The organism is Rhizobium sp. 01T444 (genome assembly GCF_056398305.1).
On record NZ_JBFTPD010000005.1, the window covers coordinates 107,420 to 220,821 of the forward strand.

The window sequence follows — 113,402 nt, forward strand, 5'->3', positions numbered from 1 at the left end:
CTGGCGACCCGCCCGCACCATGTCGGCGAAATCAGCCAGGCCGGCGCCATAGTCCGCACCGGCAAGATGGGCCTCTGGTGGGCGGCAGTCCCGCGCGAGCAATGGCCGCAGGAAACCGCCTTCCTGCGCGCCATCAGCCCCTACCTCGACCCCGTCTGGGGCGACCGGCGCCAGGAAATCGTCTTCATCGGCGCCGACCCGATGGACGAAGCCTGGATCAGGCAAGAGCTCGATTCTTGTCTGGTGGAAAGCGATGCCTTCACGCCGGAGCGCTGGCGCAATCTGCCCGATCCGTTCGCGAGCTGGAGCCGGCAGGCAGCATGAGGGCAACGGCAATCAAACCCTACCGGTGCCTGTGCATCGAGTGCGAACCGCTGCCGCCGATCGAGGGGCTGCATCCGCTGACCTATGGGGATGCGGAGAGTGAGGCGCCAAAGCCGAAGGGATTGCTCGGCATGATCGCCGAGCGTGTGATTTCGTCGCGAAAGCAGGATTAGGCATTGAGCGTTGTATCGTGGGACGCCCAGTCTCACAAAACAAAAAAGGGCGGCCGAAGCCGCCCCTTTTTCCAGGTCCTGCGTGAGCTCAGCGATTGGCGGCGATGATGCTGGTGATCACACCGGTGGCGACGCCGACGAGAAGGTAGTCGTTATCGGCCCTCACCCAGTGATAGCCGCGCGGCGGCGGTGCCAGGCGGTAACGGCGGTAGTCGCGGACTTCACCGTAGCGGCCGCGCTCGGCAGCGGACATGCGATAACCCTTGGACCAGTGATGCCGACGGACGACCTTTTTCTCGACGACGACCTTCTTGTGGACGACGACCGGCGGACGGCGGTGATCGGCCGCACTTGCTTCCGATGCGACGATCGGCGAGAGCAGGAAAGAGGCGGAAAGAAGAGCTGCAAAAATCTTTTTCATGGGGCTTCCTCGTGTTGAACACGCCCCGAAACTACGTCTTCGAAAATGAACGAAATCTGAAAATAAAATTAAATATCTGTAATGAAATCGGTAGCTTATGCCGGATTCCTAATATCCTAATTTCACACTAATATGTCATGGCGAGATCATGCCGCCAGAGATCACGACTATGTAATCAGGCGTGATGAGAATGGCATTGCGGCGTGATGGCCGCCTACCGGAAGATCAGCGCCATGTTGATGACATCCGTGTACTCGCCATCGACGCAGAAGGCATCGCGGCTCACCCCTTCCCGCACGAAGCCAACCCTCTCATAAAGCCGGATCGCCCGCGCATTATCGGCATGCACGCCGAATTCGATGCGCACCATACCCACCTCACGCCCGCCCGCTATCGCCGCCTCGATGAGGCGGCGGCCGAGCCCCTGCCCGCGATAAGCGGGAAGCAGGCCCATGCCGAGCGAGCCGCGATGGACATGCGAAGGAAAGAAATGCCTGCGGATATCGCACCAGCCGACCACCTCGCCGCCATCGACAGCGACGAGGTTCACATTGCCCGCGGCAATCGAGGCCAGCGCGAATTTGCACGTCTCCTCTAGCGAAGGCGCCTGGAGAAGGCTCAGATATTTCCGCTCGCGCGCCACCGTATCGAGAACCCGGTGAAAGCCCTCGATATGCTCCTCGCTCATCGGCTTGATGCGGATATCGCCTGCCATCGCGGCCCTCACAGTTCCTCGTAGTTGAACCAGTCGAAATCGGCCGTCTTTGCCCGGCCCGACGTGTCGAAAGCGAGGATGCCCGCGAAGGCGCCGGTAAACGAGCCATGCTCGCCGCGACCGCCTTCATCCGAGACGACGCCGGCATCGAGAACCGGGCCAATCGGCTGCCAAGCGCCCTTGCCTTCCGTCTGCCAGAAGAACTGCAGGTCGTTGTCGCGGATTTCCATGGAAAGCTGCACGCGGCCATCGGCCGGGATCGCCACGCCCGCATCGGCGGGGAACGTCATGCGGCCGTTCGGATAGTCGCCATCGCAGGAGAAGATCGTGACACAGCGGCCGAGCTTCTCATGCAGCGTCACCACGACGGCATGGAACTTGTGGCGGTTATAGTAGTGCGTCAGGCCTGCCACCTGCTGATATGTATCCGGCGCAAACTCCACCACCGTTTCGGCGCGGAAACTGTGATGCTCCTGCCGGCGGGCGACAAGCGCCTGCTCGAACCAGGAGCCGACGCTTTCGCGGCCGATCAGCCGCAGATGGCCGGGACGGTCCGTGAGGTTGAAGATGCGCTCCGGCTGCGGCGTGCGCAGCCACTGGAAATCATCGGGCAGCTTGCCGCCATCGAAGGAATATTCGCTGCGCATCGGCTTTTCCGCCCGCACAGCACCGCCAAGCCCCGGCACCTCGACATCGGGAACCGTCGTGCCGTTTTCGAGGTAGAGCCAGCCATCCTCACGCCAGACGCATTTCTGCAGCGCCGTCTCGCGCCCCAGCGTGCAGCGGCGCTTCGGCGGCAACGGCCGGCCGCAGAGATGTGTGTGATAGACCTGGCCATCTGATGTTTCGACGTACTGCCCGTGCCCTGCCCTTTGCAGCACCGCTTCCGGATTGTCCTTGGACGTGATCAGGTGCCGGTTCGGATGCAGCTCATACGGGCCGTCGATATTGCGCGAGCGCGCCATCGTTACCGCATGGTCATAGCCCGTGCCGCCCTCGGCGGTCGTCAGATAGTACCAGCCGTTCTTGCGGAAGAGATGCGGCCCTTCGACGAGGCCGAGCGGGCTGCCGGCAAAGATGTTCTTGATCGAGCCTTTCAGCGCCTTCGTCTGCGGGTCCCATTCCTGCAGCAGGATGCCATCGAAGGCCGGCGATTTCGGCGAGCCGCCATAGCTTTCTGTACGGTGGTTCCACTGCATGTTGATGAACCACTTGCGGCCGTCCTCGTCATGGAAGAGCGACGGATCGAAGCCCGAGGAATTGACATAGACGGGCTCGGACCATTCGCCCTCGATGGTGGGCGAAGTCACGATGTAGTTATGCGCATCCTTGAAGTTGCCGTCGAAGCGCTTGACGTCGGTATAGACGAGCCAGAACTGTCCGTCGGCATAGGAAAGGCATGGCGCCCAGATGCCGCAACTATCAGGATTGCCGCGCATGTCGAGCTGCGAGGCCCGCTCCAGCGGCCGCCGCACCAGTTTCCAGTTCACCAGATCGCGCGAATGGTGGATCTGCACACCCGGATACCATTCGAAGGTGGAGGTCGCGATGTAATAGTCGTCGCCGACGCGGCAAATGGACGGATCGGGATTGAATCCAGGCAAGATGGGATTGCGGATCATGGCGGCTCCTCCGTTGAGTAACAATTTTTGCTGCACGTACATCAAATTATAGCAGAAAAACGCCCGGGGTTTTGCCCCGGGCGATCAAAACTAATCCAGCTCTGCGGACTTGGCCCAGAGGTTGATGTCGGCCTCCTTGGCATAGACATCGATCTGCTTCAGCTCCTCTGCCGAGAACTCGAGATTGTCTAGTGCGGCAACGCAATCGACGATCTGAGAGGAGCGGCTGGCGCCGATCAGCGCCGAGGTCACGCGCCCGCCGCGCAGCACCCAGGCGATCGCCATCTGCGCCAGCGTCTGGCCGCGCTTCTCGGCGATCTCGTTGAGCTTCCTGATATTGTCGATGATCGAAGGGCGGATGAAATCCTTCTTGAGGAAGTGGTTCTGCGCCGCACGGCTGTCGGCGGGAATGCCGCCGAGATATTTCGTCGTCAGCATGCCCTGGGCGAGCGGCGAGAACACGATCGAGCCCATGCCGACCTCGTCGAGCGTATCGAGCAGCTTGTCATCCTCGACCCAGCGGTTGAGCATGGAATAGCTCGGCTGGTGGATGAGGCAAGGCGTTCGCAGATCCTTCAAGATCGCGGCCGCCTCGCGGGTGCGCTGCGAATTATAGGAGGAAATGCCGACATAGAGCGCGCGGCCGGAACGCACGATATAGTCGAGCGCACCGCAGGTCTCTTCCAGCGGGGTGTCCGGATCGAAACGGTGCGAATAGAAGATATCGACATAGTCGAGACCCATGCGCTGCAGGCTCTGGTCGCAGGAAGCGATCAGATACTTGCGGCTGCCCCACTCGCCGTAAGGACCCGGCCACATGTCGTAACCTGCCTTGGAAGAGATGATCAGTTCGTCGCGCAGGCCCGCAAAATCGGTGCGCAGGATTTCGCCGAACGCGGTCTCGGCGCTGCCGGGAGGCGGGCCGTAATTATTGGCGAGGTCGAAATGGGTGATGCCGAGATCGAAGGCCGTGCGGCACATATCGACCTTGCGGTCATGCGGGGTGTCACCGCCGAAATTGTGCCAGAGGCCGAGGGAAACGGCCGGGAGCTTCAGGCCGGAACGGCCCGTGCGGTTATACTTCATCTTCGAATATCGGTCTTCGGCCGGTTGCCAGCTCATCTGAGGTCTCCTCAACCTGTAAAAGTGCTTCTCTTTCGTATCCCGCACCAAGCGGCAGTCGAAAGCTAAAAACGTCGTCGCCCTCATGTCAGGCAAAGCGCGACGGCACTATTGGATTAAGCACGCCGATACGGCAAGCGCGTGGCGCGTGTTCTCGACAGCTTCACTCACTGACGCTGCCTGATGGCGAGCCCTATCAGCCGACACCGTCATGTCAGGGCCTGGCCTGACATGACGAGATTATTGTCCGAGCGCACCGCGCGACAAGCGCACGGCGCAGCCCTCACCTTACTTCAACAGCGCCTGCGCCTCTTCGATGCCGAGAGCCGCCGGCTGTGTGCAGGTCGTCTTGAGCTCCACGAACCGGCCTTCCGCACCCGACTTCAGGATCGAGGTCATGATGTCGACGCCGTGCAGGGTGCGGTCGAGCGAGCAGCGTGCATCGCGGCCCTCGATCAGCGCCATGGCCATGTCGGCAAGGCCGGCGGTGCGGTAGTTGGCGCGCGGGCCGTTCGGGCTTTCCTGGTTGAACTTGCCGAACGGGTGATCCCAGGCGCCGAGTGCCTTGATGTCCTTGTCGCGGCCGCTTGCCTCGACGACACCGCCAAAGAAGTTCGGATCCGGCACGTAGAGCGATCCGTCCGTGCCGTAGAGCTCCATATTGGCATGGCGGTGCGACCAGACATCCCAGCTCGCCGTCAGCGTTACGGTGGCGCCCGAGACGAATTCGAGCAGCGCCTGGATCGTCGTCGGCGTCTTGACCGGAATGGTCTCGCCGTTGCGCGGCTGGCTGGTGATGGTGCGGGTCTCCGACGCCATCGAGGTCAGGCCGGCGACACGCTTCACCGGTCCGATCAGGTTGATCAGGTTGGCGATGTAATACGGACCCATGTCGAGGATCGGGCCGCCGCCCGGCAGGAAGAAGAAGTCCGGGTTCGGGTGCCACATTTCCATGCCCGGACCCATGACGTAGCAGGCGCCGGACGTGATGCGGCCGATACCGCCGTCATCGACGAACTTGCGGGCAAGCTGATGCGCGCCGCCGAGGAAAGTATCCGGGGCGCAGCCGACGGAAAGCCCCTTCTCCTTGGCGATGCGGCGAAGCTCTTCGCCCTGTTCCAGAGAAAGCACGAGCGGCTTTTCCGAATAGACGTGTTTGCCGGCTTCGAGTGCAGCCTTCGACACCGGATAATGTGCATCCGGGATCGTCAGGTTGACGACGACGTCGATCTCGTCATTGGCGAGAAGCTCTTCGATCGTCTGCGCGATCACGCCATATTCCTCGGCGCGATGCTTTGCGGCCTGCACATTGATATCGGCGCAGGCAAGCACCTTCAGCCCCTTGAAGAGCGGTGCCAGCGAAAAGTAAGTGGTGGAGATGTTGCCGCATCCGATGATGCCGACGCCAAGTTCCTTGGTCATGGTCTGCCTCAGTAGCTCTTGAAGGAAGCGATCGAGCGCGTGATGTTGCGGTCGATATCATTGGGATTGTCGTGCTCGACGACGAAATGCTTGGCCTTGGTCTTTGCCTTGACGACCGGAAGCAGCTTTGCCCAGCCGATCGTGCCATGGCCGACATCGGCCCAGCCGCCTTCGTCAGTGGCTTCGCCAGCCGGTGCGATGTCCTTGACGTGGACAGCGCTGATACGGGAGCCAAGCTTCTCGACCCAGGCATAGGGATCCGCACCGCCGCGAACGACCCAGGCGATATCCGCTTCCCAGGTGATGCCTGGCGCGCCTTCGAAGATGCGCTCGATCGGCAGCGAGCCGTCGGAAAGCTTCACGAATTCGAAGTCGTGATTGTGCCAGCCGAATTCATAGCCCGCATCCTTGTAGGGCTTGCTCATTTCCTGCAGGCGCTTGCCGAAGGCGAGCCAGCCGGCAGCATCCGTCGGGCGCTGGTCGGGCATCAGGTGCGGCGCATAGATGGAATCCATGCCGAGGATCTTGGCGATCTGCAGCGACTTCTCGACATTGCCATCGAGGAAATCGGGGCTGAAATGGCCGGTCGCCATGACAAGGCCGTTCTTGTCGAGATCGGCGCGTAGGCTTTTCAGGCCCGCCTCGTCGAGTTCGGCATAAATGCCGCCGAAACCTTCGACTTCGCCGTAGCCGGCCTTGCCGAGCTTTTCGAAGATCGCCGACAGCGGCGGGAAATTGCGGGCGCTATAAAGCTGATAGCTGAGCTTGGTCATGTCATCCTCCTCGGGCCTCGTGCCCGTTCTCACGTAAGATCAATCTGCCGACTGGCAGGAATGCAGGTCGTAGAAGCGGAATTCCGGCAGCTTGCCCTCTTCGAGCGGTTTTGCCGGCGTAAAGGTGATGCGGCGGCTTTCGCCAGCTGCAAGGTCGAAGGCGTTGTCGGAATATTTGCCGTCCGTATCCGTTTCGATCATCACGAAGAGCGCCAGGCCCTTGGCGGTGACGTCGATATCGATCGAGCCCTTCTCCTCGACGAATTCGCGGATGACGGAAAGGCCCGCCGGCTCCAGTTCCAGCGCCTTGTAGGTGCCGTTCACATAGTGCCCCTCGCCGCCCATGCCGTTCGAGGCCGTGAAGTGCCAGGCAAGCAGCGTACCCGGGGGTATCTCGGAAATGTCGAGCGTCGCCGCAGTGCAGGCCGCATCCGGCGCGCACATGGCCTGCACGTTCTTCAGGTGCTTGCGTTCGCCCTTCATCGTCAGGATGGAGATCGCGAGATCGACGCTGACCTCGGCAAGCGTGTCATTAACCAGCGAGAAGCGGATCGACTTGCCGTCGTCGGACGGAATGGCGGCGACCGCCACCGGCTGGAAGAAGCGCTTGACGAGATAGTGCATCGCCTTCCAGCGGCCACCGTAGTCTAGGCTCGACCAGGAGGCCACAGGCCAGGTGTCGTTGAGCTGCCAGTAGATCGTGCCCATGCAATGCGGCTTCAGCGAACGCCAATATTCCACAGCCGTCTTGATCGCCAGACCCTGCTGGATTTGGCTGAGATAGACGAAATTCGGGAAATCCTTCGGGAAGCGGAAGTAACGGAACATCGTGCCGGCAATGCGCTCGTTGCCGCCGGCATTCTTCTGGTGCAGTTCCATGACGGGTGAAGCGACATTCATGTCCTTCGGGTCGGCATAGGTCTTGATAACAGGCAGCGACGTATAGGACTGGAAGCCGAATTCCGAGCAGAAGCGTGGCCGCACCGAGCGGTAATTGTCGAACGACTTGTTCTCGTGCCAGACCGACCAGTAATGCATGTCGCCGGAACCGTCGGCATGCCAGGCATCGCCGAAATCGAGATAACCGGAAGCCGGGCTCGACGGCCACCACAGGGCGCCAGGCATCGCCTTCTTCACAGACTGTTCGATGGTGCGGTTCAGGCGGTCGTAGGAAACGAGATAGCGGTCACGATCCCTACGGGACTCCTCAAACCAGGTGAGCGCGCCGACGAGCTCGTTATCGCCGCACCAGAGCGCGATCGAGGCATGCGAGGAGAGCCGACGAACCTGGTAATCCACCTCGACGGCGACATTCTCGAGGAAGTCTTCGGTCGAGGGATAAAGGTTGCAGGCGAACATGAAGTCCTGCCAGACCATCAGGCCGAGGCGATCGCAGATATCGTAGAACCAGTCGTGCTCGTAGAAGCCGCCGCCCCACACACGGATCATGTTCATGTTGGCGGCCTTGGCCGATTGCAGCAGGTCCTCGGTCTTCTCCTGCGACGAGAGCGAGAACAGCGCATCGGCCGGGATCCAGTTGGCGCCGCGGCAGAAGATTTCGTGACCATTGACCTTGAAGGCGAAACGGCTGCCGGCGGCATCGGGCGTGGTGATCAGCTCGATGGTGCGCAGGCCGATCTGCTTCGTCACGCTGTCGGAGTCAAGCTCGACGGTGAGCGTATAAAGCGCCTGCTCGCCGCTGCCGGATGGCCACCAGAGACGCGGATTGTCGATCTGGAAGACGTGGTTGATGTCAGCCTCGCCGGGGTTGACGCCAACATCGAGCCGCACACGCTCGCCATCAAGATCGAAATAGAGCTGGGCGATGCCGGCATTCTTGGCGTAGAGCGTCGCCGTCACCTGCAGTTCCACCGAGCCATCGGCATTATGCGTCTGGCGTGTCAGCACATGCTCGATGCGCGCCGTCTCCAGCTTCTTCAGAGCGATCGTGCCGTAGAGGCCGAGAGGGGCAATGGCGATATTCCAGTCCCAGCCGAAATGGCACTGCGGCTTGCGCAGCATGTTGCCGTCAGGGATCGGCGAGTTGCCGGTGCTATAGGGAATGTAGAAGGGTTGCTTCTTCTGCCGTTCGGCACCGGTGGCAATGCTTGAGGCAAAGACGATGCGGATCGTGTTCTCGCCCTTCTTCAGCATGCTCGACACATCCGGCCTGTAGCGGCGGAAGCTGTTATCGGCTTCGAGCGCCAGGAAGCCGTTGACGTGAACGCTGGCGACCGTGTCGAGGTAGTCGATGTCGAGATACCAGTCGCCCTCGGCATCGGGAAGCGTGAAGCTGCGCTCGACCACCCATTCGCGCTGGGCGACCCACTGCACCTTTTCCTCGTTTCGACCGAAATAGGGATCCGGGATCAGTCCCGCGCGGTGAAGCGCGGTGTGCACGTCGCCCGGCAGCGTGATGACGCTGCGAATCTCGCCATCGGCGGAGGCAAGCTGCCACGAGCCCGAAAGTTCGATGTTGAAACCGTTCTTCGGCAAGGATGTCATAGTCTTATCCTGATCGGGCCGCTCCTGGGAGTGCCGGACAAGCCGGACTGCGGCCGAATTTTGGCTGGCCTGACGGCCGATTGGAGGATCGGGCGGCACTGTTTCCGGCGCCGCCCGCAGAACTTTCTAGAGGCGCAGTTCGCTTTCGGCGTCGAAGACCGAGGCGAGCGACATGTCGAAGCTGAGCTTCACCTTGGCTCCGACATTGAAGCGGCGCGCACCGTTGATGCGTACCGACATCGTGTGACCCGCATGTTTCAGCCACAGAAGATTGTCCGCGCCCATCGGTTCCTCGATGTCGACGGTGGCGTCATGCTCTTCGCCACCGGTATTCTCGTTGACCTTGATGTGTTCGGGGCGAACGCCGAGCACCACCTTTCGGCCGGGCTGCAGCTTATCGTAGCCGTCATAGGCGGCGAGCGAGAAATTGACGCCATTGGCGGTAAAGGCGATGCCGTCACCCGATTTGATCAGTTCGCCGTGCAGGAAGTTCATCGACGGTGAGCCGATGAAGCCGGCGACGAAGAGATTGCGCGGCTTGTTGTAGATCGTCGTCGGATCGTCGAGCTGCTGGATGATGCCGCTCTTCATGATGGCGATACGGTCAGCCAGCGTCAGTGCCTCGATCTGGTCATGCGTGACGTAGATCATCGTGTTCTTGAGCGACTGGTGCAGACGCTTGATTTCGACGCGCAGTTCCGAGCGCAACTTCGCATCGAGGTTCGACAGCGGCTCGTCGAAGAGGAAGACATCGACATCGCGCACCAGAGCACGGCCGATCGCCACACGCTGGCGCTGACCACCGGAAAGCTCGGCGGGCTTGCGCTTCAACAACGGCTGGATCTGCAGGATCTCGGAGGCACGTGCCACACGCTTGTCGATCTCGACCTGCGGCACCTTGGCGACGCGAAGGCCGAAGGAGAGGTTCTTTTCAACCGTCATCTGCGGATAAAGTGCATAGGACTGGAAGACCATGCCGATACCGCGGTCCTTCGGCTCTTCCCAGGTGACGTTCTTGCCCTTGATGAAGATCTGCCCTTCCGAAGCGTCGAGCAGGCCGGCGATGCAGTTCAGCAAGGTCGACTTGCCGCAGCCGGACGAGCCGAGCAGCACCAGGAATTCGCCGTCTTCGATATCAAGGTTGAGATCCTTCAGCACGCTGACCGCGCCAAAATTCAGCGACAGATCCTTGATGGAAACGCTTGCATTCATATTCATGAGATCAACCCTTCACTGCGCCGGCGGCGATGCCGCGGACGAAAAGCCGCCCCGACACGAAGTAGACGATGAGCGGCACGAGTCCCGTGAGGATCGTTGCCGCCATGTTGACGTTGTATTCCTTCACGCCCTGGACGGAATTGACGATGTTGTTGAGCTGCACGGTCATCGGATAGGTATCCGGCCGGGTGAAGACCACGCCGAACAGGAAGTCGTTCCAGATGCCGGTCACCTGCAGGATCATCGCGACGACGAAGATCGGCAGCGACATCGGCAGCATGATCTTCAGGAAGATCTGCCAGAAGCCCGCCCCGTCGACACGCGCCGCCTTGAAGAGTTCCTCCGGCAGCGACACGAAGTAATTGCGGAAGAGCAGCGTCAGAATCGGCATGCCGAAGATCGAATGCACGATGACGAGCCCGGTGAGCGATCCGTAGATGCCGATTTCGCGCAGGATGATGACGATCGGATAGATCATTACCTGATAGGGAATGAAGGCGCCGATGATGAGGACCGAGAAGAAGAATTCCGATCCCTTGAAGCGCCAGTTCGCCAGCGCATAACCATTGACCGAGGCGATCGCGATCGAAACGATGACCGAGGGAACGGTGATGCGTACCGAGTTCCAGAAACCGCGCGAAAGACCGTCGCAGTTGAGGCCGGTGCAGGCCGTCGCCCAGGCCTTGACCCAGGGTTCGAAGGTGATTTCCATCGGCGGCGCGAAAATGTTGCCGAGCCGGATCTCCGGCATCCCCTTGAGCGAGGTCACGACCATCACGTAGAGCGGGATCATGTAATAGACGGCGGCCACAAAAAGCGAGCCGTAGACGATGATGTTGCGGGCCGAAACCACCGGCCGCGGCTTTGGCCCGGCCGGACCGGAAACCGACTTCTTCTCGAAGGGAGTGTCGCCGCCGTTGACGGCCTTGAGAGCGATATTGTCAGCCACGTTTGCGCCCTCCGCCAAATTCCAGATATGCCCAGGGAATGACGATGATCGCTACTGTCAGCAGCATCATGGTCGAAGCTGCGAAGCCCTGACCGAGATTCTGTGCCTGGAACATGTAGTCGTAGACGTATTTCGCCGGCACTTCCGACGAGATGCCCGGACCGCCGCTGGTCTGGGCGACGACGAGGTCGTAGACCTTGACGATGCCGCTGGCGATGATGACGAGCGTGGTGATGAAGACCGGCCGCATCATCGGAATGATGACGAAGAGATAGGTCCGCCACATGGGAATGCCATCGACGCGGGAAGCCTTCCAGATATCTTCGTCGATGCCGCGAAGCCCTGCGAGCATCAGGCACATCACGAGGCCGGTGCCCTGCCAGAGGGCGGCGATCAGCACCCCGTAGATGACGATTTCCGACGTATAGAGCGGGTCGAAACTGAAGCTCGTCCACCCCAGTGACCGCACGACCGCCTGTACGCCGAATTCCGGGTTCAGGATCCACTGCCACACGAGACCGGTGACGATGAAGGACAGCGCAAAGGGATAGAGGAAGATCGTGCGGAACGTGTTCTCGAAACGGATCTTCTGATCCATGAGAGCCGCCAGCATGAAACCGATGACCAGACTGAAGATCAGCGACAGAATGCCGTAGATCGCCAGGTTCTCGATGGACACGACCCAGCGCGGAGCGGCCCAGAGACGCTGATATTGCTCGATGCCCACGAAGTTCAATCGCGGCAGAAGCTTGGAATTGGTGAAGGAATAAACCACCGTCCAGATCGTGCCACCGAGAAAGATGACCATGGAGGTGAGGATCATGGGAATGGAGGCAATCTTGGAATTCAGATTGCGAAATAGTTTAAACGGTCGGCCGGCTTTCGCTTGACCTGTCATTGAGTTTCCTCCTGAAGCACAGTCGCTTCGGTGATCGGGGCTCCATCCGAAGACGGCCACCCTTCCCGCCCCTGTCGCAACCGCCATGCGGTCTTGGCGCGATCGCAGCCGGGTGTGGCGTGCCGTCGCCGGAAGGATCAGAGATCCGGGCGGCGCGATCCGGCCCTGCAACATGCAGGACCGGACCTGATGGGCTTGAGGACCGAGGATCAGTCGGCGGCGGCGATGATGTCGGCGAAGCGCTTCTGCGCTGCGTCGGGCGTCATCGTGTTATTGGCGAAGAACTCGGCGAAGAGGTCTTCGATCTGCTTTGTCGTATCGGGCGAAACGAGCTGATCAGAGCTGGTAACGATATTGCCCTTGGAGAGGATATCGAGACCCTTCTTCATGCAGTCGTTTGCGGCCGAGATATCGACGTCGCCGCGAACCGGCAGCGAGCCCTTCTTCAGATTGAAGGCAACCTGGGTCTTGGGGTCGAGAAGTGTGGCGGCAAGCACGTCCTGAGCCTTCGCCTTCTCGGCATCCTTCTGGAGCGGGAAGTAGAAGGCGTCACCGCTGGTCGAGATGATCTCGTTCACGCCGAGGCCCGGAAGGCAGGTATAGTCCTTGCCGGCAACCTGTTTGGCGACCTGGAATTCGCCCTGCGCCCAGTCACCCATGATCTGGCCGCCGGCCTTGCCGGTGATGACGAGGTTGGTGGCCTGGTTCCAGTCCTGCACGTTGCTGCCCTTGGACATGCGGCGTGCATCGTCGGCAGCCTTGAAGACCTTGGCAATCTCGGGGCCGGCTGCCACCTTGGCATCCTTGTCCTTGAAGACCTTCAGGTAGTTGTCCTTGCCGCCGATGGCGATCATCAAAACGTTGAAGGCGCCGCTTGCCTGCCAGCCCTGACCGCCGACTGCAAGAGGAACGATCCCGGCCTTCTCAAGAGCCGGAGCGGCAGCGACGAATTCATCCCAGTTCTTCGGAACCGCAACGCCGGCCTTCTGGAAGGCGGCATTCGACAGCCACAGCCACTGCCAGGAGTGGATGTTGACGGGCGCGCAATAGATCTTGCCGTCGATCGTGCAGGAATCGAGCAGGGTCGACGGACGGATGATTTCCTTCCACTTGCCTGCGGTCGCCACATCGGTCAGATCCTTCATGAGGCCGGCCTGGACGAGTTCCTCGGCCTGACGGCCGTGGTTGAACTGGGTCGCACCCATCGGGTCACCGCCGGTGATGCGGCTGATCATGATCGGACGCGCGGTGCTGCCGGAACCGGCGATTGCGCCGTCTACCCAGTGGTTGCCGGTGGCATCGAATGCCTTTGCCAGCTCAGCCACAGCGGCAGCTTCACCGCCCGAGGTCCACCAATGGGTGACTTCGAGATCGGTTGCCTTGGCGGCACCAAACGGAATGGCTACGGAAGCGGCAAGCACAGCCGCCATCATACGGATTTTCATGAGTTCTCCTCCCTCACTGAAACGTTGCCGGAAAAACTTAGAGCAATCGATTTATCCGCGCAACCGCCCGCTCGCAAAATTTTCTGTGAAAGGCAGAATTACAGCCTATGAGGGCAATCACCAGTTCCGCCTTTGCTCAATAAGAAAAGCGTAAGCAAGCGATTTCGCAATTGCGGCATTATGCTAAAATAATGATTTTGCTATTTAATTTTTGATTAATCTGACAATTCCGGCCTTTCAGCATTTCGCGGGTGCAAAAAATCGCGCGCCGGACATGCGATTCAACCAGAGAGCACCACTATGCAACGTTGATCAGAAAAAAGGCTCGACATTTCTACTGTATCGTTACAGATTGTCTCGCTCAGGGAGGAGAGCTTTTTCAGCGCCGGCGTACTTACAGCGCAGCAAAAAGTCTCTATAAGGCGAAGCAAATCGCGTGAGGCGGGCCTAAAGGGATGGAAAACAACGGAAATTTCGGCGGAGCGGCATCCGGTTCCGTTCCGCGCGAGCGCCCGACATTGAAGACGATCGCCTTCATGACGGGCCTTGGCGTTACGACCGTATCGCGGGCACTGAAAGATGCACCGGATATTGGCGCTGAAACCAAGGAACGGGTGCGTATGGTCGCCCGCCAGCTCGGCTATCAGCCGAACCGGGCCGGTGTGCGCCTGAGAACAGGCAAGACCAACGTAATTGCCCTCGTCCTCAGCATCGATGAGGAGATCATGGGCTTTTCCAGCCAGATGGTCTTCGGCATTTCCGAAGTGCTGACCGGCACGCCCTACCACATCGTCGTCACCCCGCATTCGCACAGCAAGGACCCCATGCTGCCGGTGCGCTATATCCTCGACACAGGCTCCGCAGACGGTGTCATTATCTCGCGCGTCGAGCCTGACGATCCGCGCGTGCGCCTGCTCGCCGAAAGCGGCATGCCCTTTACCGCCCACGGCCGCACCGATGCCGGCCTCGTGCACCCCTACCACGATTTCGACAACGAGGCTTACGCCCATCAGGCCGTGCAGAAGCTCGTCAACCGCGGCCGCAAGCGCATTGCCCTGCTGCAGCCGCCGAGCAAGCTCACCTATTACACCCATACCCGCATCGGCTTTCAGACCGGCCTGCACGATTATGGCGCCGAGGAAGTGCCGCTACGCGCCAATATCGACGCCCCGCTCGCCGAAATCCGCGACGCCGTGGAGCAGCTGATGCGCTCCCCCGGCGCCCCTGATGGCATCGTCTCGTCAGCCGGCAGCGCCACCATCGCCGTCAACGCCGGCATCGAAGCCGCCGGCAAACGCCTCGGCCACGACGTCGACCTCGTCTCCAAGCAATCCGCCCCGATCCTCAACTGGATTCGCCCGGAGATCATCACCGCCTACGAAGACGTCCGCCACGCCGGCCGCGAGATGGCCAAGCAGGTGATCGCGCGGATCGATGGCGTGGATGCGGAACTGTTGCAGAGTATCAGCAAGCCGGAATGGCCGGACGGGCGGTAGGGAAAGCCACAAAACGTCCGAGGATCTGCCGTACGCGCCCCTCACGGTCAGGCTGAGGCTCCGGTGGCATCGGCGAATGGAACGAAGTCGAAGCTCGGCTCGTCGGTGGTAATGACATCCAGGCATGCGTTGCCGGTAACAAATCGGTAGTGCACGGCGTCAGGCCGGAGATCTCGGTAGAATTCGGACTGCGAGTTCCAGAAGTGACTGTTTTCAACGCGGTAGGCGAAGTGATAGCGCACGAGACCGGTTATTTCGCTGTTTTCTTCTGTTGAGAGGAAGACTTCATCCAGCACCCGGACGATATCCACGTGAGAAAAGTGGATCTTCAAGAGCGTCTCGTCCAGCCCTGGCAGTGAGAAATGGGCCGTCAGAGGACAACCGTCGTCTTCACGTCCATCCACATAGCTGTGCCGGAGGTCGTAAAGCGTCATCCCCGTGCATGGATATTTGGGGTCGATCTCTATTGGAAAGTACCGTGTAACCATTCTGCTTCCACCCTCCCGGCCAAGCGCTACTCGCTGACCGGCCTCGTGATCTTCGACTCACGACAAGCCGACGTAAACGAACTGTTTGCTTAACCGGCAACAATAGCAGCAGGAACCCTGCCCGACCCTTGCAGCAATGCCCCTCTTGATACAACGTACGCTTGCGGAATATTCCGATTTCGGCGCTCCAATAAGTTCGTCGGGCACATATTCCCTTGAGCTGGACGACATGGCGACGATCAACGCAGGACGAAATCCATTGATGCTTTTCCTGCTGGCCGTCGCCGGTGTGAGCATCCTGATGACCGGCATATGGGTGGGAGAGCGGTTCATGCCTTCCGCTGCCTTGTCGAAGCTGGAAGTATCGGACTGGTCCTTGCGCGGTGTTGCCGACAGCAGTCAGGATGCGCAGGCCAGCGCCGCACGTCCGGATGGTCGACGGGACAAGCTACCCTTCATCCGCGCCAAACTTGTGCAGGATGCCATCAAGCAGGGTGATTTTGTCACCGCAACCAGGATTTCAAGCGACACGCTTGCGGCAAGCCGCGCCAAGATATGGACGTTCTATCCTTTCGACGACTTCGTCAAAGCCGTTTCCGACCTAAGTGACCCATTCTTCGAACGCGACCTTTCGGCCTGGGTGGATCACGCTCCACTGGCTCCGCTTCCACGCCTTGTGCGCGCACAATACTACTACGATCTCGCATGGTATAAGCGCGGCCACAGGTTCAGCACGGAAACCGACAAGCAGTCACAGGCCGCCTTTGCCAGCATCCTGCAAAAGGGCGCCGCCGATGTCAGCCGGGTTCTGAAGCTCGACCCGACCTCGGCCTACGGCCTGTATTTGCAGGTGAACATGCTGCGCGGTTATGGCGTGACATCGCAGTTGAGCGACGCGCTCGACCAGGCGATAGCGGTCTATCCGCACTACATGCCGCTATATCAGATCGTCTTGTCGACCCTGCAGCCCAAATGGGGTGGCGACATCGACATGATGTACGCCTTCGTCGATCGCTATGGTGCAAACGCACCGGAAGGTTCGCCGCTGAAATTGCTGCCCCTGCAGCTGTACCGATATCTGTTCGAAACGGCAGGAACGACTTGTTACGGCAAACGGGGAGACGCCTATGCTTCCTGCTTTCAGGATTTCATGAAGCAAACCCTTCGGCCGGGCTTGGAGGCCTACGCGGCAAAGGCTCTGCAGCAGTTCGGCCAGATGAACCAGTATGAAACCAACGCGGCTGTCGGTGACATCCTGTCCGATATGATCTCACAATCGGGCGGAGAGCCCTACTCCGGTCGCTTGCTGCAGATTGCGGCCGATAGCTATGGCGCTGATCCGCGCCTCGTGCAGTCGGGCGACGGAAATCACAATTTTCTCATCGACAAGCTTGTCGCGAGATCCTGGTACTACAAAGGCTTCTACGACAATGCCGTCACCAAATACAAGGAAGCCCTGTCGCATATAGGGGCCGCTTCATTCCCGACACCGGAAGAGAAGGACATGGCCGTCGCCGATATCTATGAAACGCTCGCCGGGATGTATTCGAAATACCACCAGCCGTCCGAGATGGTCGATGCGGCAAAGGCGGCGCTGGCACTCGACGGCAAGGCCTATAACCGGATCTACCTCTGCTTCGGCAACTATCAGCTCAAGCAATATGATGCCGCGCTCGACGAGTGCTCGCAGATTACCGCTGATCCCGAAAGTGGTATCGAGGCGCGCTACTGGCGCGGGCTCGTGTATCAGGCGATGAAGAACGACCAGAAGGCCATAGACGACCTGACCGAAGTTGCGAACTCGCAAGACGACAGGCGCGCGCAGGCAGCGATCGAGCTTTCAATGATCTACTTCAACCGAAAGGACAACAAAGGCGCACTCGACCTTCTCAACAGGTATCCCTACCTCTACGATACCGCCGTCACTGCCAAGGACACTGTCGCAGTAAGCTATAACAATCGCTGCTATGCCTATATGGAACTCGGCGAACTGCAGAAGGCGCTGGATGACTGCAATGCCTCGCTTGCAAACGGCAGCATCCCCGACGCTTTCAAGAAAAAGGAAGAGCTCGTCGCACGCCTTTCCCAATGAGGCTCATTGGACGGTCTGTGCGCTCAGCCCCTCGATATCGGCACGTGAATTTTTGCCATCTGCTCCCCGCGTCGACGGCTCGCAAACGGCGATCGGGGGCGTGTCAAAGCACCGGAAAGGCAAGGTCATATGCCGGGGGCACGGAGCCCAAACGGCTGGTGAACTATGCTCTCGGCACGACGAGGCTGTAGATGGCCCGCCTGTTTACTGCTTGGGCTTTTCGGATTCCCAATTGAGAAAGAAGCCGACATCGCCCGGCATGCCGCTCGGAAAATTGACGACGACAGCCTTCAGCTTATAGCCCTGCGGCCGCCCGTATTTCTCGTAGCGCTCGTAGAATTCCTTGGCTTTTCCCTGCAGCGTTTCCGGCCAGTTATCGGCGCCGTTATTGATGGCGCGGCCGCTGTCGGTGCAGTAGTCGGACGAGAACTGATAGACCAGCGCTTCCGTCTTTCCGTCCCTCAGGGCATTATCGACCAGTCGCCGCACGATCTGGATTTCGTTTTCGGTGACATGCTTGAACATAAAATCATTGACGAGGTCGAAATGACTTTTCTCCTTCGCCTCCGTCGCTCGCGTCGCCTTCTGCTTCATCGCCTCCTGAAGATCGCGCAGATCCTGCGCGCTCGGCGGCATCTCGTTTGGGTCAGAGCCTTTCCTGTCCGACATTCCGTGTCTCCCTCTCGGTTCAAAGGAACAACGCAACGCCACGCAGTTCGTCCTTCATGGAACTAGTCAAACGTCGGGAACAACAGCCGATTCTTGAGCAGTTCCCCGCCTTACCCGATAAGGACTATGTGCAAGCGTCTGATGGTGAGACCAGCGCCTTATGACATTGCTGCTAAAGCCTGTACGCACTGCTAATAGTTCTAACACCTAATATTAGTGCCAATTCGAATCGGCAGCAATTAGGGCGATTGCGTACACACTTGCAGCGCGAGGTCACGGATAACACAGTGGTACCTCTCAGCCGACCAACCGTCACTCCGCCTGATTGAAAACCGCCTCCACACGATACCCGTCGGGATCGATCACGAAGGCCGCAAAGTAATTCGGCCCATAATGCTGCCGAAGCCCCGGCCCGCCATTATCCACGCCGCCATTGGCAAGGGCCGCCGCATAAAAGGCGATGACCGACTGCCGGTCGGGTGCCGCAAAGGCGAGATGGAAACCGGCACCCGGCGCGCCCAGCCCCGCTTCCACCGATTTGAGCGCCAGCTTGTCGCCACCACCGGGCACGCCATAACCGACAGCCTGCCCGACCTCGCCGGGACGCAAGTCCTCCCAGACCCTGACATAGCCGAGCGCGCCGAGCGCAGCATCGTAAAACCGCGCAGCTCTCTCGATATTGCCAACCCCGAAGGATGCATGGTGAAGCATGTCGAAAACCTCCTCTCCGCCATCGGCCTTATAACAAAAGGCCCGGCACGATGGCCGGGCTCTTCATCTCTATCCTGACAAACCTCAGAAGGTCGATGCACCGCTGCCCCAGGGGCCATGGTGGAAGTCCTTGCCGTCGAGGCGGTCGAAGCCGTGGGCGCCGAAGAAGTCGCGCTGCGCCTGGATCAGGTTCGCGGTGCCGCGGCCCTGGCGGTAGGCGTCGAAATAGCTGAGCGCCGAGGCAAGCGCCGGAACCGGCAGGCCGGCGGCAAGTGCTGCGGTCACGACGCGGCGCAGCGCCGGGATCGATTCCTTCACCATGCCCGAGAAGGCCGGAGTGACGATGAGGTTTGCAGCGTCAGGCGCATCGGTAAACGCCTTGGTGATCTCGTCGAGGAACTGCGAGCGGATGATGCAGCCGGCGCGCCAGATACGGGCGATCGTCGGCATCGGCAGCGACCAGTTGAACTCCTTGGAGGCTTCCGCCATGACGGCAAAGCCCTGCGCATAGGCGCCGATCTTGCCGGCAAACAGCGCCAGTTCCAGATCCTTGTTGAACTCGGGGCCATAGGCGATCGGGAAGGCAGCACCGAGATCACCAAAGATCTTTTCGGCGGCGACGCGCTGTTCCTTCATCGACGACAGGCTGCGGGCAGCGACGGCGGCTTCGATGCCGGTTGCCGGGATACCCATGTTCTGGGCTTCGATTGCCGACCACTTGCCGGTGCCCTTCTGGCCGGCCTTGTCGAGGATCATGTCGACCATCGGCGTCTTGGAGATCGGATCCTGGGCGGCCAGAACCTTCTCGGAAATCTCGATCAAGTAGGAATTCAGGCGACCCTTGTTCCACGCGCCGAAGATGCCGGAGATCTCCGCAGCACTCTTGCCGAGGCCATCGCGCAGGATGCCGTAGATTTCGGCGATCATCTGCATGTCGGCATATTCGATGCCGTTATGGATCGTCTTGACGAAATGGCCGGCGCCATCATTGCCGAGCCAGGCGACGCAAGGGTCGCCATCATACTTGGCGGCAATCGAGGTCAGAACCTTCTCGACGCGCTTCCACGAATCTTCCGTGCCGCCGACCATGATCGACGGGCCGTGGCGGGCACCTTCCTCACCGCCCGAAACGCCCATGCCGATGAAGGTCAGGCCAGTATCCTTGAGGCGATCGAAGCGGGCGACCGTGTCGCGGAAGTTGGCGTTGCCGGCATCGATCATGATGTCGTTCTTCTGCAGATGCGGGCGCAGGGCCTCCATCTGCTGATCCACGGCATCGCCTGCCTTGATCATGATGATGATCGGACGCGGCGGGCGGATCGCCTCGACGAACTCCTCGATCGTCTTGCAGGGAATGATCTGCTTCTTGAGATCGCCGGCGCTCTCGTAGAATTCATCCGTTTTTTCAGGCGTGCGGTTGAAAACCGCGATCTTGTTGCCCTTTTCCGCAATGTTGAGAGCCAGGTTGGAACCCATGACGGCGAGGCCGATCAGTCCGATTTCTGCCTTTTCCACGACAAACCTCCGATGAGTGAAATGGTGCGATGTTGTGGCACTCTCTCGGCCAAACGGCAAGGTCGAAGACCGCGATTCGGGTCGAAAAAAGGCTGTCGGAACAGGCTTTTCGAATGGCCAGGGGAGCACCATATGCATGTGTTTGGGATGCCGGAATGACTGCTGCTGCAGCAAGGCAAAGCGATATCAGGCCGCTGCTCGCAAAGAGAGCCGGGCGCTACCGTGAATACGCGCCCTCGCTGGTACTCGCCCCGCATTTCCACTGCCTCTGGTCGCATGAGATTCGAACCGCGAGCCCGGTCGCCATCGTACCTGATGGCTATTGCGACCTGCTTTTCGCAGATGGCCGCCTCTTCGTTGTCGGGCCGGACCGCACTGCCGCCTTCCCTCCGATGACGCCTGGCATGCGCATTATCGGCGCGCGTTTCGCACCGGGCGCCGGCGCCGCCTGGCTGAAGCTGCCTCTGTCAGAGATCACCGGCCTCTCCATTCCCCTGAGCGATATCGCGCCTGAGAAGGCCGCCGCCCTCGAACCGCGCCTGTCCGACTGTCCGGATGAGCCTGCCGCCCTTTCGCTCTTCGCCACCCTGTTGAGTGAACTGGCAAGGGAAGAAGCGGAGCCGGACCCCGAGGCTCGCATGATCTTTGCCGCTGCTGACGATGGATCAGGCCGTATCGGCGACCTGCGGCAGAGGCTCGATATCGGCGAACGGCAATTGCGCCGCCGCGCCCACCACCATTTCGGCTACGGCATCAAGACGCTCGAACGCATCCGCCGGCTGCAGCGTTTCATGGCCTTGTGCCGCGCAAGTGAGACCCTGTCCCTTGCCGCTCTCGCCCTCGAAGCCGGTTTTTCCGACCAGGCGCATATGACGCGCGAGATCGGCGACCTGACGACACTGACGCCATCCGCCATGCTCGCTCAATTGACGACCCGCTGACCGTTTTGTTCAAGACGGCCCGTGCCGGCCTGCTAGTCTGACGCAAAGCAAAGGACAGACCGATGAACACAATGCCCGCCCGCATCGTCCACATCACGATCAAAAGAGACTGGCGCGATGTCTATGATTTCGCCGGCCGGCCGGAGAACATGCCGCTCTGGGCCTCGGGCCTTGCGAGCGGCCTGAAACCCGATGGCGAGGACTGGATCGCCCACGGCCCGCTCGGCAGCGTCCGGGTAAGCTTCGTGCCGCCGAACGAATTCGGCGTCATCGACCATACCGTCACTATCGAATCCGGCCTGCGCGTCTATAACGCGCTGCGCATCGTGCCGAATGGTGATGGCTGCGAGGTGATGTTCACGCTGCTGCGCCTGCCGGGCATGACCGACGAACAGTTCGCCGCCGATGCCGCCCATATCCAGAAGGATCTGGCGGCTCTGAAATCGATGATGGAGAAATAAGATGGCCAGCAACGACGCTCAAAATGACCGCCGCATCGACTATGTCGAGTTTAACGTCGCCGATATCGGTGCGGCAAAAACCTTCTACGACGCGGCCTTCGGCTGGCGCTTCACCGATTACGGGGAGAACTACTGCGAGTTCGACGATGGAAGGCTGAAAGGCGGCTTCACCAATCTCAGCCCGGTGCGCGCCGCAGGCGGCCCGCTCGTCATCCTCTATGCCGAAAAGCTTGAAGACGTGCTCTCAAGCGTCGAAAAGGCCGGCGGCACCATAGCTAAACCGATCACGGCCTTTCCCGGCGGCCGGCGCTTCCATTTTGTCGACAAGGACGGCTACGAACTCGCCGTCTGGAGCAAAGACTGAAATCAGGCGTCCGCCGTTGCCGTGGTGCCGAGATTCTGGATGGTGATGAGCGCCCCGATCACCTTCTTCGCTGCGTCATGGAGCGGCACCATGCGGCAGCGATTGTGCCGCTCATCCCGCGCGTAGGTGTAATCCGCCGACATGCCGTCGAAGCAGGCGTCGAGCTTTTCCTTCACCTCGCTGGCAAAGCGCTCTTCGCCGATGAACTCAACGATATGGCGGCCGATGAGCTGCATGGCATTCTTGCCGAGGTGGGCGCAATTGACGGGATTGGAATAGAGATAGCGGTAATCCTTCGTCAGCACCGCCACGCGGTCCGGCAGCGTCTGCAGGATGGCCGCATTGAGGAACTGACCGTTATCGGTATCCGGAATATAGGCTGGCGGTTGCCTGAGCTTCACGTCCACCGGCAGCGGCACGCGCCAGTCCGGCGCATGGGCGCCGAAATAGCGGTCGAGCAGATAGGAGAGCACGGCGGAATATTGCGTCACGAAAGCCGCGTCATCGGCATCCTGCGCGATGAGGTAGCTTACAAACTGAAGTTGCATATAGACTTCGATGAGGCTGGAGGCCCTGCATGAGAGGATCGCCTCGACCAGCGGCTGGATATCGCGGTCGAGCGCCTCCACGCGCCCATCATCCCCTAGCCTTATCGCTTCCTCTATCTGCGCGCAGCGCAAGGAAAAGGCCCTGAACAGCTCAAGCAAGATACCCCCAATATCCATTTCCTGAGAAACGTTCCGAAACCGGTCGAGGCCTATGCTTAATAAAAGACTACGCCCTGCGGTAGGTGCTTTGCGCGCCCTAGTAGAGACGCGTAACATGAACCGTGCTCATTTTCAACCGAACCGAACCTGTCGCTTTTCACCGATTATAAATCAGGAGCAAAATCTTACAGGCAGAATCTTACAGACTGACGGAACGCTTGATATCCCAGCGGTCGTGATACCAGAGCCACTGAGCCGGATATTCGCGCACCCAGCTCTCCACCTTGTCGTTCATCATCTGTGCCGTGGCGGGAAGATCCAGATTGCCCTTCTCGTCGCGCGGCATCTCCATCTTCGGCTCGATCTCCAGGCGGTAGCGATTGCCGGGCAGGCGGATGCAGCGGGCCGGATAGACCTCGCAATTGAACTGGCGCACCAGCTTCGGCAGCAGCGGATTGGTCTTGGTTTCCAGGCCGAAGAATGTCGTCTTCAACCCGCGGCTGAATTTCTGGTCGACGAGGACGCCAACGCCCTGCCCTGCTTCCAGCTGACGAGCGAGCGCAAAGGAAGAGCCAGCATGCGAAGGCACCAGCTTGCCCATGCGGCCGCTGCGGAAATCGAAGACCTTCTGCGCCACATAGGGATTGTTCGGCGGGCGGAAGAGCACGGTCACGCTGAGACCGAAGGCATTGCCCGCGACCGGCAGCAGCTCGAAATTGCCGGTATGGCCGGTAAAGACGATGAAGGGGCGCGGATTGTCGCGCAGCTCCAGGAAGATCGGAATGCCCGAGACTTCCACCCTGCCCGGCTCGGCACTGTCGGGATCGAAATCGAAGAGCTGGTCGAGAAAGACATATTCGGCCGCAAGCCGGCCCATATTGCCCCAGCTTTCGAGCGCGATTTCCTCAAGCTCCGCATCGCTCTTTTCCGGAAAGGCCCGGCGCAGATTATAGAGCATCAGCTTGTGGCGCTTCAGCCGCCGGCCGACCTGGCGCGTCATCCAGTCGGCAAAGCGCATGGCGCCATCGGCCGGAAAAAGCTTCAGGAAGTTCAGGAAGCCGAACATCAGCTGCGCCACCAGCCATTGCTGGAAACGCCTCAGCGCCAGAACGATCCTGGTGACGAAGAGCTTCACTCGGTCAGTCCATCTTCAGGATGATCTTGCCGAAGATCTGACGGGTTTCCATGCGCTCCAGGGCGCGGTCGATATCGTCGAAGCTGACTTCCGTATCGATGACGGGATGAACGAGGCCGCGGCCCATCTTCTGCATGGCATCAGCCATGTTCTCCATGCGGCAGCCGAAGGAGCCGAGCAGCTTCAGCTGCTGCTGGAAGAGCATCATCAGGTTCATCTCGGTCGAAACGCCCGAGGTCGAGCCGCAGGTGACGAGACGCCCGCCGCGCTTCATGCAAAGCATCGAGCCAGCCCAGGTATCCTTGCCCACATGTTCGAAGACGACATCGACGCCCTTCTTCTTGGTGAGCTTGCGCACCACCCCTTCGAAGCGGTCGGTGCGGTAGTTGATGACGTGATCGGCGCCGAGCGCCCTGGCCTTCTCGATCTTGTCGTCGGAGCCGACGGTCGTGATGACTGTGCAGCCGATCTTCTTGGCAAGCTGGATCGCAGCCGTGCCGATGCCGGAGCCGCCGGCATGGACAAGGATCGTTTCGCCGGGCTCGAGCTTGGCATTGTCGAACAGCATGTGCTCGACCGTGCCGAAAGTGACAGGCGCAAGCGCCGCACCAATCGCATCGACACCGGGAGGGGCCGGAACCAGGAGACGCGCCGGCAGGTTCACCTTCTCCTGCGCGAAGCCATCGAGATGGAAGCCATGCACGCCGGAAACGTGTTCGCAGAGATTGTCGCGGCCTTCGCGGCAAGGACGGCAGAGGCCGCAGGTGCGCGCACCATAGATTGCCACGAGCTGGCCGGGCAGGACATTCGCCACGCCGGGGCCGATGGCCTCAACCACACCGGAAGCTTCCGCACCGATGACGAGCGGCATCTTGCGCTTGGCGAAAGCCATGCCGCGCCAGCCCCAGACATCGATATGGTTGAGCGCAACCGCCTTGACGCGCAATGTCACTTCGCCGGCGCCAGGAGCGTCCGGTTCCGGCAGGTCGGTGATCTCAAGCTTGCGGTCATCGATCAATTGCAAAGCGCGCATGGCAAAACCTCTCGCCTCGAAGGCGTTTTTTCTTCTCTAGATTTGTCGGGAACCGCTTAAGCCGGTTCGAGCGCCATGACAAGGCTGGCATTCTGTCCGCCGAAACCGAAAGAGTTGGAAAGCACGGCCGAAACCTGGGCTTCCCGCTTCTTGTTCGGCACGACATCGAGAACGATCGACGGATCCGGGTTGTTGTAGTTGATCGTCGGCGGCAGCGTGCCAGTCAGCATCGTCTGCAGCGAGAAGACCGCCTCGACCGCACCGGCAGCCGTCAGCGTATGGCCGATCATCGACTTGTTGGACGACACCGGAATGCCGACCAGCTTCTCGCCGAAGACCGCGGACATGGAACCATATTCCATCTTGTCGTTTTCAGGCGTCGAGGTGCCATGGGCGTTGATATAGCCGATATCGTCCTCGCTCATGCCGGCATCGGCAAGGGCTGCGCGGATCGTCGCGATCGCCGGGGCGCCATCGGGCGAAGAGCGCGTGCGGTGGAAGCTGTCGGCCTTGTCGCCCGCACCCTTCATGATGCCGAGCACCTTGGCGCCGCGGGCAATTGCCGATTCCAGGGATTCCAGCACCAGCGTCGCCGCGCCTTCGGCGATGACGAAACCGTCGCGATCCTTGCTGAACGGCTTGGAAGCCTTGGTCGGCGGATCGTTCTGGGTGGAGAGAGCAGACAGCAGCGAGAAGCGGATCAGCGCTTCCGCACTCAGCGAACCGTCGGTCGCAACCGTCAGCGCCCGCTCGGTGCGACCCTGGCGGATCGCCTCGATGCCGAGCTGGATGGCGGTAACACCCGATGCACAGGCCGTCGACAGCGTGACCGGCAGGCCGCGCGTGCCGAACCGGTCGGACAATCGCTCGGAAATCGCGCCGAAGAGCGCCGCCTCATGGAAGGCCGGATCGGGACGCTGGCGCATGGCAGCGAGGAACCGCTCATAGGCATCGCCCGGATGGTCGGCGGCCGGCGAACGGTCGGCAAGCTCGAAACGGGCGCTCCATTCCGGCTCGATCGGCGGTGCTGCCAGGAACAGCGGACCATTGAAATCGCCGGAAATACCGGCATCGGCAAGCGCTTCGATGGTCGTCTCGCGCGCAAAGGCATAGGAACGCTCGACGGCGTTCGGCACCGGGATGTCGATGAAATCGACCGTGCCGGCAATGCGCGTCGAAAGGCCGTCCGTCGGGAAGCGGGTAATGTCGTGAATGCCCGATGTACCTGACGAAAGAGCTGCCCAGTTATCCCTGAGGCCCTGGCCGAGCGAGGTGATGATACCCATGCCGGTGACCGCAACGATCGGACGGCCGAGATGATCCCTGTAAGCGGACGCTGTCATTTCAGTCACTCCTCACGCTTCTGCGGAAAGAACGGCAACGCCTTCGCCGCGCTGATGTCCGACAGTGGTTACGACGGCAGCCTTCGTGCCTGCCTTCATCGGCGCTTCGTTCGCGGCATCAAAAGGCGGAACCTTGGCCTTGGCGTCGATCGCAAGCGCTGCAAGCGCAAGGCCGAGCGTGAACTGCGCCTCGATGGTGTGGCCGGAAACGCCGGCGAAGCCGCGGATCGCAGCACCCGGAAGCTGACGTTCAAGCACTGCCTTTTCGCGGGCGGCAAGCTCATGCATGCCGGTCGAGCCGGAGAAGATCGCCGTGGTTTCGGGGGCCAGACCGGCAGCGGGTTTCAGCAGCCGCTCCAGGCGAACTTCGAAGTTGCCTGCAGCGCGATTGCCGCGGTCACCCTCGACGGCACCGATTGTCGCATAGATATGCGCGCCGCGCTCTTCAGCATGCTTGCGCGATTCCAGCACCAGGAAGGCACCGGCAGACCCGGTGATCATGCCGCCGCCCTCAAGGCCGGAGCGCGACCAGAGCGGCGCCCACTGACCGCGCGTATGCGCGCCGATTGCTTCCGTCAGCAGGATCATGTCCGGGCGTTCGGCCGCAAAGGCGCCGCCAACAAGCGCATGAGTGGATTCACCTGACTTGATGCGCCAGAAGGCCGTCTCGACGGCGGAAACGCCAGATGCTTCTTCACCCATGAAGGTGCGCGAGGAGCCGGTGACCTTGTGAACGATGGAAATATTGCCGGCAAGCAGGTTGGAAAGCTGTGCCAGAAACAGCGTCGGCCGCAGTTCGGTCGTCAGCTTCTCATTGAGCAGCAACTCGCGGTCGTTGCGCTTCAGGCCCTCATCGACGATCAGCGTATCGACATTGATGTCGCGCTCGCCGCCGCCGGCCGCCACGATCATGTCCATCGTACCGCAGGCTTCCAGATTGTCCTTGAAACCGGCATCGTCGAGCGCCAGACCCGCTGCAAAAACGCCGATCCGCTGCCAGTTTTCCATCTGGCGCTGGTCGCCGCGCTTGGCGATCTGCTGCGACCAGTCGATCTCAGGAAGCGGATGGACCGGATAAGGCCTAAACTTCTCGGTCTCGATAACGGTCGCAGGTGCGGCATCGGCAGTCAGGATCGCCAGATGCGCATCCTTGCCGACACCCTGACAGGTCACGATGCCGATGCCTGATATCACGACGTCATTGGCGGCCTTGCTCATTCACTCACCCCCTGGGCCTTCGCCCGCTGCGCAGCGATGGCGTCCATCAGGCCCACCTCGCCGGCACGTTTCTTCACGATATCGCCGAGCGGAATTTCACTGAAAGGCATGGTGCGCAGTTTCAGCTGCGCATCGCAGACCTTCTTGCCGCCGCTGGTGATCTTTGCCTTGGTGACGGCAAAACCGGAGCCGTCATGCTCGAGGAAAGCCTCGATGTCGAGCACCGCTTCCGGCTCGACGAAGGTGCGCATCTTGGCGCCATCGACCGACATCAGGAAGGGCATGGACGTAAAATCAGTGGCGGCCAGCACCAGCATGCCTGATGCCTGCGCCATGGTTTCGATGAGAAGCACGCCAGGGACGAGTGGCATGCCTGGAAAATGCCCCTCGAAAACGGGGCTCTTGGCCGGCACGACCGAGCGCGCAACGAGCGTGCGCTTCTCAAGGTCCACCGCCTCGACGCGGTCAATCATCTGGAAATATTCCAGCAGCATCAGATTTCTCCGGCGCGACGGGCAATAAGCCCGTCGGAAGGCCTACTTAGGAACAAAACCGCCCGGCCGCCATATCAATGGCGGCAGGGCGTGAAAAAAAGATGATGATGTTGCTTCAAGCCTTGGCGGCGCGCAGCTCGTCGATCTTGGCACAGAGGTTCTTCAGCACGAAGTATTCTTCGGTGGAAACCTTGCCTTCGTTGACTTCCTGCGTCCACTTTTCGAGCGGAATCTTGATGCCGAATTCCTTGTCGATGGCGAAAACGATATCGAGGAAGTCGAGGCTGTCGATACCGAGGTCGTCGATCGTGTGGCTTTCCGGCGTGATCGTTGCGCGGTCGATCTCGCTGGTTTCAGCAATGATGTCGGCAACTTTATCGAATGTAGCGGTCACTCGCTCTACCTCTTGGAAATGAAGATTCCCCTCCTCATAGGCAAATCCATTTCAAAAGCCAATGCTTTCGTCCCGGTTGCAAGCCAATTTGGCGGGCAGGTGTTGCCTAAACAGCAATGGAATGGCGCCCTTTGGCCTGTCCGAGATGGGCATCGAACCAGGAAGAGACCACCCGGCTAAAGACTTTTCCCGTTTCCGTGACGCAAAAACCGTCCGCCTCGACGGCGCAGAGACCATCCTGATCCAGCGCCGCAATCTGCCGCGCCTCCGTAATCAGCGGCTCGGCCGCAGCCCCGAATTTCGCTCGGAGGTCACGGAAGGAAAAACGGAAATCGCACATCAGCCGCTCGATCACATGCCCGCGTAGCCGGTCGTCATCGGAAAGTGCGATCCCGCGCACCACGGCAAGCCCGCCGGCATCGACCATGCGCTGATATTCGCCGGTCGCCGGCATGTTCTGCACATAGCCTTGCGGCAGCCGCCCGATCGAAGACGCGCCGAGCCCGATCAGCACAGGCGCCTCATCCTCCGTATAGCCCTGGAAATTCCGGTGCAGGCGCCCTTCCCGCGCGGCGACCGCCAGCCCGTCGTCGACCCTGGCGAAATGGTCGATGCCGACGGGCTGGTAGCCGGCCGCGCACAGCATCGCGGCTGCGTGACCCATTTGCCGGAAGCGTTCTGCCGCATCGGGCAAAGTCTCCTCAGGGATCATCGTCTGATGTTTCTTCATCCACGGCACATGCGCATAGCCGAAGAGCGCGATGCGGTCGGGATCGAGCGTCACGATATTGGAAACGGTACACTCTAGGCTCGCAAGCGTCTGATGCGGCAATCCGTAGAGCAGATCGCAATTGACCGAGCGAACGCCCCTCGCCCTGACGGCATCGACGACGCCCCTAGTCTGCTCGAATGTCTGCAGCCGGTTGATCGCCTGCTGGACCACAGGATCGAAATCCTGCACGCCGAGGCTTGCCCGCGTCAGCCCGATCTCGGCAAGCGCCTCGTAACGCGCCTCATCGAGATCGTTGGGGTCCATCTCCACGCTGATGGACGCATCCGCCTCGAAACGGAAACGCGTCTTGAGATGCCCGATGAGGCCGATCATATCCCCAGGTTTCAGCATGGTGGGCGAGCCGCCGCCAAGATGCAGCGCGGTGATGCGCGCCTCGGGGATCAGCTGCGCCACCATATCTATCTCGTCCTTCAGCGAGCGCAGATAGGCGGCGATCGGCTCATAGCGCAGCGTCTGCTTCGTATGGCAAGCGCAGAACCAGCAGAGCCGGTCGCAATAGGGAATATGGACATAGAGAGAAACCGCAGTGCCGGGCGCGATCTCGTCCAGCCACAGTGCATATTCGCCGGCACCTATACTTGCGTTCAATTGCGGCGCTGTCGGATAGCTCGTATAGCGCGGTACGGGGCCGGAATATTTCTTCAGCAAGTCGGTTTTCAAGGCGGGGATTCCCCTTAACGAGACTTCCCTCAAATAAACCTGCTGAAAAGAGGAAACTTTGACCTGGATCAAATCGGATTCGAGACGGAATTGATAAAGATCAAGACGTAACCGCAAGAAATCGGGATAGATGACCTGGGGGCCGAAGCGTATCACAGACGCGAGGCCGAATGGTCGGATCGGGGCATCGACATGGATATCGCGCGCAGTGAAGATCCAGACATAAGTATTCCCGCAGCCTGCCGGGTCTGCGAGGCACGCCACGGCGTGGTCTGCAGCGCGCTGACATCAGCCCAGCTTCGCGAGCTCTGCAAGCACTCCATGCGCCGCAAGATCGATGCGGGAAGCGAAATTGTTGCGCAAGGCGAGGAAGTCTCGTCCTATTCCAACATCATGAATGGCGTGGTGAAGCTCTGCAAGGTGATGCCGGATGGGCGCCAGCAGATCGTCGGGCTGCAATTCGCCCCCGATTTCATCGGCCGCCCCTTCGTGCCCGAGAGCACGCTGTCGGCCGAAGCAGCCACGCCGACGGAAATCTGCGTCTTCCCCCGCCGTCTGCTCGACCGGATGATATCAGATACGCCGGAACTGTAGCACAACCTGCATGCTCAGGCGCTGAAGGAACTGGATGCTGCACGGGAATGGATGCTGACGCTCGGCCGCCGCACGGCCCAGGAAAAGGTCGCAAACCTTCTCTATCTCGTCGCCACGCATGCCGAGCCGGAAACGACCAGCAGCGCGGCCTTCGACCTGCCGCTCTCACGCAGCGAGATTGCCGATTTCCTGGGGCTGACGATCGAAACCGTCAGCCGCCAGATGACCAAATTGCGCAAGCAGGGCGTCATCCAGATCGAGAACAGCCGTCATATCACCGTTCCCGATATGGATGAGCTCGAGCGCCTGGTTAGCGCCTGATTTGCTTACCGCGTGATCACCACGCGGGTATTGGCAAGGCCGTTTTCCTGCGTCATCGAGAAGAACTCGGCCGCATTGTTGGGGTCGAGACGCACGCAGCCATGCGAGGCCGGCGTGCCGAGCCGCTTGCGTTCGAAAGTGGCATGAACGGCATAACCGCCGTTGAAGAACACGGCGAACGGCATCGGCGCATTGTCGTATTTCTTGGAGCGGTGATCGCGAGACAGCCACTTGGCGCTCCAGGAACCGGTCGGCGTGGTATAACCCTTACGCGCCGTCGAAACCTTCCAGCGATACTTCACCCAACCGTTCTCGGTGACGGTCATCGTCTGCTTGCTGAGGCTGATATTGGCAACCAGCGTAGCAGCCTGAGCCGCAACTGGAGAAAACTGCAATAACAACACTGCGGTAGCAGCCGCAAAAAACGTCTTCATGGTCGTCCCTCTATCGAACCTTTAAAGGCTTATTTTCGCCCAACGAGAGAAGAGACTACGGCAATACTTGTTATTTTGCTTTAACTCGAATGGTAATCACATTTCTAACAAGCCAGGGCCGGTTGCGGCACTGGCGTCACTCGGGAAAGCCGGCCTTGCGATAGCCGTCGACAAAATGCGCGAGCGTCGCTGCGTCGCGGAATGGTTCCATCGCGACCCAGTGGCTGATCGTGAAATGCGGGTTTGCGACGAGGAACAGCTCCGCCTCTGCACGGGCCTCATCGAGCCGGCCGAGCTGGGCAAGACCTGCCGCCAGGAAACGGCGTGAGCTCGTGCGATAGGTTTCCTCCCGGCGCAGCGTCTCTACGACGGCTTCATAGTTGCCATCAGCATATTGCGCTTGGCCGAGTGTCAAATAATACCAGCTGGCCGGAAACGGGTTCAGCCGAAACGCCTTGCCGATATGCTCCAGGCCCTCGTCGATCCGCCCGGCGAGAACGGAAATATCTGACAGAGCCGCCCACGTATCGGCCTCATTCGGATCGAGCGCGATGGCCTTTTCGAATTCCGCATCGGCTTCCGCGAAGCTGCGCTCATAGGCAAGCAGGTAAGCAAGCACCCAGCGGCAGCCGGCATCGTTCGGATCGAGCGCGACGGCCTTGCGCGCCAATTCCAGGGCAACGCTGCGATTGGCTTCGGTTGGACCACCGCTATGCACCCATCCCATCCAATGGTTCAGCGCAAGCCACCGATGGGCCTCGGCATAGTCAGGGTCGAGCGCAATCGCCCGTGTCAGCATCAGCTGCGTTTCCCGCGCGCTTTGCGGCGCATCATCCATCAGCGTGCGCGCCCGCACGCAGAGATCATAGGCTTCGAGGCTCTTGGGGCGGTTACGCGGCGGCGGTGGACGCAGCCGGCCAAGCAGCGCCTCGACGATCTTGCCGGTGACCTCGTCCTGAACGGCAAAAATATCGTCCAGGCCACGATCGAAACGCTCCGCCCAGAGGTGATCGCCGCTCTCGGCATCGACGAGCCGGGCATTGATGCGCACGCGCCCGGCCGCCCGTCTTGCGCTGCCATCGAGCAGGTAACGCACCCCAAGCTCTCCGGCGATATCACGCACATCCGCCGCCTTTCCCTTATAGGCAAAGCTCGAATTGCGGGCGATGACGAAGAGGCCCGAGGTCCGGGAAAGATCGGTGATAAGGTCTTCGGTCAGGCCATCCGCAAAACCCTCCTGCTCCGAATCGCCGCTGACGGTGACGAAGGGCAGTACGGCAATCGATGGCTTGTCAGGCAGCGCCAAAGCTTTTCGCTTCCCGCTGCCGAGCTGTTTTATGGCGCCGGTGAAGCGATAGCCGATGCGCGGAACCGTCGAGATCCATTCACCACCGTCAGCGGCAGGACCCAGCAGCTTGCGCAGCTGCGCGATCTGGACGGTGAGGTTGCCCTCCTCGACGGCCGTGCCCGGCCAGGCCGCATCCATCAGCTCGGTCTTGGCCAGAATTTCGCCGGGCCGCCCGACGAGCGCGGCAAGCAGCATTACGCCGCGGTGCCCGACGGCAACGGGATCGTCGTTCCGCAGAAGCGTTCCCGCCTCCGGATCAAGCACGAACGGACCAAAGGCAAAGCGCGCTCCCTGCATGGCGCGCATCCTAGAGGCTTTCATGCCGGGTTGGAACCGTCCTGCCTGATGCCATTCGATCTCGGCATTCCCGCGGACAATTTCGTCCGCTCAGGCGCGTGGCATCCGAGGCGCGACTGGTTTAATCGTGTTCGATCAGATAATTACCGGCTGAAAAAAGAGCGTCGAGGTACACCCATGGTTTTCTGGATAGCAAGTCTGGTGGGACTGGCGGCCGCCTATCTCTTCGGCTCCCTGCCCACGGGCTATCTGGCGGGCAAACTGCTCAAGGGCGTGGATATCCGCGAGCATGGCTCCAGATCCACCGGAGCAACGAACGTACTCAGAACGCTCGGTAAATGGCCTGCCTTGGCGGTTCTCCTGATCGACGTGCTGAAAGGTGTCGCAGCAGTCGTCTTTGCCCGCTGGTTTTATCTCTGGCTCTCGACAGCCTCATCAGGCATCCCGCCGACAGCGTCTGATCTGCAAAGCGCGGAGCCTTGGGCTGTTTGCCTGGCCGGCCTTGGCGTGCTGTTGGGGCATGGCCGTTCGATCTGGCTGAACTTTACGGGAGGCAAGTCTGCTGCGACGGGGCTCGGCGTGTTGCTGGCAATGTCCTGGCCCGTCGGTTTGGGTGCCGCGGCGGTTTTCTGCCTTGCGCTGGCCGCCTTCCGCATTGTTTCCCTGAGTTCGATGCTGGCAGCGTTGACGGCCATCGCTCTCGTCTGCGGCCTGGAGCAACCGTTGCCCTATCGGCTGCTGGTAATATCAGGCGGCATCTACGTGATTGTGCGCCATCGCGCCAATATCAGGCGGCTGCTGGCTGGGACGGAGCCACGTCTGGGCAAAGTCGCCTAGAATCGAAAATGCACCGATACCAATTGCCGTGAGAGCAAGAAGCGTTTCAATCCTGCCTGACGATGGCGCCGACCGCATTGACGAGCACGCGCGACACGGTCAGCGCCGACAAGCCGTCGATATCAGCCGGAGGATAAAACTCGACCAGATCGAACCCGGCGATTCTCGCCCGCCTGCCGAGGCCGGCGATCAAGTCGATCACCTGTGTGTAGGTGAGGCCACCAGGGGTACGCGCCGCCACGCCCGGCATGATGCCGGGATCGATGCTGTCGCAATCGAGCGTGACGACCACCCGCGCTCCCTCGGGAATATGCCGGAGAGCGGCTTCGACACCCACTGTGTGGATCTCGCGGGCAGTGACAAAGCGGCTGCCATAAAGCTGCGCCGCTTCCACCTCGGCGATGCGCGCGCTGCCGACGCTGCGCAGACCGACTTGCACCATGCCGGCGACATGCGGCATCTCGCTCGCCCGACGCATCGGACTTGAATAGCCGTAGCGCTCGCCATGCACCTCGTCGCGCCAGTCGATATGGGCATCGATCTGCAGGACCCAGACCGGCCCTTGATCCGCAAAGCCGGCGAGGAAGGGAAAGGTCACGGAACAATCTCCCCCGAGCAGGATCGGTACGGCCGATAGCGCCAGGACCTCGCGCGTCTTCGCCTCGATCCGGGCGCGGTTGCCGGCATTGTCATGCATGATGGTCTCGATGTCGCCGGCGTCGACGCAGGAGATCGGCTTGCCGGCAAATAGCGGGCCGCCGAGATCGAAATCCCAATGCTCGATGAGCCCGGCATCCTCCTGGCTCGCAGCGCGGATGGCGCCGGCGGCGAGCGCATAACCGCTGCTGTCCTTGCCGGGATAGGTGCTGCCATGCGCGGCTGCGAAGATCACCGCACGGGGCAGCCCATCAGCCAGGCGATCGGGAAGGCCGAGAAAGGAAGATGATTCGGTCATGTCCTGGTTGTCCTGATCAGGTGAAATCCCGTTTTGACCTGTTTAGTCACTTTGGAAGTTTTTGCGAACTTTTTGGAAGCGCTTAATTACGCCCCGCGCCGCATCCTCCAGACTCCAGCATCCTTTGAAATCGAAGGTCTCAGGCGAAATCCAAGTTCCCGGACCTTCAAGCTCCATGGAGTTCATCATGAGCGATTGCTGCACCCTTGCATCAGCCCCACGTCAAAAGTTGTCGCGCCGGCACAATAGCCTGATCATCCTGCGAAGCGCGATCGCGCACTGGTTCTGGCGCATCCGCATCCGTCGCGAACGGAACCGACGGTCCGAAATCAGCCCCGTTCTGATCGACGATATCGGCCTGACGGAACAACAGGCGGGCTCCGAGGCCACCGGCTTTTTCTGGCGCGTGTGAGGCAAATCTCCGATGACACACGATGGCCAGTTTCCTCCAGCCGCAACGATCGACCGGCGCAGCCCGATATCGCCACGCGAAGATCGCATTGCATGGGCCGCGATGGCAGGCATCATCGCCACCGTCACGGTGTTCGCCATGGCGCAGGGCCTGACCTATCCGCTCCTGAGCTTCATTCTGGAGCGGCAGGGAACACCATCAGGCCTGATCGGCCTGTCGGCCGCCATGACGCCAACGGGCTTTATCGTCTCCGCACCCTTCATTCCTGCCCTGTCACACCGCGTAGGCGCCGGACGGCTTGCCATCCTCTGCTCGATCCTCGCAGCACTCAGCCTGATTGCCATTGCCTGGACGCAGGAGATTTGGGCGTGGATGCCGCTGCGCTTCCTGCTCGGCGTCTTCGCCAACCCGCTCTACGTGATCAGCGAAACCTGGCTGCTCGCCATCACGCCCGCCGCGCGCCGCGGCCGCATCATGGGCCTCTATTCGTCCGTCGTATCAGGCGGCTTCGCCATCGGCCCGCTGTCCCTCGGCCTTGCCGGTACGGAGGGCTGGCCACCCTTCCTGATCGGTATTTTCGCCTTCCTCGTCTGCGGCCTGATCGTGCTTGCCGTCACAAGACGACCGCCCGACATGCCGCAGGAGGGCGAAGCCATATCTGTCGGCGGCTTCGTCATGCTGGCGCCGCTCCTGCTCGTCGCCGTCTTCGTCGCCGCCGGTTTCGAGCAGATCCTGCTTGCCCTGTTCGCCGTCTATGGCGCAGCCCTCGGCAGCCCCGAACCCCGCATCACCGCGCTGATCACCTGCTTCATCGCAGGCAATGCCGTGCTGCAGATCGTCCTCGGCCGCCTCGCCGAACAATTTGGCTCCCGCCCTACCCTGCTCTTCTGCGTGCTCGCCTCGCTCGCCGGTTGCCTGCTCCTGCCGCTGCTCTTCGATACATGGCTCATCTGGCCGCTGTTTTTCGCCTGGGGCGGCGTCTCCTTCGGCATCTACACCCTGTCGCTGATCCAGCTCGGCGAGCGCTTCACCGGCCAGTCCCTCATCGCCGGCAACGCCGCCTTCGCCCTCGTTTGGGGTCTCGGCGGCATCGCAGGCTCGCCCGCGACGGGCGTGGCGATGCAACTGATCGGCCATCAGGGCCTGCCATTGTCGCTCGGGCTGTTGAGCGGAGTGCTGGTGATGTTGCTGATGGCTAGGGGACGACGTGACCCACAAAGTTCCTAGGAATTCGGATATTTGCCTGGGATCGGCGGGCTCGCCCAGGGGCCGACATCATTTCCGGTATCCAGTACATCGAGCTGCCGCTGAACGGCCTCGTCCAGTTCATCCTGCAGGGATTGGAAGTGATCGATCACACCATATTGCGTCCATGCCGATCGATTGAAGCCATGTTCGAACTGATTGTAATAGATCACCGTCGAGCCGATCAGTGCCACGACCCAGCATCGATCATAGCCGCGAAATTCCCATTCCTCGGGCGGCCGCCGGATCGCATCCCAGAAACGCCGCTGCCGGAAGGACATGGAGGTCCAGCCGTCATTGATCTTCTCCCACAGCTGTTCTTCCGGATAGGACATTCCTAGCTCACAGCAGGCAGACGAAGGCCACGAAGGCAAGCAGCGTCAGCGCCATGCAGCTTGCCTGGAAGACCGAGATCCCATCCTCGACATCGCCTGCTGTCGCGATATCGCGGCCCGTGCCGTTGATCATCGGCTCGCGCACGACCACGCCCGAATAGACGCGCGGGCCGGCCAGCTGGAGATCGAGCGCGCCGGCCATGGCCGCTTCCGGGCGGCCGGAATTCGGCGAGCGGTGCAGCTTGCCGTCGCGGATGCCGACACGGAAAGAGTCCCTGAAGGCGGTTGTGCCACGGCGGATGCCGGCGCCAACGGCAATCAGCAGGATGGAAAGGCGCGCGGCTGGCCAGTTGGCGATATCGTCGAGCCGCGCCGAGGCCCAGCCGAAATCGACGTATTTTTCCGAGCGATGGCCGATCATCGAATCCGCCGTATTCAGCATCTTGTAGAAGAACAGGCCCGGCAGGCCGAAGATCGCATACCAGAGCGCAGGCGCCACCACGCCATCGGAGAAATTCTCCGCCAGACTTTCGATCGCCGCACGGCAGACGCCCGGCTCATCCAGCGTTTCCGGATCGCGCCCGACGATGCGCGACACCGCCTTGCGCCCGCCAATGAGGCCTTCGCTCTTCAGTGCCGTTGCGACTGCCGCGACATGATCCGACAGGCTCTTCTGCGCCAGGAAGATCGCCACGCAGAAGACTTCGAGCAGGATGCCGACCGGGCCGAAGAGCATCAGGAACCAATGCAGCACCAAGCCGGTGATGATGGCGAGCCCCGAGAGCGCCAGGATAGCCACCACGCCATTCTGCCGGCGCTGCGCCTTGCTGAGGCTCTCGCGGTTGAAATGCTGGTCGAAATAACCGATCGCCCGGCCGAAAATGGCGACCGGATGCGGCACGCGCAGCCACAGCCATTGCGGATCGCCGATGATACGGTCGAGCAGCAGCGCCAGAACCAGCACGAGAGAATGTTCATCCAAATTCATCGGTCAAAGCTCCGAAGGGCCGCGGCAAGTCGTGCATCATCAGCAGCATCCCGCGCAAGGCCGATGCGCAGCCAGTCCGGTGCATAATCGAACCGGCGGACGAGAATATGATGGCGGCAGAGAGTCGTGTAAATGTCACCGGCTTTCGCGTCGGCAACGAGGGTGAAAAGCGGCGTGCCGCCCGCAATAGCAAGGCCGGCTCCGGCAAGCACGGCATGCAGGCCCGCCTGGCGCTCGGCAATCGAGCCGGCGATGGCGGAGACATCCGAATTCAGCAGCGAGCTCGCCATTGACAGCGCAGGCCCCGACACCGCCCAGGGACCGAGCCAGTCCTCGAAACGCACGAGAATATCGCCCCGCGCAATGGCAAAGCCGAGCCTCAGCCCTGCAAGCCCGAAGAACTTGCCGAAGGAGCGGAAGACGATGAGGTTCGAAAGACCTGATGCACGCGGCACGAGGCTCGCCTCCGGGCTCGTATCCCCGAAAGCCTCATCGATAACAAGAAAACCGCCGCCCGCCTTCAGCCGCTCATGCAGCGCTTCCAGCCTGTCCGCCGCGTGGACCCGACCGTCTGGATTGTTCGGATTGACGACAACTGCCAGCCCATGCTCCGCGCCGATATCATCGATATTGCTGACCGCATCGACGGCAAAACCCGCAACGCTGAAAGCCCGCGCATATTCCCCATAGGTCGGCGACAGGATCGCAACTTTTCTGCCCGGCTCGATCAGCCGCGGCAGAAGCTGGATGACCGATTGCGTGCCGGGAACCGGAAGCGGCAGGATCGCGCCGCTGCGGTAATGATCGCGCGCCGCATGTCGCGCCGTCTCGATCAGATGTCGGTCCGGCAGCCGATGCCACACCCTTGCAGGTATCTCCGGCAGCACCACCGGATTGGGATTGATGCCGGTCGAAAGATCGAGCCAGTCCTCCAGCCGGCCGCCGAAGCTTGCCGCCGCCGCGGTGATGCCGCCGCCATGCACGATCGGCGCATTCATGCGGCAGCTCCCACAAGATCGATCAGATGCATGTAGGATCCGGCCACCTGCCCGCGCCGCAAGCCGGTGAAGCCGAGATCGTTGCCGAGCGCATCCTGCGTGGCAAACATCCGGTCGGCCTCCCCTTCGGAGACGATCGTCGAATAGTGGAATTCATGCGCCGTCATCGGCCTGTCGAAAAAGGCGCCGTCGAGCGGCGTGACGCGGCGATAGCCGAGATGCCGCTTGCGCGTCTCATAGCTGGTGACGATAGGCAGCAGGCCGAGCATTTCATGGCGCTCGCCCTTCTCATCGATCAGCCCGTCGCCGAGCACCATGTAGCCGCCGCATTCGCCATAGATGCGCACGCCCCGCGCCGCCGCAGCCTTCATGCCGGCTACAAAATTCTGCGAAGCCGCGAGCCTGCCCGCATGCAGTTCGGGATATCCGCCCGGAAGATAGATCGCATCGGCAGCCTCGGACGGGCCCTCGTCGGCGAGCGGCGAGAAGAAGGAAATCTCGGCCCCGCGCCGCCGCCAGCCGAGCAGCATATGCTCGTAGCAAAAGGCAAAGGCGATATCGCGCGCGACGGCAATGTGCCTGCCGAAAGGCATCAGCCGGGCAATATTGGCAGCCGACGGCCGGTTCATACCCTGCCGCGCGATGCGCATGAGGAATTCGAAATTGCACTCTTCGGAAACGGCATTGGCCGCATAATCGATGAATTCCTCGAGCGCCCCATGCTCGCCCGCCTGTACCAGTCCCAGATGCCGCTCTGGCAGGGCCAGCATCGCATCCTTGCGGATGACGGCAACGATGGGCATGCGGATCGCTTCCAGCGCCTGGCGCAACATCACCTCATGTCGGTCGCTGCCGACCTTGTTGAGGATGACGCCGGCAATGCGCACATCGGCGCGGAAACCGGCAAAGCCGCTGACGAGCGGCGCCACCGATTGCGACAGCCGCGAAGCATCGACGATGAGCACGACCGAAAGTCCGAGCTGGGCCGCAAGGTCCGCCGCCGTGCCGCGCCCGTCCGCAGCACCGTCGAACAGACCCATCATGCCCTCGATCAGCAGCACCCGGTCGCCGGAGCGATGCAGCGTCGCATTGGCGGAAATCAGCTCCGGCCGCATTCCCCAGGGATCGAAATTCAGGCAGAGCGTGCCGCTTGCTGCCGCGTGAAAGGCCGGATCGATATAATCAGGCCCGGCCTTGCCGGGTGCGACGGCGACGCCTCGATTGCGCAGCGCCCGAAGCAACCCAAGTGTCACTGTGGTCTTGCCGGAACCGGAGGACGGCGCGGCGATCAGCAACCCGCTCATGCTGTCTCCCTCCCCTGCCCGCCGGCATGCCTGAAGGGATCGGGCTGCAGCCGCCGACCGCCAAGCGCGCCAAGCCAGTCGAGCGAGGCGCGCAGCCGCACCACCTCACCGACGACGACGATCGCCGGCGGTTCCAGACCGGAGGCGGCAACGGCATCAGGCGCTTCGCCGAGCGTCGTCTCCAGCACCTGCTGGTCACCGGTCGCCGCGTTGCAGACGAAGGCCACGGGCTCGAAAGCCGAACGGCCCGAAGCGATCAGGTTGGCGCTGATCTGGGCAATATGTTTCATCGCCATATACATGACGATGACGGGCGAGCCCTTGCCGATCGCTTCCCAATTGATCGCGTCAGGCACGATGCCGGAGGAATCATGGCCGGTGAGGAAGGTCACAGCATGGTTGACGTCCCGATGCGTCACCGGAATCCCGGCATAAGCAAGCCCGCCGATACCAGCGGTAATGCCCGGCACGATACGAAACGGAATATTGTGCTCGACCAGCGTCAACGCCTCTTCCCCACCCCGCCCGAAGACGAAGGGATCGCCCCCCTTCAGCCGCAGCACGCGTTTGCCGGTCCGCGCCAACTCCACCAGCCGAAGCGAAATATCCCGCTGCTTGGCCGAGGGCTTGCCCCCACGTTTTCCCGCATATTCGAGCTCCGCACCTGACCGCGCGAGCTTCAGGCATTCCTCGTTGACCAGCGCGTCATGGACGATCACATCGGCCTCGGAAAGCCCCTTGGCGGCAAGCAGCGTCAGCAGGCCCGGATCGCCGGGACCGGCCCCAACGAGCCAGACGCTGCCCGGCTCCAGCGCCGGCAGATGTGAGAATGCGCGATCTATCATCCCGCTGATCTAGGCCCGGCAGCAGACGAGGTCAACGCCATCAGTGGCAGCGCACCGGAAGTTGACAAAATGGCCGAGACTCAATTTTCGAAGAAGCGGAATCAACTTCAGAAGAAACGCATATAACAATTTGATTGGATTCCAGAATATGGAAACAGGCCGGCCGCAGGCATGCGGGACCGGCCCGTTGAAGCCATCAGACGCGCAGCAGCGTATCGCGGATCAGCTCGAGCACTTTTTCCGACTCGATGCCGGTGGCAACGATCTGGCTCGGCAGGCCATCCCAGTCGCCCGGCGGAAACCGGCGGCCATCCTGCTTGATCACCGTCTGGCCATCCGCAATGCCGCTGCAGACAACACGCACCGCGCCCGTGATCGTCGTGAACAGCTCGGGCGCCACGACATAGACGCTGGCGCAGCTGTCATGCACCATCATGCCGTCTTCGACCGCATGCTTGTAGAAGTCGATATAGGACTGCGAAAGCGTATCGAGCTGCTTGACCGCCTTGTCGCCCCTGGCGGCCATCTCCCCGAGATAGCTGCGGCTCATCGTCGTGATCGCGGTCACATCGAGGCCGATGACGACGACCTTCCACGGCGCAGTCATGACGATATCGGCCGCTTCCGGATCGCCATGGATATTGGCTTCAGCAACCGGCGAGACATTGCCCGGCACATAGAAATTGCCGCCCATGATGACGACGTCCTTCACGAGGCCTGCAATCTCGGGGTCTTCCTTGAGCGCCAGGGCCAGGTTGGTCATGCGGCCGACGGCAACCAGCCTCACCTCGCCCGGATTGGCGCGCACGGTCTCGATGATGAAGCGATGCGCCGGGCGCGGATCGACCGGCAGGTCGATGGTATCTGGCACCGGCATATCACCGAGGCCATTCTCGCCATGCACCATGGTCGGCCACGGACGCTCATGACGCGCAGGATCGATGGTGACATTGGCGCCCTTGGCAACGGGTGCTGCGATATCCCACTCCCGCTTCAGGAACAGCGCATTGCGCGTCGTCGTCTCGATCGAGGCATTGCCGAAAATCGTGGTGATGCCGATCAGATCGATCTCGGGGTGGCGGTGCAGGAAAAGCAGCGCCATTGCGTCATCGACGCCTGGATCCGTGTCATAAATGACCTTGTGCATATGTATCCTCCAGAGCAATTCCAGCAAAAATCTGCGGCGGTTTTGCGCCCGGAATTGCGTGAAAACAAAGGGATAGAGCACATTCGTGATTCAAAAAACGAAGATGCTCCGGATTCGAATCGCTGGCAGCCGGACGGCGCCGCGAAGTGCCGCCACCATAACGCCCGTCAGGCTTTCTGCAACCCGATGCGGGCGACGGCTGCTGTCGCATGCTGAGATTTGATCTTGCCGAGCACCAGCTCTGCATCCATGCCAAGAGCCGCAAGGGCCGCCGCTTCCGCCACCCCATGGCAGCCGACACGGGCAAAAACGATGGCAGAGGGATTCCTGAGCCGCGGCGTCTCCTCTTCCAGCCGCGCCGCATCGAAGAACACGACAGGCACGGAAAATTGCGCAGCAACGGCGAGGATCGCCGGCTCTTGCCCGCGGCTATCGATCGAGGCAACAGCCGCAAGCTCAGCCCCGCTGATACCGGCCGCCCTCAACGCCTCGACGGCAAGCGCCATCACCTCGCTATCAGGCGCCCCGCGCTCGCAGCCAAGCCCGAGCACATGCCGCCTTGTCTCATCAATGGTGATTTCGCTCACTCCCGTCAGCCGATTGCGCCCCGCTGTGTCCCCGGAGCCATTGCAGCTCAGGGCGGGAAATGCAACAAGGCCGCCCGAAAGCCCCGCCCCCGCATACCTCTCCCGGAATAGCATCTTGCCTGACATTGCCATCCATCTGCTTCTGCTGCTTTGCGCGGCCGCCTTCTTTGCTGGTTTCGTCGATTCCATTGCCGGTGGTGGCGGCCTGATCACCGTTCCCGCCATGCTGATCGCAGGCATCCCGCCGCTACAGACGCTCGGCACCAACAAGGTGCAATCCCTCTTCGGCGCCGCCTCGGCAACCATCGCCTATGCGCGCAAGGGCCATGTGAAGCTTTCGGAACAATTGCCGATGGCGCTGATGGCCGTCATGGGCGGCGCGCTCGGTGCAGCCCTCGCGACACTCGTTCCCGGCCACGTGCTGCAGGCCGTCATGCCGGTGCTGCTCGTGGCAATCGCCATCTTCTTCGCCGTCAAGCCGAACCTCAACGACCTCGATACCGTCAGGCGCATGACGCCCTTCCTCTTCGGCCTGACGCTGGTTCCGCTCATCGGCTTCTACGACGGCGTCTTCGGCCCGGGCACCGGCTCCTTCTTCATGCTGGCTTTCGTCACGCTCGCCGGCTTCGGCATGCTGAAAGCGACGGCCCATACCAAGCTTCTCAATCTCGGCTCGAATTTCGGTGCGCTCGTCGTCTTCGCGAGCTTCGGTGCGACGCTTTGGAAGATCGGCCTTCTGATGGGTGTCTGCCAGTTCCTCGGCGCACAGCTCGGCTCGCGGCTCGCCATGCACATCGGCGCAAAGCTCATCAAGCCGTTGCTCGTCATCGTCTGCATCGCTTTCGCGATCAAACTTCTGTCCGATCCCGCAAACCCGCTGCGTGTCTGGCTCGGGGTTTAGAATTTGATCTGATCAATCGTGGTCAGCGTCGTCTTCGCCGAAACACCCGGCGCATTGGCGAAATGCCAGGCGACATATTGCTCGGCATAAGGATCGGCAGATGACATGCCATCGACAGGCAGGATCACATTCATGCCCTTCAGCGCCGCATAGGCTGCCGTATTCAGCACCGCGCCTTCGGATGCCGTTCCGGCCACGATGATGGTCTTGATGTGCTTCTCGGTCAGGATCTTTTCGAGATCGGTGTTGATAAACTTGTTGGCCCCGGCTTGTACGATCGCATCGCCCTCCTTCGGCGCCAGCACGCTGGCGATATCGCCCTTCGTGGCACCACCGGTGATGCTGTAGATGACGGGAACGCCGCTCTTGCGCGCCTCGTTCATCAGCTTTTCCACTTTCGGGAGAGAGGCGATGCAGCGCGGCTTGTTCTTCGCGTTGCACGGCCCCTTGGACGGGTCCTGCGCGCCATTGAAATCGAGCAGCAGCAGCGCCGTATCCGACCTATTCACGCTGACCGGCTTCAGCGCCGGTGCTGCCGGCACCTTGATCGTATTCCAGTCATCGATAACAGTTGCCTGCGTCGCGGATGCGCCGAGAAGCGCAATGGCGAATGCGGCTAAGGCTTTGTATGAACGGGTTTTCACCGATGTCTCCTCCGGGGCAAAAGGGGTCGCCGCAAATCTCCTGGCTGCCTCCACGCCTGTCAAATCACCAAGCCGCGAGATGAGCGGTTCCAGCAAAAATGTGCCGCGGTTTTACGTCCGCAATGGTGTGAAAACCGATTGTTGATCAGCCTTCCATTACCTCCCGCGTAATTGATAGGCTGCACCGCTTTCGCCGATGATCGCCCTGCCTGAACATGCCACCTGCCTGAATATGAAAGGCGATCAAAAGGAGATGACCCGATGCCCAACGCCCCGACAAACGACGCAAACACCAACGCCGAGCGCTACCTCGCCATCTGGAACGAGACGGACGCCGCTCGCCGCCGCGCTCTCATCGCCGAGAGCTGGGCGGAAGCCGCCACCTATATCGACCCGCTGATGCGCGGCGAAGGCCATGAGCAGATCAATTCGCTGGTCGAAGCCGTCCAAAGCCGCTTCCCCGGCTTTCGTTTCGAGCTGATCGGCACGGCCGATGGCTACGGAAACAACCTGCGCTTCTCCTGGGGCCTCGGCCCTGAAAATGGCGAAGCGCTGATCAAGGGCACGGACTTCGCCGAGCTGGAGGACGGCAGGCTGAAATCCGTACGTGGCTTCATCGATCTCCTGCCGGAAGCCGCCTGATGACCCCGACCGCCCGCTCTCTCGGAGATCACCTGCGCGAATGGCGCCAGCGCCGCCGCATGAGCCAGCTCGACCTCGCGCTGGAGGCCGAAATCTCGCAACGGCATCTGAGCTTCATCGAGAGTGGGCGCTCGACCCCGAGCCGCGAAATGCTGCTCCATCTCGCCGAACGCCTCGGCGTGCCGCTCCGCGACCGGAACCCGCTGCTGCTAGCTGCGGGTTTCGCCCCCGTCTTTGCCGAACGCAGGCTGGATGATCCCGCCCTTGAGCCCGCGCGCCGCGCCATCGATAGGGTGCTGAAAGGCCACGAGCCCTTCCCGGCGATCGCCATCGACCGCCACTGGACGCTGGTTGCCGCCAATGCCGCCATCGCACCACTGCTCGAAGCCGTTGCCGATCCATCCTTGCTGGAACCGCCGGTCAACGTGCTGCGCCTCAGCCTGCATCCACAGGGGCTGGCACCGCACATCATCAATCTCTCGGAATGGCGCGCTCACCTTCTCGACCGGCTGCGCCAGCAGATATCGGTTTCGGGCGATCCGGTGCTGGAAAAGCTGTTGAGGGAACTGCTGTCCTATCCGGCTCCCAAAGATGCTGGCGAGACCCACACCGACCTTGCCGGCATCGCCGTGCCCTTGCAGCTTTCGACCAAAGCCGGCCTGCTTTCCTTTATCTCGACAACGACCGTCTTCGGCACGCCTGTCGATATCACCTTGTCGGAACTGGCGATCGAAACGCTCTTCCCGTCCGATGAAGAAACGGCCGCGATATTGCGCGGCCATCTCGCCAATTGAAGCTTTTGTTTCCGCGCAATTCCGGACGCAAAACCGCTACGCACTTTTGCTGGAATTGCTTTAGAACTCGACCCCCGGCTGCCCCTTGATGCCCGAACGGAAGGGATGTTTGACGAGTTCCATCTCGGTGACGAGATCGGCAATCTCGATCAGTTCGTCCTTGGCGTTGCGCCCGGTCAGCACGACATGCGTCATGTGTGGCTTCTCATTTTTCAGGAACTCCACCACCTCGTTAATATCGAGATAGTCGTAGCGCAGCGCGATATTGATCTCGTCGAGCAGCACCATGGAATTGCGCTCGTCGCGGATCAGTTCCTTGGCCTGTTCCCAGGCCGCACCGGCCGCCGCTACATCCCGCGCCCGGTCCTGTGTTTCCCAGGTAAAACCCTCGCCCATCGTGTGGAACTGGCAGACATCGGAAAAGTGCTTCTCGATCAGATCCCGCTCGCCCGTCCACATGGCGCCCTTGATGAACTGCACGACAGCAGACGGCTTGCCATGGGCGATATGGCGGAAAATCATACCGAAGGCGGCTGATGATTTGCCCTTGCCCTTGCCGGTATGGACGATAATCAGGCCCTTCTCATCCGTCTTGCTGGCCATGATCTTGTCACGGGCAGCCTTCTTCTTCGCCATCTTCTCGGCGTGACGGGCATCGTCCTTTTCGGCTGGTACGACTGGCTCTTCGGTCATGGCTGGCTGCCTGCTCTTTTCTTGGTTTCGTTGGATTCAGTGAGGTTGAATTGCGCCGAGTTGCTGCGCGGCGTCCAGAGCCTGCGCTCGATCGCCTCCATCAGCCGCTCCTTCATTTCGGAAAGGGCGGCCGGGTTCTTCTCGGCCATGAAGTCGCGCACTTTGGGGTCGGCGACAAAGGCCTGATAGACCGCCTCGAAATGATGGTTGCCGACAGCCCCCGTCGTCGCCGCAAAGGCAAAGAGATAATCGACCGTCGCGGCAATCTCGAAGGCGCCCTTGTAGCCGTGGCGCATGACGCCCTCGATCCATTTCGGATTGACGACACGCCCGCGCACCACGCGCCCGATCTCTTCTTCAAGCGAACGGATAACAGGCTTTTCCGGCCGCGAATGGTCGTTGTGATAGATCGCCGGCCGCGCACCGCCGAGTACCTCGGTCGCCGCCGCCATGCCGCCTTCGAACTGGTAGTAATCGTCGCTGTCGAGCAGGTCGTGCTCACGATTGTCCTGGTTCTGGACGACCGCCTGAATGGACCGCAGCCGCTCCTCGAAGAGCCCGCGTTCGGCCTGTCCCTCTTCACCCGCGCCATAGGCATAACTGCCCCAGACGAGATAGGCCTCGGCCAGATCCGCACGCCGCTCCCAGCCCTTCTCATCGATCAGCGCCTGCAGGCCGGCACCATAGGCGCCGGGCTTCGACCCGAAGATGCGATAGCCGGCCCGCTTTGCCGCGGCCTTCTCGTCAAGCCCGGCAGCGGTCAGCCGTGCCGTCTCGCCGCGCATGCGCCCGGCAATCGGGTTGTCGGTTGCATCCTCCTCCAGCGCACCGACCGCGCGGATAGCCTTGTCGAAGAGCGCGATCTGCTCGGGAAAAGCATCGCGGAAGAAGCCGGAGATCCGCAGCGTCACATCCACCCGCGGCCGCCGCAGCATGGCCGGCGGGATGATCTCGTAGCCGGTGACGCGACGGGACGCCATGTCCCAGACCGGCTTGACGCCGATCAGCGCCAAGGCCTGGGCGATATCGTCACCGCCAGTGCGCATATTGGACGTGCCCCAGGCCGTCAGCCCGAAGGAGACGGGCCATTCGCCGTGATCCTGCACATAGCGGCGGATCAGCAGTTCCGCGGATTTCTTGCCGAGTTCGTAGGCGGCGGGCGTCGGCACAGCGCGACTGTCCACCGAATAGAAATTCCGCCCCGTCGGCAGCACATCCGGCCGCCCGCGTGTCGGCGCGCCGGATGGGCCAGGCGGCACGAAACGGCCGTCGAGGCCGCGCAGCAGACTGGCGATCTCGGCCGGGCCGCAGGCGAGAATCGAGGGTTTGAGACGCGCTTCGATTTCATCGAGCACGCTTCTGGTTTGGGACCAGAGGGCTGGGCAGGTGATTTCGCCGGAGACAAGCTTGGCTGCGAGCAACTCGAGGCGTTCGACGGTGTCGCCGTTCGTGCGCCAGGGGGCGTCGATTAGGTCGGCGAGGATTGGCGGTCTTGGGCCGGTCCAAGAGGCGGCCATGTCGCAGTCGAGAGGGTCGAATATGGGGGTACCCCCCTCTGTCCTGCCGGACATCTCCCCCACAAGGGGGGAGATCGGCAAGACGCCAGACTGTCGCGCTACATCTGTTGTTTGGGGAGATGGTTGCCCCGATTCGATCTCCCCCCTTGTGGGGGAGATGTCCGGCAGGACAGAGGGGGGTGTTACAGGCACAGCGCCCAACCCAGCATCCCCAGCAATCGCCCGCTGCAGGCTCGCATCTCCACCCTCACCTAGCCCGCGCGGCACCCGCGCCAGCGCCACAGTGAGATCCGTCAGCAACCGCCCTTCAGGCGACACGCCAAACACATGCAGCCCGTCACGGATCTGCATTTCCTTGAGATCGCAGAGATAGGCGTCGAGCTTCTTCAGCGCCTCGCCTTCGCTTTCGCCCTTCGCAATCCCCGCATCCCGATCAAGCCCGATATCAGCAACGAGATCGAGGATCTGCCGGCTGAGCAGGCGGATACGGCGCGGATCGCCGCCCGATGCCTCGTAATATTCGTCGACCAGCGCTTCCAGATCCTTGAGCGGCCCATAACTTTCGGCTCGTGTCAGCGGTGGCGTCAGATGGTCGATGATGACAGCGGCAGTGCGGCGCTTGGCCTGCGTACCCTCGCCGGGATCGTTGACGATGAAGGGATAGAGATGCGGCAGCGGCCCGAGGATCGCCTCCGGGTAGCAGGTCTCCGATAGCGCCAGTGCCTTGCCCGGCAGCCATTCCAGATTGCCGTGCTTGCCCATGTGGATCACGGCCTGCGCGCCGAATTCCTCGCGCAGGAAAGCATAGAAGGCGAGATAGCCGTGCGGCGGCACGAGATCGGGCGAGTGATAACTTTCCTTCGGATCGATATTATAACCGCGTGCCGGCTGGATACCGATCAGCAAGTTGCCGAACCGGGCGAAAGGCAGCGCAAAAGCGCCATCGCGGACATAGGGATCGGCCTCCGGCGCACCCCAGCGCGTGCTGACTTCATCCTGAATCTGAACGGGAAGAGATCCCAGGAAATCCTTGTATCGACTCAGGGAAAGCTGCTCGCGCACGACCTTGCCATCGAAGCCGGAATTGGTCGGCCCCGCCATCAGGTGCCGTATCAGCGCATCACCATCGGCAGGGATATCGGCGACCGGATAACCGGCCTTCTCCATCGCTCGCATTACCTCGATGGTGCCTGCTGGCGTATCGAGGCCGACGCCATTGCCGAGCCGTCCGTCACGGTTCGGATAGTTCGCCATGACGAGCGCAACTCGCCTGCTCTCCAACGGCATCTGCCGCAGCCGCGCCCAGTTGGCGGCAAGCGATGCCACATAGTTCATGCGCGCCTCATCCGGCTCGCTGGAAACGATGTTGGCCTCGACAGCAACGTCATAACGCGCGGCTGATTTGAAGGAGACGGCACGCGACAGCACCCTGCCATCCACCTCCGGCAGCGCGACATTCATGCCGAGATCACGCGCCGACAATCCCTGCGACGAAGCGGCCCAGGCCTCCCGTGACGAAGCGGAGAAGATTGCCTGCAGCACGATCGCGTCGTTGGCCTCCAGCACCGTCGGCTCGCGACCGGCGCCGGGTGCGGAGACGGCAAAGCCTGTCGTGTTGATGACGACCTCGGGCTTCAGTTCGGCGAAGATGGATTCGAGAATGCCCTTGGAGACGGGATCCTTGAGGCTGTAGGCGAAGACCGGCAACGGGCGCAGGCCTTGCTGCTGGAGGGCTTCGATCAAGGCTTCGACGGGTTTGGTTTCGCCGCTCTGCACGAGGGCGCGGTAGAAGGCGATGGCGACAGTAGCTGGCGTTCCCTGCCGGACTCGAACTTCGGCTTTGGCAAGCCGCCGCCACTCCTCAACCCCGACAAGCCCTCGCCCCGGCCACCAGATCCCCGCCTTCATCAGCGGCGCGGCTGGCGCCGGCTTCTCCGCCCCCGAAAGCATCGCCGAGGCATAGGCAAGAAAGCCCCGCGCATTGGCGTCGCCGCCTTCGATCAGATACGCCCACAGCGCATTCAGATCCTCAAGCGACACATTGGAAAACGGCGTCAGCCCCGCATCCGGCCGCGCATCGCCCGGCAGCACCGCAATCAGCGTCCCATTACGAGCGGCAACCGCATGCAGCGCCTCGAGCGCATAGTGAAAGTAGCTCGCCCCACCCAGCGCCCGCACGATGATCAGCTTCGCATGTCTCGCCGTGCGCTGGACGTAGGTATCGACCGACATCGGATGCTTCAGGCTCATCAGGCTCGCAAGCCTGAGCGTATGCCCGCTCGCCCCGCCGGAATGAGCCGCAGCGATTGCCGCAAGCTCGGTGTCGGCGGCCGAGAGGAACAGGATATCGCCCGGCGACTGGCCGAGGTCGATGGCCTCGTCCCCGTCGCTGATTGTTCCCTGTTGGGCGAGAAGCAGATGCATCGATTATTCCCTAAGCGAGCGCTTCGATCGCCTTGCGCACCGCGTCCTGATCCATCTCATGCAGGCCGATGACGACGAGGCGCGTGCTGCGTGCTTCGCCCGGCGTCCAGGCGCGGTCGAAATACTGATCGATGCGGGCACCCACGGCCTGCAGCTGCAGGCGCATCGGCTTGCCCGAGACATCGATGAAGCCCTTGAGGCGCAGCACATCATGCTCGGCGATAATGCCCTTCAGCTTCTCGACGAAACCTGATGTATCGGCGATAGCGCCGAGCTCGACGACGAAACTGTCGAATTCGTCGTGATCGTGCGGCGTGCCGTCCTCATGCTCCAGCTCGTGATGGGACTTGCGGTTGACGATATCGTCTTCCGTGCCGATGCCGAGGCCGAGCAGCACGCTTGCCGGCACGTCGCCATTCCTGGCCTCGATCATCACAGGCTTGCGGGCGATGCGCGAGGCGACTTCGCTCTTCACGCGACCGAGGCCGTCGGCATCAATGAGATCGGTCTTGTTGAGCACTATGAGGTCGGCGCAGGTCAGCTGATCTTCGAAAAGCTCCTCGATCGGGCTTTCATGATCGAGCGATTCATCCTCGACGCGGCGTGCATCGACAGCATCATGGTCATCGGCAAAACGACCTGCGGCAACAGCGGCGCTGTCGACCACGGTGATCACGCCGTCAACGGTGACTTCGCTTCTGATGTCCGGCCAGTTGAAGGCGGCGACCAGCGGCTGTGGCAAGGCAAGGCCTGAAGTTTCGATGACGATATGGTCCGGGCGCTGCTCGCGCTCCAGAAGCTTGGTCATGGTCGGAATGAAATCGTCGGCGACCGTGCAGCAGATGCAGCCATTGGTGAGCTCGATAATATCGTCCTCGGTGCAATTCTCCGCCCCGCAGCCCTTCAGCACATCGCCATCAACGCCGAGATCGCCGAACTCGTTGATGATGAGCGCAATCTTCTTGCCGCCGGCATTTGTGAGCAGGTTGCGGATCATTGTCGTCTTGCCCGCACCGAGAAAGCCGGTGATGACGGTTGCGGGAATTTTCTGCTGCATGGATCTAACCCTTCATCTTCAGCGGCAGACCTGCCGCGATAAAATACACGTCGTCGGCCACAGCCGCGATCATCTGGTGCAGCCGGCCGGCATGGTCGCGAAAATCCCGCGCCATGCGGTTCTCAGGCACGATGCCGAGGCCGACTTCATTGGAAACGATGACGAGCCGCGCCTTTGCTTGCGGTAGACAGGCGGCAAGGGCGGCGGACTGGGCGGCGATATCGCGCCCCTCCATCATCAGATTGGTGAGCCACAGCGTCAGGCAATCAACGAGAACAGCCCTGCCCTCGCCGTCGATTGCCGCAAGGCGCTCGGTAAGGTCGAGCGGTTCCTCATGGGTGGTCCAGGAGGGGCCGCGGTCGGCCTTGTGCTGGTCGATACGCGCCTGCATTTCGTCATCCCAGGCGCGGCCTGTGGCGATGTAGTGGCGGTCGAGGCCGCTTGTGGTCACGAGGTTTTCGGCGAAGCGGGATTTGCCGGAGCGGGCGCCGCCGAGGATGAAGGTGGCGTTGAGAAGGCTCTTGGTCATGCCACGGCCGCCCTTGGAGCGAAGGCGCGGCTCCACCCACTTCCCTCATCCCTGTGCTTGTCACAGGGATCCAGCGTGCCCAAGTCCTTGGGCACAAGAGACTCAATCAACGACGGCGTAGATTCATTCACTGCGCGGACGCGCCGTGGCTGGATTCCTGTGACAAGCACAGGAATGAGGGAGGAGAGGAAAGTGCGCGCCGGGTAACGTCCACCAACAGGCGCCAGACGCATCCCATCAGGAGGTACCGAACCGACACCTTTCACATGCACCACCAGAGGCAGCGCTGAATCAAATCCTTCAGCCAAGACAACCTCCGTGCTGGCAGCGGGCAAACGGCCCAGTATGGGCATTATGCCCGGCACGGATGGCAGGTCTCCTGGCTCGCAGTTAGCGGCCGCGACAGGGGCAGACCGTTTCCGGTCGCCCCTGATCGTGCCAGCGGATCCGCCTCGCCTTCCCGGCTGCTTCTCGTGAAAAGGCGGACGATTCGTAGAAATAGAGGCGTCCTGCCCCGGCTGATCACGATGCACTCCAGTGGCTTTTCCGGCACTTATACCGCCTTGCCCGCCTGCAGAATGCGAGGCTGTCAGCGCAACGGCTAAAATACCGGACGGAAGACCCTGACTGCTCTACAGTCGCGGGGTCGGCTGTGATGAAGGCGCCCGGCTTGGGTCCGCCCCGTCACATTCCCTTTTCATCCGGAAGGCGTAAGGCCGATCCGGAACCATCCATTATGTCAATTCATGGTTAGGCTTCCGCCCCGGGCATGTCAATCGGCGCACTGGGTGCACACAGAGATCATCTCGACTTACACTACCGATATTATCGTCTTCAATCAAAGGTTTACGTCACAAAAACTTTACGGCGCAGTCGGTATTTTGCCGCAATTGCCGCTCATGCGGATGCCGGCTCCGCCCTTGACCCCCACTCCTGCCGCCTAGTTTCCCCATGATGCTCTCCCGAATGGATATTCGCCGCCTCGGCCCTCTCGGCACCGTCTTTGATCCGGGACGCCTGCGCGCGCTTATCCGCCACAGCGAAATGGGCATGGTCTTTGCCGGCGCGCTCGTCGGTATCGCCTCGGGGCTTGCGGTCACCGCCATGAGCTATGTCTCGGAAGAGATGCACAGGCTGATCTTCGGCATAGACGGCACGACGAGGCTCAGCGCCTCGCAGATCGACAGCAAGTTCCTGCTGATGACGGCCCCGGTTGCCGGCGGCATGCTGCTCGGCCTGTTGATCTTCATTCTCGCCAGATGGCGCAAGAAGCCGATGGTCGACCCGATCGAGGCCAATGCCTTGCATGGCGGCCGCCTGTCGCTGACGGACAGCATCCTCGTCGCCATCCAGAACCTCGTGTCCAACGGCTTCGGCGCATCCGTCGGTCTGGAGGCCGGCTATACGCAGCTTGCAGCCGGCATCGCCTCGAAATTCGGCCTGAAGCTGCAGCTGCGCCGCTCCGACATGCGCGTCCTCGTCGGCTGCGGCGCGGCCGGCGCCATCGCCGCCGCCTTCAATGCACCGCTGACGGGCGCCTTCTATGCCTTCGAGCTGATCATCGGCACCTACACCATCGTCTCGCTGACGCCTGTTGTCGTCGCGGCCCTCGTCGCTACACTGGTCGCCCGGCTACTCTCCGGCAGCGATTTCATCATCGATGTCGGCAGCTTCGGCGCTGTCCAGCCCGCCGATTACGTGCCGGCGATCGCCCTCGGCGCCTTCTGCGCAGGCATCGGCATCCTCATCATGCAGGGCGTCTCCTTCGTCGAGGAACTGGCGCGCAAAAGCTCCATCGCGCTACCCTTCCGCCCGGCGCTCGGCGGCCTGGTCGTCGGCCTGCTGGCGCTGGCCTCGCCGCAGGTCCTCGCCGCCGGTCACGGCGCGCTGCATCTCAACCTCTCCCATGAGATCACCATTCCCGCGCTGATTGGCCTCTTCCTTCTGAAGTCGGTGGCATCAGCCATTTCGATCGGCTCCGGCTTCAGGGGCGGCCTGTTCTTCGCCTCGCTCTTCATGGGTGCCCTGCTCGGCAAGCTCTTTGCCTATTCCGCCCCCTATTTCGCCGATGCGACACTGACACCCGTGATCTATGCCGTGGTCGGCATGAGCTCGCTCGCCGTCGCCGTCATCGGCGGGCCGCTGACCATGACCTTCCTGGCGCTGGAGATTACCGGCGACTTTCCGATCACCGTTCTGGTGCTCGCCGCCGTCATTACCTCCTCGCTCGTGGTGCGCACCACCTTCGGCTACTCCTTCGCCACATGGCGCTTTCACCTGCGCGGCGAGAGCATCCGTAGCGCCCATGATGTCGGCTGGATCCGCAACCTGACCGTGGACAAGCTGATGCGATCAGACGTGAAGACCGCAAAACTTGGAATAACGATGGACGAGTTCAAGGAGGCCTTCCCCATCGGCTCGACGCAGCGCGTCATCCTCGTCGATGAGGGCGACAAATATGCCGGTCTCGTGCTCGTGCCGGAAATCTACGCCAACCCCACCAGCGCGCAGGACGAAGCCCAGCAGCTGACCGATTTCATCCGCTACAAAAACGATTTCCTGCAGCCGCAGATGAACGCCAAACAGGCGGCCGCGATCTTCGACAAGACCGAAAGCGAAGCGCTCGCCGTCGTCAACAACCTCATCGAGCGCAAGGTGATCGGCCAGCTCAGCGAAAGCCACACGCTGCGCCGCTACAGCGAAGAACTCGACCGCCGCCGTCGTGAGGTCTCAGGCGAGATCTGAGACATTTGCCGCTGAAGTCAGAAACACGCCGCCATTAGAGCTACGCAACAGACTTTCTGAAAATCGATGCCGATTTCAGGCTACTGCCGTAGTCGGTGCCGCGAGCTTGAACACGTCCGCCCTCCTCGAAACGCCGCGCAATTCGAACGATCCCAGATGTTCGCAGGCGACACCGCAGCCAGCCGCGAAGCTTTCCGACATCAGAAGGGGCTGGCCGAGTTCGCCGCAGAGTTTCTCGAGCCGCGAGGCCTCGTTGACGGCCCTGCCGATCACGGTGAAATCAAGCCTGCCGCGGGCGCCGACATTTCCGTAGAACACCTCGCCGAGATGCAGGACGACGTCGACACCGATATCAGGACCGCCCTCGCGCGCCCGCTGACGATTGAGCGCCTCGTTTGCCTCCAGAACATTTCGGGCCGAGGCGAGCGCAGCCATGCAGGCCGTCTCAGGATCCTCGCCGTCTTCACCGCCTGTCGGAAAGATCGCCAATACGCTGTCGCCCATGAACTTGAGGATCTCGCCGGAATTTTCCTCGACATGCCGGCCGATCAGCTCGAAATGCTCGTTCAGAAACCCGGCGATCTCACCGGGTTGATAGACCTCGGTCAACGCCGTGAAGTTTCTGAGGTCTGCAAGCAGGATCGCGGCATTGATGGCGCCTCCCGTTCCCCTCTGGACCTCGCCCGCAAGGATGCGCGCACTCGTCTTGGCGCCTGTATAGATAGCAAGGATATCCGAGGCGGTTCTCGATGCCGCGATGCGGTAGCAGGCAAGCCCCAGTGCCGGGAAAAGCTTTGCGATGATCGTCAGCTGATCATTGGAAAATCCGCCCGGCCTGTCGCTTGTCAAGGACAGGCTGACCCCGCGCAACGCGGCCTCCTTCGGGAACTCCAGCAGGCTGACCAGATGATCCGTGCCGCCGCCAAGCGCAAATTCCGCAAGCTGCGGATAGTCGTCGACACCCTCCCCCTTGGCAAGGATCCAGCGCCCCGACGTTTCGCCGCGGCCCAGCAGATAGTAGATCGGCGTCTTCTCGAAGCTCAGCTGCGCCGCGCTGCCATATTCGGCCCTCTCGATGGTGGTCGCGCCGCCGCGCACGAAATTGGCCGAGATGCCGGCATACATGGGATGAATGGATGGCATCGCGATACTGCCCCGCCAGATGGGAAAGCCATCCGCGATCAGCCGGTCGCACAAACCGGCAATGAGCTCACCGATATGCTCGCTCCTGATTCCCTCATCTATAAGCCACTGAATATGATCGTTAATTTCGGAACCTCCACATGGACGGGCGCAATTCTATGATCGGAAATAGGGCGAATGGGCGGCAATGCCGAACCGGGCTGCGACCTCAGGAGATGGCTGCGAGGCCGATGTTTCTAACCATCCATCCCGGCAACGATAACCGCGGGGCAGGCGAAGAGAGACCGATACCTGGCAACACCGTCATTCGCCTGCCTCGCCTCCTCATACCATTCCCGGGCAATGGAGGCGGTGCGGAATTCGATGATCAGAAGCCTGTTCATCTGCCGGTTTCCCTGGACCGGCTGAACCTTGCCTCCCGGAGATCGGACACGGCCCCCATGGAACGTCATATCCGCCGATATGCATGCGAGATAATCATCGATCGCCTGATCTTTGATATCGGGATGGATTTCGAGAATGAAATAGGCGCTCATGGATCGCTGCCTCTAACAAGGGCCGAACAGCCATGCGAGAGTATCGACATGACGCTGACGAGTCCTTAGAATATCGAAACAATTAGTTCGGAGATCTAAACGTTTTGCCGAAAAAGTCAACCGACCGCCTCGCGCGCTACATTCCGACGGTCCAGCTGTTTTCGGCCCGGCTCGGGCTGTTCCACCAGAAGGTGGCCGAGCAGGTGGGCTTGACCAGCACCGAATTCAAGTGCTTCCGGCTGTTGGAAAAACTCGGACCGCTGTCGATGACGGCCCTGTCGCGCGAGGTCGGATTGAAGATCGGGACGGTCAGCGGGCTGATCGACAAGCTGGAGGCGACCGGCTTCGTCGTCAGGCAACGGGATGAGACCGACAAACGCCGCCTTGTCCTGGTTGCCTGTCCCGAGGCCTCGGCACGCGCCACCCGGCTCTACGAGGAGCAGAGCGAGCCGGTCTCTGCGATGCTGAACTCCTACAGCGAGCCGGAATTCAACCTGCTGCTGACCTTCCTCATCGATCTCGGCAATATCTTCGCCCGGACCTCTCCGCCATCGCTGAAAGAACCGCGTCCCGAGCAGGCCTCCACCAAAACGCCGCCGGAATGAAGGCGGGCATCTCCGCTCACATCCTGACCGTCATGCCGCCGTCGACGGTCAGTACGTGGCCGTTGACGAAGGAAGCGGCACCGCTTGCAAGAAACAGCGCCGCGCCGGCGATCTCGTCCGGGCGGCCCCAGCGTTGGACCGGGATGCGCTGGCGCACGAAGGGCATCAATTCCTCGTTTGCAGCCATCGCCGCATTCGTCTCGGTGGCGAACCAGCCGGGCGCAATCGCGTTGCTGGTGATGCCATGCGGCCCGAATTCAACCGCCATGGCGCGCATCAGGCCGGTCAGGCCCTGCTTGGCCGCCGGATAGACGCAGTCGCCGGGCATGACGACATGGCCGCTGATCGAGGTCACCGCGATCAGGCGGCCGTAATTGCGCCGCTTCATCAGCACGGTTGCGTCCCGCGAAAGCGTTATCGCTGCGGCCAGATCGGTGCGCAGCAGCTCGATGATGGCATCGTCGTCGAATTCCGCCAGCGGCCGCCTGTCGCGGGCGCCGACATTGTTGATCAGGATATCGAGACGGCCATGGGTCTTTTCGATGTCGGCCATCAGCCCGCGCTGGGCCTCTCGGTCGGCGATGTCGAAAGCGGCGGCCTGCGCCGTCCCGCCAGCGGCGCGGATGGTGCCCACGGCATCTTCCAGCGTCGCCGGCGTGCGCCCGGTGACGATGACATGCGCGCCGGCCTCGGCAAGTGCGCGCGCCATCTCGAAGCCCAGGCCGCGGCCGCCACCGGTCACGAGCGCCACCTGGCCCGCCAGTGAAAATCTATCCAGTATGCTCATGATCTTTATCGCTCTCGACTGGGTGCGTTGCAGCGATAATTAATGGACTCAGTCAACTAATTTGGCAATAGCGGAGCATCGTCGATGAACGCAGGCCATATCCGGCCTAGCCGAGCAGCTCTGCAAGCCAGCGCGGGTCGAGATGTTGCTCCAGGCCACCTGCGACCTCGTCGAGCGCACGGTCGACGCTCTCGCGATAATTACCGCCTTCGCCTGAGAGGCCAAAGCTTTGAAGCAGCCGGGCGCGGTAGGCGTCGCTGCCGAAGAGGCCGTGCAGATAGGTGCCCGTGATCCGGCCGTCGGCCGAAACCGCACCATCCGCCAATCCATCCACGATCGCCGCCGGCCGTTCGCAATCAGCCCCTCGCGTGACACCGAGGTGGATCTGATAGCCTGACAGCGGCACATCATATTCCGCCGAATGAGCGGAGCTGTTGCGTACCGTCTTCTCCGGCGCCATCTCCGTCTCGACATCAAGCAGGCCAAGCCCTTCGATCTCTGTCGTCGTACTCTCGATGCCGAGCGGATCATTCACCTTGCGGCCGAGCATCTGGTAGCCGCCGCAAATACCGATCACCCGGCCGCCGCGGCGCACGTGGGCGGCAAGGTCGCGGTCCCATCCCTGCACCCTGAGATCGGCGAGATCCGATATGGTCGATTTCGAGCCCGGCAGGATGATCAGCGCTGCATCTGCTGGCAGCCGCACGCCGGCGCGCACGAAGACGAGCTCAACGCCAGGCTCGGCCCGTAGCGGATCGAAATCGTCGAAATTGGCAATGCGCGGCAGCACCGGCACGGCGATCTTCAGCGCCCCCCGCTCGCCCTTCACCAGCCGCTCCAGCACGACGGAATCCTCGGCGGGCAGCCGCCCGGCAGCCTTAAGCCAGGGCACGACGCCGAAGCAGGGCCAGCCGGTGAAACCTTCGATGGCACGGATACCGTCGTCGAACAGGCTTACATCGCCGCGGAACTTGTTGATGATGTAACCCGAGATCATCTTGCGATCTTCCTCGCTGAGGATCGCATGCGTGCCGACGAGCGAAGCGATGACCCCGCCACGATCGATATCGCCGACGAGAACGACAGGGACATTCGCCCGCGTCGCAAAGCCCATATTGGCGATATCGCCGGCCCTGAGATTGATTTCGGCGGGTGACCCTGCCCCCTCGACGATGACGAGGTCGGCTTCCTCGGACACCTTGCCGAAACTCTCCAGCACAGAGGCCAGAAGCTGCGGCTTCAGCTGTTGATAGTCGCGCCCCTTCGCCTGCCCGAACACCCTGCCCTGCACGATGATCTGGCTGCCGTTTTCCGACTGCGGCTTGAGCAGCACCGGGTTCATATGCACCGATGACGGTGTGCGTGCTGCGAGCGACTGCAGCCATTGCGCCCGGCCGATCTCGCCGCCGTCGTCGGAAACCGCCGCATTGTTCGACATATTCTGCGGCTTGAACGGCCGCACCGTCAGGCCGCGATTGGCTGCCAGCCGGCAGAGCCCCGCCACCAGCACCGTCTTGCCGACATCCGAGCCGGTTCCCTGCAGCATGATGGCTCTGGTCATTGGCGCCTATCCGTGAAGTATTTCCGGCAGGCCTACAATGCGGGCGGATATCAGGTCAACAGAGGGCCAGAAATGCGAAAACCGCGATCAGGCCATGAGCCCTACGCGGTTTGCCGTAAAAACGCAGGCGTCTTCATCATTACGCAATGAAGCTCGCTTTTTCCGGGACGCAGTACCTGATCCGGAAAAGCAGCGGATGTCCCCCGCCGCGTCACAACAGATAACGGCACATTCTTACCGGATGGTTAGTGAAGACCCAACCGGAGACAAAATTCGACTTTTTTTGAACTTTTCCGACTTTCTCTCACTTGGAACCGCTTTCACCCCTCGCCGCGAGCGTGCATTTCCACCAATCGCACCCCGGGCCGCAGCTTCATGAAGCTGCCGGCATAAATTCTTCGAATTCAATAATTTAGTTACAGATACAACACGGAAAAGAGAGTTGATTTCTTGCAGCAAATCCGTAGGTTTGCTCATATTAAGCCATCGATAGAAATGGCCGGCGACGAGCCGCCGGAAAACCAGACGAACGGCGCCGCACATAGGAAAAGCCGCGTGGAGCCATATTCCGGCCGTGGGCACCTGAAGCGGCGGGGAGATTTGTCGGCTAATTGCCTCGGTGCATGCGCGTTCGATCACATAAAAATTTCGGGGAACGTATAATGAAGACATTTTTCACGTCATTCATCCTTGCGGTCTGCTTTTATGCCGGAATTGCGGAGGCGCAAGCTGCCGGATGCGGCAAGGTCTCGATCGCCGAGATGAGATGGGGCTCCGCCGCCATTGCCGCGAGCTTCGATAAATTCATCCTGGAAAAGGGCTACGGCTGCTCCGTCACCATCGTGGATGGCGATACGCTGCCGACTTTCGCCTCCATGAATGGCAGCGGCACGCCCGATATCGCCTCGGAATTCTGGGTGAAGGCGGTCAAGCCGCAGCTCGATGCCGCCATCAGCGCCGGGCGTCTGGTCAAGGGCGCCGAAATTCTTGCGGATGGAGCGGTCGAAGGCTGGTACATTCCGAAATTCATCGCCGACGCAAACCCGGATATTCGTTCCGTGCAGGATGCGCTGAAGCATCCGGAACTCTTTCCCGATACCTACGATCCCTCGCGCGCCGCAGTCTATAATTGCCCGGAAGCCTGGGCCTGCGAGATCTCGACCAGCAATCTCTTCAGAGCGCTCGATGCCGACAAGCTCGGCTTTGCGCTGGTCGACAGCCGGACACCCAAGGATTTCGACGGTTCGATTGCCCGCGCCTTTGAAAACAAGGTCGGCTGGCTCGGTTATTACTGGGCGCCGACATCAGTCATCGGCAAATACGACATGAAACAGCTGGGCTTCGGTGTGCCGCACGACGAGGCCGAATGGAACGCCTGCACCTCGGTGCCCCGTTGCGCCAATCCCAAGGTGAACGCCTATCCGGTGTCGCAGGCCTTCACGCTGATGACCAGGGCTTTCGCTGATCGCGCCGGCCCGGTCATGAACTATCTGAACGCCCGCAGCTGGGACAACGAGACCATCAGCCAGGTGCTGGCCTGGCAGGATGAAAATGGCGAGGACAACGAGAATGCGGCCCTCTATTTCCTGCAGAATTATGAGGAGCTCTGGAGCCGCTGGGTTCCGGCCGATGTAGCCGAGAAGGTCAAGGCCAGTCTATAAACCTTGCTGACAACAAGGACTGGACGATTCGTTATGACTGGCACGGTGCCCTTCCCCGATCGCGATACCGTCGCGGAAAAACTCGCGGCGCTCTCGGAAACCGACAAATCCTACCTGTCGCTGCTCATGGAAAATCCGGCGCAGGACGATAACCTGCTCGCGGGTCTCTATCGGCATCTCGACATCGCCTCCTCCGCGCGCCTTCTCAACTCGCTGAAGCTTGAAACCCTCGGCAAATGGATCGGCGAAGCTGCACCCGACCGGCTGCAGATCAGGCTCATGGAAGCGGCGCGCTCCAGCCAGCACCCGGCCTATGCCGCATTCCGGACCGGGCTGACCCGATCCGGCGGCCTCGAAAAAGCCTATCCGACTTCAAAAATCTGAAAGTAACTATCTCTTCGCTGCGCGATCGACACTGCGGCCGGCATCCTGCGTGGCATTGACGGCATTTGCCGTATCCCTGCCCACGCCACGGATCGTGTTGGCGCAAGAAGAAAGCGTAAGAAGGATCATCAAGGCGGATGCGATTTTACCCGTGGTCGTCATGTGCGAAATCCTTTTGTGAAATCAACCCCGAACGGCTGAAGCCGTCCGGGCGGGATAACGCATTCGTGAGCGAAAAGTTCACCGGCTAAGAGCCTTTCTCCGGAGAAGGCCAACATCTTCGAGATCGTCAAACGCGATTCAGCAACCAGGGGCGATAGCCCGCGCCAATCGCTGCCTATCAAGCACATATTCAGCTGCGCTCGACGCCCTTTGCCGCCAGGATGTCGTCAATGGCTGCCGACATCAGAAACGCTGACAGCTGCCCGACAGCATCAGCACCCGTTGAATTGGCGCTGATGCCAACGGCAAAGTCGATGTAGCTCTGGAGTTCTGCCGGAAACTTGCCGACGAGCATAACCTCGGGAGCGGCGGCGAGGATAGACGTCACGGGAACGACGCCCAGCTCGGCCTCCCCGCGGCCGACAGCTGCCGCCGTCTGCCCTCCTGCTACCGGCACCAGCTTGGGCTTCACCTCTTCGGCTATTCCCAACCGATCCAGCAAACCGGAGAAGTAGCCACCGCTGGTGCCGTCACTGGCATAGGCGATTGACCCGGCATTCTTCAAGGCGTGTTTGAATGCGTCCACGGAGCCAATCTCGAGCGGTCGGCTGCCTTCTTTTGCCGCCACTCCCATTGCTATCCGACCGAACGCGGCCTGGCTTCCCGCCTTGACCTTCCCGAGGGCGGTGAGTTCCTCAATCAGATCAGGATTGGTGATGACGAGATCAAAAGGTTCACCCGCTTCAATCTGCTTCCTTACGGTCGGATTGAGCTCCCACCTGACCGCGACCTTGAATCCTGAGATCGTTTCGAACCGGGAGACGACGGCAAGGACGGCGGGTCGGACCGCAACAGCGCCAAAAAGCCGGATTTGCTGATCCATGGCCTGACCGTCCTTGTAAGGTGGTATCTAAGCATTCCGCGTCTACGCGATCATTCCATATCGCTCTGAGCCAATCAGGCAGCCGCCGCTTTCGATCTTTCGGCGAAGGATGCGCGAATGCTGTCGGCCACCGTCTCGATCGGCCCTGTCATCTGCGATGCAGTCAAAAGCTGGATGTCGAAAGACCCCAGTTCCGGCAGCCCTTCCTGGATGCCGAGGATAGCCATATCCTCGCTGACATAGGAGAGCGGCAGCGGCGCGATGGCGAGATCGGAGACCACGGCGGCGCGCTGCGCCATCGTGTGGGCGCTGAGATAGGCGACGCGATAGGGCCGCTTGTTGCGCTCGAGCTGGGTGATCGCCTCCTGCCGCCAGATGCAGCCGTCTTCCCAGATAGAGATCGGCAGCGGATCGCGCCGGTGCGCCGAGCCGCATTTGGCGCCCGCCCAGACGAGGCGCTCGCGATAGACGACCTCACCATTGGTCGGGAAAGGCCGCGTGGCGCAGTTGATGAGCGCAAGATCGAGGCGCTGTTCCTCCATCCGCTTCTTCAGGCCGATGCTCATGTCGATCGTCACATCGACCATGATGCCTGGATAGATCTGCGCAAAGCTCTTCAGGATCTGCGGCAGCAGCCGCTCGCCGATATCCTCGGGCGCGCCGAGCCGCACCACGCCGCTGAGCTCGGGCATGATGAAGCGCGACACCGCCTCGTTGGAGAGCGCCAGGATGTTGCGCGCGTAAGACAGCAGCATTTCACCATGCTGCGTCAGCGTCACCGAGCGCGCATCGCGGCGAAACAGCGTCACGCCAAGCTGCTCTTCGAGCTTCTTGATCTGCATGGAAACGGCCGACGGCGTGCGGAACACGGTTTCGGCCGCAGTCGAAAAATTACCGGTCTCTGCAATGGCCACGAAGGTGCGCAGCACGTCATTGTCGAGCAGAGGAATGGGACGGCGAAACGGGATTGTCATCGTCACATCTTTCAATTTTTCTGAATGACCAAGGATTATCATTCCATTTGATTGAAAGTCAATCTGCCCCCTATTTTTGTAGGGCAACCACCATCGAGCCTATTTGAGTTCAACCCTCGGTACCGAAACGGCTGGTCTTGAAGCTGGTTCCAGCCGCACCTGAAGCAACCGCCCGGCCCTCGCCGACACCCTTAGGATAGGTGTTGCCGATCATGGCAGGCGCCGTGAGTTCAACTGACGTTTCCGGTGATCGCACTGCCCAGGCAATCAGCGCTCGTGCGGACATTTCTCCGACGCCACCCGAGACATGCTCCGACGCGGAGACCGGCAACACCGCGATCTGCTCGGCCGTCGGTGCGGGATGGGTCAGCCGGTCGGCGATACCTGACGTATTGGCAGGCTTGCGACCGACGACGAACCGCGTGAAATCGGCCGGGGCCGGCTGGACGGATGCCAACACCGGCGCAACCGCCGGCGCAGGTGCGGGCGTCTCGCTTTCCACGGCCTCGATTTCAACAGGCCGCAGCATCGGCAGCGGAACGGTCAGTGAGGCAAGATCGGCAAAGGCCCGGTCGGCGACCGCCTTGTCCTCCGGCTTGGCAAGCTGCGGCGCCAGTCCGATCTCGGCCCGCCTCTGCGGCGTCGGCAGCATGGCGGTGACAAGGCTTCCGGTCACGACGGGATCAGGTGCCTTCACGGGTGCTGCTGCGCGTGCCGTCAGCAGGGCCGATGCCGCTGCCTTTGGCGCTACAGGCGTATCGTCATCCTCATCTTCACCTGCGGCAATCTCGATCGATGCCGAGCGGATACCCTTCTTGCGCTCGGCAAGCGCCACCTGATAGCCCGGCAGCGGTCGTCCGTCCGCCGGCAGGTGGATCGTGCGTCCGTCAGGAAACAGCCGCGCCAGTTCCTGGCGCGACATGCGCGGCCAGGCGCGCACGTTGCCGACATCGAGATGCACGAAGGGCGAACCCGATGTCGGGTAATACCCGACCCCGCCGACCTGCATCTGCATGGCAAGCGCGCGCAGCGTCGCAAGCTTGACCCCGGGGATGTAGAAATCCATCGCCTTGCCGAGCATGTGCTGGCTGCGCTTGGCGACACCGGTATTGCGCGAACGGTTGCGCAGCATGTTGTTGGTCGCCGGCGAGCGATAGGCCGAAACGACGTGGATCGCCTCCTTCGCCCCGCTCTTGCGATAGACTTCCCAGACGAGGTCGAGCAGCCGCGGGTCCATCCTGGCCGGCTCGTTGCGCCGCCAGTCGCGCAGGAAGCGGTTGATCTGGTTGAGGCCGCGCTGGTCGAACTTGCCGTTGCGCTTGAAGACGATCGTCGCCCGCTCGCCCGTATGCGTGAAGTAGAGTTTCAGCGCCCTGTCCTCAGCCGCTGCCTCGCCCGATCCCGCCATGACAGCAAAAACGAAGGCCGCGGCGATCGCCATGCGATGAGCGACGACAGACAAAAACCACGCAGACGCGGTCGTCGGAATGGCGGCGATGGCTTGATGAAGGGACACAGACTTCGTCCTTGGCGCGAGACACGAAAACATCACAGGCACCGCACACGTGGGCGGCGTTAAGCCTTCATTATGGTCAATAGATCCTTAAGAGGGGGTTTATGAGCTGCGGACTACATGAGGCGCCGTTTCAAGGAGATGCCGTCTTGCGGCTCTCCAGTTGCGCTGGCTGCGAGAACTCCCGCCATAATTATCTTGCCAAGCGCCATGATCTTTGACGGGAACCCTCGCAAAGCGAGGCGAGATCGCATAGTTTCGACGGATCATTGTCATCGAAACAGGCCAAAGTTTGTATACCGAAATAGCCATCGTCGTCCTCCTCACCATTCTCAACGGCGTCCTGGCGATGTCGGAGCTCGCGATCGTCTCCGCCCGCCCGGCACGCCTCAGGGTTATGGCAGATCAGGGAAGCAGAGGAGCGCGACTGGCTCTGCGGCTCGCGGAGAATCCCGGCCGTTTCCTGTCGACGGTTCAGATCGGCATCACCCTCGTCGGCGTACTATCAGGTGCCTTCTCGGGTGCGACGCTCGGCGCGCGATTCTCCACCTGGCTGCTGGCGCAGGGGCTTCCCGATGCCTGGGCGGACGGGCTTGGCGTCGGTACGGTCGTCGTAGCGATCACCTATCTCTCCCTCATCATCGGCGAACTGGTGCCCAAGCAGATGGCCCTTCGCGCGCCGGAAGCCGTCGCCGCCAGGGTCGCTCCGACCATGACCTACCTGTCGAAGGCGGCTCTGCCGCTCGTCTGGCTGCTCGACGGCTCGGGCAAACTCGTCCTCGCCCTGCTCGGCCAGTCCGGAAAGAACGCCGATGGCGTCACCGACGAGGAGATCAAGACGGTTCTCGCCGAAGCCCAGAGCGCTGGCGTAATCGAAATAGGCGAGTCCGCCATGATCACCGGCGTCATGCGTCTTGCAGACAGGACGGCACGTGCGCTCATGACGCCGCGGCGCGACGTCGAGCTGGTCGATATCGAAGATTCCGCCGAGGAGATCCGCAAGACCATCCAGACGACCTCGCGAACGCGACTGCCGGCCCGCAAGGGCAGTTCCGACGAGGTTCTCGGCGTTCTAGCCGTCAAGGATTACTACGACGCCCTTGAAGCCAACCGGACGGTCGACATCATGACGCTGGTACACGATGTTCCGATCATCTCGGACCTCGCTCCCGCCTCCTCGGTGATCGAATCCATCCGCAAGTCCTCGCAGCATATGGTTCTGGTGTTTGACGAATACGGCCACTTCGAGGGTGTGATCACGTCAGGCGACATCCTCGAATCGATCATGGGCGTCTTCGGCGACGCGGCCTCCGGCGAGGAACCGGCGATCAAACGACGCGAGGATGGCTCCTACCTGGTTTCCGGATGGACGCCGATCGACGAATTCTCGGAATTCATGAACTTCCCCGTTGATGAAGACGTCGAATATCAGACCGTCGCCGGTCTCGTTCTCGAAGAACTGAAGCATCTGCCCGAGCTTGGGGAGACCTTCATCAAGAACGACTGGAAATTCGAGGTGATCGACCTCGACGGGCGACGCGTCGACAAGCTCCTCGTCAGCGCGCTGACGAAGGACGAGGCACGGGCGGAGAACTGATCGGTACGATCAGCGCCGGGATGCGAGCGGCCTGACGGCCCTTGCGCCCTCTGCTCGCTGCCTGACGTGCCATTCTCGGGCCTACGCCCTATATCCTTCATTCCAAACGACAATCAGGGAATGTCCATGTCCGCCACCACCCACGACGCAGACCGGTCTCATGCAGGCCAGCAAAAGTTTGCGGCTCTCCTGCTCGGGGCGGTCGGAGTGGTGTATGGCGATATCGGAACGAGCCCGCTCTATGCCTTCCGCGAAGCACTTCGGCCCTTCACCCATGACGGCGTCACCCCAAACGAGGTCATCGGGCTGATCTCGCTGATGATCTGGACGCTGACGATCATCGTCACGTTCAAATACGTGCTGTTTCTTCTGAGGGCGGACAATGAGGGCGAAGGCGGAACTCTTTCCCTGCTGGCCCTTCTCATGAAGAAGACCAGCCGGCACGCGACCATCTTCTTTTTCGCAGGCATTATCGGCGCAGCACTCTTCATCGGTGACGCGATGATCACGCCTGCCTTGTCGGTACTGTCGGCGCTCGAAGGTCTGAAGCTCGTGACACCGGTCTTCACCCCCTACATCCTGCCGATCGCCATCGCGATCATGCTGCTCCTGTTTTTCGTCCAGTCAGTCGGCACCGCATCCGTGTCAAAGCTTTTCGGTCCGATAACGCTGCTGTGGTTTCTCGTGATGGGCCTTGGCGGACTCGCCCACATCGCCGACGATCCGGCGATCTTCGAAGCGCTCAATCCGCTCTACGCCTTCGACTTCATCACCCATGCAGGCCTCATTGGCCTCGTGGTCCTCGGCGCCGTCTTCCTGACCGTGACGGGCGCGGAAGCGCTCTATGCCGACCTCGGCCATTTTGGCAGGAAGCCGATCCAGGTTGCCTGGTTCGCAGTGGTCTTCCCGTCCCTCCTCCTCAACTATCTCGGTCAGGGCGCGCTTGTGCTTGCCAACCCGCAGGCTGCGTCTGATCCGTTCTTTCTAATGTTTCCGGAATGGGCGATCCTTCCGGTAGTCATCCTTGCCACCGCAGCCACCATCATCGCCAGCCAAGCGGTCATTACCGGGGCGTTCTCTCTCGCCCGCCAGGCGATCCACCTCGGATTCCTTCCGCGGCTGGAGATCTGCTTCACCTCCGCCTCCAACACCGGCCAGATCTATGTCCCGGCTGTCAACATGGCGCTTCTCATTGGTGTGCTTGCCCTGATCTTCGCATTCGGTTCCTCCGAGGCCCTTGCCACGGCCTACGGAATTTCGGTCACGGGTGCGATGGTCGTCACGACGATCCTGTCCTTCCAGTTTCTCCGTGTCGTATGGGGATGGAACGTGCTCACGGCACTGGCGGCACTCCTGCCGCTCCTCGTCCTCGAAAGCATCTTCCTCGGCGCGAATCTCCTGAAAATCCACGACGGCGGCTATGTCCCGGTCCTGATCGCCGGCGCGCTGATGGTTATGATGTGGACCTGGAAGAAGGGAACCCTGCTGGTACGCCAGAAGTCCGCCAGCAACGACATACCCCTGATGCAGTTTCTGGCGTCGATCGAGCGGAAGTCGGATCACGCTCCCGCCCAGGTTCCGGGCACCGCGATCTTCCTGACTAGCCTTCCCGATATGACGCCCGGCGTACTCCTGCACAATCTGAAGCACAATCGCATTCTTCACGCCCGCAACGTCATCCTCAATGTGAAGACCGCTCCGCGCCCCTATGTGCCGGAAACGGATCGGGTGACGATCGAAAGGCTGTCGGAGCGCTTCATCAAGATCCAGCTCCTGTTCGGCTTCATGGAGGATCAGGACGTCTCCAAGGCCCTGCCGCTCTGCCGCAAGGCGGGCTTCGATTTCGAGATCATGTCGACCTCGTTCTACGTCGGCAGGCGCAAGCTCGTCGGCGATCCGAATACCGGCCTTCCTGCCTGGCAGGACCGGCTCTTCATCGCCATGGCCGGCTTCGCCATCGACCCTTCGGACTATTTCCAGCTCCCCAGCAACCGCGTTGTGGAGCTCGGAGAGCAGATGGTCATCTAACCGCTTCTGCGTGGATCGTCCACGCCCGTCCACCCGTTTATATGTCGCCCGACAGGCACGAAGCGCTGCCGGAGGCAGCCCGTCACAGCCATTCTACGCGCGCCTCATCTTTCAATTTCTCTGAACCTAAGGCCCAGTTCATTTCATTTGTTTGAACCAGCCTCAGCACCTATATTTTAGTTGTGACGATGAGGCTGAAGAAAAGGAGGCCGATCATGTCGCAGACATTAGGCTTCAACATCCTCCAGGCTTTCTTCGCGTTTCGCGCGCGCATGTTTCGGGTGGCGGTACGCGAACGGATCAGGCAGGAAATGAAGCATTATCCGCCGCATCTTGCGGCCGATATTTGCGCCCTGCCCGCCCTGGACGAGCAGCAGCGATAGTTCAAAATCGCTTATGGTACCCATGAAATCTATTCGTTTGAATGATGAGTGCCGCGAGCGCATATTTCACTTCAAGGATACGGCAATCCCGTATCTCGCAAGGAAAGGAAACGGCAATGACCTCTATGACCTACAGAGATGGCGGCAAGGGCCTGTCGTCCTATAACAGACATTCCTCGCTCGGCTCCTATGCCGACAAGCTCGTGCGCGCATGGCGCCGGTGGCAGACGGAACGTCAGATCGAATCCATGCCTCTCGACATCCGCAAGGATATCGGCTGGCCGAGCGCCGATGAGACCGGCAAGGACAGAGCTCACTAAAGACAGGGCTCATGAATGCAATATCATGCAATGAATGCGACATACCTCCCAAGCTAAAGGCGGTGCCTGTCCCAAGCAGCACCGCCTTTTTCATATCCGCCGCCTGCCTTTCCCCCGGTGAATTTCGCAGGACTACGCCCCCGCAGCGACGCCTTTTGCATCGCTCGCGCCGCAAATCACTGAAGATGTCGCAGATTTGCTCTTCCTAGCCGCATTTATCCATGCCAGTGTCGCTTTTGGAACACCGGAACGACGCATTCCACGCGACCAATATGCAGTCGCCCTCGAGCATGGATTTTCCAATGAACAAGATGCAGCTCAAGAAACGTTCCGTAGTCTTCTTCATGGTTCCGCAATTCACCATGCTGCCCTTTGCGGCGGCGGTGGATACTCTGCGGATCGCAAACCGTATGCTCGGCTATCCGGCCTATACGTGGCGCCTGAGCTCCGTCGACGGCGAAAAAGTCTATTCCTCCTGCGGCATCGGCGTGGAGGCCAATTCGTCGCTCGCCGAAGAGCGCCGCCATCTTGGCGGTGAAAACCGGCCGGGCATGCTGCTCGTCTGTTCCGGCATCGATGTCGAGACCTTCAACAATAAATCCGTCAACGCTTGGCTGCGCGAATCCTATAATCGCGGCGTCGCCGTTGGTTCTCTCTGTACGGGCGCGCATGTGCTGGCCCAGGCAGGTCTCCTGAACGGCAAGCGCTGCGCAATCCACTGGGAAAACCTGCCGGGCTTCTCCGAGGCCTTCCCGCAGGCCGAGGTCTATGCCGACCTCTACGAGATCGACAACAATCTCTACACCTGCGCCGGCGGCACGGCCTCGCTGGACATGATGCTGAACCTCGTCGGCGAGGATTTCGGCGAAAGCCTTGTCAACCGCATCTGCGAGCAGCACCTGACCGACCGCGTGCGCAACCCGCATGACCGCCAGCGCCTGCCGCTGCGCGCCCGCCTCGGCGTCCAGAACGCCAAGGTGCTGTCGATCATCGAACTAATGGAAGGCAATCTCGCCGAGCCGCTCTCGCTGCTCGAAATCGCCGAGGGTGCCGGCCTATCGCGCCGCCAGATCGAACGCCTGTTCCGCCAGGAAATGGGCCGGTCGCCAGCCCGTTACTACCTGGAAATCCGTCTCGATCGCGCGCGTCACCTGCTGGTGCAGTCCTCCATGCCGGTCGTCGAAGTCGCCGTCGCCTGCGGTTTCGTTTCCGCCTCGCATTTCTCCAAGTGTTATCGCGAACTCTACCAGCGCTCACCGCAGCAGGAGCGTGCCGATCGCAAGATGACCATGGCCACCGCCCGCCAGCAGGCAGTTGCGGCTTGAGGCAGTGACGGCAGGATGACGAAACATGAAAGGCGGCTCGGTGGCCGCCTTTTTGATTTGCGAGGGCACCACCCTCTCCTTCGTCATGCTCGGGCCTGTCCCGAGCATCTGCTGCCGTCTCGTCTTTTGGAACGTAGCGGATGTCAGGGACAAGCCCGAGGATGACGGCGAGTGGAATTGCGCCCCTTACTGCGCCGCCTCTTCCGTCATCTTGGCATCGGAATAGACAAGGTTTCGCCCCTTGTGTTTGGCCATGTAGAGGAACTGGTCTGCCGCGTTCAGATAGTTCTCGAATGTCTCGTAGCCGGCGATCTCGGCCACACCGATCGATACCGTCACCGACAGTTCCTCATCGTCGGCCGTCACCTTGAGGCGGGAAATATCCGAGCGGATCTCGTCGCAGAGCTTGGTGGCTGCCAGCGAATCCATCTGCGGGAAGAGAATGGCGAATTCCTCGCCGCCGAGGCGCGACAGGAGATTGTCGCTGCCTTCGAAGATCGTCTGCAGCCTGTCTGCGACAGCCTTCAACACCTTGTCGCCGATCTCATGGCCATAGGTGTCGTTGAGGCGCTTGAAATGATCAATATCGAGAATGGCGACCGCGGTCGACATTTTGAGCCGTAGGCATTCGTTTACCAGCTTCGGGCCGTTGTCATAGAAATAGCGGCGGTTATAGAGGCCCGTCAGGTAATCGCAGGCCGCCGCTGCGCGCAGCTGCTTCATCTGCGTCAGCGTCTCGACATTGTTGGCGATGCGGCATTGCAGCTCTTCGGCCACGAACGGCCGGTAGACGAAATCGCTGGCGCCGGCCTTCAGGAAGCTTGCCGACAGCATGCGGTCGTTCGACGAGGAAACACCGATGACGCGCAGCTTGTCCGAGCCGAACCGGTGGCGGATGCGCCGCGTCAGCTCATAGCCGCTCATATCGGGCATGTGATGGTCTGTGACGACCAGTTCGATATCGCTGTACGCCTCGAGTGCCGCAATCGCCTCAAGCCCGGAACTGGCTTCGACGACCATATATTGCTGGGCTTTCAGGAGATCGACCAGTACCTGGCGCGCAGATGAAACGTCGTCGACGACGAGCACCCGCGTCTTCCGGTTCATGATCGCACGGCGCACGGTCGCGACCAGATTGTCGAGCGCGAATTCGTTATCCTTCAGCACATAGTCTATAACATTGCGCTCGAGGATGCGGGCGCGCGTATTGAGATCGAAGGTCGCGGTAAAGACGATGGCCGGAATATTGTGCTCGATCGTGCAGTCGAGCGCCTCGCCATAGGGCGAATCCGGCAGGTTCAGGTCAACGACGGCCATGCTGCAGCCGTGGCCGTCCTGCGCGAGCGCTTCGCGCAACGCCTTCAGCGAGGAGCAGCAGACAACGCTGAGGTTGAGCTCGGTCTGGAACCGATGGCGGAGCACGGCGGAAAACATTCGAGAATCCTCAACCAGAAGTATGCGGATTCCTCCAAACCGAGGACCTGCATTCTCCCGCTGAAAATCCCCCTGGAATGTCACAGCTGCCTACCCCTCCACACGCCCAAGGGGGTCGACTCGCCCCCTCTTGCCGTGCCGGACGATAGCCGAGGCCTCCCCTTCAGTGAAGAGGCAAATGACGGCAGCAACACCTGCGATTGCAGAAATATGAGCTTCCGTCATGTCTTTCAGGTGTGGGCCGATCACGGAGCCGCTTCCCTGCACCCGATCTTTGCGGCAGGGTCAGGCAACAGCCCGTTCCTTGCGCATGGACTGGATCTGCAGGAGCGTATCCAGGTTCTGGTTGACGCGGCAGTAGAACTCTTCGTCGATGAACGGGCGCAGCATGAAGTCGTTGCCGCCGGCCTTCAGGAACCGCGCTGAAAGCAGGCGGTTGGAAGAGGAGGAAACGCCGATGATGCGCAGCTGGTGCGAGCCGATCGAGGCGCGGATGCGGCGCGTCAACTCGAAGCCGTCAATATCGGGCATGTTATAGTCGGTGACCATCAGGCCGATATCGCGGTTGGCCTTGAGGATATCGAGCGCCTTGGCGCCGCTCTCGGCGGTGCTGACGCGGAAATTATAGCGCTTCAGGCGGCTGGAAAGCAGCGCGCGGGCCGTGGCGCTGTCGTCGACGATCAGCACGTGATGGCGGTGATTGGTCAGGAACCGGCAGATCGATTCCGCCAGCAGGTCGACGGCAAAGATATTGTCCTTGAGGATATAGTCGACGATATCCTTGGCGAGCAGCTTGTCGCGCATGCCTTCCTGGAAGGTGCCGGTAAAGACGATCGTGGGGATCGACAGATCGACCAGATATTCCAGCGCCTCGCCGTTTTCGGCGCCCGGCAGGTTGATGTTGGAGATCGCGAGCGTAATCGGATCAGAAGACTTGTCGTAGGACAGCTGCAGCTCTTCGAAGCTGCGGCAGATCTCGACATCGATATCGAAGAGCTCCTTCAGGCGCTTTCCGATCATCGAAGTGAAGACGTTGGAATCTTCAGCGAGGATAATACGCGCGCCGGCAAACATTTCTCCGGAATATTGCATCCCCGAAATACCTAGAAACGCCATGGCAAACCTTTAAAGTGGAAATTCTGTCCCCGAACGAAACGGTTACATGAATTCATTTGAATAATTATTAATCGGCTTGCCATAGCCAGCTATGAAAAAGGCGGCCGATGGTGCGGCCGCCTTTTTCTTGTCAATATGATTAAGAAATCACGTCCGAAGTGCGGCGTTCTCCGTATCGAACGGGCTCTCGCCGACGACAGTTGCGTTGTAGGTCGTGCCGAGGATCTTGATCTTCAGCTTCGTACCTTCCTTGGCGTAATCGGGCCGCAGCATGGCAAGCGCCAGCGAGCGGTTGATGCGGAAGCCGAAGGTGCCGTTGGTGGCACGGCCGACGAGCTCGCCTGCCTCGTTGTAGATCGCTTCCGAGCCGCGCGCATCGACATCATTGCCGGTTTCGACGACGAGCGTCGCGAAGTTCCACTTCAGGCCCTTTTCCTTGTAGGCAAGCAGGCCCTCGCGGCCGAGGAATTCCTTCTCCGGCTTGATGAAGCGGTCGAGGCCGGATTCATAGGCATTGTACTCGATCGACATTTCGCGCGGGATCAGGCGGTAGGACTTTTCCACCGACATGGAGAGCATGGCGCGGATGCCGAAGGGCTTGATGCCGAATTCGGCGCCGGCTTCCATCAGCTTGTCGAAGATGTAGTTCTGCATCTCGATCGGGTGATGCAGCTCCCAGCCGAGCTCGCCGACGAAATTGACGCGCAGCGCATGGGCGTTGGCCGCACCGACGGAGATCTCCTTGCCCGAGAGCCAGGGGAAATCCTTGTTGTCGAGGCTGGTGTGCGTCAGCTTCTTCAGGACATCGCGCGACTTCGGACCCGCAAGCACCAAGACGCCATAGGCCTGGGTGATCGGCGTGAACTTCACGCTGCCGTCTGACGGCAGAAGGTTGCGCATATAGTCGTGGTCATGCGCCTCATAGGCGCCGGCCGAGACGAGATAGAAGGTGCCGGGTGCGCTTTCATAGACGGTGAATTCCGAGCGCACGCCGCCTTCCTTGGTCAGCATGTGGCAAAGCGCGATGCGGCCGCGCTTCTTCGGGATCGCATTGGCAAAGATCGATTCCAGCCATGCGCGCGCGCCCGGGCCTGTCACCAGCGCCTTGGCGAAAGCCGACATGTCGAGCACGCCGACATTCTTGTGGACGTTCACGACTTCGTTGCCGACATGCTCGAAATAGTTCGAGCGGCGGAACGACCACCGTTCCAGAATGCGGCCGTCTTCGGTCGGATCCGAATGATTGTGATTGGTCAGCACGTCGGCGCCGACGCCGATCTGGTCCTTCGGCAGATCGTAGCCCTCGGGCGCAAACCAGTTGGCGCGCTCCCAGCCATAGACGGAGCCGAAGACGGCGCCGAGCTTCTTCAGCCGGTCATAGACAGGCGTCGTCTTCAGCGGACGGGCGGCTGCGCGCTCCTCGTCCGGATAGTGCATGGTGAAGACGTTGGCATAGGCTTCCTCGTTCTTGGCAATGAGGTAGCCTTCCTTGGCATAGGGGCCGAAGCGGCGCGGATCGACGCCCATCATGTCGACGGTCGGCTCGCCATCGACGATCCATTCGGCAAGCTGCCAGCCGGCGCCGCCGGCCGCCGTAATGCCGAAGGAATGGCCTTCGTTCAGCCAGAAATTCTTGAGGCCCGGTGCGGGGCCGACGATCGGGTTGCCGTCAGGCGTATAGGCGATGGCGCCGTTATAGACCTTCTTGATGCCCACTTCGCCGAAGGCCGGCACGCGGGCGATCGCGGTTTCGATATGCGGCATCAGGCGCTCGAGTTCTTCCTGGAAGAGCTCGTATTCGCTGTCATCGGAGGGACCGTTGACATAACAGACCGGTGCGCCCTGCTCGTAGGGACCAAGCAGCAGACCGCCATTTTCCTCGCGCATGTACCAGGCGCTGTCGGCTTCACGCAGCACGCCCATTTCCGGCAGGCCCTTGGCCTTGCGGGCCAGAATATCGGGATGCGGTTCGGTGACGATATACTGGTGCTCGACCGGGATGACGGGAATGTTGATGCCGACCATATCGCCGGTCTTGCGGGCGAAGTTGCCGGTGCAGGAGATGATGTGTTCGGCGGTGATCTCGCCCTTGTCCGTGGTCACCTTCCAGAGGCCGTCAGCCTGCTGCTCGATGGCGGTGACCGTCGTGTTGCGGTAGATTGTGGCACCGAAGTCGCGCGCGCCCTTGGCAAGCGCCTGTGTCAGGTCCGCCGGCTGGATATAGCCGTCATCGGGATGCTGGATGGCACCGAGCAGGCCATCGGTCTCACAGAGCGGCCAGATTTCCTTCACCTGCTCCGGCGTCAGGATATTGACCTTCACGCCGATCGTTTCGGCAATACCGGCATAGTACATGAATTCGTCCCAGCGGTCCTTGGTGCGGGCGAGACGAATGTTGGAGACCTGGCTGAAACCGACATTCATGCCGGTCTCCTGCTGCAGTTCCTGATAAAAGCGGACGGAATATTTGTGAATCTGGCCGACCGAATAGCTCATGTTGAAGAGCGGCAGCAGGCCGGCTGCATGCCAGGTCGAGCCTGACGTCAGCTCCTTGCGCTCGATGAGCACGCTGTCGCCCCATCCCTTCTTCGCAAGGTGATAGAGCGTCGAAACACCGACCACGCCGCCGCCGATGACCACTGCCCGCGCATGTGACTTCATGGAGAAATACCCTCTTTTATCGAATGTCCGGCAGCCCATACCGGACGAACTCCCAATATCCGGCGGCTCAAGCCGGACGAACTATCTTCGCGAACTATGCAGCGAGGCCTGCGTCATGAGAGGCCTGTTTACGACATGCGAAAAGCTTGCCGCGACGAGGCGCAAATAGACAAGCGTCAAAAGCCACGAGGCTCGAAAATTCATAAAAATCGATAGTGGCCGGGCCGAAGCCGCCGTCACTTGATGACGGCGGAACCCTTGACGATCTCGATCGTCTCGTCGCCGGAAAGCCCGATACGGTCGCCATCAGGCGTCGTCATGAAGCAACCGGAGGGGCAGACCCGCTCGGATGCGCCGGCATCCACGACGACTTCCACACGGTTGCCGCCTTCGGTGACGGTCAGCACCACGGCTGCATCATCCTTGTTGGTTACGGAGGCGGCCTGCGCCAGAGGTGCTGCGGAAAGGAGAAGAAGAAATGCGACTGCGGATCGTGTCACGGTATGCGACATAGGCTACACGCCCTCCCCTGGAGCGCTCGTCGCTGCCCAGCAGCGATCGATTGCATCAGGTTATAGCGCAAGACCTGTGAATGAGCGCTGAATGACCCGTTCAGCCTTTGAGCTTGCCGTCCGCCGTCTTGCTGCGCAACTGGCGCACCGGCCGCTCGTCTTCTACCGTCTCTATTTCCTCGACCTCGTCTTCAGCCGTGGCCTCCTCGGGCTCATCAGGCTTTTGGACAAGCACCTTCTCCGCATCCGCATTCGCCTGCCGATGGATGGTCAGATCGCTCTGCGGCAGCGGGATTTCGATACCCTCCGCCTTGAAGCGCCTCAGAATATCGATCCTCAGATTGTTGCGCACCGTCAGGCCGTCACCCATATCAGCCAGGAAGAAGCGCAGCTCGAAATCGAGCGAGTAAGGCCCGAAGCGCAGGAACTCGACATGCGGTTCCGGATTGCGCAGGATCAGCGGCACGGCCGCCGTCAGTTCCAGCAGAATATCCATCACCTTGCGCGGATCGGCCTCATAGCTTACGGAAACCGGGATTTCCGAACGTCCGAGCTTGTTGCGATGCGTCCAGTTGCCGACAAGCCCGTTGATGAGCTCCGAATTCGGCACGATGATCGACTGCTTGCGGAAGGTTTCGATTTCCGTTGCGCGCACCGAGATGCGCTTGACGATGCCTTCGGCCGTTCCCGAAACGACATGGTCGCCCACCTTGAAGGGGCGCTCGACGAGCAGGATCAGGCCGGAGACGAAGTTGGAAACGATGTTCTGCAGGCCGAAACCGATACCGACCGACAGCGCCGAGGCAACGAGCGCAAGATTGGAAAGGTCGATGCCCGCCGCCGAGATGCCGAAGATCGCCGCCACGCCGACGCCGAGATAGCCGATGCCGGTCTTGACCGAATTGCGCACGCCGAGATCGACATGGCTGCGCGCCATGACATTGCTGTCCAGCCACTTCTGCACCCAGCGCGTTGCGAGATAACCGCCGGCAAAGAGCAGGATGCCGGTGAAGATGCCGACGAGCGAAATGCTGATGCCGCCGAGCCGCACCTCGGTGAAAAGCCGGTAGGCAAGCAGCTGCAGGTCCTGCACGTGGAAGCCCCAGAGCAGCAGGATCAGCGGAATGCCCGTCAACAGCGCCACGGCATAGATCAGCAGGCCGACGACCAGCCCTACCTGATCGATCGCCACAGGCCCGAGCTTGAAGCGGGTCTCGAGAAAACGGCCAAGGAACGTATCGCCGAAATTGTCCTGCCGCGAGATCGCCTTGCCGAGCAGCAGGCCGATATAGGTCGTCACGATGATGGCGCTGGTGATGATGAGCTGGGTGGCGACGAAACGCGCCAGACCCACGTAGCCCGAAAGCGCCGCAAAGATGAGGCCCGCACCGAAGACGCGCAGCAGGATCGCCATGCCGCGCGGCCAGTGGCGGCCCGGCGCATCGGGATCGCCATTCTTCGCCAGCATCGGTTTTCCGAAGGACACGGCAATCAGGATGAGGCCGATGATCAGCGCCGCAAGCAGGCTGCGCACGACGGTCAGGACCAGCGGCGATCCCATCGCCTCGCCGATGGCGCCGAAGAGATAGTCGAGCGCGTTGACGACAGCCATGGCGATCAGGCAGTAGCCGACCGAGCGTGCGCCGAGATTGGAAAGGCGCACCAGCCGCCACGACGGATCATTCGGCGCAAAGACGGCGTTGACGAAGCGGCCGACGAAATAAACAAGGCCGATCGAGCCGAAGAGCGCGGCGATGACGGGCGTGATGTCGCTCCGCAGCACATTGAAGCCGTCGAGGAAGATCAGCGACGTCACCAGCAGCACATCGAGCGCCGCCGTGCGGATCAGCGTCGACCAGAAGGCAAAGGCAAGCCGGCTGATATAGGACGGTTCTTCGACATGGACGTCGCGCCGCAGATACTGGCCGAAGAGCCGGTAGCCGCCGGAGAGCAGGATCAAGGCCGTCGCGAGCGACAGCAAGATCGCCGCAAAAAGCGACAGGCTCTTGAACTTCCAGACGAAGGTGATCCAGCTTGAAAACGTCTGGGAAAACTCGCTCACTTCCTGAACGAAGGCGCTGGTCGCATCGTCGAAAACGGAGACGGAGATTTCGGTGCGCCGGAACAGCGTATCGGCAAAGAGCTGGCGGCGCGTCGCCGTGATCACGTTGGAAAGCTTGGTGATTGCGATCGACAGGTTTTCCGCATCACCCGTTACGGCATTGATCTGAGAGCGTTCCGATGTCAGCGCATTGCGCTCCTCGGTAACGATCTGCGCTTCCGGCGGCTGCCCGTCCTTCGGCGGTTCGCCAAGCTCGGCCAGGCGGCTTTTGATCTGATCGAAACGCGGGCGCAGGCTGACGGAGGTGGCGATAACGCCGCGGCCGAGTTCATCCGTCTGGCCGGCAAGCTCTACCAGAGCGTCGTCATTATCGGCATTCTGCTTGACGCGGTCCTGCAGCGAAGCAAGCTGGTTCTTCGCCTTGTCGATATCCTTCAGCGCCTGATCGAGCGCGCTGCTGGCAAGGGGCGCCTCAGCCGGCACTGCCTGGGCCGGGGTCGCCTGAGTCTCAGTTGCTTGGGTCCCAGTTGCCTGAGTCCCAGTTGCTTGAGCCGGGGCCGCCTGCGTCTGGGCATCAGCCGCGGGCTGCGTAGCCTGCGCGAAAGCGGCCTTTCCATCGAGATGCAGGCCGGCAACAGCCAGCGACAGCAGAAGAACGGTGCGAAGCAGCCAGTGTGTCAAGCGCAAGAAGTCCCCGCGTGGATTCGTCTCATCAGGTAATTGACCGCTTCTTATAGGAAAGAAAGGCGACAGAAAGGCGGAATCTCCAGATAACGGCTCAGAAACCGGCGCCGGGAAGCGCCAGATACGCCAGTTCGGCCTCGCTCGACTCCCGCTCGACGATGGCATTGCGATGCGGAAAACGCCCATATGTCGCGATCACGTCGCGGTGGCGAAGCGCATAGTCACGGAACTCCTCGTCGCCGAGCGCGGTAAAGAGCGCCATCGAACGATCCTGTTCGGCGAGGTCTTCCGCATGCTCGAACGGCATGTAGAAGAAAGCCCGCCGAATGCCTTGGACGGCCTGATCGGCGCCGACGGCAAGCGCCATCTTCGCCTCGCGCAGCGCCAATCCATCGGTCGAAAAGGCAAGCGGTGTCGCCCGGTAGATGTTGCGCGGAAACTGGTCGAGCACGATCACAGCGGCAAGCCGGCTTTCAGGACTGGAGCGCCATTCCTCGGTGACCTCAAGGGCAAGCGACAGGTGGGTTGCGCGAAATCGCGCCCGGATTTCCTCGTCCAGTTCGGCGCTCGAGCCGAACCATTCCTTTCGGCTGCAACGGATGAACCAGAAATCATAGACCTCGCCGGGCGTGCAGACGATATCCGTGTTCATGATCTCTCCCCCGTGAGCTTACAGAAAAGCAGGTCAGCTTACTGTAAAGACCAGTATCGCCTTCGTGCCGCGATGCTCTGGATCGTAGACAAGTTCGGATTTCAGGCTGCCGGCCATCGCGGCCAAGATCTTAGAGCCGAGGCCGGTTCCCTTCGCCGGGCCGGAAGGATCAAAGCCCTGGCCCGCATCTTCGACGGTGACCCTGAGCACATCGCTTTCCTGCTCGACGATAACATTGATCTCGCCCGGGCTGCCATTCGGATAGGCATATTTGAAGGCATTGGTGACGAGTTCGCTGACGATGAGGCCGAGCGTGATGACCTTGTCGGTGGCCAGATTGACCGGCTGAGAGGTCAGCACAACGCGATGCGGCCGCTTCTCGTCGCGCATCGAGGCTTCGAGTTCGGTCAGGAGGCTGCTCAGATACTCATCCACCTGCACCGTGCCGACCTGCCGGTTGGTGTAGAGGCGGCGGTGGACGCTGGCGATCGCATTGATGCGCATCTGCGTTTCCTGCAGCGCGTCGATCGCCACCTGGTCGCCGGTCATGGAGGATTGCATGCGGATCAGCGCACCGACGAGGCCGAGGCTGTTGGCGATGCGGTGATTGACTTCGGCAAGCAGCATTTCCGCATGGTCGCGCTGCTGGCGGATCACCTCCTGCGCCTGCGCCGTATCGCGGCGGAATCGCGCCCGCTCCAGCCCCTGTTCGAGGGCCGCGGCCAGAAGATCGAAATAGTCGGGGGAAATGCCTTTCAGAACATAATCGTCGGCACCAGCCTTCAGCGCTGCGACCGCAATGCTCGTATCGCCCGAACCGGTGGCGTAGATGACCGGCGGATGATCAGGCATCGCCGTGATGCGCGGCAGGATATCGAGCCCGGTTTCGGCCTTCAGGAAATGATCGAGAACGACGGCTTCGATACCGCCTTCGGCAAGCACCGCAAGGCCGGTCGCTCCGTCGCTCGCCCATTCGAGCTTGAAGCCGCGACGACCGAGATTCTTCCGCATCAGCAGCGCAAGCTCTTCATCGTCATCGATATAGAGGATACGGATCGCTTCACCCGTACCGCCTCTGGACTCGCTCATTCTGCCTCCGGGCATTTTCCCGCAGCAATACCGGCTGTGAGGCCGCCGAGTCTTTCTGCATGAGACTGTCGTATTGCATCGGCCAGCGCGCGTAAACAGCACCTGGCCTTTGGTATGATGTGACGCCTGATGCCAGACGGATCGAAGGAGAATGCCATCGAGAATGTCGACCTCTGCCGGCTGCGGCCGGAAGCCCCTCTATAAATTGCGAACACAGATACTGAAAATCAGGCCGTTAACGCAGGGGAAGGCAAATGGTTCCGAGGGCGAGTCAGCTTTTTTGAAAGCGGCGGTGGTGTGAAACTTCCGCACCCGCATCGGCTGAAAGTTGCAGGAAGCGCAGGCAGGACAAAAAGCCGATCATGCCGACCACGAAGAAAGCCCAGCGGAAGTCACCAAGAACAGGGTCCGCTGCGCCGCGAAACCCTGCGGAAATGTTGAGCACGGCGGCCGCAACGGCAACGCCAAGCAGCATGGAAATCTGCTGCAACATGCTCGACAGCGTCGAGGCCGAACTTCTCTGCGCCGGGCCGATATCGGCAAAGGACAGCGTGTTGAGGGCGGTAAATTCCATCGAGCGGGAAAGCCCCGCAATGAAGAGCAGCGCCGAGATGACGACCTCGGGGGTGTCAGGTGTCAGAAAGCCGCAGGCGACGATCGAGCCGGCGGCGATGACGCCGTTGAAGAAGAGCACGTTGCGGAAGCCGAAATACCGCAGCAGCGGCGTCGTCACCACCTTCATGCCGAGATTGCCGAGGAAATAAACAAGGAGATAGGTGCCGGCGGCGATCGAGCTCAGGCCGAAGCCGAGCTGGAACAGCAGCGGCAGCAGGAAAGGCGTCGCATTGATCGCCACACGGCAGGCCGTACCCGCCGAAAGCGTCGTCATCGAGAAGGTCTGCACCTTGAAGGCGGCCAGATCGAGCAGCGGATTGTCGACCCGCAGGAAATGCCGCGTCGCCATGACGGAAAGCACGATGCCCGCCACAAGCAGCACGACGAGGGGCACGAAGCCGCCCTGTGCTTTGACTGACAGTTCAAGTGCCGCAAGCAGCAGGGTCAGCCCCGCCGCACTGAGGAAAAAACCCTTGATATCGAGCGGCCCGACCCGCTCCTCGCGCTGTTCCGGCACGAAGCGCAGCACCAGCGTGATGCCGACGAGGCCGATTGGGATATTGATGAGAAAGTTCCAGTGCCAGCTGGCATAGGTGGTGATGAAGCTGCCGAGCACCGGGCCGACCACGGGTGCGGTCAGCGCCGGCCAGGTGATCAGGGCGATCGCCTGCACGAGCTCGGATTTGCGGGCGTTCTTGAGCACGATGATGCGCCCGACCGGCGTCATCAGCGCACTGCCCACACCCTGTACCGCACGGGCAATGACGAATTCGGTGAGGTTGCCGGACAGGCCGCAGAACAGCGACGCCACGGTGAAGACGGCAATGGACACGAGAAAGACGCGCCGCGCCCCAAACCGGTCGCCGAGCCAGCCGGAAAGAGGAATGAAGGCCGACATGGTGAGCATATAGACGGTGATGCCGATGCTCATGGCGACCGGCTGCACACCGAAGCTCGTTGCCATCTGCGGCAGCGAGGTGGTCACGATCGTACCGTCGAGGATCTGCATGAAGAAGGAAACGGCAACGACGAGCGCTACGATCTTCGCCTGGCGGACGCTTGCCGCCTCATCTGTATTGTCACTCGTCTGAACTGCAGTCATCGATCTGCCAAATGCGAATTCCGGATTGCGCGGGAAAAGGCGGGAGAACCGACAGGGCAAGCCGCGCGGAGGGATACAGTCTGCATACGCCCCTTATGCCGGATCGGAAAGGTCAAATGCCGCCAGGTCCGAGACTTTTGTAAACATGTTCGGCAACAATCCGAGATCAGCGGCCAACAGCCGCCTCAAGCGGCTTTGCGCTCACGCTTGCCGTCGAAAGCCTGCCGAGCTCCGACCTGCGGCTGGCGGTATCAAGTTCGGAGAAATCGTCGGGCAATTCGGACGTGACCTCGCCTTGCACCACGCAGTCGATCATGAACATCGGCCGGCGCTTATGCTCCTGCACGAGGCGACCGACATATTCGCCGAGCGTGCCGAGCGCAATCAGCTGGATGGCGCTCAAGGCCGATACGGCAGCCATGATGCTCGACCAGCCGGTAATGACATTGCCCTCGAACCATTGCACGAGCGTATAGATCAAAAGCCCGACCGCAAAGACGGCCGAGATAAGGCCCATCCAGGCGCTGACGCGCAGCGGAATGATCGAGAAACTGGTGATCGCATCGATCGCGAAACGGATCATCTTGCGCAGCGGATATTTCGTCGCCCCGGCATAGCGGGCATCGCGCGTATAACGCAGTGCCACCTGCCTGCCGCCGATCCAGCTCACCATGCCACGGATGAAACGATGCCGCTCCGGCATATTGAGCAGGATATGGACGATCCGCGCCTTCATGAGCCGGAAGTCGCCGGTGTCCTGCGGGATCGAGATAGAGGTGAGCCGCGTCAGAAGCCGATAGAAGACGGAGGCGGTGATGAGCTTGAACTTCGTCTCGCCCTTGCGTTCGCTGCGCTGCCCGTAAACGACATCGGCGCCCTGATCCATGATCGCCATCATCTCGGCCAGCAGTTCCGGCGGATCCTGCAGGTCGGCATCGATCAGCAGCACGCGCTCACCACGCGCCACAGCAAGGCCGGAGGTCGCCGCAAGCTGGTGGCCATGATTGCGCAGAAGCTTGACGCCGAGCACTTGCGGAATGTCAGCTGCAAGCCCCGATATCACGCCCCATGTATTGTCGCTGGAGCCGTCATCGACGAGGATGATCTCGAAGGAGCCGCCGGCAACGGCTTCCGCCGCCGCCTTCGCCCGTCGGCAGAATTCGCTCAAGCCTTCGGCTTCGTTGTAGCAGGGCGCGACGATGGAAAGCTTCGTCTTCACGTCAGCACCATCAACGGATTTGCCCATTTCCACCGAATCTCCTTGCTCCCCGCAGGGCAGCATGACCAATCACCTGAGGGCACACAAGACAGAGCACCCCTGCCCTGATGATTACTGCCACAAGGTGAGCTACCGGCTGTTTCCCGGCCTCTGGTGAAAATCCGCCTGAGACTCAGGGCTCGTACCGGCTGACCTCCAGCCCCGATCCGACCGGCAGCAGCACGCTGGTGATCCCTGGCTTGGTGCGGATGGCCCGGGCATAAATCTTCACGTCTTCAGTCACAGGATAAATCATGTTGTCGGCAACGATGATCGCGCCCGCATTGAGCTTCGGATAGAAGGCCTCGAGGCACGGCAGGTAGAGATCCTTCCAGAGATCGACGAGCACGAAATCCACCTTGCCCCGCAATTCGCGGATCATCGCAACCGCATCGCCCACCCGGAAATCGATATGTTCGGCAAGACCGGCTCTCTCGGCCATCGTCTGCGCATGGGCGGATTTATAGCCATGCACTTCCATGGTGATCAGCCGCCCGCCGGTCGCCCGCGCAGCTTCAGCAAGCCAGATGCCGGAATAGCCGAAGGAAGTGCCGAGCTCGAGAATGGTCGGCGCCGTCAGGTTTCGGACGAGAATGTTGAGAAACCTCCCCGTCTCCGGGCCAACCGCGCGCATCCGCTGATCCTGCCCGCCATCGCGTCCGCCCGGTACCTCCTGGCGCAGAGTGCCACGCTCCTCGTCGATCCTCTGGTGATAGGCACCGAGCACGTTGAGCACCTTCTCATCCAGCCGATGTTCGCCGAGATTGTTCTGTTTGTCATCGCTCATTGCCATTCCTCCAGGGATAGGCTTGCGACGGTAGATGCCGCAGCAAGGACTTCGCTCCAGCGAGTTAAATACCGGGGGCGTCTTCGGGCAAGCGCAGAATGTTTGGAAAGCGGAAACCGCCGATTCCCCGCAAACGGAGGCGGCGGATTCAGAAAAACAGAAAAAGCCAGCAAGCCTTTGACATCAAAGGCCTTGTTTCTGGATTCTGTTCTCTTCGAAGGAGAATTTGGTGGGTGATGTAGGGCTCGAACCTACGACCCGCTGATTAAGAGTCAGCTGCTCTACCAACTGAGCTAATCACCCGTCCGCGCTTGGCTGCGCGGTGTGACGGGGCATATAAATAGGATCGTCCGGCTTGTCTAGCGCCCCGTCGAAAATTCTTTGGTTAATTGCGAAGTTTTTTTGTCAGGAGCTGGAAATGCAATGAAATCAAAGGTCGAGCGTGCCGGTCGCAATCCGCACCGCCTGGCCGCCGATCCGGGCATTCGAAATGGTGCCGCCTTCGATATCCATATGCAGGTGGATGAAGGACGGACGGCCCATTTCCAGACCCTGTTCGATGAGGATCGGATGATGCCCGTCCGTCAGCCGGTCGAAATGATTGATCGCACCCGAGAGAGCGGCGGCTGCCGAGCCGGTGGCCGGGTCCTCGGAAATGCCCATGCCGCTCGCAAACATGCGGGCATGGAACTTGGCGACATGGTTCACGCCGCCACGGCAATAAATATAGGCCGAGGCTAGCGCGCCATCGACGAAGGGCACCGTCTTTTCCCAGAGCTGCGGATCGAACTCCAGGCGCTCTGCCGCGCCGACATCATGGACCGGCACCATCAGGAAGGGAACGCCGGCACTCCAGATCGACGGCACGTGATTCTCGAAGCCGATCTCGGTGGTCTTCAGCGACAGCGCGTCGGCGATGCCGAGCTTGTCGAGCGGCAGCGATATCTGTTGGGATTTGCGCGGCAGGTCGAATTCGGCAAAGCTTGCCTCGCCTTCCCGCAACCTGACGGCGCAGCGCACCGGGCCGACATTTTCTTCGAGCACCGACACGAGATCGAGCGTTCCCGCTCCATGCGCTTTCTCCGCCAACGCAATCGCCGTACCGACGGTCGGATGGCCGGCAAAGGGCAGTTCACGGCCGGGCGTGAAGATGCGGATGCGCGCCGTATAGGCGGGATTGTTGGCCGGCTGCACGAAAACCGTCTCGGATAGATTGGTTTCGCGGGCAACCGCCTGCATCGCCGCGTCGTCAAGCCCCTCGCCGTCAAAGATCACGGCCAGCGGATTGCCGGCAAGTTTGGTGTCGGTGAACACGTCGTAGACGCTGTAGCTTAACGCCACACTGGCCTCCTTGAATCGGTCATCGAGCCGCCAACCTGCCCGACAGCACACGCAAGTGCAAGCGTCAGGTCTACTTGCCCGCGAAATACCAGTCGATGATCGGCAGCATCGCGACATTGTAAGGCTGTGCCTTCGGATCGGCCGAGCGGATCGCAACCGCGCCGGCAATTTCCTTGTCCTCTGCGACCAGCATATGCGCGCCGATGAAATCGACCATCTCGTCTGCTGTCATGTCGAAACGGAAGAGCTTGAACAGCGAGACGGAACCGCGCACATGGCCCGCATAGAGCCCCTCACCCACGATCGCCTTGTCGAGATCCAGGCCCGTCTCCTCCATCACTTCGCGGCGCATATTGCTGTCGATATCGCAACGCCCGTCCACGACATCTTCCGGTTCCAGCGAGCCCGCAGCGAAATAGACCTGACCGGGGTTGGCCGTATGCGCCCCCATGCGGATAGCGACCAGCGCCCCATCGGAGGATTCGAGCACCGGATAGGAAAAGAGATGGATGGCGCCCTTCCGGTCCGGCTGGCGCCGCCACCACATGAAGGCCGAGAAAGGCGCGATATAGGCCTCACCCGCAATTCCGGCTTCGGACAGTTTCAGCCGATGCTGCAACACCAGCCGGCCATCGAACAGCGCCGGATTGACGGCGATTTCCCGCTCCCAGTTCTCGCGGATATCAGCCCTGTTGGCGACGACCAGCGGATGCTCACCCTCGAGCACGCGCAGATCGGCGCCGGCAACGGGAAATACCGTGCGTTCCGGCGGAAAGGCCGAAAGGTCTTCTGAAAAAGTCTCTGAAAAGCGAAGTGTCATAAGAGATCCAATGTCATGACGACGGGGCAATGGTCGGATGCCTTCGGCCTGTCCCAGCCGGTGCGCGGGTAGCGCTCCACCTGCTGCCCCGGCGGGAAGATGGTGCGGTATGGCTGTCCGTGGCGGATGATTTCGGGGATGCGCTTGGCGTTGGTGGCGGCAAGTGCCGGCGACAGCCAGAGATAATCGAGCTGGCAGAGCCACTGCTCCTCCGGCCCGCGCGAATGATAGAGCGTCCAGCGGTCAAGTGGCTCGCGGCGGCGCACGACATTTTCGGCAAACCCGTCCTTGCTGAAGACATCGAGCGCGCTTTCGGCTTCATCCTGATGCTCGAACCGATAGCCCGTGCCGCGCCGGCCGATGACGTCGACCCGCTCCTGATAGTCGTTCATGTCGCCGCAGATGACGAAGTTCTTGCTTGCGGTATGGCCTGCGCCGAACCGGTTCTCGATGATGCGGCGAACGGCACGAGCCTCCGCCCGGCGGATCGGCAGGGTCGATTGCCGCCCGTCCAGCCCCTCGCGCGGATTGCCCATCGATTTGAAATGCACGACATAGAGCGTCATCGGCACACCGCCGATCCTCAAATCCAGTTCCAGGCAGTCGCGCTTGAAGATCTTGTCGTCGAGCCGGTTGGTCTTGCCGATCTCCTCGTCGAAGAGATCGAATTCGCGATAGGTCACCATCGCATGGCTCTTGATATCCCTAAGCTCGATCTTCTGCCCGTCGCGCGTTTCCTCGCGCATCAAGACGGCGACATCGATGCCGCGGCTGTCATTGCCCTCGACCAGATATTTCTGCCGGTAGCCATTGCCGACCATGCGGTAGAGATAGCCATATTCGAAGGCCTGCAGGGCGGCCATATTGTCGATTTCCTGCAGGCAGAGAATATCGGCATCCGCATCGGCGATGGCGAGCGCCGTCATCTGCCTGGTATCGTCGGTCGACGCGATTACCCGTGCCTGCTCGAGCTGCTGGTAGGTGCCCTCGTTGCTGACCTCGAAGAGCTTGATGACGCGGTCCTGCCGGAGCTGGTTGCGATAGCCCGTGAAGTCGAAGCGGGTGAGCAGGTTTTCGACATTGAAAGTGGCAAGGCGAAGCGACATCAGGCATTCCCGGTTGGATCGACGCCAATTACTAGAGCAATTCCAGCAAAAGTGTGCAGCGGTTTTGCGTCCGGAATCGCTTGAAAACAGTTAAAGTCGAATACGCGCTTCGAAAAGCCGTTTGTCCGTCAGAGCCGCCAGCCGGCGCGGATGACGACATGCACCGCCTCATCAGGCACGACAGCCACGCGGCTATAGGCGCGCAGCGTCTGGCCGTTACCGAGGGTCAGCTTCACGGCATAACGTTCGCCTTCGAAGAGCACGGATTCGACCGTCGCGGGCGCCCCCTCGCTACCGATGATGACATCTTCCGGCCGCACCAGAATATCGGCGCCATCGATATTGGCGGCATGCAGCACCCCCTCCAGCTCGTCCCATTCGAGCTGGCGCTCACCGCCCATGACCGGCAGCGTGACGATCGCGCCGCGGCCGATCAGCCCGCCGACCATGCGCCCTTCCGGCCGCGCATAGATTTCCGCCGGCGGCGCCACCTGCAACAGCCGCCCCTCGGACATGACTGCAACATCGGTTGCCAGCGCCATCGCCTCGCTCTGGTCATGCGTCACATAGATCATCGTTGCACCGGAGCGCTGGTGAAACTCGCGGAACGTCTCCTCCATCTCCTGCTTCAGATGCCGGTCGAGATTGGCAAGCGGCTCGTCGAGCAGCACGACATCGGGCGATGTCACCAGGCAGCGGGCCAGCGCCACGCGCTGCCGCTGGCCGCCGGAGAGATCGGCCGGCCGCCGCTCGGCATAATCGACGAGGCGCACGGTCGATAGTGCCTCTCTCACCTTGGCCTTGTAGGCCGCGCCCGATATGCCGCGAACTTTCAGCGGATAGCCGACATTGTCCGCCACACTCATATGCGGCCAGAGCGCATAGGACTGGAAGACCATCGCCATGTTGCGCTTCTCCGGCGGCAGCGATTGCGAGGCATCGGCCAAGAGCCGCTCGCCGAGATGGAGGGATCCGTCAGTCGGCGTCTCGAAACCGGCAATCATCCGCAGAACCGTGGTCTTGCCGCAGCCGGAGGGGCCGAGCAGCGCCAGGAAGCCGCCCTCGCGCACATCGAGCGAAAAGCCGCTGACCGCAGCCCTGCCCGTGCCGAAATCCTTGGCCACCTGATTGAGGATCAGCTTCGCCACGGCACTACTCCCTTGGGCAGATGTTTCGCCAGAAGCTCCAGAAGCAGCATCATGGCGACGACCATGAAGACGACGAGCACGGAAAGAGCCGAGGCAAGATCGGAACTGCCGCTGTCATCGAGATTATAGATGGCGACACCCAGCGTCTGCGTACCCGCCGACCAGAGCAGCGCCGAAATCGTCAGTTCGTTGCAGGCGATGAGAAAGACAAGGATGACGGAAGCACCCGCTGCCGGCGCAATCAGCGGCACGATAATATCTTTCAGCCGCCGGAAGAAGCCGGCACCGGACAGCCTTGCCGCCTCTTCCAGCGCCGGATCGAGCTGATGGAAGGCGCTGACCACAGGCTTCAGGCTGACGGCGAAGAAGGAGGAGAAATAGGCGATGAGGATGATCCAGACCGTGCCGTAGAGCGTGACGTTCAACACCGGGATCGGCGCGGCAAAAACGAGGATGAAGCACACCGCCATGACGATGCCCGGCAGCGAATAGGGTATTTCCACCAGACTGGAGACAATACGCGACAACGTATCCTTACGGCGCGTCAGCGCATAGGCCGCAAGCACAGTCACGAAAAGCAGGCCGACCGCTGCCCCGCTGGCCAGCGACAGCGAATTGATAAAGGCCGTGCGCGTCACCGCCTGCCGGAAGAGAATTTCCTCGAAGGCATGGAAGGTCATGGTCTTGAGGGTAAGCGGCACGCCATAGGCCGGCACAAGCGCGCCTGCGACGAGCGCGAAGAAGGGTGCGGCCAGCATGAAGAACAGGATGATCCAGAGCAGCGGCGTGAAGATGAGCTTCCACCCGCCGAGTTCGAAGGCAGCCGTCGCGCCCGAAAGGCCGATGACGCGGTAGTCCCGCCCGCGTAGCGCCCGGTCCTGAATGGCAAGACCAGCGACCGAAATCAGCGCGATGATGGCAGAGAGAAGTGCCACATCGCCGAAGGTCCGGCCGGTAAAGGCGGTAAACTTCGAAAAGATCAGCGTCGGCAGCGTGAAGATCGAGGCCGGAATGCCGAGAATGGCCGGAATGCCGAAATTGCCGGTGCAGGAAACGAAGGAGATCGCCGCCCCCGCAATAACGCCCGGCAGCGATAGCGGTAGGATGATGTCGCGAAAGACGCGCAGGCTTGAGGCGCCCGAAAGCCTTGCCGCCTCCACCCCGTCGCGCGGCAGGGTCATCAGCCCTGCCCTCAGCGCCAGATAGACAAGCGGCGCATGCTGCACGCCATAGAGCAGCGCAATGCCGCCGACCGAATAGAGCGGCTGCGGCGACCCCAGCGGCGGCGCAATATGCAGCGCCTTCAGAAGCGGGCTCGACGGCCCCGACATCTGCACCCAGGCAAGTGCCGTCACCTGCGGCGGGATCATCATCGGCAGCACGAAGAAGAAGCTGAGCGGCCCCTTGGCCGGAATATCCGTCAGCGTCAGCAGATAGGCGAAAGCGCAGCCGATGGCGAGCGAGATGATCGTGCCGAGGATCGCCGTGACGATGGTGTAATAGACCGCCGACCAGACCATGGGATCGGAGAGAACCACCATGACGCCGCCATTGGCGAAGGCGGAAATGCCGACGACCGCGAGCCGCGCCAGAGGCAGCACGCTAAGAAAAAGCACCACTGAAACGATAAAAGGAAACAGCCAGACGGGCTGGCTGTTTCCTGGACGTACATAGCCCTGCATGGGTCTATTATTTCGAACCGAAGAGATCCGTAAAGGTCTTCAGATCCTTATCGGTATTCTTGAGAGCTTCGGCAGCATTGACCGGCAGAACCTTGATCGTGTCGCGTGCCGGGAAGCCCGCGGGCAGCTTCATGCCGTTACGAGCAGGGATATAGCCGAGCTTCAGGAAGCCTTCCTGGCCCTTTTCGGAGAGAACGTAGTCGACGAACTTCTTGGCAGCGTCGACGTTCTTGGCGCTGGCGAGAATGCCGACCGGCTCGGTGACGGCCGAAACACCTTCGCTCGGGAAGACGAACTCGACCGGAGCACCCTTGGCCTTTTCTCGGATCGGCAGGTAATCGACGACCACGCCGTAAGCCTTCTCGCCAGAGGCGACAGACTTCAGGACAACGCCATTGCCGCCGGAGGCGACAGCCGCATTATCTGCGAGCGACTTGTAGAAATCCCAGCCGAGGCCTGGAACAGCGGCCAGCGTCTGTGCGTGGATGAGAGCGGCACCCGAAGCAAGCGGGCTCGGCATGGTGACGAGGCCCTTGGCTTCCGGCTTGGCGAGGTCCTTCCAGCTCGTCGGCTTCATGGCAGCCGACGTGTTGTACATGATGCCGGTCGTGATCAGCTTCGTGGAATAGTAGTAGCCGTCGGAATCAAAGAGCGAAGCGTCGTAATTGGCAGCTTCCGGCGACTTGTAGGCGAGCAGCTTGCCGTCTTCCTTCAGGCGCTCGAGCGTCACGACATCGGCGATCAGCAGAACGTCGGCAACCGGGTTGCCGGCCTGGATCTCAGCCTGCAGCTTCGCCATGATCTTCGGCGTGCCGTCGCGTACCCAGTCGACCTTGATATCGGGATTGGCGGCCATGAAGCCGTCGACGGTCGCCTGCGCATCTTCGTTCGGCTGGCTGGTGTAGAGAACGAGGTTTGCGGCGGAGGCTGGGATGGCGAAAAGGCTCGCGGCGAGAAGCGCTGCGGCGGAAACTAGAGTTTTCATGGAAGGAATCCTCGGATTGCGATGCCCCTCCCTTATTAGGGGCGTTTAACACCGATGTGACAGGGCAAGGTAGCTTCAACCTGATCGTCTATGCCAGTTGAGCGGCCGCACCTTCTCATCTTCCTTCTCCACAAAAACACGTATTTTTCCAGCGGGTCTAAAGCAAAACCATATGAACTTAAGATTGAATCGCCTACAGCTCCGCACGCCGATCCGTCTTTACCTATGCCCCGCAACAAGGCTCGCCATTGGAACTGGGATTGCTCACCGCCGAGTCCTGCAGGCCCGCTCGCCAGGCTCTGCTCCAAGCGGTCGGCAGAAATGAACGCCCAGGCTTCGTCCGTGCCCTCTCCTCAGAATGGAACGAAGTCAACCGATACTCGCGGCAGACATGATCCGCGCGTTGCGGACAGAAAAATAGCGCTTGTCCCGGAGTGCTCAACGCGCCTCGCGTCGAAATCAGTCGGCTATTCCCCTCGCGCGAGCGGCGGCGAAAGCGTAAAATCACGCAGGCGTGAACATCTTGCCGTTTGACGGCGGCCCGTGTTGCGGTACGTCAATCAGGCCATTTTCATGAGGAGGAATTTCAATGGAATATCGTTTGCTCGGCCGTTCCGGCCTTAAAGTTTCCACCGTGACCATGGGCACGATGACCTTCGGCGGCGTCGGCTGGGCCAAGACCGTCGGCGATCTCGGCGTGCAGGAAGCTCGTCGCATGGTCGATATCTGCCTCGATGCCGGCGTCAACCTGATCGATACGGCCAATGTCTATTCCGCGGGCGAATCCGAGCGCATCATTGGCGAAGTGCTCGGCGGCAAGCGCCCTGATGGAGTGCTGCTCGCCACCAAGGCCCGCTTCGGCATGGGCGATGGCCCGAACGATCGCGGCCTGTCGCGCTACCACCTCATCCGCGAATGCGAGGCAAGCCTCAAGCGCATGAAGACCGACGTCATCGACCTCTACCAGGTCCATGAATGGGACGGTGAGACGCCGCTCGAAGAGACGATGGAAGCGCTCGATACGCTCATCAAGCAGGGCAAGGTGCATTATGTCGGCTGCTCGAACTATTCCGGCTGGCACATCATGAAGGCGCTCGGCGTTGCCAATGAACACAAATACCAGCGCTTCGTCAGCCAGCAGATCCACTACACACTGGAATCCCGTGACGCGGAATACGAATTGCTGCCGATCTCGATCGACCAGGGTCTCGGTGTACTCGTCTGGAGCCCGCTCGCCGGCGGCCTGCTCTCCGGCAAACATCGCCGCAATGCCGCCGCCCCTGAAGGCACCCGCCAGTTCGCCGGCTGGACCGAACCGCCGATCCGCGACGAAAACCGCCTCTGGAACATCGTCGAGACGCTGGTGGCGATCGGTCAGGAACGCGGCGTTTCCGCAGCACAAGTTGCGCTCGCCTGGCTGATCGGCCGCAAGGCAGTCACCTCAGTGATCATCGGCGGCCGCACAGAAGCCCAGTTCAAGGACAACCTCTCCGCCGCCAACCTGAAGCTTTCGGATGAGGAGCGCAAGCGCCTTGACGACGTCAGCGTGCCGCCGGTCATCTACCCCTACTGGCACCAGCTCAACACGGCGAATGATAGGCTGAGCGAAGCCGACCTCGAGCTTTTCGCCCCGCACGTGAAGAAGTAAACTCTCCAAAGCGTTGCATGGCGGAAAATCAGCGTCACAAAAGATGCATTTCCGCTATGCTATTGTGAATCCCCGCCCCCACCACGAGGTTCACCATGCTCCGGAATTACAAGGTGCTGAAGGGTACAGCTTCGGCGCTCGCCCTTGACGACGACAACGACCCGCATATCGAACTCCGCATCGAGGCCGGTGGCATCAGCTATCGCATTGCCATGAACGTGCGCTCGAAGGAATCGCCGCACGACTTGCTCTACGCCAATGTCATGGATTTCCAGCATGAGACACTGACGGCCGAACTCGCCGTCCTGCCGATGGGCCTCACCGACATCAGAGGCGACCGGCAGGATCTGGCGATCGACTATGTGCGCGGCGGCATGATCGAGCGCGAGGATATGAATGTCGCGCCCTTCCAGCTCGACGGCCCGAAGAACGACCTGCGCGATTTCATCGAACCCATCGTGCAGGAAGGCATCGCCGACAAGTCCATCCACTTCTACGCCTTCGGCGAAGCCTGGGGACCGGAAAACAACAAGCCGGATGAGTATTTCGGTTTCGAGCCCGGCAACGGCATCCACGACATTCACATGAATCAAGGCGACAGCGGCAGCTTCCGCGCCACCAATGCGCCCAATCAGGACGGCGCACTGCTGATCCACTTCTCGGATGAGGACCATTGGGCGGCGATCTTCCTCGGCTTCCAGTCGCAGAACTGGAATACAGATGCTACCTCCGGCCACCCTGTCGGCGACAACAGGGGCGGCCAGGGCCGCGGCGAAGGCACCCGCCGCCCGCAGCCGATCGTTGCCTCGTCACTGCGCATCGTCGCCGCCATGATCAATCCGGTGAACCGCGCTGACGGCACCGAGGACGAGACGGTGACACTCATCAATCGCTCGGATGTGGCGATGTCGATCGAAGGCTGGTCGCTGGAAGACGGCGAAGGCCGCCGGCAGAAACTGACGGGCTCGCTCGCCTCGGGCGAATTCCGCACCATCACGCTCGATCCTGAGAATGGCGGCCCGCAGCTCGCCAACAAGGGCGGCGATATCATCCTCATCAATGCCGATGGCGCGGTTGCCGATCGTGTCGGCTACGGCAAGAGCGAAACCGCGAACGAAGGCTGGACGACGATCTTCTGATCGCCGCCCAACCCTAATTTTTATAGGCCTCAAGTCACATCAGCCGATCTCGCTGGCGATCAGCCTGCCGAGACGGCTGATGCCCTCATCGATCATCTGGTCGTTGGCGCAGGAGAAGCTGACGCGGAACGTATTGGCGCCCGAACCATCGGCAAAGAAGGCCTGGCCCGGCACGAAGGCAACCTTGGCGCTTTCGAGCGACCTGGCAAGCAGCTTGGCGCCGTCCATGCCCTCTGGCAGCGTCACCCAGATGAACATGCCGCCTTCCGGCTTGGTCCAGCTCGTGCCCGAAGGCATATACTTTTCGAGCGCGGCCAGCATGGCGTTGCGGCGCTGGCTGTAGACCGCCCTGACCTTGGCGACCTGCGCATCGAAGCCGCGCTCGGTGACTTCCGAAATCGCCATCTGGTTGATCGTCGAAGAATGCAGGTCGGCCGCCTGCTTCATCAGCACCAGCTTGCGGATGACGGGCGCATTGGCAACGATGAAGCCGACGCGCAGGCCTGGCGCCAGCGTCTTGGAGAAGCTGCCGCAATAGATCGTGCGCGTATCGTTGATATGGCCCTTCTCGGCAATCTCCAGCGCCAGGATCGGCGGGATCGGATCGCCGTCATAGCGCAGCGACTGGTAAGCGGCGTCTTCGATGACGGCGATGTCGAGCTCTTCGGCAAGTTTCAGAACCTTCTCGCGGCCATCGCGGTCGACGGTCTCGCCGGTCGGATTGGAGAAATCGGCCGAGAGATAGGCGAATTTTACCTTGCCGCCCTTCTGCGCCGCGGCCTCGCGGTAAGAATCCGGCGTGCGGTTGCCGCCGGGCGTCAACTGGTCGTAGGACGGCTCGTAAGCGTTGAAAGCCTGCAGAGCGCCGAGATAGGTCGGCCAGGTGACGAGGGCAGTATCGTTGGGCGACAGGAACAGCTTGCCGAGATAATCGAGGCCCTGCTGCGAACCGGAGACGATGAAGACATTGTCGAGCGCGCACGGAATGCCGAGTCCCGCCATCTGCTTGATGAGCCACTCGCGCAGCGGCTTGTAGCCTTCGGAAACAGAATATTGCAGCGCTGAATTGACGGCCGAACTGTCGAAAATGTCAGCATAGGCCTGCTTGAACTCCTTGTCCGGAAACAGCGCGGGGTCAGGAATGCCGCCGGCGAAGGAGATGACATCCGGTCGGTCGAGAAGTTTCAGAAGCTCGCGGATTTCCGAAGCGCGCATTCTTGTAGAGCGCGTCGCAAACATATTGTCCCAGTTCAGCATGGGGTTTCCTCGTATTTTTTATAATATCAGCAGCTCACCATGCAGTGGAATTTATGTCAATAATGCTGACCTATTTTCTTGTCACTGTGACAAGTTTGGAAGTCCTGTATTCCAGAGCCTTGATGCCGATTGGGCTGCCGTTCGAGATTTCATGCAGCCGAACCGAATGGCCTGCCTCGTTGCGTGAACGTTCGCCACATCACGCGATTATTCCTTTGATCAAAAGCAGAAACCGGCCGATTCAGACCTTTCCAAAACCGGCCCGGCGGCAGTAGTGTGCCGGCCATTATTCAATGGACTATCAAGGTGCCAGCAATGACTGCGACGTCGACCTCTCCTGAAATCAAAATCGAATTCCACAAGTCTCCCGTCTCCGACGCCGACCGCATCCGGGCACTGGAAACGCCCGGCTTCGGCAAGGTCTTCACGGATCATATGGTCCTGGCGCGATGGACTGCCGACAAGGGCTGGCACGATGCAAAGGTTACGCCGAGGCGCCCGCTGGAACTCGACCCTGCAAGCGCCGTGCTGCATTACGCTCAGGAAATCTTCGAGGGCATGAAAGCCTACAAGGCGGAGGATGGCCGCATCCTGCTCTTCCGGCCTGAAGAGAACGCCCGCCGCTTCGCGCAGTCGGCAGCCCGCATGGCAATGCCCGCAGTGCCGGAAGAACTCTTCCTGAAAGCCGTCGAAGAACTGGTTCGTGTCGACAAGAACTGGATACCCTCCGGAGACGCCAGCCTCTACCTTCGCCCCTTCATGTTCGCCAACGAGGCGTTCCTCGGCGTTCGCCCGGCGCAGGAATATATCTTCTGCATCATCGCCTCCCCGGTCGGCGCTTATTTCAAGGGCGGCGCGAAGGCTGTCTCCCTCTGGGTCGAGACCGCCTATACGCGCGCAGCCGCCGGCGGCACCGGCGCCGCAAAATGCGGCGGCAACTATGCGGCCAGCCTCGTGGCGCAGGCTGAAGCGGCGAAGAAGGATTGCGATCAGGTCGTCTTTCTCGATGCAGCAGAACATCGCTGGGTCGAAGAACTCGGCGGCATGAATGTCTTCTTCGTCATGAATGACGGATCGGTCGTGACCCCGCCGCTTGGCGGCACGATCCTGCCGGGCATCACCCGCGCCTCGGTCATCGTGCTCGCCGAAGAAAAGGGCCTGCGCGTCGAACAGCGCCCCTACTCCTTCGAAGAATGGCGAGCTGATGCAGCAAGCGGCAAGCTCGTCGAAGCCTTCGCCTGCGGCACGGCCGCGGTCCTCGCCGGCATCGGCCTGGTTCGGCACGCCGGCGGCGAGTTCCTGGTCGGAGACGGACAGACCGGCAAGCTGACATCAGAACTGCGCCAGCAACTCGTCAGCCTGCAGAAGGGCGTAACGAACGATGAGCGCGGCTGGACGCGCCTCATCTCTGCCTAAAGCTAGATAACCGAAACGCAGCAGCGTTCTCGACGGGTAGAGCTACAGTGACAACTTCGAAACCGGGCGCACCGCCCGGTTTTTTTATGGCCGGGGCAGCCATGTGATAACGGAGATTGCATCGACGCCGAAAACGGTTCGCCATTGATCAACGTCGGTCGAATTCTTACTATTCGCCAATCGATAGAGGAAAGGTAAGAATGGCAACCGCAACCCTCTCTTCCAAATTTCAGATCTCCATTCCGAAGGAAGTGCGCGAGCAGCAGCACTGGTCCGCAGGCCAGGAATTCGTCTTCATCCCGAAAGGCAAGGGCGTCCTTCTCATGCCCGTCCCCGAACTGACAGATCTCAAGGGCATGGCCAAAGGCGCCGACCCGAACGACTACCGCCACCGGAAGGACCGGTTCTGATGCGCGTCGTCGACAGCTCAGCCTGGATCGAATGGCTGACCCAAGGCCCGGCCGCAGATCGCCTGCAAGGCGAGATGCCTGGGCGAACCGAATGCATCGTCCCCACCATCGTCCAGCTCGAACTCGCCAAATGGCTGGAGCGCGAACGCGGTGAAGAAGCAGTCGATTCCTTCTTCGCCTATACCGCCACCTGCATCGCGGCCCCTTTCGACACGGCGTTGGCCCACCGCGCCGCCGAAGTCTCGGCGAAACGCAAGCTCGCCCTAGCCGACGCCATCATCTACGCCACCGCCGAACTGCATGACGCCGACGTTCTGACGCTCGACGCCCGTTTCAAGGACCTAGACCGCGTGGTTTATATCGAGGAGAGTCCGTGACCAACTCTTTCTATGATGACAATGCCGAGACTTACGCCACTCGCGACCGCAGGCCGCCGACAGCGAGGCTCGATGCCTTCCTCTCCGCCCTCCCCGAGAAGGCACGCATTCTCGAACTCGGCTGCGGTGGGGGACAAGACTGCGCCTACATGCTGTCCAAGGGCTTCGACGTAACTCCGACGGATGGCTCAGCTGAGCTTGCCCGGCAGGCAGAGAAACTGATCGGCAGGCCGGTCACGGTCATGCGTTTCGAGGAGCTTGCGGCGCGGGAGGAATTCGATGGCGTCTGGGCCGAGGCGAGCCTCCTGCATGTGCCCCGCACAGATCTGTCCGCCATCCTTGCCCTTATCCGCAACGCCCTGAAGAAAGACGGCGTCTTCCACGCGAGCTTCAAAGCCGGCATCGCCGACGGCCATGATGATTTCGGGCGCTACTACAATTACCCTTCAACGGAATGGCTGCAGGAACTGCTCGTTACTGGCGGTTGGAGAAATGTCACGCTCAACGAAGCGGATGGCGGCGGTTATGACAACAAGCCGACCCGCTGGCTGCATCTTAGCACTCGCAAATGAAGAGGCCGGAGCTTTTGCCGAGGCCGAGCAGCTCTAATCCTCAGGCCTTTCAGCGCGCCAAGGCAACCCGCCGTAATTCTCCAATTTCATCCAGCAGAAGGTCGATCTGCCACTGCTGTTCTGCTGGTATCATGTCCACCAATCCGATCACCGCGTTTTCGACAGTCGCGCTGGTCAGCCAATCAAGGACGAGACGGCGTTTTTCGGCTGCGATATCCTCCCAGAAGCCATTGCCTCGATAGAGACCTTTCAGGTCGACACGGGCAAGCTGCAGAAACGCATTCGGTTTCGGCTGCCGGACCCACAGGCTGAGACAGGATTCGAACTGGAGATCGAGCCTTACCATCGCCAGTATCCAATTCCAGGCGAACGGATCGAAATCGGGGTTCTGCAATCTCTTGAAGGCCCATGCAGCATAGACAGCATTCGCCACCACCGTCTGCTCGACGACAGGCCAGCGCTTCCAGTCGCATAAGGCAAGCTTCGAAGCGATGACGGGCGGTTCGAAGCCGTAGGAGCCAGGACGTATGACCGCCAGATGAAGGATCCGTGGCAGGAAATGCTTGAACTCGTAAGCCGAACCCACAGTCGTCATCGCGCTCGCTGAATATGGTCCGAGCGCCTCGGCGCTCAGCTCGCGCAGGGGCGCCGATTTCAGGTCCGAGAGAATTTTCTCCGGGTCGCGCAGAGGCGAAGCATGCAGCGACTGCGGAAACGGATAGTCCTGAAATGAAGAGTAAAGAGACTCAAGTCCTTCTTTCAGATCCTGCCTTGCAGACCTCATGATTGCTTCAAACACGTCAGCCCCAGGAACGGTTTTATCTCAAACGAGCACTTAATAGCGAAAAGGCCGGAGCTTTCGCCCCGGCCCTTAATATCACGTCATCAAAACAGCTTAGTTGACGGACTTGTCGACCAGCTTGTTCTTGCCGATCCAGGGCATCATGGCGCGGAGCTTCGTGCCGACTTCCTCGATCTGGTGGCTGTCGTTCAGGCGGCGGATGCCCTTGAAGCGCGAGCCGCCGGCGCGGTATTCCTGCATCCACTCGGACGTGAACTTGCCGGTCTGGATGTCCTTGAGGACACGCTTCATTTCGGCCTTCGTTTCAGCGGTGATGATGCGCGGACCGGAGACATATTCGCCCCACTCGGCCGTATTGGAGATCGAGTAGTTCATGTTGGCGATGCCGCCTTCATAGATCAGATCGACGATCAGCTTCACTTCGTGCAGGCACTCGAAATAGGCCATTTCCGGCGCGTAACCGGCTTCGGTGAGCGTTTCGAAACCAGCACGGATAAGCTCGACGAGGCCGCCGCAGAGAACGACCTGTTCGCCGAAGAGGTCGGTTTCGCACTCTTCGCGGAAGTTGGTTTCGATGATGCCCGAACGGCCGCCGCCGACGCCGCAGGCGTAGGAGAGAGCGAGTTCAAGTGCGTTGCCGGAAGCGTTCTGGTGAACGGCAACGAGGCAGGGAACGCCGCCGCCCTTCTGGTATTCGCCGCGAACCGTGTGGCCCGGGCCCTTCGGGGCGATCATGACGACGTCGACGGTCGCCTTCGGCTCGATGAGGCCGAAGTGAACGTTGAGGCCGTGAGCGAAGGCGATAGCAGCGCCGTCACGGATATTGCCGGCGATGTCGGCCTTGTAGATGTCGGCCTGCAGTTCGTCCGGGGTTGCCATCATCATCAGGTCGGCCCAGGCGGCAGCTTCGGCAACCGTCTTGACCTGGAAGCCGTCGGCTTGCGCCTTCTTGACGGTCGGCGAACCGGCCTTCAGCGCGATGACGACGTTCTGGGCGCCGCTATCCTTGAGGTTCAGCGCATGTGCGCGACCCTGCGAACCATAGCCGATGATGGCGACCTTCTTCGACTTGATGAGGTTGAGATCGGCATCACGATCGTAATAGACGCGCATTGAAATTCCTTCCCTTTTGCTTGTCTTGTTGACTGTCAAAAAGCGGTTCAGCCGAGGATCGGCATCTCCGCCAGAACTTTCTCCGTGCCGTACAGGCGCAGGAAAGCGGTTACCGCCTTCTCCGCCTGACGCGCGGTATCTTTGAGCCCCGGCTCGCCGAGCAGCATGCGCACATGCAGGTCGGAAACGATGAGGCCGTAAAGCGTATGATAGGCCTCGTCGGCATCCATGAAACGCAGCAGCCCTGCCCTTTTTCCCGCATCGATCAGCGCCATGGCGCGGCGGTCGATCTGCCGGCGGCCGCGTTCGAGCAAGAGCTTGCCGAGCTTGGAGCCGTCGCGATGGGATTGACCAATCGCCAGCCGGTTCAGCGCCAGTGATACGTCGCCGGCCAGAACTTCGAGAAGATCGCGGGCGAAGATGACGAGATGGTCGTGCAGGCTCGTATAGGTCAGCCGCTCGCCGCTTCGCTCGAAAGTGCGCACCTTGCTCGCCTGATAGGCGATCATCGCCGAGAGCAGACCGTCACGGTCGCCGAACCACTTGTAGAGGCTTTCCTTGGAGCAATTGGCGGCGCGCGCCACACCCGATGTCGTCAGCGCCTTCTCCCCGCCATCGACGAGAAGCTGCAGCGCCTGCTCCAGAACAGCGTTCTGGCGTGGCGAAAACTCGCTCGGCTCTGCGACATCGACTGACACGGTTTCAACTCCCCATTTACGTACCGTACGGTACGGTTCGCGGCGTTTATGCGCCAGATCGCAGGCTCTCGTCAAGAACCGTCAGGAGATTTTTTCGTATCATATGAAACAGCGGAATTCGGCTGTTCGAAGGCAGGCAAATCGCCGAACATCGATGCCCAAGGAGAATCGCCCGTGAAAACAATAGCCCTCACCGCTGCCCTGTCGCTTGCCCTCGCCCTCCCGGCCCTTGCCGCCGAGACGCGCTGCGGCTGGATCCAGAACCCCACGCCTGCCAATTGGTGGCTGGACGATGCACAAAATACCTGGACGATCATGACGCAGGGAAGCGGCGAAGAACCCGAGGGCATGGACCTGATCCCTGATATCTCCGAGCACGACTATGTGCGCACCAACGGCAATTACGGCTATGCCTGCGCCTGCATGAACGTTGAGACCGACGGCAAGGAGCGCATTACGCGCATCCTCGCCTTCCGCCAGCTGACGCTCGCCAAGTGCCGCAACGACAAGGCGCTGAAATTTCCTGGCTGAGGTCTATTCTGCTGCCATGACCTCGCGCGCGCCATCGACATCGCGCGCCGGCGACGCGCCGTAGAGGCGGCTATATTCGCGGCTGAACTGAGACGGGCTCTGATAGCCGACTTGGTGGCCGGCAGTGCCCGCATCGAGCCGCTCCACCAGCATCAGCCGGCGCGCCTCGTGCAGGCGAAGCTGTTTCTGATACTGCATCGGCGTCATAGCCGTCACCGACTTGAAATGATGATGGAACGAAGACGCGCTCATGCTGACATGATCGGCCAGCTCCTCGATGCGCAGCGGCCGGACGAAATTTTCCTTCAGCCAGGCGACGGCCCGCGCGATCCTGTTGCTGTGGCTGTCGGCAGTGGCGATATTGATTAGCCGCTCGCCATCGGGGCCGGTCAGTATCCGGTAGAGGATTTCCTGCTCGATCAGCGGCGCCATGGCCGGAATGTCGTCTGGACGATCGAGCAAGCGCAGCAGGCGCACGGCAGCGTCAAGAAGTTCCGGCGGCGCGACATTGACAGCCATGCCGCGCTGGCCGTCGGTATGGGCGGCAGGCCGCGGAATGTCGATGCGGCTCAAAAGCTCCAGCAGCTTTTCGGAGTCGATCGCGAGCCCGAGACAAAGATGCGGCACCTCGGGGCTGGCCTCGGCGATGCGCCAGGCGACCGGCAGATCGAGCGAAGTCAGCAGATAATCCCCGGTTCCGTAGCTGATGAACTCATCTCCGAGGCGAAGGCTCTTGGCGCCCTGCAGCACGAAGGCAAAACATGGCTTGTAGCTGCTATGCAACGGATCGCTGGGATTGGAGCGGCGGCTAATGTGAAGATTGCCGATCGACGTGCGGAACTCGCCATCGCCGGGCGCAAAGCGCATCGCGATATCGACGATTTCCCGATAGGGATTGAAGGGCAAGGTCATGGGCAACTCTTTCTGTCTCACGCCAGCGATATCGGTCTTATCTAAAGCTCCTTTTCCATTTCGCAAACAGGTGGCCGGCTCACTTTTGCAGGATCGTGCAAAAAGCAGAGAGTATCGCTCTAACGCTGATGCGCGGTTCCGGGCAATAGTCCGGGCATCCTCTCACCCCACCCCTGAAATCGAAAAGGAAGGCTCCCATGCCTATTGCAAGAGGCTACGCCGCCACCGACGCTTCCAAGCCGCTCACCCCCTTCACCTTCGAGCGCCGCAACCCGAACCCGGACGACGTCGTCATCGACATCAAGTTTGCCGGCATCTGCCATTCCGACATCCATACCGTCCGCAACGAGTGGAAGAACGCCGTATACCCGATCGTGCCCGGCCATGAGATCGCCGGCATCGTGACGGCCGTCGGTTCCGCCGTGACCAAGTTCAAGGTCGGCGACCGCGTCGGCGTCGGCTGCTTCGTCGATTCCTGCATCGGTTGCGCCGAACGCGACCTCGACCGTGAACAGTACATGCCGGGTCTCAGCGGCACCTACAATGATTTCGAAGCCGACGGCAAGACACGCACCCAGGGCGGTTATTCCGACTCGATCGTCGTCAAGGAAGGCTATGTCATGTCCATCCCGGACAACCTTCCGCTCGATGCCTCCGCACCGCTTCTCTGCGCCGGCATCACGCTCTATTCGCCCCTGCGCCACTGGAAGGCCGGCCCCGGCAAGAAGGTCGCAATCGTCGGCATGGGCGGGCTTGGTCATATGGGCGTCAAGCTCGGTGCTGCCATGGGCGCCGATATCACCGTGCTCTCCCAGAGCCTCTCCAAGAAGGAAGACGGCCTGAAGCTCGGCGCCAAGGAATATTACGCCACCAACGACCCGGAAACCTTCAAGAAGCTCGCCGGCGCCTTCGACCTCGTCATCTGCACCGTCAGCGCCGAGATCGACTGGAACGCCTATCTTGGCCTCGTGAAGGTGGATGGCGCCTTCGTGGTGGTCGGCGTTCCGGAAAACCCGATCCCGGTTCACGCCTTCTCGCTGGTACCCGGCCGCAAGAGCATTTCCGGCTCGATGATCGGCTCTATCAAGGAAACTCAGGAAATGCTCGACTTCTGCGGCGAGCACAACATCGTTTCCGAGATCGAGAAGATCAACATCCAGCAGGTCAACGAAGCCTATGAGCGGGTGCTGAAGAGCGACGTCCGCTACCGCTTCGTCATCGACATCGCCTCGCTGGCAGCCTGATGAAACAGAAAGGGCGGCTCCCGGAGCCGCCCTTTTTCTTTGTAGTCTGTTTCGCCCTACCCGTCGCGCATGGTCTCGCGCTGGGTGATCAGCCGGGCGCTGTGCTGGCCGCTCATATAGATCCAGAACCAGTTCCAGGCGACGGTGAAGCGCGAGCGCGTACCGATCAGGAAGTAGATATGGGCGAGACCCCAGATCCACCAGGCGAGCCAGCCCTTGAGCTTGAAACGGCCGAAATCGATGATCGCCGCGCTCTTGCCGATCGTCGCAAGGCTTCCCTGATGCCAATATTTGAACGGCCCTGGCGCGGGCTTGCCGGATATGCGGGCGCGGATCACCTTCGCCACATAGCCGCCCTGTTGCTTGGCCGCCGGCGCAATGCCCGGCACCGGCTTGCCATCCTCACGCATCACAGAGGCCGTATCGCCGATCACGAAGACATCGGGCAGGCCCGGCGCCGTCAGGTCCTTCTCGACGATGGTGCGCCCCGCCCGGTCGGCCGGCACGCCCAGCCAGCGCGCCGCATGCGAAGCCTGCACGCCGGCGGCCCAGACGATGGTGCGGCTCGGGATGAAGTTTTCGCCGACGGTCACGCCGTCAGCCGTGCACTGCGTCACCGGCGTTCCCGTCAGCACCTCGACGCCGAGCTTCTCCAGTGCCTTTTGCGCATAGGCCGAGAGATCCTCGGCAAAGGCCGGCAGCACACGCGGCCCAGCTTCGATCAGCACGACGCGGGTCTTGCGTGTGTCGATATTGCGGAATTCCTTGGGCAGCGTGAAATGCGCCAACTCGGCGATGATGCCGGCAAGCTCGCAGCCCGTCGGGCCGGCCCCGACGATGGAGAAGGTCAAAAACGCGTCGCGCACCGCCGGATCGCTTTCCACTTCCGCCTGCTCGAAGGCGAGCAGCACGCGGCGGCGGATCGTCGTCGCATCTTCCAGCGTCTTCAGGCCCGGAGCGACAGGTTCCCATTCGTCGTGGCCGAAATAAGCGTGCGTAGCACCAGTCGCCAGCACCAACGTGTCGTAGTTCAACACCATACCGCTGCGTAAGGAAACGGTCTTTGCCTTGGCATCGACGCCGTTGACCTCGCCGAGCAGCGTGGTCACCTCGGGCCGGTCGGCATAGAGATGGCGGATCGGCCAGGCGATCTCTGAAGTGGAGAGGATGGTCGTTGCTACCTGATAAAGCAGAGGCTGGAAGAGATGGTGGTTGCGCCGGTCTATGAGCGTGATCTTCACGCCCCCTCCCCTTGATCCCAGGCCTTTCAATCCATTGACGAGCTGCAGCCCGCCGAAACCGCCGCCGACAACGACGACGTGATGTTCGCTCATGACCTACCCCTTTTTGTCATTCTGCTGCAGCAAATGTCGCCTTTCGCCGGAAGTATTCAACCGCTGTTTCGGCATATCTCCCCTGCATCCCGATCGGCTTTGATCGTTGCAGATATGCCCTTCACGTCCGTGCCATCCTCATTGTCATCAAAACCGTTTTCCGCATACATTCCGGGCATGGACGAGGAAATCATTTTAACTGGCGGCGGGCGCAGCGAAGTGTCTCGGCAGGGCAGTATCGTTTATCGCCAGAGCGGCCCCTGGTCTCCGACCACTATTTCGCTGCTGAGACATCTTGCGCAGGTGGGATTCACCGCATGTCCCCGTGTCGTCGGCACAGGTTTTGACGAGCGGGGCCGCGAAACCCTCTCGTTTATCGAGGGAGAGTTTGTCCATCCGGGGCCCTGGAGTGATGAGGCCATGACGCGGCTCGGAAATATGCTCCGGCAACTCCACGAGGCGACGTCTTCGTTCAGGGTTCCAGACAATGCGATCTGGCGCGGGTGGTTTGGCCGCGAACTCGGAACCGGTCCGCGTGTCATTGGTCACTGCGACACCGGCTCTTGGAACATTGTCTCTCGCTCCAACTCGCCAATCGCCCTCATCGATTGGGAGGTTGCCGGACCGGTCGGAATAGACATCGAACTGGCGCAAGCTTGCTGGTTGAACGCCCAGCTTTTCGATGACGATACAGCGGAAAGAATGAACCTTGGCTCGGCTATGACGAGAGCACGGCAGGTTCGCTATTTGCTCGACGGTTATGGTTTTTCGAAAGCGCAGCGAGATGGCTTTTTCGATAAACTGCTCACATTTGCTGTTTACGATGCTGCCGAGCAGGCGAAAGAGGCCCGCGTCACGCCGGAGACAAAAGACCCAGAATCTCTATGGGCCATAGCGTGGCGCACAAGGAGCGCATCCTGGATGCTCCGCAACCGATCAGCATTGGAAGCGGCTTTGCTCTAGGTCGCTCGCTCAATTGGCGTAACTAACGGGGATCGCCGTGCCGCTCTTCATCAGTTCCATTGAGATCGATGCCGAAACGTCGAAAAGCTCGATCCGCCGCACGATCCGCTTGTAGATGACATCGTAGTGCTCGACACGCGGCAGGACGATCTTCAGAATGTAATCGTAATTGCCGGTCAGCCGGTGCGCTTCGACGATTTCGGGGATATCGCTGATCGCGCGGCGGAAGGCCTCCGTCCATTCGTCGGAATGATGCGCCGTCTTGATGAGCGCAAAGAGCGTGGTCGGCACGCCCATCCGCTCGCGATCCAGCACGACGATGCGACGCGCGATGTAGCCGCTCTCCTCCAGCCGCTGGATGCGCCGCGAACAGGCCGAGACCGACAGAGCCACGCGCTCTGCAAGGTCGGTCACGGAGATGCCTGCATCGTCCTGCAGGATATCGAGAATCCGCCTGTCGCGATCGTCAATCATGATGGCCAACGCTGAAATTTTGCAAGAAACTAAGAAATGCCGCAAAACCTTAGCACATATCGATGCAAAAACACAAACAATGCAAACACGTCGCACCTGATCTGCTGCATCATTCCTGCATTCGAAAACACCATAGGGAGCGAGAATCCATGAAAAATATCGGCCTGATCGGCGGTATGAGCTTTGAAAGTTCTGCGGTCTATTACCGTCTCATCAACGAAATGGTGCGCGAGCGCCTGGGCGGCCTGGCCTCTGCCGAACTCACTTTGCATTCGGTGAATTTCGAGGAGATCGTTGCCCTGCAGAAGGCCGGCACCTGGGATATGGCTGCCTCGCGCCTCGGCGATATCGCACTGCGCCTGCAGATTGCCGGCGCCCATTGCGTGCTGATCTGCACCAACACCATGCATCTGATCGCACCCGAGGTCTCTTCGCACATCTCCGTGCCGCTGATCCATATCATCGACGAGACCGCAAAGACGATCCACGAAGCCGGCTGCAAGCGCCCGCTGCTGCTTGCAACGCGCTACACGATGGAGCACGGCTTCTATACCGACCGCATGAAGGGCCTCGGCCTCGACATCATGGTGCCCGACGCCGCCGACCGCACCACCGTGCACGACATCATCTTCAACGAGCTCTGCGCCGGCAAGGTGCTCGGCAGCTCTCGCCAGAAGCTGATGGCGGTGATCGAACGCGCCCGCGCCAATGGCGCCGACAGCATCATTCTCGGCTGCACGGAAATCTGCCTGATCCTCAACCCGGATCACCTTCCCCTTGCTGGATTCGATACGACGGCAATCCATGCCCGCGCCGCCGTCGATTTCGCGCTCGAGGGAGAAATCGCAAACGAAGAAGAAGACGCAGCCTGAGCCCTCAATTTAGTTGACTCAGTCAAATAAAAGCAGCAGGGTTTCCATCAGGAGACCCTGCCATGACCGACCTTTCCCTCATCGAATCCGCCCGCGAATTCAACCGCTTCTACACGAACTTCCTCGGCCTGCTGAACAAGGCCTATCTCGACACGCCCTTCACGCTGACGGATGCGCGCGTGCTCTTCGAGATCGGCGCCCATGATGGCGTCAATGCCGGCGCTCTCGCCCGCGACCTGCAGCTCGACCCCGCCTATCTCAGCCGCATTCTCAAACGCTTCCGCGAAGAAGCCTTCATCGAGGCGACGCCCGATCCCGCCGACCAGCGCAGCCAGATCCTTACTGTCACCGGCAAGGGACGCAGCCAGTTCGAAGAGCTTGGCCGCCGCTCGAATGCCCAGATCGCCGCCCGCTTCGACACGCTGGCCGATGGCGAGCCGCAGGCCGCCGTTGCCGCCATGCGCACGATCCGCTCGATCCTCGATCCACAGGCAAGACCGGCAGCCGCCATCATCCGCCCGCATCGCGCCGGTGATATCGGCTGGATCGTCCAGAGCCAGGGGCGCTTCTATGCCGAGGAATATGGCTGGGATCTGCACTTCGAAGGGCTGGTCGCTGATGTCGCCGGCAAGTTCCTCGCCAATTTCGACCCCGAGATGGAATATTGCTGGATCGCCGAGCGCGGCGGCATCAATCTCGGCTCCGTGCTGATCACCAATGGCGGCGATGGCATTGCGAAGCTCCGCCTGCTCTATGTCGACAAGGCCGCCCGCGGTCTCGGCCTCGGCAAACGCCTTGTCGATGAGTGCATCACCTTCTCGCGCCGTAAGCGATACCGGCAAATCTCGCTCTGGACCAACGACTTCCTCCACACCGCCCGCGCCATTTATCAAAAAGCCGGTTTCCGGCTTGTCTCCGAGGAGAGACACCGCATGTTCGGCCCGGAAGCCAACGGCCAGACCTGGGTGCTCGATCTCTGATCTTGCTGCGTCGCAGAAATTTCACTTGATTTGGAAACGGTCATTCCCTAATTAGGCGCATGACCGTTGACACCCTGACACCTGATGTAAAAACCCGCAGCCGCGGCCGCCCGCGCGAATTCGATATGGACGCAGCACTCGATGCTGCGTTGCGCGTCTTCTCCGAGCGCGGCTACCACGCCGCCTCCATCAGCGAACTGACCGAAGCCATGGGCCTTGCCTCCGGCAGCGTCTACAAGGCCTTCAAGGACAAGCGCGGCATCTTCCTTGCCGCCTTCAAGCGCTATCGTCAGCTCGGCCGCGGTCGGCTGGAGGCAAAGATCGCATCCGTTAAGACCGGCCGCGAAAAAGTCTCCCAGATGGTCACGTATTACGCCGAGCTTTCCCATGGCGAAGCGGGCCTCAAGGGCTGCCTCGTCGTCGGCGGCGCAAACGATCTTTCTCTGCTGGACGAAGAAGCTGCGGAGCATGTGGCCGCCGCCTTTTCCGCTGACGAAAAGCTGATGGCCGATCTTATCCGCATCGGCCAGGCCGATGGCACTATTCCGTCGACCGTGGATGCTGATGCCACGGCCCTCACCTTTCTCTGCCTGACCAAGGGCTTGCGTGTCATCGGGAGGACGGGACGCGGCGAGAAAGAGATGATGGCTACAGTCGAGGCCGCGATGCGGCTCGTGACTTGACGACCGAAATATCGTCATCCGGTCAGGGATCGGGTGGCGGCAGACGATTAAATTGCATTCAATCCTCCCGATCATTGCCTATTGGAGTTTCTGATGAGCGTTTCAGCCACCACGCCGGATAAGGTTGCGCCCCGCGCCCTATCCCCCTGGCTAACCTTCCTTTTTGCAGCCTCCTGCGGCTTCGTCGCCGCCAACCTCTATTACGGCCAGCCGCTGGCAGGCCCGATCAGCGCCAATCTCGGCTTCTCGCCAGCCGCAACCGGCCTCATCGTCACGCTCACGCAGATCGGCTATGGCCTCGGTCTGCTCCTGATCGTGCCGCTCGCCGACCTCTTTGAAAACCGCCGCCTCATCCTGACGCTGATTGCCGCCTCCGCACTTGCGCTTGTTGGTGCGGCCTTCTCTTCCACGCCGGGCATGTTCCTGACAGCCTCGCTCTGTATCGGCCTGGCCTCGGTCGCAGCCCAGGTCCTCGTCCCCTTCGCCGCCAGCATGGCGCCGGACGCGACGCGCGGCCAGGTCGTCGGTAATGTCATGAGCGGACTGCTTTGTGGCATCATGCTCGCCCGCCCCTTCGCAAGCCTCGTCGCCGAAGCTTCCTCCTGGCATATGGTCTATTACGTCACCGCCGCCGTCATGATCGCGCTCGGCATCGTGCTGCGCGCCAATCTGCCGGTCCGCGTCCCCCACACGAAGCTGCGTTATGGCGAACTGCTGGCCTCGATGACCCACCTTGCGGTGCATTCTCGCGTGCTGCAGCGCCGTGCCCTTTATCAGGCAGGCATGTTCGGCGCCTTCAGCCTGTTCTGGACGACCGCGCCGCTGCTGCTCGCAAGCCCCGCCTTCGGCATCTCGCAGAACGGCATCGCGCTGTTTGCACTTGCCGGTGCCGCCGGCGCCATCGCCTCGCCGATCGCCGGCCGCCTTGCCGACCGCGGCATGACGAAGGTCGCCTCGACGCTCGCCATGCTGCTCGGCATGGGCTCTTTTCTCATCAGCCATTTCGCCACCGATGGCTCGCTGACGGCGCTCATCCTGCTGACGGCTGCGGCGATCCTGCTGGATTTCGGCGTGACGACCAATCTCGTCTGCGGTCAGCGTGCGATCTACGGCCTGAGCCCGGAACATCGCGGCCGCCTGAATGGCCTCTTCATGGCGACCTTCTTCACCGGCGGCGCCATCGGCTCGGCGCTCGGCGGCTGGGCTTATGCGACGGGCGGCTGGTCGATGGCGGCCTGGATCGGCTTCTGCTTCCCCGCAGTCTCCTTCCTGTTCTTCCTGACGGAAGGCCGCGAGAAGTAATCAAGTCTAGGTCAGGCGGCTCGACCGCCTGATCCCCTAAAGCAATTCCAGCAAAAGCGTGCAGCGGTTTTGCGTCCGGAATTGCGCTCTATACAGCGTCTGCGTCGAACCGCAGTCGTGCCGCGCGAACATCGTCATGGTTCGCCTCGGCCCAGTTCAGAAGCTGCGACAGCACCGTGTAGAGCGAGCGGCCAAGATCGGTCATCCGGTATTCCACGCTCGGCGGCTTCGTCGGAAAAACCTCCCGCTCGATATAGCCGTCCCGCTGCAGGTCGCGCAGCGACTGGGTCAGCATGCGCTGGGAAATATCCGGGATCATGCGGCGCAGCTCGCCGAAGCGATAGGGCTGCTTGGCAAGCGCCTCCAGAAGCAGCGTCGACCATTTGCCGCCAATCTGCTGCATCATGTCCCTGACCGGGCAATTGGTGAAATCCAGGCTGGCAAGGTCGATCTCGCGCCGCGCGCCCCCCGGCCCATCGGCCGGTCCTTTTGATTGGCGCGCTCTGGCCTTCAGATTGACGACTGTGCCTGCCATGAGGTGGTTCCCTTTTGGTAACGAAGTCCCGAAAAACTGCCTTCTTTACAGCACCCAGTCAATTCCTATTCTAGTGTTACTCTCTTTTTGAGACCACCTGTCAACCACTAGAGGATATCATGAGCGAAACCATTCTCGTCACCGGCGCTGCAGGCCAGCTCGGCCAGCTTGTCGTCCATCACCTGATCGAAAGCTACAAGGTCGCCCCGGCAAACATCATCGCCGCGACCCGCAGCCCGGAAAAACTCGCGAGCCTCGCCGCCAAGGGTGTTGTCACCCGCAAGGCGGATTTCGATGACGCCGGCAGCCTCGAAGCCGCCTTTGCCGGCGTCGATCGCCTGCTGATCATCAGCACTGACGCCCTCGACACCCCCGGCAAGCGCCTGATCCAGCACAAGGCTGCCGTCGCCGCTGCCGTGAAGGCCAAGGTGAAGCCATCGCCTCGGTGCTGGCATCAGGCATCTCCGCCAGCGCCACCTACACGGTGACCGGCAAGCAGTCGCTGACGCCGAAGGAAATTGCCGTGATCGCCACCGAAGCCACCGGCAAGCCGCTGGATGTCGTTGATGTCACCGACGAACAGCTCGGCCAGGGCATCCGCGGCGCCGGCCTGCCGGGCTTCGTTGCCGACATGCTGGTCTCGGCCGATGCCAATACCCGCGCGGGCAAGTTCGACATCGTCACCGACGATTTCACGAAGCTGACGGGCAAGCAGCCGCAGTCGCTGAAGGACTATTTCGTCGCCAACAAGGCCGCGCTCACAGCCTGAGCCTGCCTACAGCATCGGCCCGAAAATCGGAATCGATTTTCGGAAAGCCTGATGCGTAGATTCAAAGAGTTAGAGCGTCCTTTGTGCGTCCGAATGGACGCACGGCGCTCTAAGGCTCGCCCCACATCCACCGAGGGCGGGCCTCTTCTTTCAGATCTTCTGGCCGCAGGCCCGGCAGAAGCGGCGCACCGTTTCCGCCATGCCATATTCCAGCGCATCCGCCGCCAGGCCGTGGCCGATCGAGACTTCGGCGAGCGCGGGAATGCGCTTCACGAGCGCGGGAAGATTTTCCACTGTGAGATCATGGCCGCCATTGACGGCAAGGCCGAGCGCAAGTGCGGCATCCGCCGTCTTGCCGAGCCCTTCGAGGATCGGCCCTACCCTTTCAGGCGCATCGTAGCAACCACCATAGGGGCCAGTGTAAAGCTCGATTCGGTCAGCGCCCGTCGCTTTCGCAGCCTTCACCGCCTCCGCATCGCCATCTCCATCGGCAAACAGCGAAACACGGAATCCCATCTTCTTCAGCCGCGCTACGACATCGGTCAGGAAGGCTTGATGCCTGCGGAAATCCCAGCCGTGATCGGAGGTCGCCTGCGAGGGATCATCAGGCACGAGCGTCACCTGCTCCGGCTGGGCCTTGGCACAAAGCTCCAGGAATTCCTCGGTCGGATAGCCCTCGATATTGAATTCGGCTTCCGGAAACTCGTCGTCGATCAGATTGCGGATCACGGGCAGATCGGAAAAGCGGATATGCCGCTGGTCCGGCCGCGGATGCACGGTCAGCCCTGAGGCACCAGCGGCAAGCGCGATGCGACCGAGGCCTTCCACGCTTGGCCAGGGCAGATCGCGCCGGTTGCGCAGCATGGCGATAGCATTGAGGTTCACGGAGAGTTTGGCGGGCATGGCAATATCCGTCTGGGATGGCGACTGGTCCTGCTTTTAAGGCAAGCTGTCCGCGAACGCCAATGAGATTCGCACATGCATTCATGCCTGTCCTTGATAGTCGCGCCCACCATGACGATCGACGTCAGGGGCGTACCGAAAAAAGTAATTCCCGTTCCCTTCGAAGATCATTCGTCAGCGACGACGAACCGTGTGGTTTTATTTTACCACATACCAAGCAAGAGGCGGATTGAGATGCCGCAACATTGCTATCCCATTTAAAAACGGTTATTTTTAGCACTTACAAAAGAACCCGTCCGCGCATAAAGTGGGCGCCACGTAACGAGTAAGTACGCCGAGTACTGCTTCTTCCAACGATAAGAACGCTAGAGGAAAACCCCGCTCGCTGCGCTCCGGAAGCAACTGGCAAAGCCGCATGAGGTGCAACTATCTGCCCCAGGAGGGTTCATGCCAGACGGTTCCAAACGTTTGTTTGCTGCCGCCGGTATTGCTTCGGAGGCCCGGTCAAAATACCGGTTCCTGCCTTCGGCCGCTTTGCCGCCGGATATCCCACAAGGTCCCGTTCCGATCGCCGACATGGCGAACGCATTCGGCGTCACGCACAGGACACTGCATTTCTACGAAGAGAAGGGCCTGATTTCCGCAAACCGCATCGGCCTGATGCGCGTTTACGATCAGGATGATGTCATGCGCATGGCGGTCATCACCGTCTGCCGCGAAACCGGCATGCCGATCGCCGTCATCCAGGAATTGATGGACGTGTTGCGCAGCGCGGCCTCCCAGGAAGAGGCCGAGTCGATCTTCCGCGAGGCCCTCTCCCAACGCAAGCGCGAACTGACGGCCGAAATGTCGACTTTG

Annotated in this window: 106 protein-coding genes, 1 tRNA gene, 3 pseudogenes and 1 riboswitch (2 of these 111 running past the window's edge); of the genes and pseudogenes, 38 read left to right on the forward strand and 72 right to left on the reverse strand. The window is 61.1% G+C overall.

Translation table 11 applies throughout. The features are described 5' to 3' along the window. Together zigA and AC1DTN_RS10585 are read left to right on the forward strand one after the other, a co-directional pair. Positions 1–324, forward strand: partial view of a zinc metallochaperone GTPase ZigA gene (gene zigA / locus AC1DTN_RS10580; protein ID WP_477920805.1) — the 3' end only. Its footprint begins 882 nt before the window's first position; the window shows 324 of its 1,206 coding nt (coding positions 883–1,206); the start codon falls outside the window, past its left edge; the stop codon is at positions 322–324. Beyond that, positions 321–497, forward strand: coding sequence for a hypothetical protein (locus tag AC1DTN_RS10585; RefSeq protein WP_477920807.1), 177 nt, complete (start codon positions 321–323; stop codon positions 495–497). Before zigA ends, AC1DTN_RS10585 begins: the two co-directional genes overlap by 4 nt. A gap of 88 nt (positions 498–585) precedes the next feature. On the opposite strand, the gene AC1DTN_RS10590 is transcribed toward AC1DTN_RS10585, so the two are convergent. From AC1DTN_RS10590 to AC1DTN_RS10640, 11 genes are all read right to left on the reverse strand, one after another. After that, complete coding sequence (locus AC1DTN_RS10590; protein WP_113320644.1) at positions 586–918, reverse strand: RcnB family protein; 333 nt, start codon at positions 916–918, stop codon at positions 586–588. 214 nt (positions 919–1,132) lie between these two features. Then, positions 1,133–1,633 carry a GNAT family N-acetyltransferase gene (locus AC1DTN_RS10595; RefSeq protein ID WP_477920809.1) on the reverse strand — a complete coding sequence of 167 codons (501 nt, stop codon included), beginning with the start codon at positions 1,631–1,633 and terminating at the stop codon, positions 1,133–1,135. A gap of 8 nt (positions 1,634–1,641) precedes the next feature. After that, positions 1,642–3,255, reverse strand: a complete 1,614-nt coding sequence (locus AC1DTN_RS10600) for a glycoside hydrolase family 43 protein (RefSeq protein ID WP_477920810.1) — start codon at positions 3,253–3,255, stop codon at positions 1,642–1,644. Positions 3,256–3,345: 90 nt separating this feature from the next. Next, complete coding sequence (gene mgrA / locus AC1DTN_RS10605) at positions 3,346–4,377, reverse strand: L-glyceraldehyde 3-phosphate reductase (protein ID WP_477920811.1); 1,032 nt, start codon at positions 4,375–4,377, stop codon at positions 3,346–3,348. A 288-nt stretch (positions 4,378–4,665) separates the two neighbouring features. Beyond that, entirely contained in the window at positions 4,666–5,799 is a 1,134-nt protein-coding gene (locus AC1DTN_RS10610) for a Gfo/Idh/MocA family protein (protein WP_113320648.1), read from the reverse strand. Positions 5,800–5,807: 8 nt separating this feature from the next. After that, positions 5,808–6,572, reverse strand: a complete 765-nt coding sequence (locus tag AC1DTN_RS10615; protein ID WP_477920814.1) for a sugar phosphate isomerase/epimerase family protein — start codon at positions 6,570–6,572, stop codon at positions 5,808–5,810. Between the two features lie 39 nt (positions 6,573–6,611). Further along, a complete protein-coding gene (locus AC1DTN_RS10620) occupies positions 6,612–9,077 on the reverse strand; it encodes a beta-mannosidase (protein WP_477920816.1) in 2,466 nt (821 codons plus the stop codon). Between the two features lie 126 nt (positions 9,078–9,203). Further along, positions 9,204–10,295 carry an ABC transporter ATP-binding protein gene (locus AC1DTN_RS10625; RefSeq protein ID WP_442206098.1) on the reverse strand — a complete coding sequence of 364 codons (1,092 nt, stop codon included), beginning with the start codon at positions 10,293–10,295 and terminating at the stop codon, positions 9,204–9,206. 4 nt (positions 10,296–10,299) lie between these two features. Then, the gene (locus tag AC1DTN_RS10630) at positions 10,300–11,232 is read right to left on the reverse strand and encodes a carbohydrate ABC transporter permease (protein WP_439017251.1); all 933 of its coding nucleotides are present in this window, start codon (positions 11,230–11,232) and stop codon (positions 10,300–10,302) included. A 4-nt stretch (positions 11,233–11,236) separates the two neighbouring features. Next, complete coding sequence (locus tag AC1DTN_RS10635; RefSeq protein ID WP_113320652.1) at positions 11,237–12,142, reverse strand: carbohydrate ABC transporter permease; 906 nt, start codon at positions 12,140–12,142, stop codon at positions 11,237–11,239. Positions 12,143–12,351: 209 nt separating this feature from the next. Further along, entirely contained in the window at positions 12,352–13,587 is a 1,236-nt protein-coding gene (locus tag AC1DTN_RS10640; RefSeq protein ID WP_037099253.1) for an ABC transporter substrate-binding protein, read from the reverse strand. 455 nt (positions 13,588–14,042) lie between these two features. Between AC1DTN_RS10640 and AC1DTN_RS10645 the strand changes: the two genes are divergently transcribed. Then, the gene (locus AC1DTN_RS10645) at positions 14,043–15,083 is read left to right on the forward strand and encodes a LacI family transcriptional regulator (protein ID WP_439015799.1); all 1,041 of its coding nucleotides are present in this window, start codon (positions 14,043–14,045) and stop codon (positions 15,081–15,083) included. Between the two features lie 47 nt (positions 15,084–15,130). On the opposite strand, the gene AC1DTN_RS10650 is transcribed toward AC1DTN_RS10645, so the two are convergent. Continuing rightward, complete coding sequence (locus tag AC1DTN_RS10650; protein WP_477920819.1) at positions 15,131–15,517, reverse strand: hypothetical protein; 387 nt, start codon at positions 15,515–15,517, stop codon at positions 15,131–15,133. Positions 15,518–15,800: 283 nt separating this feature from the next. Here AC1DTN_RS10650 and AC1DTN_RS10655 point away from each other — a divergent pair, with 283 nt between their 5' ends. After that, entirely contained in the window at positions 15,801–17,663 is a 1,863-nt protein-coding gene (locus AC1DTN_RS10655; protein ID WP_477920821.1) for a tetratricopeptide repeat protein, read from the forward strand. A 204-nt stretch (positions 17,664–17,867) separates the two neighbouring features. Here the strand turns inward: AC1DTN_RS10655 and AC1DTN_RS10660 are convergent, their stop codons facing one another. The 3 genes from AC1DTN_RS10660 to gndA all read right to left on the reverse strand — a co-directional run bounded on the left by AC1DTN_RS10660 (position 17,868) and on the right by gndA (position 20,558). Continuing rightward, positions 17,868–18,332, reverse strand: coding sequence for a histidine kinase (locus AC1DTN_RS10660; RefSeq protein ID WP_310387379.1), 465 nt, complete (start codon positions 18,330–18,332; stop codon positions 17,868–17,870). A 312-nt stretch (positions 18,333–18,644) separates the two neighbouring features. After that, positions 18,645–19,043: a VOC family protein gene (locus AC1DTN_RS10665; protein WP_477920823.1), complete on the reverse strand. Its 399-nt coding sequence runs from the start codon at positions 19,041–19,043 to the stop codon at positions 18,645–18,647. Positions 19,044–19,127: 84 nt separating this feature from the next. Beyond that, on the reverse strand, positions 19,128–20,558 hold the full coding sequence (gene gndA / locus AC1DTN_RS10670) for an NADP-dependent phosphogluconate dehydrogenase (protein ID WP_439015804.1): 1,431 nt from the start codon (positions 20,556–20,558) through the stop codon (positions 19,128–19,130). A gap of 155 nt (positions 20,559–20,713) precedes the next feature. On the opposite strand from gndA, the gene AC1DTN_RS10675 reads away from it, so the two are divergent. The 3 genes from AC1DTN_RS10675 to AC1DTN_RS10685 all read left to right on the forward strand — a co-directional run bounded on the left by AC1DTN_RS10675 (position 20,714) and on the right by AC1DTN_RS10685 (position 22,324). After that, on the forward strand, positions 20,714–21,499 hold the full coding sequence (locus AC1DTN_RS10675; protein WP_477920825.1) for a DUF6597 domain-containing transcriptional factor: 786 nt from the start codon (positions 20,714–20,716) through the stop codon (positions 21,497–21,499). Positions 21,500–21,561: 62 nt separating this feature from the next. Next, a complete protein-coding gene (locus AC1DTN_RS10680) occupies positions 21,562–21,960 on the forward strand; it encodes an SRPBCC family protein (RefSeq protein ID WP_477920827.1) in 399 nt (132 codons plus the stop codon). Position 21,961: 1 nt separating this feature from the next. Beyond that, a complete protein-coding gene (locus AC1DTN_RS10685; protein ID WP_477920829.1) occupies positions 21,962–22,324 on the forward strand; it encodes a VOC family protein in 363 nt (120 codons plus the stop codon). A 2-nt stretch (positions 22,325–22,326) separates the two neighbouring features. Here AC1DTN_RS10685 and AC1DTN_RS10690 read toward each other — a convergent pair whose 3' ends face one another. From AC1DTN_RS10690 to hemN, 8 genes are all read right to left on the reverse strand, one after another. Continuing rightward, on the reverse strand, positions 22,327–23,031 hold the full coding sequence (locus tag AC1DTN_RS10690; RefSeq protein ID WP_439015807.1) for a PAS domain-containing protein: 705 nt from the start codon (positions 23,029–23,031) through the stop codon (positions 22,327–22,329). Between the two features lie 199 nt (positions 23,032–23,230). Then, a complete protein-coding gene (locus AC1DTN_RS10695; RefSeq protein WP_477920831.1) occupies positions 23,231–24,166 on the reverse strand; it encodes a lipid A biosynthesis lauroyl acyltransferase in 936 nt (311 codons plus the stop codon). A 4-nt stretch (positions 24,167–24,170) separates the two neighbouring features. Further along, positions 24,171–25,199 carry a zinc-binding dehydrogenase gene (locus AC1DTN_RS10700; protein WP_477920833.1) on the reverse strand — a complete coding sequence of 343 codons (1,029 nt, stop codon included), beginning with the start codon at positions 25,197–25,199 and terminating at the stop codon, positions 24,171–24,173. Between the two features lie 56 nt (positions 25,200–25,255). Beyond that, on the reverse strand, positions 25,256–26,542 hold the full coding sequence (locus AC1DTN_RS10705; RefSeq protein ID WP_477920835.1) for a beta-ketoacyl-ACP synthase: 1,287 nt from the start codon (positions 26,540–26,542) through the stop codon (positions 25,256–25,258). 12 nt (positions 26,543–26,554) lie between these two features. After that, positions 26,555–27,760 carry a beta-ketoacyl-ACP synthase gene (locus AC1DTN_RS10710; RefSeq protein WP_477920836.1) on the reverse strand — a complete coding sequence of 402 codons (1,206 nt, stop codon included), beginning with the start codon at positions 27,758–27,760 and terminating at the stop codon, positions 26,555–26,557. After that, positions 27,757–28,254 (reverse strand): 3-hydroxyacyl-ACP dehydratase FabZ family protein, encoded by a 498-nt coding sequence (locus tag AC1DTN_RS10715; protein ID WP_113320665.1) that lies wholly within the window; start codon positions 28,252–28,254, stop codon positions 27,757–27,759. Before AC1DTN_RS10715 ends, AC1DTN_RS10710 begins: the two co-directional genes overlap by 4 nt. Positions 28,255–28,369: 115 nt before the next feature. Beyond that, a complete protein-coding gene (locus AC1DTN_RS10720; RefSeq protein WP_007814022.1) occupies positions 28,370–28,648 on the reverse strand; it encodes an acyl carrier protein in 279 nt (92 codons plus the stop codon). 106 nt (positions 28,649–28,754) lie between these two features. After that, entirely contained in the window at positions 28,755–30,101 is a 1,347-nt protein-coding gene (gene hemN / locus AC1DTN_RS10725) for an oxygen-independent coproporphyrinogen III oxidase (RefSeq protein WP_477920838.1), read from the reverse strand. Between the two features lie 192 nt (positions 30,102–30,293). Here hemN and AC1DTN_RS10730 point away from each other — a divergent pair. Next, a pseudogene (locus AC1DTN_RS10730) lies at positions 30,294–31,016 on the forward strand (Crp/Fnr family transcriptional regulator). A 5-nt stretch (positions 31,017–31,021) separates the two neighbouring features. On the opposite strand, the gene AC1DTN_RS10735 reads toward AC1DTN_RS10730, so the two are convergent. Both AC1DTN_RS10735 and AC1DTN_RS10740 read right to left on the reverse strand, forming a co-directional pair. Beyond that, entirely contained in the window at positions 31,022–31,450 is a 429-nt protein-coding gene (locus tag AC1DTN_RS10735) for a L,D-transpeptidase (RefSeq protein ID WP_477920840.1), read from the reverse strand. A gap of 136 nt (positions 31,451–31,586) precedes the next feature. Next, positions 31,587–33,095: a winged helix-turn-helix domain-containing tetratricopeptide repeat protein gene (locus AC1DTN_RS10740; protein ID WP_477920841.1), complete on the reverse strand. Its 1,509-nt coding sequence runs from the start codon at positions 33,093–33,095 to the stop codon at positions 31,587–31,589. 177 nt (positions 33,096–33,272) lie between these two features. Between AC1DTN_RS10740 and plsY the strand changes: the two genes are divergently transcribed. Next, the gene (gene plsY / locus AC1DTN_RS10745; RefSeq protein WP_477920843.1) at positions 33,273–33,932 is read left to right on the forward strand and encodes a glycerol-3-phosphate 1-O-acyltransferase PlsY; all 660 of its coding nucleotides are present in this window, start codon (positions 33,273–33,275) and stop codon (positions 33,930–33,932) included. 46 nt (positions 33,933–33,978) lie between these two features. On the opposite strand, the gene AC1DTN_RS10750 is transcribed toward plsY, so the two are convergent. Continuing rightward, a complete protein-coding gene (locus AC1DTN_RS10750; RefSeq protein ID WP_477920844.1) occupies positions 33,979–34,887 on the reverse strand; it encodes an agmatinase in 909 nt (302 codons plus the stop codon). A 175-nt stretch (positions 34,888–35,062) separates the two neighbouring features. Here AC1DTN_RS10750 and AC1DTN_RS10755 point away from each other — a divergent pair, with 175 nt between their 5' ends. After that, a complete protein-coding gene (locus AC1DTN_RS10755) occupies positions 35,063–35,299 on the forward strand; it encodes a DUF1127 domain-containing protein (protein WP_477920845.1) in 237 nt (78 codons plus the stop codon). A gap of 12 nt (positions 35,300–35,311) precedes the next feature. Beyond that, positions 35,312–36,526, forward strand: a complete 1,215-nt coding sequence (locus AC1DTN_RS10760) for an MFS transporter (RefSeq protein ID WP_477920847.1) — start codon at positions 35,312–35,314, stop codon at positions 36,524–36,526. Here the strand turns inward: AC1DTN_RS10760 and AC1DTN_RS10765 are convergent. The 7 genes from AC1DTN_RS10765 to AC1DTN_RS10795 form a co-directional block, all read right to left on the reverse strand. Next, positions 36,523–36,879 carry a hypothetical protein gene (locus AC1DTN_RS10765; RefSeq protein ID WP_477920849.1) on the reverse strand — a complete coding sequence of 119 codons (357 nt, stop codon included), beginning with the start codon at positions 36,877–36,879 and terminating at the stop codon, positions 36,523–36,525. The two genes, AC1DTN_RS10760 and AC1DTN_RS10765, sit on opposite strands and share 4 nt — an antisense overlap. A 7-nt stretch (positions 36,880–36,886) precedes the next feature. Then, positions 36,887–37,867 carry an adenosylcobinamide-phosphate synthase CbiB gene (gene cbiB, locus AC1DTN_RS10770; RefSeq protein ID WP_477920851.1) on the reverse strand — a complete coding sequence of 327 codons (981 nt, stop codon included), beginning with the start codon at positions 37,865–37,867 and terminating at the stop codon, positions 36,887–36,889. Further along, positions 37,864–38,865 (reverse strand): threonine-phosphate decarboxylase CobD, encoded by a 1,002-nt coding sequence (gene cobD, locus AC1DTN_RS10775; RefSeq protein ID WP_477920853.1) that lies wholly within the window; start codon positions 38,863–38,865, stop codon positions 37,864–37,866. The genes cbiB and cobD overlap by 4 nt, the downstream gene beginning before the upstream one ends. Beyond that, positions 38,862–40,169, reverse strand: a complete 1,308-nt coding sequence (locus AC1DTN_RS10780; RefSeq protein ID WP_477920854.1) for a cobyrinate a,c-diamide synthase — start codon at positions 40,167–40,169, stop codon at positions 38,862–38,864. Before AC1DTN_RS10780 ends, cobD begins: the two co-directional genes overlap by 4 nt. Further along, positions 40,166–41,014, reverse strand: a complete 849-nt coding sequence (gene cobA, locus AC1DTN_RS10785; RefSeq protein ID WP_477920856.1) for a uroporphyrinogen-III C-methyltransferase — start codon at positions 41,012–41,014, stop codon at positions 40,166–40,168. The genes AC1DTN_RS10780 and cobA overlap by 4 nt, the downstream gene beginning before the upstream one ends. Positions 41,015–41,210: 196 nt before the next feature. After that, positions 41,211–42,161, reverse strand: coding sequence for a nucleoside hydrolase (locus AC1DTN_RS10790; protein WP_477920857.1), 951 nt, complete (start codon positions 42,159–42,161; stop codon positions 41,211–41,213). Positions 42,162–42,328: 167 nt separating this feature from the next. Further along, the gene (locus tag AC1DTN_RS10795; protein ID WP_442206105.1) at positions 42,329–42,748 is read right to left on the reverse strand and encodes a cobalamin biosynthesis protein; all 420 of its coding nucleotides are present in this window, start codon (positions 42,746–42,748) and stop codon (positions 42,329–42,331) included. A gap of 115 nt (positions 42,749–42,863) precedes the next feature. Here AC1DTN_RS10795 and AC1DTN_RS10800 point away from each other — a divergent pair, with 115 nt between their 5' ends. Further along, complete coding sequence (locus AC1DTN_RS10800; protein ID WP_477920859.1) at positions 42,864–43,649, forward strand: TSUP family transporter; 786 nt, start codon at positions 42,864–42,866, stop codon at positions 43,647–43,649. Here the strand turns inward: AC1DTN_RS10800 and AC1DTN_RS10805 are convergent. Continuing rightward, the gene (locus AC1DTN_RS10805; protein ID WP_477920861.1) at positions 43,646–44,293 is read right to left on the reverse strand and encodes an isochorismatase family protein; all 648 of its coding nucleotides are present in this window, start codon (positions 44,291–44,293) and stop codon (positions 43,646–43,648) included. The two genes, AC1DTN_RS10800 and AC1DTN_RS10805, sit on opposite strands and share 4 nt — an antisense overlap. Before the next feature lie 261 nt (positions 44,294–44,554). Here AC1DTN_RS10805 and AC1DTN_RS10810 point away from each other — a divergent pair, with 261 nt between their 5' ends. Both AC1DTN_RS10810 and AC1DTN_RS10815 read left to right on the forward strand, forming a co-directional pair. Continuing rightward, complete coding sequence (locus AC1DTN_RS10810; protein ID WP_113325752.1) at positions 44,555–44,935, forward strand: nuclear transport factor 2 family protein; 381 nt, start codon at positions 44,555–44,557, stop codon at positions 44,933–44,935. After that, entirely contained in the window at positions 44,935–45,729 is a 795-nt protein-coding gene (locus AC1DTN_RS10815) for a helix-turn-helix domain-containing protein (protein WP_477920864.1), read from the forward strand. Before AC1DTN_RS10810 ends, AC1DTN_RS10815 begins: the two co-directional genes overlap by 1 nt. Positions 45,730–45,789: 60 nt before the next feature. Here AC1DTN_RS10815 and cobO read toward each other — a convergent pair whose 3' ends face one another. The 4 genes from cobO to cobU are packed head-to-tail and all read right to left on the reverse strand — an operon-like array spanning position 45,790 to position 51,949. After that, positions 45,790–46,422: a cob(I)yrinic acid a,c-diamide adenosyltransferase gene (gene cobO, locus AC1DTN_RS10820; protein WP_477920865.1), complete on the reverse strand. Its 633-nt coding sequence runs from the start codon at positions 46,420–46,422 to the stop codon at positions 45,790–45,792. Further along, on the reverse strand, positions 46,419–50,363 hold the full coding sequence (gene cobN, locus AC1DTN_RS10825) for a cobaltochelatase subunit CobN (RefSeq protein WP_477920867.1): 3,945 nt from the start codon (positions 50,361–50,363) through the stop codon (positions 46,419–46,421). Before cobN ends, cobO begins: the two co-directional genes overlap by 4 nt. A 10-nt stretch (positions 50,364–50,373) precedes the next feature. Beyond that, positions 50,374–51,420, reverse strand: coding sequence for a cobalamin biosynthesis protein CobW (gene cobW, locus AC1DTN_RS10830; RefSeq protein WP_310387446.1), 1,047 nt, complete (start codon positions 51,418–51,420; stop codon positions 50,374–50,376). A gap of 4 nt (positions 51,421–51,424) precedes the next feature. Then, positions 51,425–51,949: a bifunctional adenosylcobinamide kinase/adenosylcobinamide-phosphate guanylyltransferase gene (gene cobU / locus AC1DTN_RS10835; protein WP_477920869.1), complete on the reverse strand. Its 525-nt coding sequence runs from the start codon at positions 51,947–51,949 to the stop codon at positions 51,425–51,427. A 352-nt stretch (positions 51,950–52,301) separates the two neighbouring features. Then, a riboswitch (cobalamin riboswitch) is annotated at positions 52,302–52,696 on the reverse strand. A 207-nt stretch (positions 52,697–52,903) separates the two neighbouring features. Here cobU and AC1DTN_RS10840 point away from each other — a divergent pair. Next, positions 52,904–54,694 (forward strand): chloride channel protein, encoded by a 1,791-nt coding sequence (locus AC1DTN_RS10840; RefSeq protein ID WP_477920989.1) that lies wholly within the window; start codon positions 52,904–52,906, stop codon positions 54,692–54,694. A 75-nt stretch (positions 54,695–54,769) separates the two neighbouring features. On the opposite strand, the pseudogene AC1DTN_RS10845 reads toward AC1DTN_RS10840, so the two are convergent. Further along, positions 54,770–56,025 (reverse strand): annotated as a pseudogene (locus AC1DTN_RS10845) (adenylate/guanylate cyclase domain-containing protein). Positions 56,026–56,073: 48 nt separating this feature from the next. Continuing rightward, positions 56,074–56,373: a DUF1330 domain-containing protein gene (locus AC1DTN_RS10850; protein ID WP_477920870.1), complete on the reverse strand. Its 300-nt coding sequence runs from the start codon at positions 56,371–56,373 to the stop codon at positions 56,074–56,076. A 104-nt stretch (positions 56,374–56,477) separates the two neighbouring features. On the opposite strand from AC1DTN_RS10850, the gene AC1DTN_RS10855 reads away from it, so the two are divergent. Continuing rightward, complete coding sequence (locus AC1DTN_RS10855) at positions 56,478–56,978, forward strand: MarR family winged helix-turn-helix transcriptional regulator (RefSeq protein WP_477920872.1); 501 nt, start codon at positions 56,478–56,480, stop codon at positions 56,976–56,978. Positions 56,979–56,994: 16 nt separating this feature from the next. Here AC1DTN_RS10855 and AC1DTN_RS10860 read toward each other — a convergent pair whose 3' ends face one another. Both AC1DTN_RS10860 and AC1DTN_RS10865 read right to left on the reverse strand, forming a co-directional pair. Continuing rightward, positions 56,995–57,765 (reverse strand): SDR family oxidoreductase, encoded by a 771-nt coding sequence (locus AC1DTN_RS10860; RefSeq protein WP_477920874.1) that lies wholly within the window; start codon positions 57,763–57,765, stop codon positions 56,995–56,997. Positions 57,766–57,871: 106 nt separating this feature from the next. Then, positions 57,872–59,326, reverse strand: a complete 1,455-nt coding sequence (locus tag AC1DTN_RS10865; RefSeq protein WP_477920875.1) for a cobyric acid synthase — start codon at positions 59,324–59,326, stop codon at positions 57,872–57,874. Between the two features lie 662 nt (positions 59,327–59,988). On the opposite strand from AC1DTN_RS10865, the gene AC1DTN_RS10870 reads away from it, so the two are divergent. Together AC1DTN_RS10870 and AC1DTN_RS10875 are read left to right on the forward strand one after the other, a co-directional pair. After that, positions 59,989–60,987, forward strand: coding sequence for a glycine betaine ABC transporter substrate-binding protein (locus AC1DTN_RS10870; protein WP_439015838.1), 999 nt, complete (start codon positions 59,989–59,991; stop codon positions 60,985–60,987). 33 nt (positions 60,988–61,020) lie between these two features. Further along, positions 61,021–61,371, forward strand: a complete 351-nt coding sequence (locus tag AC1DTN_RS10875; RefSeq protein WP_439015839.1) for a hypothetical protein — start codon at positions 61,021–61,023, stop codon at positions 61,369–61,371. Positions 61,372–61,377: 6 nt separating this feature from the next. Here the strand turns inward: AC1DTN_RS10875 and AC1DTN_RS10880 are convergent, their stop codons facing one another. From AC1DTN_RS10880 to AC1DTN_RS10895, 4 genes are all read right to left on the reverse strand, one after another. Next, positions 61,378–61,533, reverse strand: coding sequence for an entericidin domain-containing protein (locus AC1DTN_RS10880; RefSeq protein WP_113321818.1), 156 nt, complete (start codon positions 61,531–61,533; stop codon positions 61,378–61,380). Positions 61,534–61,723: 190 nt separating this feature from the next. Then, entirely contained in the window at positions 61,724–62,416 is a 693-nt protein-coding gene (locus AC1DTN_RS10885; protein WP_477920877.1) for a molybdate ABC transporter substrate-binding protein, read from the reverse strand. 74 nt (positions 62,417–62,490) lie between these two features. Further along, positions 62,491–63,390 carry a LysR family transcriptional regulator gene (locus AC1DTN_RS10890; RefSeq protein ID WP_439015841.1) on the reverse strand — a complete coding sequence of 300 codons (900 nt, stop codon included), beginning with the start codon at positions 63,388–63,390 and terminating at the stop codon, positions 62,491–62,493. A gap of 109 nt (positions 63,391–63,499) precedes the next feature. Continuing rightward, the gene (locus AC1DTN_RS10895; protein ID WP_477920879.1) at positions 63,500–64,906 is read right to left on the reverse strand and encodes a peptidoglycan L,D-endopeptidase MepK; all 1,407 of its coding nucleotides are present in this window, start codon (positions 64,904–64,906) and stop codon (positions 63,500–63,502) included. A gap of 289 nt (positions 64,907–65,195) precedes the next feature. On the opposite strand from AC1DTN_RS10895, the gene AC1DTN_RS10900 reads away from it, so the two are divergent. The 5 genes from AC1DTN_RS10900 to AC1DTN_RS10920 all read left to right on the forward strand — a co-directional run bounded on the left by AC1DTN_RS10900 (position 65,196) and on the right by AC1DTN_RS10920 (position 70,556). Beyond that, positions 65,196–66,500 carry a hemolysin family protein gene (locus tag AC1DTN_RS10900; RefSeq protein WP_113323311.1) on the forward strand — a complete coding sequence of 435 codons (1,305 nt, stop codon included), beginning with the start codon at positions 65,196–65,198 and terminating at the stop codon, positions 66,498–66,500. Between the two features lie 126 nt (positions 66,501–66,626). Further along, complete coding sequence (locus AC1DTN_RS10905; RefSeq protein WP_477920881.1) at positions 66,627–68,528, forward strand: potassium transporter Kup; 1,902 nt, start codon at positions 66,627–66,629, stop codon at positions 68,526–68,528. Between the two features lie 215 nt (positions 68,529–68,743). Next, positions 68,744–68,911, forward strand: a complete 168-nt coding sequence (locus tag AC1DTN_RS10910; protein ID WP_007817848.1) for a hypothetical protein — start codon at positions 68,744–68,746, stop codon at positions 68,909–68,911. Between the two features lie 116 nt (positions 68,912–69,027). Beyond that, a complete protein-coding gene (locus tag AC1DTN_RS10915) occupies positions 69,028–69,231 on the forward strand; it encodes a hypothetical protein (RefSeq protein ID WP_477920883.1) in 204 nt (67 codons plus the stop codon). 302 nt (positions 69,232–69,533) lie between these two features. After that, the gene (locus AC1DTN_RS10920) at positions 69,534–70,556 is read left to right on the forward strand and encodes a GlxA family transcriptional regulator (protein WP_113323369.1); all 1,023 of its coding nucleotides are present in this window, start codon (positions 69,534–69,536) and stop codon (positions 70,554–70,556) included. 186 nt (positions 70,557–70,742) lie between these two features. Here AC1DTN_RS10920 and AC1DTN_RS10925 read toward each other — a convergent pair whose 3' ends face one another. The 17 genes from AC1DTN_RS10925 to AC1DTN_RS11005 form a co-directional block, all read right to left on the reverse strand. After that, entirely contained in the window at positions 70,743–72,074 is a 1,332-nt protein-coding gene (locus AC1DTN_RS10925) for a diguanylate cyclase (RefSeq protein WP_477920885.1), read from the reverse strand. Positions 72,075–72,275: 201 nt separating this feature from the next. Further along, on the reverse strand, positions 72,276–73,106 hold the full coding sequence (locus tag AC1DTN_RS10930; protein WP_477920886.1) for a response regulator: 831 nt from the start codon (positions 73,104–73,106) through the stop codon (positions 72,276–72,278). A 147-nt stretch (positions 73,107–73,253) separates the two neighbouring features. Further along, complete coding sequence (locus AC1DTN_RS10935; RefSeq protein WP_477920888.1) at positions 73,254–75,767, reverse strand: GcvT family protein; 2,514 nt, start codon at positions 75,765–75,767, stop codon at positions 73,254–73,256. 236 nt (positions 75,768–76,003) lie between these two features. Further along, positions 76,004–76,279: a hypothetical protein gene (locus AC1DTN_RS10940; RefSeq protein ID WP_051942148.1), complete on the reverse strand. Its 276-nt coding sequence runs from the start codon at positions 76,277–76,279 to the stop codon at positions 76,004–76,006. Between the two features lie 100 nt (positions 76,280–76,379). After that, positions 76,380–79,028, reverse strand: a complete 2,649-nt coding sequence (locus tag AC1DTN_RS10945) for a mechanosensitive ion channel domain-containing protein (RefSeq protein WP_477920890.1) — start codon at positions 79,026–79,028, stop codon at positions 76,380–76,382. Between the two features lie 91 nt (positions 79,029–79,119). Beyond that, the gene (locus AC1DTN_RS10950; protein WP_477920892.1) at positions 79,120–79,677 is read right to left on the reverse strand and encodes a DUF924 family protein; all 558 of its coding nucleotides are present in this window, start codon (positions 79,675–79,677) and stop codon (positions 79,120–79,122) included. A gap of 33 nt (positions 79,678–79,710) precedes the next feature. After that, positions 79,711–80,766 carry a sensor histidine kinase gene (locus AC1DTN_RS10955; protein WP_477920893.1) on the reverse strand — a complete coding sequence of 352 codons (1,056 nt, stop codon included), beginning with the start codon at positions 80,764–80,766 and terminating at the stop codon, positions 79,711–79,713. Between the two features lie 271 nt (positions 80,767–81,037). Then, entirely contained in the window at positions 81,038–82,483 is a 1,446-nt protein-coding gene (locus AC1DTN_RS10960) for an MFS transporter (RefSeq protein ID WP_477920894.1), read from the reverse strand. A gap of 166 nt (positions 82,484–82,649) precedes the next feature. Continuing rightward, the gene (locus AC1DTN_RS10965; RefSeq protein WP_477920896.1) at positions 82,650–83,729 is read right to left on the reverse strand and encodes a glycosyltransferase family 2 protein; all 1,080 of its coding nucleotides are present in this window, start codon (positions 83,727–83,729) and stop codon (positions 82,650–82,652) included. Between the two features lie 145 nt (positions 83,730–83,874). Continuing rightward, positions 83,875–84,528, reverse strand: a complete 654-nt coding sequence (locus AC1DTN_RS10970; protein WP_439015852.1) for an O-methyltransferase — start codon at positions 84,526–84,528, stop codon at positions 83,875–83,877. A 227-nt stretch (positions 84,529–84,755) separates the two neighbouring features. After that, positions 84,756–84,831, reverse strand: a tRNA-Lys gene (locus tag AC1DTN_RS10975). 126 nt (positions 84,832–84,957) lie between these two features. Then, positions 84,958–85,869 carry a PhzF family phenazine biosynthesis protein gene (locus AC1DTN_RS10980; protein WP_477920898.1) on the reverse strand — a complete coding sequence of 304 codons (912 nt, stop codon included), beginning with the start codon at positions 85,867–85,869 and terminating at the stop codon, positions 84,958–84,960. Between the two features lie 70 nt (positions 85,870–85,939). Further along, the gene (locus AC1DTN_RS10985; RefSeq protein ID WP_477920899.1) at positions 85,940–86,689 is read right to left on the reverse strand and encodes an NUDIX hydrolase; all 750 of its coding nucleotides are present in this window, start codon (positions 86,687–86,689) and stop codon (positions 85,940–85,942) included. Further along, the gene (locus AC1DTN_RS10990; protein WP_477920900.1) at positions 86,686–87,795 is read right to left on the reverse strand and encodes an endonuclease/exonuclease/phosphatase family protein; all 1,110 of its coding nucleotides are present in this window, start codon (positions 87,793–87,795) and stop codon (positions 86,686–86,688) included. The genes AC1DTN_RS10985 and AC1DTN_RS10990 overlap by 4 nt, the downstream gene beginning before the upstream one ends. Before the next feature lie 128 nt (positions 87,796–87,923). Continuing rightward, entirely contained in the window at positions 87,924–88,943 is a 1,020-nt protein-coding gene (locus tag AC1DTN_RS10995; RefSeq protein WP_477920902.1) for an ABC transporter ATP-binding protein, read from the reverse strand. Continuing rightward, positions 88,931–90,625 (reverse strand): ABC transporter permease, encoded by a 1,695-nt coding sequence (locus AC1DTN_RS11000; protein WP_477920903.1) that lies wholly within the window; start codon positions 90,623–90,625, stop codon positions 88,931–88,933. The genes AC1DTN_RS10995 and AC1DTN_RS11000 overlap by 13 nt, the downstream gene beginning before the upstream one ends. Before the next feature lie 7 nt (positions 90,626–90,632). Next, positions 90,633–91,610 (reverse strand): ABC transporter substrate-binding protein, encoded by a 978-nt coding sequence (locus AC1DTN_RS11005; RefSeq protein WP_477920904.1) that lies wholly within the window; start codon positions 91,608–91,610, stop codon positions 90,633–90,635. A 589-nt stretch (positions 91,611–92,199) separates the two neighbouring features. Between AC1DTN_RS11005 and AC1DTN_RS11010 the strand changes: the two genes are divergently transcribed. Together AC1DTN_RS11010 and AC1DTN_RS11015 are read left to right on the forward strand one after the other, a co-directional pair. Beyond that, on the forward strand, positions 92,200–93,258 hold the full coding sequence (locus AC1DTN_RS11010; protein WP_477920905.1) for an aldo/keto reductase: 1,059 nt from the start codon (positions 92,200–92,202) through the stop codon (positions 93,256–93,258). A 95-nt stretch (positions 93,259–93,353) separates the two neighbouring features. Beyond that, positions 93,354–94,397: a DUF2278 family protein gene (locus AC1DTN_RS11015; protein WP_477920906.1), complete on the forward strand. Its 1,044-nt coding sequence runs from the start codon at positions 93,354–93,356 to the stop codon at positions 94,395–94,397. A 39-nt stretch (positions 94,398–94,436) separates the two neighbouring features. On the opposite strand, the gene AC1DTN_RS11020 is transcribed toward AC1DTN_RS11015, so the two are convergent. Further along, the gene (locus AC1DTN_RS11020) at positions 94,437–95,654 is read right to left on the reverse strand and encodes an aminotransferase-like domain-containing protein (protein WP_477920908.1); all 1,218 of its coding nucleotides are present in this window, start codon (positions 95,652–95,654) and stop codon (positions 94,437–94,439) included. A 315-nt stretch (positions 95,655–95,969) separates the two neighbouring features. Between AC1DTN_RS11020 and AC1DTN_RS11025 the strand changes: the two genes are divergently transcribed. The 4 genes from AC1DTN_RS11025 (at position 95,970) to AC1DTN_RS11040 (ending at position 98,429) form a co-directional block, all read left to right on the forward strand. Beyond that, positions 95,970–97,070, forward strand: coding sequence for a branched-chain amino acid aminotransferase (locus AC1DTN_RS11025; protein WP_477920909.1), 1,101 nt, complete (start codon positions 95,970–95,972; stop codon positions 97,068–97,070). A gap of 200 nt (positions 97,071–97,270) precedes the next feature. Further along, positions 97,271–97,480 carry an AbrB/MazE/SpoVT family DNA-binding domain-containing protein gene (locus tag AC1DTN_RS11030; protein ID WP_439015864.1) on the forward strand — a complete coding sequence of 70 codons (210 nt, stop codon included), beginning with the start codon at positions 97,271–97,273 and terminating at the stop codon, positions 97,478–97,480. Continuing rightward, positions 97,480–97,857, forward strand: coding sequence for a PIN domain-containing protein (locus AC1DTN_RS11035; RefSeq protein WP_477920911.1), 378 nt, complete (start codon positions 97,480–97,482; stop codon positions 97,855–97,857). Before AC1DTN_RS11030 ends, AC1DTN_RS11035 begins: the two co-directional genes overlap by 1 nt. Beyond that, complete coding sequence (locus AC1DTN_RS11040) at positions 97,854–98,429, forward strand: class I SAM-dependent methyltransferase (protein ID WP_310387515.1); 576 nt, start codon at positions 97,854–97,856, stop codon at positions 98,427–98,429. Before AC1DTN_RS11035 ends, AC1DTN_RS11040 begins: the two co-directional genes overlap by 4 nt. A 49-nt stretch (positions 98,430–98,478) precedes the next feature. Here the strand turns inward: AC1DTN_RS11040 and AC1DTN_RS11045 are convergent, their stop codons facing one another. From AC1DTN_RS11045 to AC1DTN_RS11055, 3 genes are all read right to left on the reverse strand, one after another. After that, a complete protein-coding gene (locus AC1DTN_RS11045) occupies positions 98,479–99,213 on the reverse strand; it encodes a hypothetical protein (RefSeq protein ID WP_477920912.1) in 735 nt (244 codons plus the stop codon). A 111-nt stretch (positions 99,214–99,324) separates the two neighbouring features. After that, a complete protein-coding gene (gene ilvC / locus AC1DTN_RS11050) occupies positions 99,325–100,344 on the reverse strand; it encodes a ketol-acid reductoisomerase (protein WP_477920913.1) in 1,020 nt (339 codons plus the stop codon). 47 nt (positions 100,345–100,391) lie between these two features. Next, complete coding sequence (locus tag AC1DTN_RS11055) at positions 100,392–101,042, reverse strand: TetR/AcrR family transcriptional regulator C-terminal domain-containing protein (RefSeq protein WP_113323337.1); 651 nt, start codon at positions 101,040–101,042, stop codon at positions 100,392–100,394. 174 nt (positions 101,043–101,216) lie between these two features. On the opposite strand from AC1DTN_RS11055, the gene AC1DTN_RS11060 reads away from it, so the two are divergent. Beyond that, on the forward strand, positions 101,217–101,573 hold the full coding sequence (locus AC1DTN_RS11060; RefSeq protein ID WP_310387522.1) for a DUF4087 domain-containing protein: 357 nt from the start codon (positions 101,217–101,219) through the stop codon (positions 101,571–101,573). 3 nt (positions 101,574–101,576) lie between these two features. Here AC1DTN_RS11060 and AC1DTN_RS11065 read toward each other — a convergent pair whose 3' ends face one another. Further along, the gene (locus tag AC1DTN_RS11065) at positions 101,577–102,485 is read right to left on the reverse strand and encodes an AraC family transcriptional regulator (RefSeq protein ID WP_477920916.1); all 909 of its coding nucleotides are present in this window, start codon (positions 102,483–102,485) and stop codon (positions 101,577–101,579) included. 197 nt (positions 102,486–102,682) lie between these two features. Here AC1DTN_RS11065 and AC1DTN_RS11070 point away from each other — a divergent pair, with 197 nt between their 5' ends. Continuing rightward, entirely contained in the window at positions 102,683–103,729 is a 1,047-nt protein-coding gene (locus AC1DTN_RS11070) for an NAD(P)-dependent alcohol dehydrogenase (protein WP_113323340.1), read from the forward strand. Between the two features lie 56 nt (positions 103,730–103,785). Here AC1DTN_RS11070 and AC1DTN_RS11075 read toward each other — a convergent pair whose 3' ends face one another. Beyond that, on the reverse strand, positions 103,786–105,063 hold the full coding sequence (locus AC1DTN_RS11075; RefSeq protein ID WP_477920917.1) for an NAD(P)/FAD-dependent oxidoreductase: 1,278 nt from the start codon (positions 105,061–105,063) through the stop codon (positions 103,786–103,788). On the opposite strand from AC1DTN_RS11075, the gene AC1DTN_RS11080 reads away from it, so the two are divergent. After that, a complete protein-coding gene (locus AC1DTN_RS11080; RefSeq protein WP_477920918.1) occupies positions 105,052–106,026 on the forward strand; it encodes an aminoglycoside phosphotransferase family protein in 975 nt (324 codons plus the stop codon). The two genes, AC1DTN_RS11075 and AC1DTN_RS11080, sit on opposite strands and share 12 nt — an antisense overlap. A 9-nt stretch (positions 106,027–106,035) precedes the next feature. Here AC1DTN_RS11080 and AC1DTN_RS11085 read toward each other — a convergent pair whose 3' ends face one another. Further along, positions 106,036–106,500 (reverse strand): Lrp/AsnC family transcriptional regulator, encoded by a 465-nt coding sequence (locus tag AC1DTN_RS11085; RefSeq protein WP_310387529.1) that lies wholly within the window; start codon positions 106,498–106,500, stop codon positions 106,036–106,038. A 149-nt stretch (positions 106,501–106,649) separates the two neighbouring features. Here AC1DTN_RS11085 and AC1DTN_RS11090 point away from each other — a divergent pair, with 149 nt between their 5' ends. The 4 genes from AC1DTN_RS11090 to AC1DTN_RS11105 all read left to right on the forward strand — a co-directional run bounded on the left by AC1DTN_RS11090 (position 106,650) and on the right by AC1DTN_RS11105 (position 110,337). Further along, positions 106,650–107,372, forward strand: a complete 723-nt coding sequence (locus tag AC1DTN_RS11090; protein WP_477920919.1) for an aspartate/glutamate racemase family protein — start codon at positions 106,650–106,652, stop codon at positions 107,370–107,372. 62 nt (positions 107,373–107,434) lie between these two features. Beyond that, positions 107,435–108,352: a bifunctional helix-turn-helix transcriptional regulator/GNAT family N-acetyltransferase gene (locus AC1DTN_RS11095; RefSeq protein ID WP_477920920.1), complete on the forward strand. Its 918-nt coding sequence runs from the start codon at positions 107,435–107,437 to the stop codon at positions 108,350–108,352. Positions 108,353–108,411: 59 nt separating this feature from the next. Then, complete coding sequence (locus AC1DTN_RS11100) at positions 108,412–109,035, forward strand: TetR/AcrR family transcriptional regulator (RefSeq protein ID WP_310387535.1); 624 nt, start codon at positions 108,412–108,414, stop codon at positions 109,033–109,035. 93 nt (positions 109,036–109,128) lie between these two features. Further along, complete coding sequence (locus AC1DTN_RS11105) at positions 109,129–110,337, forward strand: MFS transporter (protein WP_477920921.1); 1,209 nt, start codon at positions 109,129–109,131, stop codon at positions 110,335–110,337. Between the two features lie 88 nt (positions 110,338–110,425). On the opposite strand, the gene AC1DTN_RS11110 is transcribed toward AC1DTN_RS11105, so the two are convergent. Beyond that, positions 110,426–110,872, reverse strand: a complete 447-nt coding sequence (locus AC1DTN_RS11110; protein WP_113323347.1) for a winged helix-turn-helix transcriptional regulator — start codon at positions 110,870–110,872, stop codon at positions 110,426–110,428. Positions 110,873–110,991: 119 nt separating this feature from the next. Between AC1DTN_RS11110 and AC1DTN_RS11115 the strand changes: the two are divergent. After that, positions 110,992–111,641 (forward strand): annotated as a pseudogene (locus AC1DTN_RS11115) (NmrA family NAD(P)-binding protein). 150 nt (positions 111,642–111,791) lie between these two features. Here the strand turns inward: AC1DTN_RS11115 and AC1DTN_RS11120 are convergent. Continuing rightward, the gene (locus AC1DTN_RS11120; protein WP_477920922.1) at positions 111,792–112,544 is read right to left on the reverse strand and encodes a pyridoxine 5'-phosphate synthase; all 753 of its coding nucleotides are present in this window, start codon (positions 112,542–112,544) and stop codon (positions 111,792–111,794) included. Positions 112,545–112,991: 447 nt separating this feature from the next. Here AC1DTN_RS11120 and AC1DTN_RS11125 point away from each other — a divergent pair, with 447 nt between their 5' ends. After that, positions 112,992–113,402: the 5' portion of a MerR family transcriptional regulator gene (locus AC1DTN_RS11125; RefSeq protein WP_007817771.1), read on the forward strand. 282 nt of this gene lie beyond the right edge of the window; only the first 411 of its 693 coding nucleotides appear in the window; its start codon is at positions 112,992–112,994; its stop codon lies off the right edge, out of view.

Excerpts from the sequence above, each read along its gene's own strand:
- AC1DTN_RS11030 (WP_439015864.1), top strand. The coding sequence starts at position 97,271 with ATGGCAACCGCAACCCTCTCTTCCAAATTTCAGATCTCCATTCCGAAG.
- AC1DTN_RS10755 (WP_477920845.1), top strand. The coding sequence starts at position 35,063 with ATGGAGTTCATCATGAGCGATTGCTGCACCCTTGCATCAGCCCCACGT.
- AC1DTN_RS11080 (WP_477920918.1), top strand. The coding sequence starts at position 105,052 with ATGTTCGCTCATGACCTACCCCTTTTTGTCATTCTGCTGCAGCAAATG.
- AC1DTN_RS11065 (WP_477920916.1), bottom strand. The coding sequence starts at position 102,485 with ATGACCTTGCCCTTCAATCCCTATCGGGAAATCGTCGATATCGCGATG.
- AC1DTN_RS11000 (WP_477920903.1), bottom strand. The coding sequence starts at position 90,625 with ATGCAGGGCTATGTACGTCCAGGAAACAGCCAGCCCGTCTGGCTGTTT.
- AC1DTN_RS10600 (WP_477920810.1), bottom strand. The coding sequence starts at position 3,255 with ATGATCCGCAATCCCATCTTGCCTGGATTCAATCCCGATCCGTCCATT.
- AC1DTN_RS10965 (WP_477920896.1), bottom strand. The coding sequence starts at position 83,729 with ATGGGCAAATCCGTTGATGGTGCTGACGTGAAGACGAAGCTTTCCATC.
- mgrA (WP_477920811.1), bottom strand. The coding sequence starts at position 4,377 with ATGAGCTGGCAACCGGCCGAAGACCGATATTCGAAGATGAAGTATAAC.
- AC1DTN_RS10675 (WP_477920825.1), top strand. The coding sequence starts at position 20,714 with ATGACTGCTGCTGCAGCAAGGCAAAGCGATATCAGGCCGCTGCTCGCA.
- AC1DTN_RS10765 (WP_477920849.1), bottom strand. The coding sequence starts at position 36,879 with ATGTCCTATCCGGAAGAACAGCTGTGGGAGAAGATCAATGACGGCTGG.
- cbiB (WP_477920851.1), bottom strand. The coding sequence starts at position 37,867 with ATGAATTTGGATGAACATTCTCTCGTGCTGGTTCTGGCGCTGCTGCTC.
- AC1DTN_RS11085 (WP_310387529.1), bottom strand. The coding sequence starts at position 106,500 with ATGATTGACGATCGCGACAGGCGGATTCTCGATATCCTGCAGGACGAT.
- cobO (WP_477920865.1), bottom strand. The coding sequence starts at position 46,422 with ATGACCGAAGAGCCAGTCGTACCAGCCGAAAAGGACGATGCCCGTCAC.
- AC1DTN_RS10625 (WP_442206098.1), bottom strand. The coding sequence starts at position 10,295 with ATGAATATGAATGCAAGCGTTTCCATCAAGGATCTGTCGCTGAATTTT.
- AC1DTN_RS10990 (WP_477920900.1), bottom strand. The coding sequence starts at position 87,795 with ATGTCGCTTCGCCTTGCCACTTTCAATGTCGAAAACCTGCTCACCCGC.
- AC1DTN_RS10810 (WP_113325752.1), top strand. The coding sequence starts at position 44,555 with ATGCCCAACGCCCCGACAAACGACGCAAACACCAACGCCGAGCGCTAC.
- AC1DTN_RS11105 (WP_477920921.1), top strand. The coding sequence starts at position 109,129 with ATGAGCGTTTCAGCCACCACGCCGGATAAGGTTGCGCCCCGCGCCCTA.
- AC1DTN_RS10915 (WP_477920883.1), top strand. The coding sequence starts at position 69,028 with ATGACCTCTATGACCTACAGAGATGGCGGCAAGGGCCTGTCGTCCTAT.
- AC1DTN_RS10920 (WP_113323369.1), top strand. The coding sequence starts at position 69,534 with ATGAACAAGATGCAGCTCAAGAAACGTTCCGTAGTCTTCTTCATGGTT.
- AC1DTN_RS11090 (WP_477920919.1), top strand. The coding sequence starts at position 106,650 with ATGAAAAATATCGGCCTGATCGGCGGTATGAGCTTTGAAAGTTCTGCG.
- AC1DTN_RS10740 (WP_477920841.1), bottom strand. The coding sequence starts at position 33,095 with ATGCAGGGAGCGCGCTTTGCCTTTGGTCCGTTCGTGCTTGATCCGGAG.
- AC1DTN_RS10715 (WP_113320665.1), bottom strand. The coding sequence starts at position 28,254 with ATGCTGCTGGAATATTTCCAGATGATTGACCGCGTCGAGGCGGTGGAC.
- AC1DTN_RS11100 (WP_310387535.1), top strand. The coding sequence starts at position 108,412 with ATGACCGTTGACACCCTGACACCTGATGTAAAAACCCGCAGCCGCGGC.
- AC1DTN_RS10685 (WP_477920829.1), top strand. The coding sequence starts at position 21,962 with ATGGCCAGCAACGACGCTCAAAATGACCGCCGCATCGACTATGTCGAG.
- AC1DTN_RS10950 (WP_477920892.1), bottom strand. The coding sequence starts at position 79,677 with ATGAACACGGATATCGTCTGCACGCCCGGCGAGGTCTATGATTTCTGG.
- AC1DTN_RS10870 (WP_439015838.1), top strand. The coding sequence starts at position 59,989 with ATGAAGACATTTTTCACGTCATTCATCCTTGCGGTCTGCTTTTATGCC.
- AC1DTN_RS10985 (WP_477920899.1), bottom strand. The coding sequence starts at position 86,689 with ATGACACTTCGCTTTTCAGAGACTTTTTCAGAAGACCTTTCGGCCTTT.
- plsY (WP_477920843.1), top strand. The coding sequence starts at position 33,273 with ATGGTTTTCTGGATAGCAAGTCTGGTGGGACTGGCGGCCGCCTATCTC.
- cobU (WP_477920869.1), bottom strand. The coding sequence starts at position 51,949 with ATGACCAAGAGCCTTCTCAACGCCACCTTCATCCTCGGCGGCGCCCGC.
- AC1DTN_RS10585 (WP_477920807.1), top strand. The coding sequence starts at position 321 with ATGAGGGCAACGGCAATCAAACCCTACCGGTGCCTGTGCATCGAGTGC.
- AC1DTN_RS10890 (WP_439015841.1), bottom strand. The coding sequence starts at position 63,390 with ATGACAATCCCGTTTCGCCGTCCCATTCCTCTGCTCGACAATGACGTG.
- AC1DTN_RS10750 (WP_477920844.1), bottom strand. The coding sequence starts at position 34,887 with ATGACCGAATCATCTTCCTTTCTCGGCCTTCCCGATCGCCTGGCTGAT.
- AC1DTN_RS10905 (WP_477920881.1), top strand. The coding sequence starts at position 66,627 with ATGTCCGCCACCACCCACGACGCAGACCGGTCTCATGCAGGCCAGCAA.
- AC1DTN_RS10850 (WP_477920870.1), bottom strand. The coding sequence starts at position 56,373 with ATGAGCGCCTATTTCATTCTCGAAATCCATCCCGATATCAAAGATCAG.
- AC1DTN_RS10640 (WP_037099253.1), bottom strand. The coding sequence starts at position 13,587 with ATGAAAATCCGTATGATGGCGGCTGTGCTTGCCGCTTCCGTAGCCATT.
- AC1DTN_RS10705 (WP_477920835.1), bottom strand. The coding sequence starts at position 26,542 with ATGACAGCGTCCGCTTACAGGGATCATCTCGGCCGTCCGATCGTTGCG.
- AC1DTN_RS10970 (WP_439015852.1), bottom strand. The coding sequence starts at position 84,528 with ATGAGCGATGACAAACAGAACAATCTCGGCGAACATCGGCTGGATGAG.
- cobN (WP_477920867.1), bottom strand. The coding sequence starts at position 50,363 with ATGCATCTGCTTCTCGCCCAACAGGGAACAATCAGCGACGGGGACGAG.
- AC1DTN_RS10815 (WP_477920864.1), top strand. The coding sequence starts at position 44,935 with ATGACCCCGACCGCCCGCTCTCTCGGAGATCACCTGCGCGAATGGCGC.
- cobW (WP_310387446.1), bottom strand. The coding sequence starts at position 51,420 with ATGCAGCAGAAAATTCCCGCAACCGTCATCACCGGCTTTCTCGGTGCG.
- AC1DTN_RS10650 (WP_477920819.1), bottom strand. The coding sequence starts at position 15,517 with ATGACGCTTTACGACCTCCGGCACAGCTATGTGGATGGACGTGAAGAC.
- AC1DTN_RS10880 (WP_113321818.1), bottom strand. The coding sequence starts at position 61,533 with ATGACGACCACGGGTAAAATCGCATCCGCCTTGATGATCCTTCTTACG.
- AC1DTN_RS10595 (WP_477920809.1), bottom strand. The coding sequence starts at position 1,633 with ATGGCAGGCGATATCCGCATCAAGCCGATGAGCGAGGAGCATATCGAG.
- AC1DTN_RS10780 (WP_477920854.1), bottom strand. The coding sequence starts at position 40,169 with ATGAGCGGGTTGCTGATCGCCGCGCCGTCCTCCGGTTCCGGCAAGACC.
- AC1DTN_RS10930 (WP_477920886.1), bottom strand. The coding sequence starts at position 73,106 with ATGGCGTTTCTAGGTATTTCGGGGATGCAATATTCCGGAGAAATGTTT.
- AC1DTN_RS10590 (WP_113320644.1), bottom strand. The coding sequence starts at position 918 with ATGAAAAAGATTTTTGCAGCTCTTCTTTCCGCCTCTTTCCTGCTCTCG.
- AC1DTN_RS11010 (WP_477920905.1), top strand. The coding sequence starts at position 92,200 with ATGGAATATCGTTTGCTCGGCCGTTCCGGCCTTAAAGTTTCCACCGTG.
- AC1DTN_RS10665 (WP_477920823.1), bottom strand. The coding sequence starts at position 19,043 with ATGCTTCACCATGCATCCTTCGGGGTTGGCAATATCGAGAGAGCTGCG.
- AC1DTN_RS10655 (WP_477920821.1), top strand. The coding sequence starts at position 15,801 with ATGGCGACGATCAACGCAGGACGAAATCCATTGATGCTTTTCCTGCTG.
- AC1DTN_RS11035 (WP_477920911.1), top strand. The coding sequence starts at position 97,480 with ATGCGCGTCGTCGACAGCTCAGCCTGGATCGAATGGCTGACCCAAGGC.
- AC1DTN_RS11020 (WP_477920908.1), bottom strand. The coding sequence starts at position 95,654 with ATGCTGAACTGGGACAATATGTTTGCGACGCGCTCTACAAGAATGCGC.
- cobD (WP_477920853.1), bottom strand. The coding sequence starts at position 38,865 with ATGAATGCGCCGATCGTGCATGGCGGCGGCATCACCGCGGCGGCGGCA.
- AC1DTN_RS10875 (WP_439015839.1), top strand. The coding sequence starts at position 61,021 with ATGACTGGCACGGTGCCCTTCCCCGATCGCGATACCGTCGCGGAAAAA.
- ilvC (WP_477920913.1), bottom strand. The coding sequence starts at position 100,344 with ATGCGCGTCTATTACGATCGTGATGCCGATCTCAACCTCATCAAGTCG.
- AC1DTN_RS10610 (WP_113320648.1), bottom strand. The coding sequence starts at position 5,799 with ATGACCAAGGAACTTGGCGTCGGCATCATCGGATGCGGCAACATCTCC.
- AC1DTN_RS10790 (WP_477920857.1), bottom strand. The coding sequence starts at position 42,161 with ATGCACAAGGTCATTTATGACACGGATCCAGGCGTCGATGACGCAATG.
- AC1DTN_RS11120 (WP_477920922.1), bottom strand. The coding sequence starts at position 112,544 with ATGCCCGCCAAACTCTCCGTGAACCTCAATGCTATCGCCATGCTGCGC.
- AC1DTN_RS10960 (WP_477920894.1), bottom strand. The coding sequence starts at position 82,483 with ATGACTGCAGTTCAGACGAGTGACAATACAGATGAGGCGGCAAGCGTC.
- AC1DTN_RS11025 (WP_477920909.1), top strand. The coding sequence starts at position 95,970 with ATGACTGCGACGTCGACCTCTCCTGAAATCAAAATCGAATTCCACAAG.
- cobA (WP_477920856.1), bottom strand. The coding sequence starts at position 41,014 with ATGATAGATCGCGCATTCTCACATCTGCCGGCGCTGGAGCCGGGCAGC.
- AC1DTN_RS10865 (WP_477920875.1), bottom strand. The coding sequence starts at position 59,326 with ATGACCAGAGCCATCATGCTGCAGGGAACCGGCTCGGATGTCGGCAAG.
- AC1DTN_RS10680 (WP_477920827.1), top strand. The coding sequence starts at position 21,562 with ATGAACACAATGCCCGCCCGCATCGTCCACATCACGATCAAAAGAGAC.
- AC1DTN_RS10885 (WP_477920877.1), bottom strand. The coding sequence starts at position 62,416 with ATGGATCAGCAAATCCGGCTTTTTGGCGCTGTTGCGGTCCGACCCGCC.
- AC1DTN_RS11015 (WP_477920906.1), top strand. The coding sequence starts at position 93,354 with ATGCTCCGGAATTACAAGGTGCTGAAGGGTACAGCTTCGGCGCTCGCC.
- AC1DTN_RS11070 (WP_113323340.1), top strand. The coding sequence starts at position 102,683 with ATGCCTATTGCAAGAGGCTACGCCGCCACCGACGCTTCCAAGCCGCTC.
- AC1DTN_RS11045 (WP_477920912.1), bottom strand. The coding sequence starts at position 99,213 with ATGAGGTCTGCAAGGCAGGATCTGAAAGAAGGACTTGAGTCTCTTTAC.
- AC1DTN_RS10620 (WP_477920816.1), bottom strand. The coding sequence starts at position 9,077 with ATGACATCCTTGCCGAAGAACGGTTTCAACATCGAACTTTCGGGCTCG.
- AC1DTN_RS10910 (WP_007817848.1), top strand. The coding sequence starts at position 68,744 with ATGTCGCAGACATTAGGCTTCAACATCCTCCAGGCTTTCTTCGCGTTT.
- AC1DTN_RS11075 (WP_477920917.1), bottom strand. The coding sequence starts at position 105,063 with ATGAGCGAACATCACGTCGTCGTTGTCGGCGGCGGTTTCGGCGGGCTG.
- AC1DTN_RS10840 (WP_477920989.1), top strand. The coding sequence starts at position 52,904 with ATGCTCTCCCGAATGGATATTCGCCGCCTCGGCCCTCTCGGCACCGTC.
- AC1DTN_RS10955 (WP_477920893.1), bottom strand. The coding sequence starts at position 80,766 with ATGAGCGAGTCCAGAGGCGGTACGGGTGAAGCGATCCGTATCCTCTAT.
- AC1DTN_RS10660 (WP_310387379.1), bottom strand. The coding sequence starts at position 18,332 with ATGTCGGACAGGAAAGGCTCTGACCCAAACGAGATGCCGCCGAGCGCG.
- AC1DTN_RS11095 (WP_477920920.1), top strand. The coding sequence starts at position 107,435 with ATGACCGACCTTTCCCTCATCGAATCCGCCCGCGAATTCAACCGCTTC.
- AC1DTN_RS10615 (WP_477920814.1), bottom strand. The coding sequence starts at position 6,572 with ATGACCAAGCTCAGCTATCAGCTTTATAGCGCCCGCAATTTCCCGCCG.
- AC1DTN_RS11110 (WP_113323347.1), bottom strand. The coding sequence starts at position 110,872 with ATGGCAGGCACAGTCGTCAATCTGAAGGCCAGAGCGCGCCAATCAAAA.
- AC1DTN_RS10935 (WP_477920888.1), bottom strand. The coding sequence starts at position 75,767 with ATGAAGTCACATGCGCGGGCAGTGGTCATCGGCGGCGGCGTGGTCGGT.
- AC1DTN_RS11005 (WP_477920904.1), bottom strand. The coding sequence starts at position 91,610 with ATGAAAACTCTAGTTTCCGCCGCAGCGCTTCTCGCCGCGAGCCTTTTC.
- AC1DTN_RS10710 (WP_477920836.1), bottom strand. The coding sequence starts at position 27,760 with ATGAGCAAGGCCGCCAATGACGTCGTGATATCAGGCATCGGCATCGTG.
- AC1DTN_RS10760 (WP_477920847.1), top strand. The coding sequence starts at position 35,312 with ATGACACACGATGGCCAGTTTCCTCCAGCCGCAACGATCGACCGGCGC.
- AC1DTN_RS10735 (WP_477920840.1), bottom strand. The coding sequence starts at position 31,450 with ATGAAGACGTTTTTTGCGGCTGCTACCGCAGTGTTGTTATTGCAGTTT.
- AC1DTN_RS10645 (WP_439015799.1), top strand. The coding sequence starts at position 14,043 with ATGGAAAACAACGGAAATTTCGGCGGAGCGGCATCCGGTTCCGTTCCG.
- AC1DTN_RS10635 (WP_113320652.1), bottom strand. The coding sequence starts at position 12,142 with ATGACAGGTCAAGCGAAAGCCGGCCGACCGTTTAAACTATTTCGCAAT.
- AC1DTN_RS10860 (WP_477920874.1), bottom strand. The coding sequence starts at position 57,765 with ATGAGCATACTGGATAGATTTTCACTGGCGGGCCAGGTGGCGCTCGTG.
- AC1DTN_RS10940 (WP_051942148.1), bottom strand. The coding sequence starts at position 76,279 with ATGTCGCATACCGTGACACGATCCGCAGTCGCATTTCTTCTTCTCCTT.
- AC1DTN_RS10700 (WP_477920833.1), bottom strand. The coding sequence starts at position 25,199 with ATGCGCGCTTTGCAATTGATCGATGACCGCAAGCTTGAGATCACCGAC.